General features: G+C 36.3%; 53 protein-coding genes, 1 tRNA gene and 8 pseudogenes. 34 read left to right on the forward strand and 28 right to left on the reverse strand.

The window, feature by feature from the left end:
* Window positions 1-41: 41 nt before the first annotated feature.
* From SAGCYANO_RS44705 to kaiC, 3 genes and pseudogenes are all read left to right on the forward strand, one after another.
* A complete protein-coding gene (locus tag SAGCYANO_RS44705; RefSeq protein ID WP_237396157.1) occupies window positions 42-242 on the forward strand; it encodes a hypothetical protein in 201 nt (66 codons plus the stop codon).
* Window positions 226-336, forward strand: a pseudogene (locus SAGCYANO_RS44710) (hypothetical protein); the annotation flags it as partial. The gene SAGCYANO_RS44705 and the pseudogene SAGCYANO_RS44710, both read left to right, overlap by 17 nt.
* Window positions 337-749: 413 nt before the next feature.
* A pseudogene (kaiC, locus tag SAGCYANO_RS13910) lies at window positions 750-2308 on the forward strand (circadian clock protein KaiC).
* A 478-nt stretch (window positions 2309-2786) separates the two neighbouring features.
* Here the strand turns inward: kaiC and SAGCYANO_RS13915 are convergent.
* A tRNA-Val gene (locus tag SAGCYANO_RS13915) sits at window positions 2787-2858 on the reverse strand.
* Between the two features lie 114 nt (window positions 2859-2972).
* Between SAGCYANO_RS13915 and SAGCYANO_RS13920 the strand changes: the two genes are divergently transcribed.
* Window positions 2973-3590 carry a metal-binding protein gene (locus tag SAGCYANO_RS13920; RefSeq protein WP_202220622.1) on the forward strand — a complete coding sequence of 206 codons (618 nt, stop codon included), beginning with the start codon at window positions 2973-2975 and terminating at the stop codon, window positions 3588-3590.
* 386 nt (window positions 3591-3976) lie between these two features.
* On the opposite strand, the gene SAGCYANO_RS13925 is transcribed toward SAGCYANO_RS13920, so the two are convergent.
* Window positions 3977-5044, reverse strand: coding sequence for a diguanylate cyclase domain-containing protein (locus SAGCYANO_RS13925; RefSeq protein ID WP_202220623.1), 1068 nt, complete (start codon window positions 5042-5044; stop codon window positions 3977-3979).
* 192 nt (window positions 5045-5236) lie between these two features.
* Between SAGCYANO_RS13925 and SAGCYANO_RS13930 the strand changes: the two genes are divergently transcribed.
* The 3 genes from SAGCYANO_RS13930 to SAGCYANO_RS13940 all read left to right on the forward strand — a co-directional run bounded on the left by SAGCYANO_RS13930 (window position 5237) and on the right by SAGCYANO_RS13940 (window position 9756).
* A complete protein-coding gene (locus tag SAGCYANO_RS13930) occupies window positions 5237-6334 on the forward strand; it encodes a permease (RefSeq protein WP_202220624.1) in 1098 nt (365 codons plus the stop codon).
* 582 nt (window positions 6335-6916) lie between these two features.
* Complete coding sequence (locus SAGCYANO_RS13935; RefSeq protein ID WP_237396148.1) at window positions 6917-7633, forward strand: TIGR03943 family putative permease subunit; 717 nt, start codon at window positions 6917-6919, stop codon at window positions 7631-7633.
* Between the two features lie 668 nt (window positions 7634-8301).
* Window positions 8302-9756, forward strand: coding sequence for an Ig-like domain-containing protein (locus SAGCYANO_RS13940; RefSeq protein WP_237396150.1), 1455 nt, complete (start codon window positions 8302-8304; stop codon window positions 9754-9756).
* 958 nt (window positions 9757-10714) lie between these two features.
* On the opposite strand, the gene SAGCYANO_RS13945 is transcribed toward SAGCYANO_RS13940, so the two are convergent.
* The 3 genes and pseudogenes from SAGCYANO_RS13945 to SAGCYANO_RS13955 form a co-directional block, all read right to left on the reverse strand.
* Entirely contained in the window at window positions 10715-11422 is a 708-nt protein-coding gene (locus SAGCYANO_RS13945) for a hypothetical protein (protein WP_202220625.1), read from the reverse strand.
* A gap of 979 nt (window positions 11423-12401) precedes the next feature.
* On the reverse strand, window positions 12402-12596 hold the full coding sequence (locus SAGCYANO_RS13950; protein ID WP_237396151.1) for a hypothetical protein: 195 nt from the start codon (window positions 12594-12596) through the stop codon (window positions 12402-12404).
* A gap of 583 nt (window positions 12597-13179) precedes the next feature.
* Window positions 13180-13407, reverse strand: a pseudogene (locus SAGCYANO_RS13955) (zinc ribbon domain-containing protein); the annotation flags it as partial.
* Window positions 13408-14375: 968 nt separating this feature from the next.
* On the opposite strand from SAGCYANO_RS13955, the gene SAGCYANO_RS13960 reads away from it, so the two are divergent.
* The 7 genes from SAGCYANO_RS13960 to hrcA all read left to right on the forward strand — a co-directional run bounded on the left by SAGCYANO_RS13960 (window position 14376) and on the right by hrcA (window position 26132).
* Window positions 14376-15521: a response regulator gene (locus SAGCYANO_RS13960; RefSeq protein WP_202220627.1), complete on the forward strand. Its 1146-nt coding sequence runs from the start codon at window positions 14376-14378 to the stop codon at window positions 15519-15521.
* Window positions 15522-15595: 74 nt separating this feature from the next.
* Entirely contained in the window at window positions 15596-15961 is a 366-nt protein-coding gene (locus SAGCYANO_RS13965; protein WP_202220628.1) for a response regulator transcription factor, read from the forward strand.
* 41 nt (window positions 15962-16002) lie between these two features.
* Window positions 16003-16353, forward strand: coding sequence for a chemotaxis protein CheW (locus tag SAGCYANO_RS13970; protein WP_202220629.1), 351 nt, complete (start codon window positions 16003-16005; stop codon window positions 16351-16353).
* 184 nt (window positions 16354-16537) lie between these two features.
* Window positions 16538-20440, forward strand: a complete 3903-nt coding sequence (locus tag SAGCYANO_RS13975; RefSeq protein WP_202220630.1) for a GAF domain-containing protein — start codon at window positions 16538-16540, stop codon at window positions 20438-20440.
* Between the two features lie 336 nt (window positions 20441-20776).
* On the forward strand, window positions 20777-23653 hold the full coding sequence (locus tag SAGCYANO_RS13980; protein ID WP_202220631.1) for a hybrid sensor histidine kinase/response regulator: 2877 nt from the start codon (window positions 20777-20779) through the stop codon (window positions 23651-23653).
* Window positions 23654-24225: 572 nt separating this feature from the next.
* Window positions 24226-24588, forward strand: coding sequence for a rhodanese-like domain-containing protein (locus SAGCYANO_RS13985; protein ID WP_202220632.1), 363 nt, complete (start codon window positions 24226-24228; stop codon window positions 24586-24588).
* A gap of 443 nt (window positions 24589-25031) precedes the next feature.
* Window positions 25032-26132 carry a heat-inducible transcriptional repressor HrcA gene (gene hrcA, locus SAGCYANO_RS13990; RefSeq protein ID WP_375339927.1) on the forward strand — a complete coding sequence of 367 codons (1101 nt, stop codon included), beginning with the start codon at window positions 25032-25034 and terminating at the stop codon, window positions 26130-26132.
* Between the two features lie 691 nt (window positions 26133-26823).
* Here hrcA and SAGCYANO_RS13995 read toward each other — a convergent pair.
* From SAGCYANO_RS13995 to SAGCYANO_RS44725, 4 genes are all read right to left on the reverse strand, one after another.
* Entirely contained in the window at window positions 26824-29481 is a 2658-nt protein-coding gene (locus SAGCYANO_RS13995; RefSeq protein ID WP_202220634.1) for a CHAT domain-containing protein, read from the reverse strand.
* A gap of 1061 nt (window positions 29482-30542) precedes the next feature.
* Entirely contained in the window at window positions 30543-31595 is a 1053-nt protein-coding gene (locus SAGCYANO_RS44715) for a ShlB/FhaC/HecB family hemolysin secretion/activation protein (protein ID WP_237396152.1), read from the reverse strand.
* A complete protein-coding gene (locus SAGCYANO_RS44720) occupies window positions 31576-31836 on the reverse strand; it encodes a hypothetical protein (protein ID WP_237396153.1) in 261 nt (86 codons plus the stop codon). Before SAGCYANO_RS44720 ends, SAGCYANO_RS44715 begins: the two co-directional genes overlap by 20 nt.
* Window positions 31817-32260: a POTRA domain-containing protein gene (locus SAGCYANO_RS44725; protein ID WP_237396154.1), complete on the reverse strand. Its 444-nt coding sequence runs from the start codon at window positions 32258-32260 to the stop codon at window positions 31817-31819. The genes SAGCYANO_RS44720 and SAGCYANO_RS44725 overlap by 20 nt, the downstream gene beginning before the upstream one ends.
* A 225-nt stretch (window positions 32261-32485) precedes the next feature.
* Between SAGCYANO_RS44725 and SAGCYANO_RS14005 the strand changes: the two genes are divergently transcribed.
* Complete coding sequence (locus SAGCYANO_RS14005; protein ID WP_202220635.1) at window positions 32486-32632, forward strand: hypothetical protein; 147 nt, start codon at window positions 32486-32488, stop codon at window positions 32630-32632.
* A gap of 1054 nt (window positions 32633-33686) precedes the next feature.
* Here SAGCYANO_RS14005 and SAGCYANO_RS14015 read toward each other — a convergent pair.
* Window positions 33687-37661: a filamentous hemagglutinin N-terminal domain-containing protein gene (locus tag SAGCYANO_RS14015; protein WP_202220637.1), complete on the reverse strand. Its 3975-nt coding sequence runs from the start codon at window positions 37659-37661 to the stop codon at window positions 33687-33689.
* 195 nt (window positions 37662-37856) lie between these two features.
* Between SAGCYANO_RS14015 and SAGCYANO_RS14020 the strand changes: the two genes are divergently transcribed.
* Entirely contained in the window at window positions 37857-38198 is a 342-nt protein-coding gene (locus SAGCYANO_RS14020) for a hypothetical protein (protein WP_202220638.1), read from the forward strand.
* Window positions 38199-38857: 659 nt separating this feature from the next.
* Here the strand turns inward: SAGCYANO_RS14020 and SAGCYANO_RS14025 are convergent.
* A complete protein-coding gene (locus tag SAGCYANO_RS14025; protein ID WP_202220639.1) occupies window positions 38858-41830 on the reverse strand; it encodes a filamentous hemagglutinin N-terminal domain-containing protein in 2973 nt (990 codons plus the stop codon).
* Window positions 41831-43632: 1802 nt separating this feature from the next.
* Here SAGCYANO_RS14025 and SAGCYANO_RS14030 point away from each other — a divergent pair.
* On the forward strand, window positions 43633-43791 hold the full coding sequence (locus SAGCYANO_RS14030) for a hypothetical protein (RefSeq protein WP_202220640.1): 159 nt from the start codon (window positions 43633-43635) through the stop codon (window positions 43789-43791).
* Window positions 43792-45259: 1468 nt separating this feature from the next.
* Here SAGCYANO_RS14030 and SAGCYANO_RS14035 read toward each other — a convergent pair.
* From SAGCYANO_RS14035 to SAGCYANO_RS14060, 6 genes and pseudogenes are all read right to left on the reverse strand, one after another.
* The gene (locus SAGCYANO_RS14035; RefSeq protein ID WP_307785888.1) at window positions 45260-47575 is read right to left on the reverse strand and encodes an adenylate/guanylate cyclase domain-containing protein; all 2316 of its coding nucleotides are present in this window, start codon (window positions 47573-47575) and stop codon (window positions 45260-45262) included.
* Between the two features lie 6 nt (window positions 47576-47581).
* Window positions 47582-48343 (reverse strand): DUF928 domain-containing protein, encoded by a 762-nt coding sequence (locus tag SAGCYANO_RS14040; protein ID WP_202220641.1) that lies wholly within the window; start codon window positions 48341-48343, stop codon window positions 47582-47584.
* Window positions 48344-49669: 1326 nt separating this feature from the next.
* On the reverse strand, window positions 49670-50506 hold the full coding sequence (locus SAGCYANO_RS14045) for a hypothetical protein (RefSeq protein WP_202220642.1): 837 nt from the start codon (window positions 50504-50506) through the stop codon (window positions 49670-49672).
* 1622 nt (window positions 50507-52128) lie between these two features.
* On the reverse strand, window positions 52129-53019 hold the full coding sequence (locus tag SAGCYANO_RS14050) for an aldo/keto reductase (RefSeq protein WP_202220643.1): 891 nt from the start codon (window positions 53017-53019) through the stop codon (window positions 52129-52131).
* Window positions 53020-53242: 223 nt separating this feature from the next.
* Window positions 53243-53458, reverse strand: coding sequence for an aldo/keto reductase (locus SAGCYANO_RS14055; RefSeq protein WP_202220644.1), 216 nt, complete (start codon window positions 53456-53458; stop codon window positions 53243-53245).
* 211 nt (window positions 53459-53669) lie between these two features.
* Window positions 53670-56859, reverse strand: a pseudogene (locus tag SAGCYANO_RS14060) (DEAD/DEAH box helicase).
* Between the two features lie 670 nt (window positions 56860-57529).
* Between SAGCYANO_RS14060 and SAGCYANO_RS14065 the strand changes: the two are divergent.
* Complete coding sequence (locus tag SAGCYANO_RS14065) at window positions 57530-57988, forward strand: hypothetical protein (protein ID WP_202220645.1); 459 nt, start codon at window positions 57530-57532, stop codon at window positions 57986-57988.
* A 129-nt stretch (window positions 57989-58117) separates the two neighbouring features.
* Window positions 58118-58225, forward strand: a complete 108-nt coding sequence (locus SAGCYANO_RS50275; RefSeq protein WP_202220670.1) for a zinc ribbon domain-containing protein — start codon at window positions 58118-58120, stop codon at window positions 58223-58225.
* A gap of 340 nt (window positions 58226-58565) precedes the next feature.
* On the opposite strand, the pseudogene SAGCYANO_RS50280 reads toward SAGCYANO_RS50275, so the two are convergent.
* Window positions 58566-58739, reverse strand: a pseudogene (locus SAGCYANO_RS50280) (hypothetical protein); the annotation flags it as partial.
* A 357-nt stretch (window positions 58740-59096) separates the two neighbouring features.
* On the opposite strand from SAGCYANO_RS50280, the gene SAGCYANO_RS14080 reads away from it, so the two are divergent.
* From SAGCYANO_RS14080 to SAGCYANO_RS14095, 4 genes are all read left to right on the forward strand, one after another.
* Entirely contained in the window at window positions 59097-61247 is a 2151-nt protein-coding gene (locus SAGCYANO_RS14080; protein ID WP_202220647.1) for a polyribonucleotide nucleotidyltransferase, read from the forward strand.
* Window positions 61248-62821: 1574 nt separating this feature from the next.
* The gene (locus SAGCYANO_RS14085) at window positions 62822-64405 is read left to right on the forward strand and encodes a cache domain-containing protein (protein ID WP_202220648.1); all 1584 of its coding nucleotides are present in this window, start codon (window positions 62822-62824) and stop codon (window positions 64403-64405) included.
* 104 nt (window positions 64406-64509) lie between these two features.
* The gene (locus SAGCYANO_RS14090; RefSeq protein ID WP_202220649.1) at window positions 64510-66900 is read left to right on the forward strand and encodes a PAS domain-containing hybrid sensor histidine kinase/response regulator; all 2391 of its coding nucleotides are present in this window, start codon (window positions 64510-64512) and stop codon (window positions 66898-66900) included.
* Between the two features lie 1158 nt (window positions 66901-68058).
* Entirely contained in the window at window positions 68059-69735 is a 1677-nt protein-coding gene (locus tag SAGCYANO_RS14095) for an FAD-dependent oxidoreductase (RefSeq protein WP_202220650.1), read from the forward strand.
* A gap of 1315 nt (window positions 69736-71050) precedes the next feature.
* Here SAGCYANO_RS14095 and SAGCYANO_RS14100 read toward each other — a convergent pair.
* On the reverse strand, window positions 71051-71971 hold the full coding sequence (locus SAGCYANO_RS14100; protein WP_202220651.1) for a sulfite exporter TauE/SafE family protein: 921 nt from the start codon (window positions 71969-71971) through the stop codon (window positions 71051-71053).
* Between the two features lie 686 nt (window positions 71972-72657).
* On the opposite strand from SAGCYANO_RS14100, the gene SAGCYANO_RS14105 reads away from it, so the two are divergent.
* The 4 genes from SAGCYANO_RS14105 (at window position 72658) to SAGCYANO_RS14120 (ending at window position 80055) form a co-directional block, all read left to right on the forward strand.
* Window positions 72658-73977 carry an AAA family ATPase gene (locus tag SAGCYANO_RS14105; protein WP_237396155.1) on the forward strand — a complete coding sequence of 440 codons (1320 nt, stop codon included), beginning with the start codon at window positions 72658-72660 and terminating at the stop codon, window positions 73975-73977.
* Window positions 73978-73989: 12 nt separating this feature from the next.
* Window positions 73990-74613, forward strand: a complete 624-nt coding sequence (locus tag SAGCYANO_RS14110) for a DUF4276 family protein (RefSeq protein WP_202220652.1) — start codon at window positions 73990-73992, stop codon at window positions 74611-74613.
* A gap of 652 nt (window positions 74614-75265) precedes the next feature.
* The gene (locus tag SAGCYANO_RS14115; protein WP_202220653.1) at window positions 75266-76675 is read left to right on the forward strand and encodes a lipopolysaccharide assembly protein LapB; all 1410 of its coding nucleotides are present in this window, start codon (window positions 75266-75268) and stop codon (window positions 76673-76675) included.
* Window positions 76676-76782: 107 nt separating this feature from the next.
* Window positions 76783-80055 carry a CHAT domain-containing protein gene (locus SAGCYANO_RS14120; RefSeq protein ID WP_202220654.1) on the forward strand — a complete coding sequence of 1091 codons (3273 nt, stop codon included), beginning with the start codon at window positions 76783-76785 and terminating at the stop codon, window positions 80053-80055.
* A gap of 115 nt (window positions 80056-80170) precedes the next feature.
* On the opposite strand, the gene SAGCYANO_RS14125 is transcribed toward SAGCYANO_RS14120, so the two are convergent.
* Entirely contained in the window at window positions 80171-81712 is a 1542-nt protein-coding gene (locus tag SAGCYANO_RS14125) for a DUF1822 family protein (protein ID WP_202220655.1), read from the reverse strand.
* Window positions 81713-81907: 195 nt separating this feature from the next.
* Here SAGCYANO_RS14125 and SAGCYANO_RS14130 point away from each other — a divergent pair, with 195 nt between their 5' ends.
* On the forward strand, window positions 81908-82201 hold the full coding sequence (locus tag SAGCYANO_RS14130) for a hypothetical protein (protein ID WP_202220656.1): 294 nt from the start codon (window positions 81908-81910) through the stop codon (window positions 82199-82201).
* An 858-nt stretch (window positions 82202-83059) separates the two neighbouring features.
* Here SAGCYANO_RS14130 and SAGCYANO_RS14135 read toward each other — a convergent pair.
* Window positions 83060-83224 carry a hypothetical protein gene (locus SAGCYANO_RS14135; protein WP_202220657.1) on the reverse strand — a complete coding sequence of 55 codons (165 nt, stop codon included), beginning with the start codon at window positions 83222-83224 and terminating at the stop codon, window positions 83060-83062.
* Between the two features lie 607 nt (window positions 83225-83831).
* Between SAGCYANO_RS14135 and SAGCYANO_RS49230 the strand changes: the two genes are divergently transcribed.
* From SAGCYANO_RS49230 to SAGCYANO_RS50290, 5 genes and pseudogenes are all read left to right on the forward strand, one after another.
* The gene (locus SAGCYANO_RS49230; RefSeq protein ID WP_307785890.1) at window positions 83832-85985 is read left to right on the forward strand and encodes an ATP-binding protein; all 2154 of its coding nucleotides are present in this window, start codon (window positions 83832-83834) and stop codon (window positions 85983-85985) included.
* 50 nt (window positions 85986-86035) lie between these two features.
* The gene (locus SAGCYANO_RS49235) at window positions 86036-87514 is read left to right on the forward strand and encodes an AAA family ATPase (RefSeq protein ID WP_307785891.1); all 1479 of its coding nucleotides are present in this window, start codon (window positions 86036-86038) and stop codon (window positions 87512-87514) included.
* A 1115-nt stretch (window positions 87515-88629) separates the two neighbouring features.
* A complete protein-coding gene (locus SAGCYANO_RS14145) occupies window positions 88630-88857 on the forward strand; it encodes a hypothetical protein (protein WP_202220658.1) in 228 nt (75 codons plus the stop codon).
* 19 nt (window positions 88858-88876) lie between these two features.
* Window positions 88877-89128, forward strand: a pseudogene (locus SAGCYANO_RS50285) (transposase); the annotation flags it as partial.
* A gap of 122 nt (window positions 89129-89250) precedes the next feature.
* Window positions 89251-89403: pseudogene (locus SAGCYANO_RS50290) on the forward strand (hypothetical protein); the annotation flags it as partial.
* Between the two features lie 276 nt (window positions 89404-89679).
* On the opposite strand, the gene SAGCYANO_RS14160 reads toward SAGCYANO_RS50290, so the two are convergent.
* Window positions 89680-89823, reverse strand: coding sequence for a hypothetical protein (locus SAGCYANO_RS14160; protein WP_202220659.1), 144 nt, complete (start codon window positions 89821-89823; stop codon window positions 89680-89682).
* 133 nt (window positions 89824-89956) lie between these two features.
* On the opposite strand from SAGCYANO_RS14160, the gene SAGCYANO_RS14165 reads away from it, so the two are divergent.
* Window positions 89957-91057 carry a PRC-barrel domain-containing protein gene (locus SAGCYANO_RS14165; protein ID WP_202220660.1) on the forward strand — a complete coding sequence of 367 codons (1101 nt, stop codon included), beginning with the start codon at window positions 89957-89959 and terminating at the stop codon, window positions 91055-91057.
* Window positions 91058-91384: 327 nt separating this feature from the next.
* On the opposite strand, the gene SAGCYANO_RS14170 is transcribed toward SAGCYANO_RS14165, so the two are convergent.
* From SAGCYANO_RS14170 to SAGCYANO_RS14195, 6 genes and pseudogenes are all read right to left on the reverse strand, one after another.
* Window positions 91385-93397, reverse strand: coding sequence for an adenylate/guanylate cyclase domain-containing protein (locus SAGCYANO_RS14170; RefSeq protein WP_202220661.1), 2013 nt, complete (start codon window positions 93395-93397; stop codon window positions 91385-91387).
* Window positions 93398-95173: 1776 nt separating this feature from the next.
* Window positions 95174-96706, reverse strand: coding sequence for a diguanylate cyclase domain-containing protein (locus SAGCYANO_RS14175; protein WP_202220662.1), 1533 nt, complete (start codon window positions 96704-96706; stop codon window positions 95174-95176).
* A complete protein-coding gene (locus tag SAGCYANO_RS14180) occupies window positions 96707-101005 on the reverse strand; it encodes a PAS domain S-box protein (protein ID WP_202220663.1) in 4299 nt (1432 codons plus the stop codon).
* The gene (locus SAGCYANO_RS14185) at window positions 100990-101481 is read right to left on the reverse strand and encodes a response regulator (protein WP_202220664.1); all 492 of its coding nucleotides are present in this window, start codon (window positions 101479-101481) and stop codon (window positions 100990-100992) included. Before SAGCYANO_RS14185 ends, SAGCYANO_RS14180 begins: the two co-directional genes overlap by 16 nt.
* Window positions 101482-102860: 1379 nt before the next feature.
* Window positions 102861-102998 carry a hypothetical protein gene (locus tag SAGCYANO_RS44730; RefSeq protein WP_237396156.1) on the reverse strand — a complete coding sequence of 46 codons (138 nt, stop codon included), beginning with the start codon at window positions 102996-102998 and terminating at the stop codon, window positions 102861-102863.
* Between the two features lie 693 nt (window positions 102999-103691).
* Window positions 103692-105381 (reverse strand): annotated as a pseudogene (locus tag SAGCYANO_RS14195) (transglutaminase domain-containing protein).
* Between the last annotated feature and the right edge of the window lie 3417 nt (window positions 105382-108798).

Here is a 108798-nt window from a genome sequence, read left to right on the forward strand (position 1 = left end):
GGACAGCTTATCAGTACAAGCTAAAACCGAATCAAGAACAAGTGGCCATCATAGAACTGTGGTTAGATTTGTTGCGTCGGCAGTACAACTATAGATTGTCTGAGCGATTCTTATGGTGGCAAGAAAATCGCTGTCCGATCAATGCTTGCCCGTTAATCATGCCAATTCCTCTTGTGGTAAAAAAGTCCCGAAAAATTATCACAGAGAACTCATTCTTGTCCGCATTGTGGTCTAGTTATTGACCGCGATGTGAATGCTGCAATAAATATAAAAATAGGGCGGCGGGGCATCCCGCCCTTAAAGCTCGTGGAGTCCGATGCAATAGCAGGACTATAAACGAGAAGCCCACACTATAGCGTAAGCTTAGTGTGGGAGTATGTCACTATTTTGTGATATAAATACTCTGGACATAGTCGCGATTTTCATTGAGGTATGGCATTTAACTAAGTCAGAAGTCAGAAGTCAGAAGTCAGAAGTCAGAAGTTAACCCACCCCTAACCCTCCCAGGAGGGGAAGTAGGGGATGCGCGAGCAACTATCCAAAATATTTCGCCTTAAAAGGCGGAGTTTTAGACCCTTATAATTTTGATAAACTTTTGCCTGAAGACAAAATCCAGAGAGCAGATTTCTCTGTATTCCACCAAAATTAAAAACGCCGTACATTATGATGCGACAATCCTGGCATATTAGTAGATATATTTACATATTTGCGGATAGCTAAAATTTTTTCAACATTCCAAAGATAAAAATATGAATGAAAATAGTGAATCTATTAAAAGAGATGAAATAGCAACAGTAGGAGTTGAGAAGATTCGGACTATGATTGAGGGGTTCGACGACATCAGTCATGGGGGTATGCCAGTTGGCAGAACCACATTAGTAAGTGGTACATCTGGAACTGGTAAAACATTGCTTGCTATTCAGTTTCTTTATAATGGAATTATCTATTTTGATGAACCAGGAGTATTTGTAACCTTTGAAGAATCTCCCCACGATATTATTAAAAACGCCCACAGTTTTGGTTGGAATTTACAGAAATTAGTTAATGATGGGAAATTATTTATATTAGACGCTTCTCCCGATCCAGAGGGGCAAGATATAGTAGGAAATTTTGACTTATCTGCCTTAATAGAAAGAATTCAATATGCCATTCGTAAATACAAAGCAAGAAGAGTTTCTATTGATTCAGTAACTGCCGTATTTCAACAATATGATGCTGCTTCTGTAGTCAGAAGAGAAATATTTCGTTTAGTGGCCCGACTCAAACAAGTTGGTGCAACTACAATTATGACTACAGAAAGAGTAGAAGAATATGGCCCAGTAGCAAGATTTGGAGTAGAAGAATTTGTCTCAGATAATGTTGTGATAGTTCGTAATGCTCTAGAAGGCGAGCGTAGAAGACGAACTATAGAAATCTTAAAACTGAGGGGGACAACCCACATGAAGGGGGAATATCCATTTACGATTACTAATGATGGTGTAAATATATTCCCACTAGGAGCAATGAGGCTAACTCAACGTTCTTCAAATGCTAGAGTTTCCTCTGGAGATGACATTCTAGATCAAATGTGTGGAGGTGGTTTCTTTAAAGATTCAATCATATTAGCAACTGGAGCTACTGGTACAGGAAAAACTCTTTTAGTAAGTAAGTTCTTAGAAAATGGTTGTATGAATAATGAACCTGCGATGCTTTTTGCTTATGAAGAATCTCGCGCTCAATTATTTCGTAATGCCAATTCTTGGGGTATAGATTTTGAAGAGTTAGAAAAAAGGGATTATTAAGAATCTTGTGTAGCTATCCAGAATCAGCAGGTTTAGAAGACCATTTACAAATTATTAAATCAGAAATTGCGAACTTCAAACCATCTAGAATAGCGATTGATTCTCTATCTGCTTTAGCAAGAGGAGTAAGTAATAATGCTTTTAGACAATTTGTGATCGGGGTTACAGGTTTTGCCAAGCAAGAAGAAATAACAGGCTTTTTTACTAATACGACCGATCAATTTATGGGGTCTCATTCTATTACGAATACTCATATTTCTACTATTACTGATACAATCATCATGTTACAGTATGTCGAAATCCGTGGTGAAATGTCCCGTGCTATTAATGTCTTCAAAATGCGTGGTTCGTGGCATGACAAAGGAATTAGAGAATATACAATAACATCAAATGGTCCTGAAATTAAGGATTCTTTCCGTAGCTATGAAAGAATTATTAGTGGTTCTCCCACTAGAATTACAGTTAATGAAAAAAGTGAATTATCTAGAATAATACAGGGAGTTCAAGAGAAGACCACAGAAGAATAGGATAGAATTTGAAGAAGGAAGAAGGAAGAAGGAAGAAGGAAGAAGGTAAAATTGCATCGGGATAGTCTCCGAAAGGCCACTTCATGTCTGATAACCCCAGAAAATTTTAAAGACCCCCCTTTCTGATAGAAAGTGGGGGGGGGTGGGGATATGTCTAAAGACAGGAGACAGGAGACAGGAGACAGGAGACAGGAGACAGGAGACAACCCACCCCTAACCCTCCCAGGAGGGGAGAAATAGGAATGAGCGAGGAGGTAGAAGTAAGAATTGTAAGAATGATTTTTCTGCCCAACTATGCGCCTAAAATACGCTCCTTTTTGAGCGCTTTAGACTGAAACAGGCGTACTGCAATTCGACTCCAAAAAGGCACTTGTCTTTATATGTCAATACTTTTAGATTTAATCAGCAAGCCCTAATTAATCAAATTTAGGGTAAAAAATAATTACCATCAACTTAACTAATAGCTAGATTTATTTTATGGGCGGTACTGGATTTGAACCAGTGGCATCCTGCTTGTAAGGCAGGCGCTCTACCGCTGAGCTAACCGCCCAACTTTTACAAGTATAACACATCTCACTAAATATGCAAGTAAAAAAAAAAGTATCTTTGATCTGCTAAGTTTGATAAATATATTCTGCGTTTTTTGGCCTAGATTAAATCTGCTATGCCCAGTGGTCGCACCCATGACCGAATAACCTTGTGGAGTTTACCCATAGTAACAAGCTTAAGCTTTGGGTTAGTTCATAGTACCCACTTAACCTTATTTGTTTCTGGGGGTTTTTTGTTCAGTGGGCTAATGTTTGGCCCAGACCTGGACATTAATTCTCGGCAATTTCAAAGATGGGGTTGGTTTAAGTGGCTTTGGCGACCCTACCAAACAAGTCTGAATCATCGTTCCTTTTTATCTCATGGACCGATAATTGGTACTGCAATACGATTGCTATATGTTTTGACGTTGCTGGGAGCAGTAGTTGTATTTGGTTTAATTATAGATGAATTACTGGGGCTGCAATGGAGTATTTTAGGGTTTGTTGAAAGCTTGTGGCGATCGCTTTCCCTACATTATCAAGAAGTAATTGCTTTATTGGTAGGTCTAGAACTTGGTGCAATGAGTCATTCTGTGAGTGACTGGAGTAGTTCAGTTTATAAACGCTTCAAAACTAAAGGTTTATCTAGCTTACTTCCCAAAATCAAACCTCAGAAACAGCGACGTAAGTCTAGTCCTCGTAAATCGACTTCTGCAAAAGTTGTTCCTCCTAGAAGTCGTCGTACTCAAAAATAAAATAGGAGTCAGAAGTCAGGAGTAAGGAGTCAGGAGTCAGGAGGGAAGAGAATTTAGAGAGATTTGCACATTTGCGCGCTCGGATGAAAAATTTTTTATACCGAACCCGAGCGGATTTGATATTAAACATTAGAAGTTATGATTCCCCTGAATTCGGGTTATCAATATAGCGAGATTTAAACGCAAGTATTAACTTGAAAGATGCGGTTGGCTTGACCTGTGCAAGCCTGTGGATGAGTAACCGCCTACGGTCTCAGTAGAAGGAGGAAGTAAACATTAAAATATCACTAAGTGTGATGTTTTATATCAGTTTTATGAAGCAGTAGATGCTGCTAATAGAAAATTGAAACAAAATTATTTGTTATTTAATTCATCGGGAGCTACTCTTAACTTAGCAGAACACGATCGCGGCCTTTAATTTTAGCTTGATAAAGTGCTCGATCTGCTTCAGCAATTAATGCTTCTCGTGAGCCACCCAATTGAGGTATAGCTGTGGAAACTCCTAAACTTAAAGTTACAACTTTTGAGGCAACAGAAGCTTTATGGGTGATATTTAATGACTTGACATGAGAACGAATTTGTTCAGCTATAGAAACAGCATCAATAGCATTCATCTGAGGTAAAACTATCGCAAATTCTTCTCCTCCATAACGAGCCACTAAATTATTTTCCTTCTTAATATTTATTGTCATTTGAACAGCTTGATTAATTGCCAAAGCTACTTGTTTGATACACTTATCTCCAGCTTGATGACCATAAGTGTCATTATAACCTTTGAAACAATCAATATCTGCCATGATAATGGATATAGGACTTTGCTGTTTAGACATTTGGAGCCACTGTTGAGCTAGATATTCGTCAAATCTTCTACGATTAGCAACCTGAGTCAAAGCATCTAAAGAAGCTTGAAGCTCTAATTTTTGGTTAGCTGCCTCCAATTCTTGATAAAGTTCATGGAGTAAATTACTGGCCAATTGATGAATATGACATTGAGCTGTCAGCAAATGATGGACATCTAAAATTCTGTAGATGTATGGTTCTATTTCAACCACAATTGGTTCATAAGCTTGGTTAGTTGGTCTTTGTAAAGCAGTACTACTAGCTTCTATAACTTTAGTATCTCCAGGCATCACTAAAAAATCTGTATAAGCGAACTGATGCAAAGTCTTTAAAGACCTTTTCAGAAATAATTCTCGTCCAAAAGGGCGACTCAGATACTCCAAAAATCGCTGTCGGGAAATCATTCCTGAGATATGTCCCTCTTCAGTTAAAATTATTCCTGGCAATCTTGGTTCAGCTTCTAGTCTCAAAGCAGCCACTTCTCCTGATTGATTACTGTCAACTTGAAAATCATATAATGATAAATTTCGTAAAGTTAACTCTTGAAAAGTTTTTGGCAGGGAGTTTTCAACAGCCGGTAAAATTAAGGGCTTAAAGCTAGATAAGTTAAGCATAAAACCTAAATATTATTTGTGTGCGAAAAGAAAAAGAAACTGTATGAACCTAGATAGGTTAATTATCTAGATTACCTAGTATATACTTACATTGTAAATATATGTATAGTTATTTGAATAATACGGACTGCTAGGCGATATTTGAGCCAAATAAAATACTTAGGAAAAAAAGTTTAAAGAGTAAATCAAAAGATGGCATCAACGCTGACAAATCAGTTGAATAATGCTTTCACCCTCTTTCTTAGTTTATTGGTAGAAGCAATACCATTTTTACTGCTGGGGGTGATTTTATCCGGAATATTACAGTGGTTTATTGATGAACGTAAATTAATTACATATCTGCCTAAAAACCCTCTTTTAGGAGCATTTGTAGGTAGCTTAGTTGGTTTTTTATTCCCGGTATGTGAATGTGGTAATGTTCCGGTTGCTCGACGTTTATTGATACAAGGTGTACCAGCTCCAGTAGCAATTGGTTTTTTATTGGCAGCTCCAACAGTAAATCCCATAGTAATCTGGGCCACTTGGACTGCTTTTAGGGACCAACCAGAAATAGTGGTATTACGAGTGGTATTTTCTCTAGTAATAGCAACAATTATTGGTTGGGTATTCAGCGTGCAAAAGGATATGCGACCATTATTGCAACCTACAACTGCTCGTCTATTACCTAGACCTCAACAGTCAGTTTCTCCAAAAGTTGCAACTTCTCCTCTTTTACAGTCAGGAACATTTTTTCTGGGTCAATCTACCACGTCTATGCCGCTTGAGTCTATCCCACTGTGGCAAGTAGAAGATCTTACAATTAATCAAAGTCCACTAGGTGTGAGTAGTCAAGCTACTTCTAACAAAGATATGAGTTGGAAATCTTTGTTCGTTGCGCCCGATCGACAAAGGCTTTTATCTTTGTTAAATAGTATGGTGCAAGAGTTACAAGACTTGGGTGGAGTTTTGGTGATTGGTAGCGCGATCGCTGCAATGATTCAGGTTGCTGCACCTCGTGAATTTATTTTGAATCTTGGTCAGGGTCCTATTAGTTCAATTATTGCTATGCTGACTTTGGCCGCAGTGGTTTCTATTTGTTCGACTGTGGATGCTTTTTTTGCTTTGTCATTTGCTGCAACTTTTACCAGTGGTTCTCTATTAGCTTTTTTGGTTTTTGGACCGATGATTGATATCAAAGCTGTTGGTTTGTTATTATCAGTATTTCGGTCGCGGGCTGTAATTTATTTAATGGTTTTAGCAGCACAATTAACTTTTATTATGGCTTTGATTGTGAATTTATATTTGAGTTAAATTAACTTATAGCAGTTCAAGAATTTAGAATTTAGAATTTAGAATTTAGAATTTAGAATTACCTCTCCTTAAAAACGGATAGGATTGACGAACAGGAAAATTTTTCATTTATTATCCCCTTAAAAGGGGAGGCTTTAAACCACGATATTTCGGTAATAGGAAATAGGCAAAAGGCAACAGGCAACAGTGGGAGTAGAAAAATTTTCTATCTAAGATTCATCATTAACATAAGTAAAACATCAACTCGTTCCTTGCTATATTATTCACTTATCAAACAGGATTGAGTTGCGCTATCCTGCTTTTTAAGGCGAAATATTTTTGGAGAGTTGCTCAAATTCCCGTGGCAAAAATACAGTGGATTCCACCAAGCATGAGATACACCAGTTGTGGGCAAGATTCCCGTAGTGGAAAAATTTAATTGTTAATATCTGTACTTCATATACTTGGAATCTGCTGTAACTTCTGACTTCATTAAGTGGGGCAATTTTAATCTGATGAAAGTTTACAATTCACTTTTTTTCTACTCAAAAATATAGTTCTTGGATAGATGCTATAGCAATTTTTGTTTGGGGTTTTGTATTATTGCATTATTGGACGACAAGCAAGTTATACATATTAATTCATCCTCGTTATTTTGGTTTAACAGTGGGAGCTGGAATTGCTTTACTTTTATTAGGTGGATTGAAAGTTTTGGAATTATGGAGTATTCGCAAAAGTCAAAGATTTAAGAGACAATCAAAACAAGCATTAACCAGTATTGAAAATCAGCATATTAATCTTTTTCCTCCTGGTTGGAGTAGTAGTTTATTATTAATATCAGCTCTATCGGCATTGATAATTACCCCTCAAGTTTTTGCTAGTCAAACAGCATTACAAAGAGGTTTAACAGAATCTTTGCCAGTGACTAGAACTCAACCTCAAGAATTTCGTAGCGCTACTAAACCAGAAGAGCGATCGCTGATTGAATGGATTAGAATTTTAAATGTTTATCCAGAACCAGATGCTTATAACGATCAAAAAGTTGAAGTAACTGGGTTTGTAATTTATCCTCCTGGATTATCTGAGCAATATTTTTGGATATCTAGATTTATTTTGACTTGTTGTGCTGCTGATGCTTATCCAGTGGGATTACCTGTTAAATTACCAGAAGGTAGAAGTCGGAGTAAATATCCTCAAGATGGTTGGTTGAAAGTTGAAGGTAAAGCGATTACTGATGAGCTAAATGGTCAACGTAAATTAACAATTTCGCCATCTAAAATTGAACCAATTCCTAAGCCGAAAAATCCTTATGATTATTAAGAAGGAAGAAGGAAGAAGGAGGAATTCAAAAGTCAAAAGTCAAAAGTCAAAAGTAAGAAGTAAGAAGTAAGAAGGAAAAAGTGGATGGGAATTCAAACTCCTAACCAATTGTAAAACCCTGTATACGGCGGGGGGTTAAACCCAAAAGAAAAAGATAATATTATTATCTCCGCTTAATAGCAGTATCTCACAAATAACTCTCTATAAATATTCAAAAGTTAAGTATTTCAACGGAGGAATTCAAAAGTCAAAAGTCAAAAGTAAGAAGTAAGAAGTAAGAAGTAAGAAGTAAGAAGTAAGAAGGAAAAAGTAAGAAGGAAAAAGTGGATGGGAATTCAAACTCCTAACCAATTGTAAAACCCTGTATACGGCGGGGGGTTAAACCCAAAAGAAAAAGATAATATTATTATCTCCGCTTAATAGCAGTATCTCACAAATAACTCTCTATAAATATTCAAAAGTTAAGTATTTCAACGCTGGTAAACACTATGATGATTAAGCACAATTTTCAAAACTATTGCGAAACTTTTATCTGTGGGATATAAAGTAAGCATTATAAGGAAAAAATAAATGGTAAATTTAAGAAAAAAATTAATTATCTATTTCGTGAAAATCAAGAAATTATTTCACAAGAATTACGACAACCTCTAGACAGAGTTGCTATTACTTTGATTATCGGGTTAACTGTGTTAATTTGTCTGCTATTTGTAGGTGGTGGAAGTACAGCTCCAAAAGTAAAAGACTTTAGCTGGCAAGACAAAAAAATAGGAGCTGAAGATACAGCTTTTATACTAAATTTTAATCGACCTATGAACCATGCAAGTGTGGAAAAAAACTTAACAATAGAACCACCTTTACCAGGAAAAGTGAGTTGGGCGGGTCGGAGAATGGCTTATACAATTTTAGAACCTGCTCCCTATGGTAATCAGTATACAGTGAAATTATCAGGGGCAAAAGAAAAGTTTTATGGTTTAGATCAAGGGGAGGTAATGCAGCCTTTTCAAGGTCTATTTAGCAGTCGCGATCGCGCATTTGCTTATATAGGTTTTCAAGGAGAGGAAAAAGGCAGATTAATCTTAATTAATTTAACTAAAAAGCAACGACCTATAATACTAAGTCCGAAAAATTTAGAAGTAATGGATTTTAAATTTTTTCCCCAAGGTGAAAAGATTTTATTTTCGGCAGTTGAAAAGCAAAATGAAGTTCCGACTCTGATAGAACAACAAATATATACTGTGACAACTGGGGTTAATTTGACTCCTGGAGATGCCAAATTAAAATCATCAGAAGTTGTAGGTGAAATTGAAAAAGTTCTTGATAATTTAGAATACCAAAACTTGAAATTTGATTTATCTGCCGATGGTCAAAAAATTGTCATTCAACGGGTAAATAGGAAAGATGTTTTTGATTCCGGTCCGTGGGTATTAGAGTTAGGAAAAGAAGCACAACATTTAACAAATAAAGAAGGAATAATTCAAAAAGGTGGAGACTTTTTAATTACCCCAGATAGCAAAAATTTAGTAATTTTACAAGGAGAAGGAACCTCCATTTTACCAATAAATCCAGAAACAGATTCAGAGGATTTAATATTTTTACCAAAGTTTGGAACAGTATTAAATTTTGCTCCTGATGGTTCCATGGCAACCATGGTAAAATATAATCAGGATGGGACGCGATCGCTTTATATTGTGACTAATCAAGGTGAGGAGCGAGAGGTGTTACGAACTCGTCCTTATGGTAATATTCTCAGTGCAGAATTTGACCCGAATAAAAGAATTATTTATTGTTTATTAACTCAAGTAGTAGAGCAGGGAGAAGAGTATCAAGAACAACCTTATATTGCAGCATTCGATCTTAAGAGAAATATATTAAGACCTTTAGTTATTTTGCCAAATCAACAGAAAGTTCATATGGATTTATCGCCGGATGGTTTAGCATTATTATTTGACCAAATGGTGACAATATCAAATCAAGAAGAAGAAGAAAATACCAAAAACACTAAAAAAATTAGTCGTTTATGGATGTTACCTTTAGATTCAAAAATGCCAGAAGATGATTCACCATGGCAGCTTCAACCAGAAGAATTGCCTCAAACTGGTTTGAATCCTAAGTGGCTGCCTTAGCTATTCTATTGGTAGAAGTAAGGAAGAGTTCAAGAATTTAGAATTTAGAATTTAGAATTTAGAATTACCTCTCCTTAATTTATAAATATATCAGAATTTATAAATATACCAGCACACACTGCTATAATTGCTTGATTTCTCGACAGACAATAGACATCTGTTCAACAATTAATAATTATGATTTGCTGAATAAAGTCTTTTTGCTCTTTGTAGGAGACAGGAGAAATGGGAATGAGCGAGGAGGTAGGAGTTAAGAATTGTCTCTCAATTTTTGTGCCATAATCATCCCAAAATACTAGCTTTATGCAGCTCTTTCCACCGAAAAGTTGATACTTTTTTCAACTCTAAAACGCTAAAACCTTTATCTGTCAATACTTTTATAATTAATCAGCCAGCCTTAATTAATAATTAATAATTAATAATTAATAATTACCTGTTCTTTTCAAGGAGAGGATTGACTAAAAGGAAAATTTTTTCTTCTCTTGGTCAATTGGATGTGGCGAGGAGACCCGCTCTTATCAGAGCCGCTCCGCTGTTAGCGTTTGCGGTCGCATTCCGGAACGGAAAGCTTTGCGGTAGCAAACGCCATCCCTTGACCGCTTTTTTATCCTTTAAAGGAGAGGCTTTATACCTTAATTATTCGGTAAAAATCCAAAATAAAATCATATCAAATCCGGTTAAACAGCCATAGAATGCTTAAGTTAGGAGGAGTCAGGAGTCAGTAGGGGCGATTTCCTACGGAATGCTCTGCAAACGCGTAATTAGGAGCATTCCGGAACGGAAATCGCCCGTACAGGAGGAGAAAGAATTACAAAGATGAGGGTAGTTGTAACGATTGAATAATTTTTTATGTCTAATTAAACGGATTTGATATCAATTATTATACATAAATTATCAATTATTTTTCCCCATTTCCTATTCCCTATTTCCTATTACCTGACTTCTGCAAACAGTCTAATTAACTCTTATTTTTAATATAAAAATTAACTCCTATATCCGCATCTAACTCACCTAAATAAGTTAATAAACTATAGATAAAAACCACACATCCCATCATTTCCATTACTTCTTCTACAGTGGCTAACATTGCGTAAACTAAATTCTGCTGACCATCAATTCCATCATAGTAACTTCCGACCATTTCCATACCCAATGCACCGCCCACATATAAACTAATAGCAATTAAGAAATATCGGCGCAATTGTTTTGGTAAATAAAATATAAATTTCCAATATTTCCAGATAAAAATTATTACTAAAACTGTTCCAGGAATTACCCACACTGAATGCCAGAAACTGGGAAGATTTAGAGCATCTGCTAAATCATCAATAATCAAAATTTCATGGATACTAGCTATTTCGTCAAGTGCTAATAGAAAGAAAATAGTTGAGAGAATTTTCCACTGTCGCCAGAAACGGTCAGACAGCGATCTTTTTATGGCAAAAATTCCGCGAATAATTAATCCACAAGATATCAACATTAAACCTGAATACCAAGTTGGAATATTCATTTCTCGGTCGAGATTAAATAATCTTGTCCAGGGTTCGCGGTAATCAAAAATGTATTTACCTATTTGAATAGCGATGCTGCATATAGTTAAAAATATTACGCCAAAGGTTAAGTATTGAGCAATCTTAAAGGGGGAAATTGTGATTTTAAATTTCATTTACAGCAGTTTTCCACTTGAGGAAGTACAGAATTTTGGGAAAATAGGGAATAGCAATTTAAGATTAAACTTTACCTCACTATCTTAAAAAGTGCTGTAATAAAATTTGAATCAAGAAAAAGGGCGTTGCTGAATAGCGTGTATGATATAGCGCTGCGCGCAGCTCATCTGGCAATAGGCAACAGGCAACCCACCCCTCGCCCCTCCCCTCCCAGGAGGGGAATAAATTGCTGATAATATAAAACTTTTAGCTATTGGACACCTCCTGCAATTTGTAAATATGCCAGCCCATATTGCTATATTAGTCTTAATTACTTAGGAGTCAACCCACCCCTCCCTCCCAGGAGGGGAAGTCAGGAGTAGGGGCGTTAACGATCATTATGCGAAGCAAATGGCTGTTTGCTGACGCATAGCTGACGAATGGCGCCAGTACAGGAGGGAAGAAAGAATAAGAAAGAGGAGTAGAAGGAGAAAGTTTTATGAAAATAAAAATTAAACAATCTCAAATAGTTGTCATTCAATAGTTTAGCAATTACCAAAAAATACAAATCATACCCACACATTAGCAACGCCAGAAAAAGTAATAAGTAATACTATGCCGTTCTTAGAATCCTACGATTATCTACATAAATCTATGATTTTCGTGCTTATAATCTGTTATATTCCCTATTCCACTGGCAAAGTCGGCGTTATCCAGTCCGCAAGCTGTCACGGTTGTTTGCGTTAGCGTTGCGGAGCAAACTGACTGCCATAGCTAAATTTAACGCTGCATTTCCTAGGTCATGCTTCCCTACGGGATGCTACGCAAACGCAAATAAATCTAGTTCGCGCTAGCGTTCGGAGCAATCGCAACTAAAATTGCAGTGTTCGCAGTTTGATTGCGCGCTCTGATAAAAACAGAGACTCACGATTCAGTTCCACACCTACTGCAAGTTTTAGAACTAGGAAACCATCTATCCACAACGGTGAGTTGAGCAACCTAATAACTCACACTTGTACTCGCGCCTGTCTGCAAAACTCGTAAAACCCCATAGACTAGGGCAGCCTTAGCTAGCTTGTGATTTGACATCATTCCTGATACATTTAGGTCTTCACCCACCCCTCTAGCTCCTCTCCCGGGAGGGGATGGGGGTGGGTTGTGGTTTTTAGCCAAGTAAATAGTTAGCTTGTGCAATGTATCTTTTCTCATGTTGGCTATGCATGCTATGTAGTTTAGCTATCTTGAGAGAAGCTCTTTTCCAATTGCTAGAGAACTTAGTTTTATTTCGGTTCAGATATTGCAACGGAGAAAGTTTGGCTTCTAACTTTTTGTAAGACTTTGCTCCAACAAAAACTTCTAGCTTCTTCTATAGCTTGGGTTTGATGTGGCTTAGGTTGCCTGAATTTATATTCTAGAACAAACACTGCTCTATAAAACTGATACAAAGCGTCACATAACGTGAAAACTTGATAGCGTAACTCCGACCTAGGAGGCTGTTTACTTCCTGCTGTACGGACGTTGCATGCAACGTCCCTACCGTCGGCGGTTACTCATCCACAGGCATTCACGACCGAGCCGACCGCATGTCTAGAGTGCGTCTTACATTCTGGAGGGGCTGTGTGCGGAAGTAATTCCGCACAGTAGGCGCCCCGTAGGAAACCTCGCCAATTAGCACTCGCTTTCTTACAGGAGTTTTGGAGTTGATGAGGTACAAAATTTTAGGACTTTAGGGAGTAGGGAGTAGGGAAAAAAATATTAGCCTTAAAAGCGTACCTTACTATCCTAAAAAGTGCTGTAAATTTATACTTGCGTTTAAATCTCTATCTATTGACAACCCGTAATCTGGGCAGTCATAAGTTCTCAGATGCAAGGGCATATCTTGAACATGACCGCACCTGCAACAAGTCTTTGATGATGGAAAAAATCTATCTACTACTACTAAATTACAACGGTACCATTGGCACTTGTATTTAAGCTGTCTCCGAAATTCATAAAACCCTTGGTCTCCACTTTTGACACTGCATTTTATAGTCAGGACTTACGCACGGACACTAAATCCAGTAAGGGCGAGTGCCATTCACCCCTACATATTGCGTTTTCAAGCTGAATTTGCGTAAGTCTTGATAGTGTCTAATTATAACACAAGATTTAAAAAGTCACCCGCTTATGGGCGAGGCTTGAAACCCTTTTTTTTGGTCAAATCGCTGAATGGACTCAGTACGCCTCAATTGCCCCTTTTTAATACTTCGATAACTAATATGTATCTTAACTTCTGAAAAGACGATATATGAGAAACTCATACTGCAAAACAATGTTCATGTAGCGATCGCTCCTACAATTCATATCATAAGTATTAATTTAACCGAATTTGTTGAGAGGTCTAAGAACTTAACAATTCTGAGAGGTTTATTAACTGTTTAAGTTTGTCATTGCTAATTATAGCAAAGCTTTTATAGTTTGTAAATCTATGTAAAGCGATAGTCAAAATTATTGGCCACATGGCAAATATACTTAGATTTAATAGTGTAGAATGATCTATATATATGAAGATCGATATCAATCAACTATCAACTATGGTGTATTTTTAGCCACTGATTTTAAGATTATTAATCAATTGATTGGTTAAATCATATTAATTTCCAGCTCTAAATAACATAGCTTTACTGTTTAGATATTGATTATAATTATCTAATTTGTGCTATGAATCAAAATGGAAAAATACTGAATTTTAATACAAACAATACAATAAAACACTTTAAGAATGTATGAAATAATAATGATGTTCTGTTCAAATATTGAGTATCATAATATAATATAATTAACAGAAAGAAAAATTAAAATAATTTTATTGTATTGTCATTTTCCTTAGAAAAAAAACTAATCTATAAAGTCAAGCAGATGGCCACAAGTGATGTTCTCAAATATTCACAACTCGAATAGCGATCGAGTTTTCATATTGAACCTTTAAGATTCATGTCTGCAAACAACAAAATCATCAAATTAGCACAAGAAATAGACATCCTTAGTCAAAGAATGGCAACTGGCAACCTATTATTAAATAGCCATGCTAAAGAAGGAAAACTTTATATATTTTATGGTAGATTACTGTATACTACTGGCAACCTTCATAGAGTGAGACGTTGGCAACGAGCGATAGGGTTGCACTGTCCTGAATGGAAGCCCATAACTTCACAACTATCAGATAGAGAAAAACCTTGGGAATATCTTCTATTGTATGATGGAATAACAAGAAATAAAATTACTCTTTATCAGGCTAAAAAAGTAATTCGTACTGTCACCTTAGAAGTATTATTTACCTTGAGTCTTTACGCAGACCTAACACCCCAGTGGGAGCCAAGTCCATATAATAAATCAGAATTATCTTTAGGTTTAGCTCTATGCTATAGAGAACTAGAAGAAGTTTTTAGTAAAATTACTAAAATGCAAAAGTTATGGCAAAAAGCAGGTTTTGATAGTCTTAACCCCAATCTTGTTCCTGTAATGAACAAACCTATTAAACCAGAAGCTCTATCTGGTTGGGGTAAATACTTACAGGGGGACCTAACTCTATGGGATATTGCCTATCAACTACGAAAATCAGTATTAGCTGTAACTAAAACTTTACTTCCTTTAGTCAAAAAAGGATTACTTCAATTAAAAGCAGTACCAGACTTACCAATATCACCGCTCGAATCATCTTTAACAACAGCTAACCCTAGGAATAATGTAGACAAAACTACATCAAAAAAACAATCATTAATTGTTTGTATTGATGATAGCCCCGTAGTTGCTGAAACATTAAAGAAAATTGTACAACCGGCAGGTTATAGATTTATCAGTATACAAGATCCAATTAGAGGATTTGTAAAAATAGCTGAACATAAACCAGATTTAATTTTTCTCGATCTAGAAATGCCTCATGCCAACGGTTATACTGTTTATCAATTCTTACGCAAAGCACCAGCATTTGAAAAAATACCAGTGATCATTTTTACCAGTCGAAATAATTTGATAGACCGCAGTCGGGCTAAATTAATAGGAGCAGCTGACTTTTTAAGTAAGCCTCCTAAACCGGAAGAGGTCTTAAGAATGATCCAAAAACATTTGCCTAATACTTAAAATTAAAGTGGCAAACAAAAATTTATTCTGTTCATAAATTTTTGGACAAATATTAAATAAAAAGTAGTAAAGTTATGAAAGCAAGTATATTAATTGTAGAAGATAGCCCAACTGAAGCTAGTATTTTGACTGAATGTCTACAAAAGTCAGGATTTGATGTATTGAATGTAACTACAGCAGAAGCAGCTAAAGCTTTGCTAAATCAAAAAACTTTTGACGCAATTTTAACAGACGTGGTATTACCTGGTCAAAGTGGTTATGGACTTTGTAGGGAACTAAAAAGTCAAGAAAATACAGCTCATATACCAATTATTATTTGTTCTAGTAAATCAGGGAAAATAGACCAAAAATGGGGCATGAAGCAAGGTGCATCTGCTTATGTTACAAAACCAATTAATCGAGAAGAAGTTGTAGCAACATTAAGACGATTAGTTGTGTAACAAAAATAAATTTTTATGACTAAAGTCTTTACTTAAAGTCAATGCAAAAACAACATTTATGTATAGAAGTTAATCAGACCTTACAAACTATACTATCTACTGATGACTTAGATGAAGTTATTACCTTAGACTACCAAAAAATCTTACAAATACCAGGTATGCCAACTGTAGTTGCAGGAGTTTTTCAGTGGCATGGCGAGATTATGTGGTTAATTGATATTGCTTATTTGATGGGATTTAATCCTTTGCTATCTACTGGATACTATCAGGAAAAAATTCGGGTAGTAAAAGTAAAATATAAAGGTAAGTATCTAGGTATTTTAGTACAAAAAGTAGGTGAGTTGATAAATGTTGAGACTAAAAATATTACTCTGATGAAACAAAAAAGTTAATTCTTCTGTAGAAAAATTCATCAAGGGAACTTGTACAAATTCAGCCGGAGAAAAATGATGATTGTAGATATTGAAAAAATCATTCAATATTTAGAAAAAAGAGAAATAATAATCAAGTCAAAAAATCAACAACAGCCGTTAAAAATAAAATTAGTAATTCTGGATAATTAATACCACTAAAATTATGACACAGACAAATTTTAGAAAAACTAACCAATCAGACAATAGAACGCAAAATCTAAGCCAAAGTTACTACAAAAAAACTGAACAAGAAACTATACAGACTCCAGCAAATAATGAATCATTAGCAATAGTGCCAGTAGAAGTGTGGCAGCCAGATACTAATCAAAAAAGATTAGGAATTAGAGCAAAAACTAATGCTTTAGCAGAAGATTTAGCAGTATTACGGTCTAATATAGATGTCAGAATTAATCAACTTCAATCATTAATAGAAACAGAAGGAGCTGCAGCAGAACGAGCAGAATTATTAAACGAAATTACTTCCCATATTCGGGAATCTCTCAACTTAAAAGACATCTTTAAAACAGTAGTAGAAGATGCCAGAGCAGCCCTACAAACAGATAGAGTAGTAGTTTATCAATTTGACAAAAACTGGAAAGGTACAGTTATTGCAGAATCAGTAGATAGTAAATGGCCCAGAGCTTTGGGGGCAGAAATAGCCGACCCCTGCTTTGCAGACCGTTATGTAGAGTTTTATCAAAAAGGCCGGGTAAAAGCAACTGCTGATATCTACGAAGCAGGATTAACAGAATGTCACATTAGCCAACTAGAACCCTTTGCTGTTAGAGCCAACTTAGTTGCTCCCATTGTAGCCAACGGAAAATTATTAGGCTTATTAATTGCCCATCATTGTTCTGAGGCACGACAATGGATAGAATCAGAAATCGAATTTTTTCAGCAACTAGCTACTCAGCTAGGCTATGCTGTAGACCAAGCTCTACTATTAACAAAGCAAAAAGCAGCTACCCAACAAGCCCAAAAACTTAATTACATTAATGTCCAGATTCGTACATCTCCAAATATTCAAGATATTCTAACTATTTCAGTGGAAGAAACTCGCGATGCTCTTGCTTGTGACAGAGTAGTAGTATACGAATTTGATAGCCAGTGGAAAGGCACAGTTATTGCAGAATCAGTAGATAGCAATTGGCCACAAGCTCTAGGGGCAGAAATAGCCGATCCTTGCTTTGCCGATCGCTACGTTCAAGCATATCAAAGGGGACGGGTTAAAGCCACAGAAAATATTTACGAAGCTGGGCTAACAGAGTGCCATATTAATCAGCTTGAGCCCTTTGAAGTAAAAGCTAACTTAGTTGCTCCTATAGTAGTAGAAAAAAAACTTATAGGTCTATTAATTGGCCATCAATGCACAGGGCCTAGAGCTTGGACAGAATTAGAAATTGACTTAATTGGCAAGGTAGCTGTTCAAGTGGGTTATACTCTAGAACAGGCATATCTGTTGCAAAAACAACAAGTTGCTGCCAAGCAAGCTCGATTTTTAAACGAGATAGGTATCAAAATCCGAAATTCCCAGAGGAGTGAAGATATTTTTGATACGATCGTGGAAGAAGCTCGTAGTGCATTACAAGCCGATCGCGTCATACTTTATCAATTTGATGCTGACTGGAATGGTACAGTTGTATCCGAGTCAGTAGATAAAGCTTGGCCTCAAGCCTTTGGTAAAAAAATATCTGAGCCTTGCTTTAAAAAAAATTATCTCAAATCATATCTGCGAGGACGAGTTAGCACAATAGAGAATATTGATGAAGCAGGATTAGGAGAATGTCATATCCAACTTTTAAAACCTTTTGCCGTTAAAGCTAATATTGTTGCTCCCATCATCGCCGAACAAAGACTTCATGGTTTGCTGATCGTACATCAATGTTCTGCACCCCGTAAGTGGCAAGAATCAGAAATTGACTTTACTAGACAACTAGCCACCCAGGTAGGTTTTGCCCTCGACCAAGTAACATTATTACAACAACAACAAGCCGCTACAAAACAAGCCATTGCCCTTAATCAAATCAGTTCCAATATTCGTAAATCTCTTAATCCTCAAGACATCTTAAACACTACAGTCGAGGATATGCAAGAGGCTATGCAAGCAGACCGGGTTATGGTCTATGAATTCGACCCTCAGTGGAAAGGTACAGTAGTAGCAGAATCAGTAACAGTCGGGTTTCCAGAAGCATTAGGAGCTGAAATTGTAGACCCATGCTTTGCTCAAGGTTATATTAAGCCATATCTGAAAGGGAGAGTTAAACCAACCAATGATATCCGTGAAGCAGGATTAACAGAATGCCATATTAAACAATTAGAACAGTTCAAGGTTAAGGCAAATTTAGTAGCTCCCATTATCTCAGATCAAAAGTTATATGGTTTATTGATCGCCCACCAATGTTCTGCACCTCGCAACTGGGAAGCATTAGAAATTGACTTAATTAAGCAAGTAGCTATTCAGGTTGGTTACGCACTAGACCAAGCATTCTTGCTACAGCAACAACAAGAAGCAACTCAACAAGCTCGGTTACTCAGTGAAATTAGTTCCCGTATTCGGGAATCTCTAGAATTGGAGAAAATTTTCCAAACCACTGTGGAAGAATCACTGCTACTGATGAAAGCTGACCGTATTGTCATATATCGTTTTGATGACAACTGGGAAGGTAAAATTATTTCTGAGTCAGTCAAACCTAATTGGTCAAAAATTGCAGAGATGGAAACAGAAGTTCCCTGTTTCCCGGCTGAGTATGTAGAACCTTATCGTCAAGGTCGAGTACAAGTCACAGAAGATATTAACAAGGCAGATTTAACAGAATGTCACCGAGAACAGTTGGAAAAATGGCAGGTAAAAGCAAATGTGGTAGTGCCGATTTTAGTAGGTCAAAAACTTTATGGTTTATTAGGCGCTCATCAATGTTCCGGTACAAGACAATGGCAAGATTCAGAAGTGGAAATTTTTAAACAACTGGCTTTACAAGTGGGTTCTACCCTAGAACAAGCTATCCTATTAGAACAGGTAATTCAGGCTCGGAAAACAGCAGAAACTATCTCTCAGGAGCAACAACAGCAAAAAGAATCATTAGAAAGTCAAATAGAAACTTTTTTGACAGAAATAGAAAATTCTTTTGATGGAGATTTGACAGTACGAGCTAATGTAACAGCAGGTGTAATGGGGACTGTAGGTGACTTTTTTAATGCCGCGATTGAAAACCTACAGCAGTTGGTACTGAAGGTGAAGTCAGCAACAAATATTGTGAGTTCAACAACTGAGGGTAATAATGCTGAAATTGAAAAATTGTCCGGTGAAGCTCATCGCCAAGCAGAAGCGATCGCTAATGCTCTTGGGCAAATTCAGGTAATGACAAATGCGGTTAAAGCAGTAGCTGCTAATGCTCAACAGGCGGAAGTTAAGGTGCAGCAAGCAAATCAGATTCTGCAAACCAGTGATGCTGCAATGAACCGTAGTGTGGAGGGAATTGTGGTAATTCAGAAAACAGTGGAGGCAACTGCCCGAAAGGTGAAAAATTTAGGAGAAACTTCTAAGAAAATTTCACGGGTGCTGAGTTTGATTAATGATTTGGCAAATCAAACAAATATTTTGGCATTGAATGCTTCGGTAGAGGCAACCAGAGCAGGTCAAGACGATCAAGGATTTGCTACAGTTGCTAGTGAGGTACGTTCTCTGGCGGAACAGTCAGCTAGTGCTACTCAAGAAATAGAGCAAATTGTTGAAGAAATGCAATCTGGCACCAGCGAAGTTGTCAAAGCAATGATAGTAGGTCGCAAACGGGTAATGGTAGGAACTCAATTAGTTAAGGGAGCGCGACAAACTCTGACCGATCTATTGGATGTGAGCGGACAGCTAAGTGAGTTGGTAGAGGAGATTACTTTGTCTGCTACTACTCAAGCTGATACTTCTAGTAAACTGTCAGAAACAATGCAGGAAGTGGCAACGATCGCTAATCAAACTTCTGAACAATCTATGACTGTTGCAGAGTCTTTTTCTAAGTTACTAGGAGTAGCAGGAGATTTAGAAAAGAGTGTGGCAGAGTTTAAGGTAAATTAATAATGGACAATGGATAATGGATAATGGATAATTATTTATTAGTTGATAATGACTAGAAAGTGCAAAGTTCTTGGAATAGCTATTGCTAGCAAAGGCTTTCAGCGAAACTCTCTCTTTAGAGATGTAGATTCTGTAAGCATTTACCAGTAATACTTTCAGTCTTGAAAATAAATCGTTTTTTAGAATAACTTTGTACTCTCGAGATAATGAATTAATTATCAATTATTAATTGGTAATGAGAGACTTCAAACCTCTGAGAATTAATTATCAATTATCCATTATCCGTTATCAATTATCCATTATCAATTATCCATTATCAATTATTCCCTATTCCCTATGATAGAAACTGACGATCGGGCCTACGAATTTTTTGTAGAAGAAGCTACAGAATTACTACAGACTCTTGAACAAGGATTAATAAATATCTCTCAAGAGCATAAGATTCAAAAACTACATCAACTAATGCGGGCAGCTCACTCAATTAAAGGTGGTGCTGCTTGTATTGGTTTAATGGGAATTCAAAAAATTGCCCACAACTTAGAAAATAGTATTAGAGCGCTTTATCGGGAAAATACTGTTTTTGACCTAGAGTTAGAAAATTTACTCCTGCAAGCTTTTGACTGTTTGCGATCGCCTACTTTAAAACAAATTGAAACAGGTAGCTACGACCAAAAGAATTCGATGGTTAAGGCGAAGCAAGTTTTTGAGCAGATAGAAAAGAAATTGGGGCATTCTTTAGAAGAAGCAGCAGAATTTCCCGAAGTATCTATGGAAGAGAGTGATATGACTAAATTTCTGTTTACAGAAGAAATACCCTCTGGTTTGCATCGTTGGGACAATTTATTGGCTGGAAAGAATGGCTCCGACGGTGTTTTATCCATTAAAGAGGAACTGAAGAGACAAGCTGAAGTATTTGCAACTTTAGGGACAATGCTAAATTTGCCCGGGTTTACTTCTATTGCTCAAGCTGCTATCAAAGCTTTGGAAGTAAATCCGAAATACACTAAAAAAATTGGCAAACTAGCTCTAGCAGATTTTTGGGCAGGGCAAAAAGCAGTATTAGCAGGCGATCGTACTCTAGGTGGGAATCCAAATGCCACATTGGTCAAACTCACAAAACCACTAAAATCTCGAAAGGTAGAAACTACTGCTAAGAGAAAACAAGTCGAGGGACCAACTCGACCACTAAAAGTTGTTGCCCCTAAAAAATCTGAAGCTGTAGTAGAAACAAAAAATGTCAAAACATCTAATAGTGCGACCGCATCAGTAAATAATTCTCAAAAACAAGTTTCTGCACCGGGAGTTGCTAATAATAAGAAACAAATTCAGCAAAAGCAAATTACTTCTACATCCCCATCTTCTTTAGGTATCAGAATAGATATCAACCGTCTGGAAATTCTAAATAATTTGCTGGGAGAATTAGCCACTCAAGATAATAGTTTTATTCTCCAAAATCAACAATCTCAAGCTGCAATAGGAACCTTAGAAAAAGGGTGGCAAAAATTTCATCAGTTAATGATGAAACTGCAAGATATTAATGCTTTTTCAGAGGAACTAAATCAATCTCCTAATTCTCAGAAAGATCGACTAGCATATCTGGTAAATATACTACCAAATCTATTAGAAGAAATTTCTCAAGTAGGCGAAGCTGTTAGTGATATTAAACTACTACATCAGCAAAACCAACAAGTTGTCAAAAAAAGACAACAAACCTTACAGCAAATACAAAATAATCTTACAAAAGCTCGAATGTTACCTGTGGAATCATTGTTGAATAGATTTCCTAGAATGATCAGAGACTTATCAGTGCAAAAGCAAAAACAAGTAAAACTCGAATTAGTGGGGATGAATACTCTAATTGATAAAGTAGTTTTAGAGAAATTGTACGATCCTATAGTTCATATAGTCAGAAATGCTTTCGATCATGGTATCGAACCCCCAGAAATTAGACAAAGTAATGGTAAATCAAAAGAAGGAAAAATCACTATTAAGTCTTATTATCAAGGGAATTATACTTATATAGACATTCGAGATGATGGTCGGGGTATAGATGTTAATAAAATTAGAAATCTAGCTATAGAAAAGAAAATTTATTCTGCCACTGAAGCTGCTAAATTATCCACTAAACAAGTATATAAATTATTATTTTATCCTGATTTTTCAACGACAAAAAAAGTGAGCGATTTGTCAGGAAGAGGCATGGGATTAGATTCAGTTTACAGTCAAATAGAATCGTTAAAAGGAAATATTACTATTCAATCCCAACTTGGTAAAGGAACAAGATTTATTCTTAGATTGCCATGGACTTTAACAATTACAAAATTATTGGTTTTTCGCATGGAGGGAAATTTATTTGCAATTCCTTTAGATATTTTAGCAGCTATCATATATGTCGATCCTAGTGAAATTAAAGTCGAGGGCCGGGAAAAAGTATATTATTGGAAAGGTAAAAAGGTATCTATAGCACCATCAATTTTATTTAATTGTAATTATCCTATAGCCTCAGGAATTATTCAACAAGAACCTATTGAATCTTCTTGGAAAAATTCTTATACAAAAAACTCTCAAGGGAAAGTGATGTTGCTATTGATATCTGAAGATTCCGATACAATTGCTATCAAAATCGATCAAATCTTAATGGAGCAAAATTTAACTATTAAACCTTTTAGCAATATTTTAACAGCAGCATCATATTTATATGGTTGTGCAATTTTAGGAGATGGGAGCTTAGTACCAGTTCTTGATGGTATTCAATTATTAGAAAAAACATTACAAGCAGAACAATTCAATACTAAAAAATCACCCAAAAATATCTCTAAATTTCAACAGTCTCCTATTTCTAAATTACCAACTATTTTAGTAATTGATGATTCTCTAACTACTCGCCAAGCTATTTCCAATACTGTACAAAAAGCAGGGTATGATGTTGTGCAAGCTAAAGATGGATGGCAAGGGTTAGTACAATTACAGCAACATACTCAAATTCAAGCTGTTATTTGTGATGTAGAAATGCCAGAAATGAATGGTTTTGAATTCCTCAGTCGTTGTCGTAAACAATATTCTATGGCAGAAATGCCTGTATTAATGTTAACATCTCGTAGTAGTCAGCCTTATCGTACATTAGCTAAACAGTTAGGTGCAAATGACTATTTAACAAAGCCTTATTTAGACCAAGAATTAATCAATAGTTTACAAAGCTGCTTACAGGTTTAGGGAGTAGGGAGTAGGGAGTAGTAAAGGAGGGAACACAGCATTAAATAGTAGCAAACCTCTCCTGGGGGGGAAGACAGGAGAAATAGGAATGAGCGAGGAGGTAGGAGTAAGAATTGTCAGAATAATTTTTCTACCATAGTCACCTCAAAATACTAGCTTTTTGCAGCTCTAGGCACCGAAAAGCTGGCACTTTTTTGAACCCCAAAAAGGCTAATATCAAATCCGGTTAAATACTTATTATATGAGATGGGGGGATGGGGGGATGGGGAGATGAGGGGCGAGAAAGTGTGGATAGAATTATAAACATATACTGTATAACCTGATTCTATATAATACCTTTATTTATCAATACGCGCGAGAATTAATCAGCAAGCCCTAATTACACCAATGCTACCGGATTTGATATCATACCAGAATATTTAATCAAGAATGAGCGATCGCAAACTTCAAAAATTTGTCTACTTGACTAAAATCATAAAAAATGATATATTTGTGGACTAAAATTATAGTAATGTTGAAAAGCCTTCTATAACTCGACCGTTAATACAAAGTCATTAACTCCACTCTTTCAAATGTCACAACAATCTTCCAAAGCACCTGTACTAGATATTACTGTCGAAGAACTAGCAGAGCGCTTAAAAGATGGTATTCCTGAAAATTTACAATTAGTTGATGTTCGGGAAGATCCAGAAGTAGAAATAGCTTCTATTAAAGGTTTTAAAGTTTTATCTTTAAGTAAATTTTCTGAATGGTCAGACCAAATTAATGTCCATTTAGACAATGAGAAAGAAACTTTAGTTTTGTGCCATCATGGCATACGTTCAGCCCAAATGTGTCAATGGCTGAAGAGTCAGGGTTTTACAAATGTAAAAAATATTGTTGGTGGTATTGATGCCTACTCAATCGTAGTAGATCGAAGTATACCTCGCTATTAGTTCAGAATTCGGAACTTTCAGCATGGGGTAAAATTAACAGTCTGGGGGTTTGATTTTCCCATATCCCCCACAAAGCTATACTTCCCAAACTAACTCCCCCAATATGATGAAGTATTTTAGATTTAAATAGCACTCAGTACTCAGCATTAGGACTTTTTTAGACGTTGAGGAGGAGATGAGCAACCCCTCCTCAACTAGAAGGCGCTTGGGGTTGCCAGGGTATAAAGCCAAGGTCAATATGACTATATTTATGTACAACGTTTATTATACCTAGTTAAATCGATACAGTTCATCTTGCTATCTACAAATCAAGATAAATATGAGTAGATAATAACGAAGTATAAGTTATATAAAGAAAAATAAATTTGGTGTTATGATGAACTAATATCATATTTTTTGCTATCTGGTAGTTCACCTAATACACTCTCTCTACGTCCATGTCACTGCAAGTTAATCTTAGCAACCGTCATCAACATATATTATGGGCAACAGTTCGTCATTATATTGCAACGGCAGAACCAGTTGGCTCCAAATCTTTAGCAGAAGAGTACAATCTCAGTGTTAGTCCAGCGACAATTCGTAATGGGATGAGCTTTCTGGAAAAAATAGGACTTTTATATCAACCTTATACTTCTGCTGGAAGAATTCCTTCGGACTCAGGCTACCGAATATATGTTGACCAATTGATGAAACCCTCAGAAAATCTGGCTTTTGAAGTTGAAGAGCTTTTACAAAAACAATTGAATTTGCCAGAAAGTCGTCTGGAGGCCCTACTTCAAGGCTCGGCCCAAATTTTGGCTACTCTAAGTGGTTATATTACCTTAGTTACAATGCCCCAAGCTGCCACCGCTAAGTTACGACATCTACAACTGGTACAGGTGGAAGCAGAAAAAATCATGTTAATTGTGGTGACAAATACCTATGAAACTCAGTCTCTGGTGATGGACTTGAGAGCTGTAAATCAGAAAAAACATGGGAAAAATTTACCAGATAATTCTGTACTGCCTGACCCAGAAGATATTGATAGAGAATTACAAATATTATCAAATTTTTTGAATGGCCAACTACGAGGACAAGCAATAGGGGAATTATCTTCATTAGATTGGACGGAGCTAGACCGGGAGTTTGACAAGTATGCTAAGTCAATCAAAAATCTGCTGGAAAGTTTAGCTCTCCGTTGTCAGACACCAGAGTATACTAGGATTCTGATTAGTGGTATAGCAGAAGTATTGCGTTTACCAGAATTCTCTAAACTGCAACAGGTTCAAACTATTATTCAACTATTAGAAGAAGAACAGGAGCAGTTGTGGCCTTTAATATTTGAAGCTCCCAGTAAAGATAAGCAGGTGACTGTAAGAATAGGTTCGGAAAATCCTCTAGAACCCATCCAAGGTTGTGCCCTGATTTCTGCAACTTATGGGAATGGGACAACTCCACTGGGAAGTGTAGGAGTTTTGGGGCCAACTAGAATGGTTTATGAGAATGCGATCGCCATAGTTAAGTCTACAGCAGATTTTCTCTCAGAAGCTATTGGAGGAAGTTAGAATTTAGAATTTAGAATTTAGAATTTAGAATTTAGAATTTAGAATTTAGGAGAAAATAATAGTTGTCATAATTTTGAAAACTATAGCGCTACATAAATATGCTGTTGACATTCTTCTGTTTCTAGAACCTGTGTTCCCTGTTCCCTTACAACCCAGACTTACTAACGTATCATGTCTGGATAATCAGCGATAAAAAAACTTTCTTCTTTCTAGCCTTTTGTTCCCTTCTACCCTCTGCCTTCCTTCTATTCATGTCCGGATAATAGTCCAGTAGGGTGTGTTAGTGGAACAAAGTGGAGCGTAACGCACCATTTTGTTTGAGTTTTGTCACCTTAATGCCTCCTGTCTTATTCTTTCATTCTGACTCCTGATGCCTGACCAATAGGTGCGTTACGCTATCGCTAACAGCACCCTACTGGACTTGACCAATAGGTGCGTTACGCTATCGCTAACAGCACCCTACTAATATCATCTCCGGTTAAACAGTTATAAATAAACTACTCATAATTTCCTACGGAATGCTGCGCAAACAGAATTTAGAATTCAGGAGGGAAGAAAGAAGAAAAGAAAGAGAAAGTTTTTTTATCAATAATTATCCGGACATGACATAACTTCTAACTTCTAACTTCTAACTTTTGACTTCTAACTTTTGACTTCTAACTTCTAACTTTTAACTTTTAACTTTTGACTTCTATAACCAATTTCCTACTAAAACAAAAGTTGACCAAAAGTAAGGATGAACAAATTCAGAATTTACCTCTTCTATTTGAGCGTCTCGTAAAATTTTTCGTTGTGCTCGACGCAAAGCTTCTGCTTTAGTGATTTTTGGGTCAACCAACTGTTCATATAAATTTTTCATCAACACAGCAGTTGCTTCATCACTCACATACCACAGACTAGCAATGGTACTTCTGGCTCCTGCTCTGACTGCAACTCCCGCTAACCCTAATGTTGCTCGATCGTCCCCAGTGGCAGTACGACAAGCACTCAAAACTAATAATTCTACAGGACGCGTTTGTTGAACGCCAGATTTAATCATACTTCGTAACTCTTCAACATTAATCTTATCGTCCCAGGTCAGAATAAATGTATCTTCAACATTAGAACTAAATTCGCCGTGGGTTGCAATGTGAATTACTTGATAAGGAGCATCAGCGACTTCGGTATTAGCTTCATTTTCTGTAAACGACTCATTTAGCAAAATTTCACTAGAAGCTTGAGCTTGAATATCTTCTAACTCTTGTTTTACATTTGGCAGTGGTGGAAAACCTTGACGACTTTCAGTTATTCCCATACCTAGTACTTCTAGTTTATTTCGTGCTAGTGGTTTAGGATCGATTAATTCTAGACTAGGAGCGATCGCCACATTATAGTTATCCATTACATATTCCTTAGTATCATCATTATAAAGACTAGCTAAAGGAATACTTCGCAACCTTCCTTCTAATACAAATACTAAGGTTTTTATTTTATTATCTCGCAATAGCTCTTCAGCAGGATAAATTAGCCATTGATAAATTTCTGCAGCAGGTTCCAAATAGTTTTCAATAAAAATTCGTTTTTGGGGAAATGTGAGAGCTGTTAGCATAGTTTCAATTTTTGAGTCTACTTCCGCTCTTGATATCTTAGTGCTGTAATAAACCAAAGGTTTTTCTGGTATAGCTAATATTACTGCCAAGCGATCGCGCAAAATAATTGTATAGAAAATAGCTGCATTTTTGTCTACGCGGTCTACTTCTACAGGTTGAGCATCTAAACAAGCATTACGAAAAAAATTATCTAGTTCAGCTAACTGCAAAGCTTCAATTACTTGTCGTGCTTGTTTCAAATTTTTTTGACTAATATCTTGTTTTTCAGGTGTGTCAGGCTGTAAAAGTAACTCTACTAATTCACGATAAATAGGTTCTACACTATCCCTAAAATCAAACTTTAATTCTGAACTAATAGCAACTATATCACTCCGTAAAGCTTGGAGACTTTTTACTGATTGAGAATAAGCTACTATCGCTTCGTTTTTATTTCCTGTAACTGTTAAAATCCTACCTAATTGCCATTCCCACTGATAAACAATATCAGTTGCATTAATACCTTGAGCCAAAATTAAAGCTTTTTCTGTTAATTCTTTAGCCTCATTCCATTGCTGATTATGTTCATATAAAGTTCCCAAAGTTCCTAAACCATAAGATTCTGCTCTTGCATCTCCTAAGTTTCTTGCTTGTTGTACTGCTGTCACTAAGTAATCAGCAATTTTTGCTGGTGAATATAATGGTTTATTATTACCATTTGCTAAAACTTCTTTTCTGAATTCTATTAAATTCTGAGCCAGATTAATTCTGGCATAAATACCTGGTTGAGAAGCAGATAATTGATTTAATGAATCATCTATATTTGTTACTAATTCTGTAGCAGTTAAATCTTGCTTTTGGTTGATAGCTAGATTTAACTGATTGAGCATTGCTTGAATTTTAATTTCTACTATAGGTGATTCTTCAATAGCTCGTTGATAAAATAAATTAGCAGCTTGGGGATTATCTAAAAGGACAGCTGTATTACCTAAGCTAATCCATATTATGGCAATTTCTTCTGTTGCTTGTAAATTTTCTGCTATTACTAAACTAGACTCTAAAGCTTTTTGAGATTCTGATAGTTGACCTATTCCTCGAAGTACATCACCCAAACTTTGTAATGCTTTTGCTTTAATTATTGTATCTGGTTGTTCCTCCAGGTTTTGTTTAGCTCTTGTTAACTGTTTAAATGCTTGAGAATATAAACCCAAAGCTTGTAAAGCTTGAGCTTGATTAATTCCACTACGAGTAAACCCTAAAGAATCACCAATTTTTTCATAAATTTGACTGGCTTCTTTCCAAGTATCTAAAGCTACTTCTGCTTGACCAATAGATAATTTTAATTGACCTTTTACTTCTAGGACACTAGCTGTAATTTTTTTTGGTTTTTGAGTATTTGATATTGATTTAATTAAATTTAAACAATTATTCAAGGCTGCTTCAGCATTTTGCCATTTTCCTAGTTTGAGATAAACTAAGCCTAAATTTCTTATGGTTCTTATCTGACTATAATTATCTCCTTGAGTGGCATAATTATTAATAGCTGCTTCTAACAGAGGTATACTTGCAGAAAAATCTCCTTTTTCAAAAAGTTTTTGTGCTTTTAGTTCTAAATTACTAGCTGATGTGGTCGGTGCTTGAGTTAGTACATTCTCATTGATTTTACTTTTTTGAACTAGATTATTATTCAGGTAAACTGCCTGAACTTGCTTTACTTGAATACCTACTATTAAGGCAGAAGGCAGAAGGCAGAAGGCAGAAGAAAGAAGAAATATTTTAAGCATATATTTACTACAGAATAGTTCAACAATTAATAATTAAAATTAATAATTAAAATTAATAATTAACAATTACCCTTCCTTTAAAAGAGGAGGCTTTCAACCACAATTTTTCGGTAAAGCATAAAATTTTGTATTTTTTGACAAATAGTATTATCTTGTATCATGTCCGGATAATTAGTTATAAAAAAACTTTCTCCTTCAACTCCAGTTGTTCTTCTTTCTTCCCCTCCACGGTCGGGGTTAGGGGTGGGTTGACTCCTGACTCCTGACTTCCCCTCCACGGTCGGGGTTAGGGGTGGGTTGACTCCTGACTCCTCCGTAGTTATTTATTTATCACTGTCTAACCGGACATAATATTAATGTTTGATAAAATTATACCATGTATGAAAAAATAATTTTACAAATAAACTTGCTAGTAAATAACTAATAATCCGGCGTTGCACAGTGACGAATGATTTGAAATTTTTGATGAAAAGGATTTTGGATTTGAGAATTACTAGAATTATTAATTAATGGTTTTTTAGTCAAAATCGAACACCTATTTTTTGCAGTATCATTCGATAATGTGCAACCCCAATAATCCACCTAAAACTAATCCACCTAAAATCTAAAACCTACCACCTACCACCTAATATCATGTCCGGTTGAATACTTATAAATAAACGACGGAGGAGTCAGGAGTCAGTAGGGGCGATTCGCGTTTGCGGAGCATGACCTTAGGAAATCGCCCGTACAGGAGTCAGGAGGGAAGAAAGAAGAAGAAAGAAGCAATAAGAAAGAATAAAGAGTAGGAAAAGGAGAAAGAATAAAGAGTAGGAAAAGGAGAAAGTTTTTTTATCACTAATTATCCGGACATGATATAACACCTAAAAAGTTATTTGTAGCAAACATTTATCAATTTAGTATAAGACACAAAGTGGCCGATCGTTGACTATCCCCATGCAATTGATTCTGTCTCCAGTATAGCTGTCTCCTGACTCCTTCTTCAAAACAGAATACAATCAATTATCTAATATAATTTTTTTTATAGCTTAAAAAATCGGAAATATTTGATTAATAAATGATTAGAAAGCTCTGTATCTCAGATAAAAGTATATACCATCCTCCTGCAATGAATCTCCATTTGTTTCTATATCTACAAAAGGTATTCCCCAATCTAATTGGGCCGAAAAACGAGTTCCTACTTGAATTCTTAAACCCACACCTACAGAAGATAGAGTTTCCTCTACCAGCTCAACATCATTACTATTCCAAACAGTACCAAAATCAACAAAAGGAGTTACTTGTAAAACAGCATCCCACTCTCGTACCCGCAGAATAGGAAACCTAAATTCACTAGAAATAAACAAACCATTATCACCAATTAAAGCATCTTGACGATATCCTCTCACACTTAATCCACCTCCCAAGCTAAACTGTTCTTGGGCAAATAAACTGCTAGGTGTTAATTGAATATCTGACCTAATTAAAAAAACTGTATCTGGTGCAAATAAACGTAAATATTGTGCTTGTCCCCGCCAAGAAAAATATCTCTCATCTGGAATTTCCTCATTAAAAGAATCTAAATTATTAGCATTAATATCGCTAACATCAAAATCATTTATTCCTAGAGAAAATTCTGACCGTGCCACAAACACATCATTAGTACTCCTAGAAGTATATTCCTGAAAAAAACGAACTGAAGAAATGCTCACCTCCCCATCACTTATATCAGGAAAAGGCTCGCCATTAAGAGTAGTTTTTGATTCATCTACAGAACCCGTAAAACCCAGAGCAATTTCTTTACTAAGAGTTTGATAAATAGGTTGGCGAAAACTTATCTCATAAGTACGAGAATTTGTTTCGATATCTATTTCATCAGCATCTTCATCAACATCAAAAAATTCTTCAAGAATTTCACTACTGGTGCGACGATGACGTAAACTAATAGTTCCATTTTTAGAATTAATGGGGATAGTATAACTAAAGTCATCAAGAGTATTGCTACCATCTGTATTGTAATAAGTCGCATTCAGGCGATCGCCAAACCCAGTCAAATTACTATGAGAAAGTTGAACTTGGCGACGAACAGTACCCACACTAGGAGAACGTAAATTATCAGCAGAAAGTTGAGCCAAAAAAAGCAGGTGCTTCTTCCACCTCAACCTCTAACCTACTCAAACCTGGACGAGAACCTGCCGTTAAATTAGCAGATAATCTCTCAACTAAGGGGTCAAGCTGAAGTAACTGCAAAGATTGAAATAAATCATCTTGATTTAAAGGCGTTTTAATACCAGATTCAATTCGACTGCGAATATACCCAGAATTAAGTCTTTTTAACCCCGAAATTTCAATTGCTTCAACTATCCCTTCTATCACTTCTATTGTAACTGTACCATCTTGCAAAGTTTGTGGGGGGAATAAATGCCCCAGAAGTAACATATCCTCGATCAAAATATAGCTGAGTTACTGCTGTTTGTGCTTCTAGTAATTCCGCAAAAGAAATAGGACGACCTGTAAAAGGTTCCAGAATTTCCGCCAATTCTGTAGAACTAAAAACTGTACTACCAACAACTACAAATTGGGTAACAGTAATTTTACCTGGAATTTGCAGAGGAGGTGACTGGGGAGATGGAGATGGTACTGGTGGAGGTTGGAGCAAATCATTTGGTGGAGGTAATGGTTCTCCTTCCGGTATGGGTTGAGGGTTAGGGTTAACTGGCCTAGGAGTTGTTTGAGCAGTGGCAGGTTCAGAAGTAGAAAAATAAGATAAAGAAATAAGAATTATTATCCAGACAATCATAACTTTTTTTTGAAATTGAGGTCCTGCCTGAGCAAATAATAAAATATGGTCATCGAAATAATAAAATTTTTTTTATAGTGTCCTTTCATGGCTTAGTGTTAAACCCAACATAAAATACCCAAAATAATTTTATAAGGGTGTGGAATGTCTCATCTATCACTGGGCTATTTTATCCATAGTTTTACTTCTTTTTTTTCTATTTCCTAATATTCAAAGGAGAAAATAATGAGAAATTTGTCAACTTGGAGACGGTCGGTCGATAGAAAAAGTAGAGCGTTGCATAAATGCGCTTGGGATTTTAATAGTTTTGTGGAAGTGGAAGTGAAAGTAGAAGTGGAAGTGGAATGGGCATCTTGCCCGTTCCTGATATAGCAATGAGCGGTGGTATATTTACAAATTGCAGGAGAGGCCAAATAGCTAAAGGTTTTACATTATCAGTAATTTATTCTCTCTGTTGCCTGTTGCCTGTTGCCTGCGCACAACGCTATATTTTGGGGCAGGCAGGATGGGACAGGCAGGATGGGACAGGGACAGGTAGGATACCTGCCCCCACTTACCACTTATATTTATCCCGCCCCCTCAGCAATGCAAAAAGTAAAGTATGTGGAGACACAATTTATTATCTATTCAAGCATTTCTGTAAGTTTGGGTCGGGAGATAAGGAGATGGGGAGATCGAGAAATATTTGGTAATGGTTGAAGATGAAACATTTTATAGGGCGAATGCCATTCGCCCCTACATATTCCCTATTATACCATTTTGAAAAAAGAATGTTACGAATTAATTTGCGCCATAAAAAGACTTTCAGATAAAGTCTGTTTCACGAAAAAGGTAATTTTCAACATCAAAAATTGTATTAAATCTATCCCCAAGTGCATTCTAAATTCTAAATTCGCGCATTAAAATAAATACCCTAACTATTTGTAGCAAACATTTATCAATTTGGTATTATACCAATTCTTAAAAGTAATTCTATACTTAGGTAACACTTCAGTTATTAAGTTATTGACACTAACTTGATCATTTTTTTGCTAATTAGAGCCCTATTTAATGTCAACTATTCCTATTTTTATATTATGTCTAGCTAATTAGTTGTTAAAAAACTTATCCTCTTGCTTAAACAGTAAATTTTTATATTTTCCCTACTCCCCTACTCCCCACTCCCCCGCTCCCCTACTATTTTAATAATAAGTATTCAATCGGACATGATATTACTTCTCCCTGTACGGAAGTTGCATGGAACGTCCCTACCCACTCCCCTACTCAAGAAAATGTAGAAAAATTTTTGAGAAATTGTATTACCGAATTATTAATAATTAAATAATTCGCGCCTTGAAGCCTCCCCTTTTAAGGGGAAAAAAGAAATAATATCTCCTTATATTTAATTCCGTAACGGTTAAAACCCGAGGTAATTATCAATTATCCATTATCCATTATCAATTAATGAACTATTCCCTATTCCAGTTCCAAATGCCACAGGAGAAAATAGATAACAACTAGGATGAATTAACTGTAAACCACCTGTATTGACAGCAGCTTCAGTAGTAGTGAGTATAATAGTACCACCTTCAGTCATGGCCCAACCCTGAGCTTGGCGAATTTCTGGCAAGTTCTCGACTTCTGACCGATGGTAGATTACCACAGGTTGTTTATCATCTCTCATCACAGCAGTTGTATACCTGGGTGTTTCTGTTTCCCATTCCACTGTTCCTCTCAATACTGTCAATGGTTTAGTTGGGTCTGGTGGTAGACCCCCTCGACCTGTAATCACAAATGAACTACCTTCTTTTTCAACCTGAGTAGACGCACATATATTTTTGGCCACTAATGACTCAGCATCTATAACTGTTGCAGATAATATGACCATTCCTTGAGTGGGGTCTATTTGAGTATTAAGTTCAACCGTACCATCAATGCCCAAAGTTGAGGTGGCAGTAATTTGACTACTATTATCAAAAAATACCCCTTCTGCGTTGATAGAAATATTACCACCTCGACCCTCTATAGCATTAGCACTAATCTTGTTATTATCTGCTGCAATAATAAATTGTGCATCAATATTAATATCTCCACCTGTGGCAGACTTTGTAGCATTGGTAGTAATTGCACTATTATTTTCTAGGTTAATATTTGAAGCTTGTATAGTAATGTTACCCTGGTCTCCAGCTCTAGTTTCTGCACTCAGAGTACCATTATTGAGTTCAATAGATGGAGCATTAATATTGAGGGAACCCGCCACCCCGCTACCAGAACTACTAACAGTAACGATCGCTCGGTCTTCTACTTTTAAATTCGGTGTATTAATATTGATAGAACCAGCATTGCCATTATTCAGAGTACGAGCAGTAATAGTGCTGGAGTCACCAGAAATTGAATTTACTCCAGATAGAGTAATATTTTCTGTGGCACTGACTGTTAAATTTCCTGCCTTGCCGTCTCCAAAGGTGCTAGCACTGATTTCACCTCCATCCAGAATTGTCAAGCGTTCTGTTTCTATGAATGCGTTGCCTCCATCTCCACTGCCTACTCCTAGAGACAAATTTCTTAAGTCTTCTACACTAGCAAGAATACTACTAGCAAGTCCACCATCTTCAGCACGACCAATGAGTTCAATTTCTGTTGCTCGTACTGTTAAGTCTCCACTACTACCCACACCAGATGTACCTGCTCTGACTTGAGCACCATTTCTTAAGCTCAAGCGTTCGGTGTCAACAGTTAAACTTCCGCCATTGCCTGTAGCTTCATCAAAGACTGAAGTAAACAAGCTACTAGGAAGTTGACCGCTAGGAATAGTACCACTCATGTCAATTTCTGTTGCTCGTACTGTTAAATCTCCACTTTGACCTTGAGCAAATGTTCCAGTACCTATCAACCCTCCACCTTTTAACCGTAAACTTTGGGTATTAATTGCTAAATTTCCACCATTTCCTGTAGCTCCAGGTAAAACAGTTGTCAACAAACCACTAGGAACTTGACCGTTTATACTTTGAACTAGAGATGGTATTTCTGGCAATAAATTTTCACTGGTAGCATTACCTGATAGCTCTACTTCCTTTGCATTGACCGTAATGTTTCCTCCTTGACCAGAACTGAAAACTGCCGCTTGAATTATTGCCCCGTCTCGTAATATCAGACGTTCCGTATCTATCGTTAAATTGCCACCATCCCCCGTAGACCCTAATGCAACTTGACTATTTATACCACTGAGAAACTGACCATCTGGTGAAATACCTACTGCTTCTATTTCAGTAGCATTAACTACAATATTTCCTCCCTTACCTTCACTCGAAGTAGATGCTAAAATTGAGCCTCCATTTGTCAGCATGAGATTTTGAGTATTAATTATTAAATTTCCTCCATCTCCATTCCTAATTATTGCTGCACTCTCATTACTATCAGCAGTAATGGAACTGTTATTTACCTCAATATCGGTAGCATTAATTTCTATATTTCCACCTTTGCCTTCCCCTTCAGTACGGGCGCTAATGGTGGCTCCACCTTCAAGAGTCAGACGGTCTGTTGTAATCAATATTTGGCCACCATCACCACTGCCAACACCGGATGGAGTTATAGGTGATAAGTCTTCAACTGCAGCTTGAATAATGCTAGGTAAGATAAAAAGATCGTTGGCAAAACTACCTTGTAAGTTAATTTCTTTTGCTGTTATAGTTACATCTCCACTATCTCCTACACCAGATGTACCAGCTCTTACTTGTCCTCCGTTTTGTAGAGTTAGAGACTGAGTATCGATAGTAATATTTCCACCTTTACCTGTAGCACCTAATAAAACTGAAGTAAAAAAGCTACTTGGCAGAAAAGCATCTTCAGAAGAACCAATGACTTCTATTTCCCTTGCCTTAACTGCCAGTTCTCCACTATCTCCGACACCAAATGTACCAGTTCCTATTTGCGCTCCGTTGCGTAATACTATGCGTCTGCTATTAACTGTTAATTTGCCACTATTTCCTGTAGCTTCCGGTATAACTAGAGCTAAAATTGCACTGGGAAATTGACCATTTAGAGCTTCTAACAGGAGTTGTTGCTGAGGAACAGTACTTTGAGATACAATAGTACCAGAGGCTTCTATTTCAGTGGCATTTACAGTTAAATTTCCTCCTTGTCCTGCACCAAAAACGTTGGCTGTCAGTTGTCCCCCATTGAAAAGCTTGAGGTTTTGAGTATTAATTGTTAGGTCTCCACTTCTACCTGTTGCTCCTGGTAATACATCTGTAAATATGCCACTGAGATTTTGACCATCTGCTGATATACCCATAACCTCTATTTCATTGGCGTTTACTGTCAGCTCTCCGCTTGTACCTGTGCCAAATGTAGCTGTACTTATCTGTCCTCCACTTGTGAGTATTAAACGTGGAGTATTAGCTGTAATGCTTGCACCACTGCCATTTGCAGCAAATCCTACATCAGCGTCCACAAAGCTATCTGTTACTTCCAATAATTCGGAAGATATCAATGAAATGCTACCTCCTGGTTCATTGCCTAAAGTATTGGCTACAATAGTTGAACCCCCTGTTATGGCCACTTGTCTACCTTGGAGTTGAATATCACCACTACCTTCTCCACTTACATCCACAACAGCACCATTCTTGATTTGTATATTCTCAAAGTTTTCTACTTCTGAATAATTAAGAGTATAATTATTGGTGTTTTCTAATCTGACTAAACTATTATTTCCAACGCTGCCTATTTCTATTCTTCCTTGTTCGGTTGTCAGTTTTCCACTGTCAATAATTACCTCCCTTCCTATTAACCCTAAAGTTTCTCCAGATGGTATTTGTAGACCAACTTCTTCTGCGGTTGATTGACTGACAATATTTCCTTGACACAGCGGACAGGATGCCCGCTCTACAAAAATTTGATTGAAAAATAGAGCTGAAGGTTCTACTGATAATAAGTTACTATTTTGAGGATTAGTAACACTAAATAAACCATTTTCTCCTAACCTAATTTCGTTGGCTGTTGTCGCAATAAATGACCCCCTAATATCTAGACTAGAATTAGGTCCGAATAATATACCATTAGGATTTATTAAAAATAAATTTGCTTCTCCTAATACTCCTAATTTTCCTAATATATTGCTGGCATTATTACCTGTAATTCTTGTTAATATATTTTCAATTCCTGCTGGGTTTGTGAAGTAGACACTTCGATTTTCTCCAACATTAAATTCTTGGAAACTATGAAACAAATTTGAACCTCTAATTGCTCCACCTTCTATCTGTTCTTTGAATCTATCTATAGAATTAACAACTGAATTTTCTGCCCCTAGTGTTTGGTCGGGAATTATTTGAGCATTTCCTGGATTTTGGCAAAATAAACTAGATAAAATTAGCCATATTCCTGATGTTGAACTGGAGAAAATTATTAGAGATTTTAATTTCATAATTGTTATTAAACATTAATATATTATATATTTATATAAAATGCGGTTATATCATGTGCCCCCTACGGGGGAGCTACGCTAACAGACGGGTCAATTATAAATAAAATTTACCGAATAATTAATAATTATTAATTATTAATTAAATAATTCAGGTTTAAAGCCTCTCCTTTAATATCATGTCCGGTAGCATCAGTCTTGTATAGCAAAGGTAAGGAAGAAGGAAGAAGGAAGAAGGAAGAGGGAAGAGGTCCGAAGGCTACCCTCGCAAGAAAAAAACCATTATTTCCTGTAGATATTCACCCTTGGGTTTACACAAACGATATAAACGGACATGATATAAAGGAGAAACAAGCGGTCGTTTTGCTTCGCATAACTAGGTTAACGGCCGTCGCCGACATGGCAAGCGTAGCATTCCGCACCGAAAAGCGCAGCTTCCCGAAGGGTGGGATGGCGAGGTCTCGGAGCCATATCTATGACAAAATCATCCTGCAATTATGCAATGCCAAATATTGTAGGGACGTTGCATGGAACGTCTAAGGGCGAATGCCATTCGCCCCTACTATGGTCTACCGTGCAGGAAAACCGCTGTAATATCAAGTCCGAATAATTAGGGCTTGCTGATTAAATATCAAAGCACTGACAGATATTAGTTTCAGCCTTTTTTGGTCTAAAAAACTGCGCCTGTTTCGGTCGCTCAAGCTCATGCATGGAGAGTATTTTGGGATGATTATGGCAGTTGGGTCTTGGGACAAATATACCCGACTACCCCCTCTATAATTTCCATTTCTCCTGTCTTCCCCTCCCCTCCTGGGAGGGGCTAGGGGTGGGTTGGGAAGGGGAGGGGCGAGGGGTGGGTTGTCTCCAGTATAGCTGTCTCCTACCCCTACCACTCATACTTTATGAGTGCAAACCCTAATTATAGCGCTACACGCTAGGGAATAGGGAACAGCGGTGCGACCCAGTGGGGCGCGACAGACGCAAGCAGTCAGATCCCGCGTCGGCGACAGACAAGGGAATGCTGACCAAGGGAGGGAACAGGGAATAGCAAACTGTAAAAGGGTTTTAGCATTGAAAAATGTCCGCGCCCAATTCTTGTAGTGCTATGGCGATCAAAAACTTTCTTCTTCTCTTCCTTCTTTTTTCATCCTGACTCCTGACTCCTGACTCCTGACTCCTGACTCCTGACTCCTCCGTCGTTATTCTCCTAATACATAACAACCTGGATGAATTAATTGTAGACCACCTGTATTAACAGTGGGAGGATTAGCCGTCAGGATAATATTACCGGATCTATTTATGACCCAACCTTGAGCTTGAAGAATTTCTGGTAATTTTTTACTCTGTTTTCTCTGGTAAACTGATACAGTTTGTTGCTTGATATCTGATGATGTCGTTTTTTTCGCGTCAGTTTCCCAACCTACTACTCCTCTCAATACTGTTAAAGGTTGAGTAGGGTTTGTTGGTAGACCCCCTCGACCTGTAATCACAAAGCTACTGCCTGCTATTCGATCTTGATTTGGTAAACATAGATTTTGTGCTACCACAGACTCCGCATCCACAACTTCAGGAGATAATATCACCACCCCTTGAGTCGGGTCTATTTGAGTGTTTACATTAATTGTACCATCAATTCCCAATGCTGAACTAGCAGTCAAATTGCTACTGTTGTCAAAAAATAACCCCTCACCTGTAATATCAATATTACCACCTTGACCTTCAACAGCATTAGCATTAATTTGGCTACCATCTCTAGCGATAATAAACGTAGTATCAATAGTAATATTACCTCCCGTAGCATTCCCCTCAGCACTGGTAGTAATCGAACTGTTGTTTTCTAAACTAATATTTGAGGAGCTGATCGTAATATTACCTTGGTCTCCAGCTTTAGTTTCTGCCGCCAGAGTACCATTGTTAAGTTCAATTGATGGAGCCTTAATATTCAGGGAACCTGCTACACCTGTACCGAAGCTACTAACAGTAACTATACCCCGGTCTTCCACCCTCAGTAGAGGTGTATTGAGTGTAACTGAACCCGCATCACTTTCATCTCTGGCACGGGAAGCGATCGCGCTTTCTGGACTATCACCGATTTCTATTTCTCTATTATCTCTTTCTCTATTAGCGATCGTCATTCCTCGTTCTTCTCTTTCATTGAAGTTGGAGTTGATGCCAGAGATCAAGATACCTTCTCTAGTATTTATTTCTATTGTACCTGCATTACCACTGCCGAAACTAGAGGTCAGAACTTGACCGCCTGTTGTAAGATTTAAGGTGTTGATATTCAGAGAAATATTACCTCCGTCAAAATCGCTGTTACTTCTTGCTGTAATTAATGCTCCATTATCAATATTCAGATTTGGAGTAGTAATTTCTATACTACCTCCCTCTCTAGTTGCACCTAATTCTGTACTAGCAGTAATAGTGCTAGAATCACCAGAAATAGAACTAAACCCAGAGACAGTAATGTTATTATTGGCTCGAATGGAAATACTTCCTGCTCTGCCATCCCCCTCAGTTCGAGCCTCAATTGTAGCCCCATCTCGGATGGTTAAACTATCAGTCTCAATAGATATTTCTCCACCATTACCACTGGATCTGAATTCCTCTTCACCCCGTACTGTGGCAGATATGGTGCTAGGAAACATACCATCCTCAGAACGGCCAATCACTTCTATTTCGTTAGCCTTAATATTAAGTTCTCCAGCATCACCTGCACCAAGAGTAAAAACGCCTACTGATGCTCCATCTTGTATACTCAAACGCTGAGTTTCAATAGAGAGGTCTCCTCCATCACCAGTTGATTCTGCTTGAACTGTAACACCTAAACCACTACTAAATCCTTCTCCTAGAATACCTATGAGTTCAATTTCCTTTGCTCGTACTATTAAGCTTCCTGCTTTACCTTCCGAAGAAGTTGATGAATCTATTTGAGATCCATCTCGTAAGCTGAGGCGTTGAGTCTCAATAGTTAAAGTCCCTCCTTCTCCTGTTGCTATTTCTCCTGAGTCAGATTCTCGGACACCAGTACCTATAAAATTATTTATTGCTCCATCATTACCTGTGGCTTCAATTTCCACCGATCTAACTGTTAAGTTTCCAGCATTACCTTCACCAAAAGTTTCTGTTGCAATTAAAGAGCCATCCCTGAGAATCAAACGCTGAGTTTCAATATCAATGTTACCCCCACGTCCTGTCACTCCTTCGTTGACATCACTAAAAATATCACTACTAACTACTTCCAAGACTTCCGAAGCATTAATTTCTATATTTCCTCCTGGTTCCGGTCCATTGGTACTTCCTGTAATTCGAGATAATTCTGTAATAGTAATACGTCTGCCTTGAATTGAAATATCACCACCACCCTCATTTCCTTGAGTATCAATAACAGCAGAAGCTATATTGATATCTTGAAAATTATCAACTTCTGAATAATCCAAATCATAACCTTTGTCTGTTGGATTTAACTTGACAACAGAGTTATTCCCTATACTCCCTAGTTCTACCCTTCCTTGTGGGACTACGATTATTCCCCCATCTATTTCTACATTTCCTCCTACTAAAGCTAGGGTTTGCTCCCCTGGCAATTCTAAGCCCACTTCTGTGGATTGATTAATAATTGTTCCTGTTCCTCTAGCTTGAGTCTCCAGTTGATTTGAGAATAACGCTGAGGGTTCTACTGATAATAAATTACTTGTATGAGGTGCTGTGGCACTGAATCGTCCATTTTCTCCCAGTCTAATTTCGTTAGCAGTTGTGGCGATAAATGAACCCCGAATATCTAAACTGGCTTTAGGCCCAAAAAAAATGCCCTGGGGATTCACCAAAAATAAATTTGCCCCGCCATCTACTCCCAATTTGCCTAAAATACTACTGGGGTTGTTACCTGTAATTCTAGTCAGAATATTTTCTATGCCGTTAGGGTTAGCAAAATAAACGCTTTTACCTTCTCTGATATTAAATTCCTTAAAACTATGGAATAAATTTGAGCCACGAATAGCTCCTCCTTCAATTTGGTCTTTCAGTCGATCGATGGAATTAACAACAGAACTTTCTTCACCAAGGGTGTTATCTGGAACTATCTGAGCATTTGCTTGAGTTTTCCAGTTACTGAAAAAATTCCACAAGACAAAAGTTAGTGAGACTACGAAGAGAGAGGAATAGGATTTCACAACTAATTACCAATTTACTTCAGATTTATTATTTTGTAGATCAAACCTATACTATCTAAAATTTTAGTAGATTGGTTCAAAAATTAATAATTAATAATTACCTCTTCTTTTGAAGAAGAGGATTGACTCAAAAAAATATTTTTTCTTTTTTCCCTTTTATCAGGAGAGGTTTTAAACCTTAAATTATTCGGTAAAGCCCTGCATCACCCAGTAATAATATGTCCAACTTATTACACTTTTTACCATTTCTTAATCATAATGCGATCAGGACTTATGCATAAGGTACAAAAAAACTAGGACTTGAGATTACTTTCCGTTCTGGACTGCTCCACAAACCCTGTCTGTTGCTTCGGACGAAAATACGCTATGGTGCTTCATTAATTGATAATTGATAATGGATAATTGATAATTAGGGCTTGCTGATTAAATCTCAAAGTACTGGTAAATAAAGGTATTAGCCTTTTGATCGTCGAAAAAACTGTGCCTGTTTCAATTCACTTACCCTCAAAAAGTGAGTATGCGTGGGGTGAGTATGGCAGAAAAATCTCCCTAACAATTATTCCTTCTACTTTCGAGCGTCTTCCCACCCTTCCCACACGAACCAACTCCCCACATTCCCCTCCTGGGAGGGGTTAGGGGTGGGGACCCACCCCCCCCACGCTTCGCTTTTTTCAGCAAACCCTAATTACCTCGGGTTTTAACCGTTACGGAATTGAATATAAGGAAATATTATTTCTTCTCTTGGTCTGATGGATATGGCGCAGGTTTCGGAGCCATCCCACCCTACGGGAAGCTCCGAAGATAGAACTCCGTTCCGAGATACGCGTTTCGCGTCAGCGTTGCGTTGCGCCAGCTTTGCGAAGCAAAAGCAAACGACCGCTTTTTTCCCCTTAAAAGGGGAGGCTTCAAGGCGCAAATTATTTAATTAGGGCTTGCTGATTAAATATCAAACCACTTACAGATATTGATTTGCTGCCTTTTTTGATCGAAAAAAGTGCGCCTGTTTCGGTCGCTCAAGCTCATGCATGCTAGTATTTTGGGATGATTATGGCAGTTGGGTCTTGGGACAATTTTTACGACTACCTCCTCTATAATTCCCCGTTCCTTCTGTCTTCCCCTCCCCTCCAGGGAGGGGTTAGGGTGGGTTGGTCGGGGTTAGGGGTGGGTTGTCTCCTGTCTTCCCCTCCCCTCCAGGGAGGGGTTAGGGTGGGTTGGTCGGGGGAGGGGCGAGGGGTGGGTTATCTCCTACCCCTACTACTTATACTTTCCATACGCAAACCCTAATTATTAATTATTAATTATTAATTATTCGGTAAGTCTTAGCTATATTTGATGACCATCTCCCTACCTCCCTATTGTTCAAGATGATACATAGCAAACTTTTTGAAATTTGGTATTAGATTTAGCGATCGCAACCTCTATCAGTAAAATGTTGTATTTTCTAATCTTCTCCAGCCAGAGCGCTCAAAGATGAATATATATTGTGGTAAAATTTTAATTAATTCCGGATCGATTGTATATAGTATTGTAATTAATAAATAAGTTCAAGCAATTCGTAGGGATGGCCAGTTTTTATCCTCTTACATGTTGTAAATACCTAGTTAATATGATTGAGTATGTAAAATTTTTTTAAATACTCACTATATCAGGGATTCAAACAATTATTTAGTGGGATATGATAGACACAAGGGTTAGCTATGAGTTAAACTATAGATAGGATATTTAGTTGAATTCTGTTTAACCTAGTATACAACAGTATATACACTTAGATTAAATTAGAGAAGTTACTTAGGAGAAGGACAATGACACACAAACAACAAAAACCAAACCCAAAACAAGAAAGTAAATTGAAAAAGCCTATTGCTGACAAGCAGCCAACATTAGAAAAGCTAACTGATCAGGATTTAGACTCAGTAGCTGGTGGTCGTCGTTTTCGTATGCCTTATGCTCGTTGGCGTTAATACATGACAATCATCCATGTGTACTAATTAATTAATGACGGTAGTAGTGCTATCTATCACAGACATTTAGTATTAACTGCAGGTATTCCAAAAAGAATAAAAAATTGATATTCCATCTCATTCTACCTAAAAATTTCCCATATTTAAAGGTAGCGATTACTAACTAGAATATCTAGACCTAATGTAATCAGCTATCTTTATAATAATTCCAGGTTTTGATATTAACTTCTACAGCTAGAGTTAAAAATTTTTCTCTAGCCTATTTTCTCTGTAAAATTTTGCGGTTCTTAACAATAGTGTGCTCTACAATAAGGCTGCTTGGTTAGCGGTGTCAGCGCTAGTCGCTCATAGGATAAACCACGGCAGTTGTTTAAGTTGGCGGGAACCCAAGACTTTACTAACTTTTCTGTGCAGAGTGCTTTCAGAGATGCATCAATAATGTCCTATTGTCTGATGAGAGCAGGGTCAGGAGGATATCAATACACATCTCCAATAATAAAAGAAAGGCGTTGCATATTTGCGCATTAGAAGGGGTATGAGTAGTTTAGAGGGCGTTATATAAAATCCGGTTATCAGTTATCGCACTCTCTACTTCCATTCAATGCACACATAAAAAGCCAGAATATACCCAGATAATTCCTACTCTCATCCTTCCTGACTTGGTCCTGCTGACTCCTGAGTTATATCATGTCCGAACGCAATCGTTTGTGTATAAAGTTGGGGAAATATCTAGCGCCATATAAGGTTTTTCCTTCTCTTGTAGGGGCGATTTCCGTTCCGGAATTTTCCTAATTACGCGTTTGCGGAGCATGACCTAGGAAATCGCCCCTACTTCTTCCTTCTTCCTTCTTCCTTACCTTCTCTATACAATATCGATGCTACCGGACATGATATTATACGATAACTAATTATCCGGATACTATATTACATATTTGCCCATTGGAATTCTTGTTTGAGAAAAAGAGGAACTAATATCATGTTCGGACGGGTCAGTTATAAATAAAATTTCAGAACTGACAGTACCGAATAAATACTGAAATTATCTTGATTTTTCTCCTTTCTTCCCCTCCTGGGAGGGGCGAGGGGTGGGTTGACTCCTGACTTCCCTCCCTCCTGGGAGCAGGGCTAATTCATTGTCGCGCCTAGAATATTTACAACTGTATATTTTTGGTTAACTCACCTAGCAAGATGCACAAAATCTCAAAATTTCAAAGGATACAATTTTTCGATCGCGTGACGATGAATTGACAAATGCTCCCCATCCCCTACTCCCCACTCCCCACTCCCCTACTTCTTTTTCTCTCGTGACAATAAATAGACCCTGCCTCCTGGGAGGGGAGGGGCGAGGGGTGGGTTGACTCCTGAGGACTCGCTAAGTTATTTATAAGTATTCAACCGAACATGATATAAAAGATGGCTCAACCTAACTTCAATTCTGATTTCTAGTCTTCTACCCCAACAAACAATTCTATGGTTGTAAAGAAGATTGATATAAACTATCAAGCTGTTCTACAACAGATCGAGGCTTGAAAGTAAAACGGATGTAAAAAACCTTTGATGCTTCTTCTACCCTTAAGACTTTTCCATAAATATGCTCGCTCATAAACGATTGATTGCTAGGATTTAATAAATTAAGTTGGATATTACTATGAACTAATGGTAGTGAATCTTCTGAAGCATATCTGTTAATTTCTATCTCCGCTCCTCTTTGAGAAAGCTTAACTAACTTTCCCTTAAATACAGTATTACTAATATGTTTACCTTCTACAATTAAATAAAATATAGGAATTTTTTGTTCTATCGGTAAGAGAATTTCCTCCTCTTTCGGCAAAAATAGATTATATTTATCTCTAATTCCTCCCACCTCATAAATATTAATTGGATGACTAATACCTTTAGGTCTAATTTCCTTCGTACTATCTATCCTTAATTGTGAAGTACCGATCACTGCCCTAGTAGCATCAGAAATCAGAATTTGATTTCCAGTAGCATAGCTTTCTATGCGAAAAGCCAAATTAACTTCCCAACCAATAGCAGTATATTCAGTATGTTCTTCAGAGCCAATATTTCCGACTACAGCATCCCCTGTATTAATACCAATACCCATTTCCAAAGCTGGCAACCCCAGAACTTTGATTTTTTGATTAATAGATTTCATTTCTAGCTGCATTGCCACTGCACAAGCCACAGCTCTATGTGCATCATCTTCCCTAGCTGTAGGAGCGCCGAACAAAACCATTATCCCATCACCAAGTAGTTTGTCAATACTACCACCATATTTTGTAATTATTTTTAATATATCTTTGAGATAAATATTAATAATTTCTACAACACTTTCTGAGGATAGTTGCTCAGAAATGGCAGTGAAGCCTCTTAGATCGGAAGTTAATACAGTTATACATTGCCTCTTACCTCCTATTTTTAAACCCTCTTTACTTTCCAATAAGTTCTTGACTATTTCATTGGAGTGATAACGAGCAAAAGTTTTTCTAATCAAACTAGCAGTGCCAGCAACATAACCTGTAATGGCAAATGAAGAAACTACTATTGCCAATAAAGGAGGCACTACAGGAAGCCACCATCCCCAAATAAACATAATATAAGTGCTAAGAAAAATGATCGCAGATTCTAGGGTGAGATGCTTCAATAATGTTAGTGACAAGAATTTTTGGGTTTGATTTTGCCACTGCCATGTAACTGTGGCACTAACTCCAGACCAGATAAAAATCCATAACCATTCCTGGGGTTCAGACCAAGTTTTGATTAAGGGACGTTCATTTAGGGCCGCACTAATAATTTGACTAATAAAATTTGCTTGCAGTTCTACTCCTGCCATTGGTATTGGTGGAGCTAGCAAATGACTACTGTAGGGTGTATAGAATAGATCGTTGAAGCTTTCTCCTACTGCTCCAATCAGAATTATGCGATCGCGTCCCCAGTCTGGAGGGACTCGGTCGTCAAGAATATCTGTCAGAGAAACTTTTTCAAAATGACTACTTGGCCCTCTATAGTTAATTAATAACTGATATCCACGAGCATCAGCTCTTACATAAGCACCATCATTTTTTTGAAAAGGAGGGAAAACTTGACTTCCCACCCGCCAGCGATCAGTTCCCTCTACTATTTCTGCTCTAATATTTTCCTTTTCTAAATAAAGCAATGCTAAATGCAGGGCAAAACTATAAATAATTTCCCCATCTTTATTATCTAAATAAAACAAGCCTCGCCGAGATCTGTTATCTGCATCGACAGGGGTATCATTTGCTCCTACTTGTCCTTTTTCTTGTAAAGCAGGTGGTGCTGCTACTCCTTCTCCTCTATCATCCCCTACTACTTTTTGGATGCCAACTAAATTAGGAGTGTTTTGAAATACTTTAACCAGTTCTCGATAACCAGGCGGTACAGGTAAATTTCGGTAAATATCTAAACCAATAGCCCTGGGTTCCATTGCTTTGAGTTTTTTGAGCAGCTTGGCAAGAGTTGCGTCAGGAATTGTTCCCCGACCTACTCTGCGTATATCCGCTTCATCAATACCAACAATTACGATACGTTTGTCCCTTGGAGGTAAAGGTCTATTTCTGATATAAAAGTCGTATGTACCCCACTCCCAGAGTTGCAATATTCCAGTTAGACGTAGTAATATCACTAATATAGTTACGCAGGGAGTAGTTATCCACACCCCGCGCCACTGCCAAATTAATGATTTAGCTCTTGATCCACAAGAATCATAATGAGATTTCACTAAAGGTTTCTCAATATGTTTAACTTTTAGGTAATCTAACAATTTATCTTACCTTTTAGCGGGTTTTATTTCCTGACAACAATCAAAGATTTGAATATCGGCATAGTCCCCTAGTCCAACTGATTTTAACAGTTCTCTCCAGGCATTAGGATTAGCAACACGAGATTTTTCTAAAGTTGTAATTGTTTCGCTCCAAACTGATGATTCAGCATAGAGTTTAGCTTGGTCTAATGGTTTTTCCTGCAGTTCTTTTAATTTATCTTCCGTTTCTGGCTTGAGAGTTGTACGTTCTAGCAAGCTATTAATGTAAAAATCTAAACTACGATTATCTGGATCGCAAACTATGCCAAAGTGCCAAATATAAGTGTTATTCGGTTTTAATTCAACTGTTTTTGGCAAACTTACTTTGATAATTCCAGCGGAGTCAGGCAGAGATAAACCTATTTTATATATTGGTTCTCTGACTCTATTTGTCCAATCAAATAAAGCAAATTCTGCCTTTCGTTTACTACTTTTAGGAACATAAAGGTAAATATTTGGGTTAGGACTAACTGTTGTACCAATGTTATTTTCTGGTACTACGACCGTTAGGTTGCTTAGTTCTTGTTTAATTATTGGATTACAAGGGCCGCGAGACCCAGCTCCTCTAGTTCTCGATGGCGCACCTCTGGAGGTTGTTGGTGGAAATGTTACGGCCTGTAATTGTGGGCTTGATTCCACCTTAGTTTTTCCAGTTTGAGGGTGATTGACTGGAGGAGCTGAAACTAAAAGACCTACTAAAGAAAGTCCTAAAAAGTTTCGTACAAACATGATAAAAAATCACCACCGTTAAGCTAAAGTTATATAGCTATTGGTATTTTTAGCTATTTTATATGATTATAACATATAGTTGTTTTACATTATCGATAATTAATAGAATAACTAAGTTATAATTATTAAGTTTGTGTGGGGTAATTATTATGCGAGAATGGAACTGCTAATTTAGCAATAGTAATTAACAGATTAAGATTTTTTATATCGGGAGTAGGGAGTAGGGGAAATAATTGATAAATAAGAGTGGGATAATTGATTTTATTTTTTATGATCGCCAGATGTCTATATAGTTAGTATTGCTTTACAGAGTTGCCAGATTATTTTTTCAGCGAAATAGTTATTTTTTCTTCTGCTGAAAACTGTCTTGTTGGTTTTTATTGTTCTTTTTTTCAAGTATTTATTTTTTTGTTCGCATCTCAAATTTAGAGACTAAATATAATATAGCCATTCCCAGGAAGCGTGAGGTACGCGCATTCGTTGGTTTTAGGGAAAACTTAACTGGGAATAGAAGACAAATTAAAGATAGGTGTACCTCATTAGGTTGAGAAGCGCTATGTACGCGTACTGTAAGTTTTTTTTGGTAGTCATTCTTGTGTAATAGTAAATAGGAACAATTCAATAATTGATAATTGATAATTGATAATTGATAATTACCTCTCCCTAAAACGGATAGGATTGAATAAAAGGAAAATTTTTTCTCTCTGGGTCTGATGGATATGGCTCCGAGACCCGCTCTGATCAGAGCCGCTCCGCTTCATATTTAGAGCCTAAATATAATATAGCAATTCCCAGGAAGCTTGAGGTACGCGCATTAGTTGGTTTTAGGGAAAACTTAACTGGGAATAGAAGACAAATTAAAGATAGGTGTACCTTATTAGGTTGAGAAACGCTATGTACGCGTACTGTAAGTTTTTTTTGGTAGTCATTCTTGTGTAATAGTAAGTAGGAACAATTCAATAATTGATAATTGATAATTGATAATTGATAATTGATAATTACCTCTCCCTAAAACGGATAGGATTGAATAAAAGGAAAATTTTTTCTCTCTGGGTCTGATGGATATGGCTCCGAGACCCGCTCTGATCAGAGCCGCTCCGCTTTATATGTTGCGGAGCAAAACGCCATCCCACCCTACCGGAAGCTACGCTTTTTCCGTTTGTCATGCTCCGCAAAGATGTTGCGTAGCAAAACGACCGCTTGTTTCTTCACGGCGAGTGAGAGGATTTTTACCTTAACTATTCGGTAATGCCGAGTGCGGGTATGGCCGCGAGAAAGTCCTAATGCTGAGTGCTGAATGCTGAGTGCTGAATGCTATTTTATTATTCATTTATCTTGTCCCTGGTTTAAGGCAGTAATAACTGCCTGCTGACTAATATTTTGATAAATTTTCTTAAAATAATCCTCGATAATATTGGCAGATGTACCTAAAGGAAGAGGTCCTAAAACATCTAAAACTGTCTCATTACTTGGGGGTGGTGTAATTACTACTAGGGATGAATCTAGCTTTTGTTTGTATTCCCAAAAATGTTCAAAATTTATAGATTCTTGAGTTGCTGAAGTTGGAGATTTTTGTGTTTTTTCTGTTGTGTTTTTTTCTTTGATTGTGGAATTTTTTTCTTGACTTTGACCACGTTTTTGCCGGAGAATTTCTAATATTTTTTCTTTGCTACGACCGCGTAATTGAAATAATAAAAATGGATCGTCACTAAAGCGATCGCCTAATATATAATAAACTGCTGCGATATGTTTACAAACTCTTTTTGGGTCTGGGCAGTCACATTTAGCATGGATATCATCTAAGGTAAATGGAAATAGTCTTAAACCATTAACAGCAAAAACTTCTTCTATATTTTGAGGCATTTCTCCTGCTAATAATTTGGCAGTAAAAATTGCTCTTTGTGACATTGTTTCAATGACATAATTCCAGTCTTCATCACTAAAAGTATCTAACCATAATGATTGTTTATAAGGTTCTGGAGCTGTTCCTTGAACTTGGGAAATAATTTCTTTGTCTTTAAATTCTATACTGAGAACATTTCCTTGTCTGGCATAATTTCTTGCTCTTTCTAATCGTTTTTTAAATCGATAAGAATTTAACAAGTCTATCCATTGTTGAGTCCACCATTCTTTATCGTTTTGTGAGTTGTTGTAGTTAGTCATTGGGTTATTACAGCAGTTATCGAGTTGATGAGGTACAAAGTTTTATTGCTCTAGTGCCGCTACGCGGAAGTCAAAAGTCGTAGGGGCGAATGGCATTTGCGCTCCGCAAAGCTCCGAATGGCAACGGTACAAAAGCGAGTGCGGTCTTGGCGAGGTTTCCTACGGGACGCCTACTGTGCGGAAGTAATTCCGCACACAGCACCTCCAGAATGTAAGACGCACATCTGACAGTCAATCATTTTTGATTAGACATCTCCAGAAAAGAGGGAGTAGGCAGTAGGGACGTTGCATGCAACGTCCGTACAGCAGTAGGGAGAAATAATTGATAATTTATGTGTGAGAATTGATTTGATTTTTGATTTTTGGAGATGTCTATTTGTAATTGTTTTAGGATTTTGTAACTGGTCAGTTATTTCCGCCATCCTGCACTAGGGAACAGGGAACAGGGAACAGGGAACAGGGAACAGGGAACAGAGGACAGGGGACAGGGGACAGGGGAATAAATAGTCTTATAACTGTACCTCACTATCCTCAAAAGTGCTGTAATATCATGTCCGGATAATTAGTTATAAAAAAACTTTCTCCTTCAACTCCAGTTGTTCTTCTTTCTTCCCCTCCACGGTCGGGGGAGGGGCGAGGGGTGGGTTGACTCCTGAGGACTCCGTAGTTATTTATTTATCACTGTTTAACCGGACATGATATTAAGTGGACTGACACAGCTAAAACTGTGCAATAGATTGTTATTTCTATGTGTCTTTATCTCCCCACCCTCCCCACACTCCCTACGCTTCCCACCCTTACCATCTAGGTATCTTTATCTCCCCCACTTCCCTACTCCCCCACTTCCCTACTCCCTAATGCACCATTTAAGGTGTGTCAGTCCAGTAAGTACCTGCGCAAAATTAATTTAACATTTGTAAACAGGGAATAGGGAATAGGGCAATAAAAAATATACTTTTGTCCACAAGATGTCAATCTATAGCGCTGTGCGCAGGCAACAGGCAATAGGCAACAGCTCCGGAAGGGGGAATAAAAAACCGATAATATAAGACTTTTAGCTATTGGACAGTTCCTGTAATTTGTACATTGCTATAAAAATAATTTTTCCCACTTACTTATTTAAGCTGACCATCAAATATACACAGGACTTACCCATAACCAGCAGGTATAGTAGGGGTTAACGGTCGTTAACCCCTACAAATGGTTTATCTCAACGTTGGTTGAAGACCCGCGCTCTCCCGAAGGGGAGCGTCGGGATGTTTGCGCAGCATTCCGCAGGAAAAACCAATCAATAAGAGCGGTTCTTACAATAGTGTGCTATCCTAAATAGGATAAGGCTGCTGGGCTAGCAGTGTCAGTCTGTGGAGCGCGCCTTTAGACCGAAAAGAGGTTCGGCCTCGGAGGCTGGTGCTATGTTAGCGCAGCTCCTCTGTCAAGAGGCAGCAGAAAGTCCCTATCAGTGATGGAGCGGGAATCCTGCGCTGTCACGCAAGTGCAGCGTCGGGAGGATGTCAAGATATCGTCTTTTGCTTAAGTCCTGAGTATGTCAAACAGTCAATCATATCATTTTCGGTTGAATACTGACAGCACTTCCCACAAAAAACTTGATTTTCAAAAATTGTCTAACGATTGACTCGGCTCATATCAGGGTAGCGATCGCCTGTGGCTACTCCCTGGGGTGCTACGGCTTCAATTCGTTTGAGTTCCTCTGGAGTCAAGATAAGACCGACAGCACCTACATTTTCTTCCAGATATTTGCGACGCTTAGTACCAGGAATTGGCACAATATCATTCCCTTGAGCGAGTAACCAGGCGATCGCTAGTTGAATAGGTGTTACTCCTTTCGCTTTAGCTATCTCTTCAACCTGCTCGACTACCGCCAAATTTCTGTTAAAGTTCTCTCCCTGAAAGCGCGGTGAGTGGCGACGGTAATCATCTTCTGGAATATCATCGGGACTTTTAAATTGTCCGGACAAAAAGCCACGACCCAAGGGACTGTAAGCCACAAAGCCAATACCTAACTGGCGCACGGTGGGTAATATCTCATCTTCAGGTTCGCGACTCCAAAGAGAATACTCTGTTTGCAAAGCACTAATTGGATGCACAGCTTGAGCGCGACGAATACTTGCAGGTGCAGCTTCAGATAGTCCCAGGTAACGTACCTTACCCTGTTGCACTAATTCTGCCATTGCGCCTACAGTATCCTCAATTGGTACTTCAGGATCGACGCGATGCTGATAATAGAGGTCTATTGTGTCAATACCTAAACGTTTTAAGGAAGCATCACAAGCTTGATGCACATATTCGGGTTTTCCGTTAACGCCTTGAAAACTTCCGTCCTCGCCACGAACAATGCCGAACTTAGTGGCTAACACTACACGTTCACGGCGATCGGCGATCGCTTTAGCTGTTCGGGCGAGAAGCCCCAAGTCATAATCTCCGATTTGACGATGGGATGAATCGCCAGTAAAATAGTTAATGTAGGTAAAGTTAAAGAAAAGAGCGAAGGCCACCTACAAACTGAACCTAGACAACTGAAAGTATGGGGTTTTACAAGGAATTGTGCAGAAATTGCAGCCGCCACTTGTATGTAAAACTTTCAAGGAAAATAGGTAGAGCGAGATTTTTCTACTCCTTCTCCGGTGGGGCAGCACGGGGAAGTAAAACCAAAGCTCGTGAAATGTCCGACGGGTTGCCGGGAGTCAACGAGAAGCCTGCGCTATAGCTCGCAAGAGTTTAGCGACGGGAACTGTCACCAACTAGCTCCTCATTATCGCCCATTCCGTACATATCAGCAGTATCAAGTAGGGTAACCCCCAGTTCAAGAGCGCGGTGAATTGTGGCGATCGCTTCTTGTTCATTACGTCCGCTGTAAAACTCTGACATTCTCATGCACCCGAGTCCGAGAGCTGAAACTTCTAGTCCTTGAGTACCTAGTTTACGTATTTCCATTTTGATTCTCCTATTTAATCGATCGTACTTTTCTTTCTCAAGGTGAATGTTGCATTGAAACCTCACCTAATAATTAATAATTGAACAATTCAGGTTTTAAGCCTCTCATGAGCAAGGAGAAACAAGCAAAAATTTTCCTTTTATTCAATCAATTCCGTTTTAGGGAGAGGTAATTATCAATTATCAATTATCAATTATCCATTATTGAAACCTACTCTTCCTCAATTACTTTATTTCTATCAAGTATTAATAAATTTCTCAACTGGTCTGTATCTAGTTCAGTTAACCATTGTTCTCCTGCACCTACTACTTGCTCTGCTAGTTCTTTTTTACTTTCAATTAAATCGTGTATTTTCTCTTCTAAAGTTCCAGTACAGACAAATTTATGTACCTGAACATTCCGGGTTTGACCAATTCTAAATACCCTGTCTGTAGCCTGATTTTCTACTGCAGGGTTCCACCATCGATCAAAGTGAAAAACATGATTAGCACGAGTTAAATTTAAACCAGTACCTCCCGCTTTTAAAGAAAGAATCATTACTGGTGGACCTTGAGGGTCTTGTTGGAATCTGTCTACCATTTCTTCTCTTTTATTTTTGCGAGTTGCTCCATATAAAAATGATACTTCTCTGCCTAATTTTTCTTGCAAATAAGGTTGTAAAACTTTTCCCCATTCGGCAAATTGAGTAAAAATAATAGCTCTTTCTGTTTCTGAAATTATTTCTTCTAACATGGCAAATAAACGTTGCAGTTTTCCTGAATTTTTATCGCTAATTTCTAGTTTTTCCTACTACCTTTTTTAATCTGTAGAAGTACGGGATGATTACAAAGTTGTTTGAGTTTTACCAATAGGGCTAAAACTTTTCCTTTTCGCTGAATACCATCAGCAGCTTCAATCTCTGCTAAGGAAGTTTCTACTATGTCTTGATAAAGTTTTGCTTGCTCATTTGCTAATGGGCAAAAGATAGTATTTTCTTGTTTTTCTGGCAAGTCTTGAATAATATCTTTATCAGTTTTGAGCCGACGTAGAATAAATGGTTGAACCAGAGAACGCAAAGTTTGTAATGAATTTGTATCCCCATACTTTTCAATAGGAATAGCAAAGCGACGTTGGAAAAATTGTTTTTTCCTAAATATCCAGGATTCAAAAAATCTAAAATTGACCATAATTCTGAAAGGCGATTTTCTACAGGAGTTCCTGTTAAACCAATTCTAAAAGATGCTTCTAATTTTCTCACCGCTTGAGATTGTTTTGCCTCTGGATTTTTGATATTTTGAGCTTCATCAACTATTACTGCCTGCCATTTTACTGTCTGTAATATTTTTTCATCTCGATACAATAAAGCGTAACTGGTAATTACTAAATTTTTGTCTTTAATTACTTTGAGAAACTCTTTACCTTTGGCACGTTTATCACCATGATGTACTATTACTTTTAAGGTTGGTCCGAATTTTTTAACTTCCCGTTCCCAGTTCCCTAATACTGAAGTAGGGCATACTAATAATGTAGGTGCTTCTAGTAATTCTTGTTCTTGTTGATTGAGAAGAAAGGCTATTGTTTGGATGGTCTTACCGAGGCCCATGTCATCGGCCAAACAAGCACCTAAACCCCAACGTTCCAAAAATGTTAACCAACTGACGCCCCGCGCTTGATAAGGACGTAGTTCACCGCGAAAATTCTTCGGAGTCGGAATTTCCTCTAAGGAACGATTATTTGTCAAAGTGTCCAGAAGTTCTTGGAGTTGACCGCCAGCTTCAAAATTAACGACGGGTAACTTTTCCATAACTTGAGTGTCTCCAGTGGCCAATCGCAAAGCATCTTCTAAAGATAAGGCCATTTCATCTTGACGACTGGCAAAGAAATTTTGGGCTGCCCGCACATCTTGAGGTTGTAGTTCGACCCACTCGCCGTTAATTTCTACTAGGGGACTATCTTTTGCCACTAATTGATTAAATTCAGCTTTAGTTAATTTCTGACCTCCAATAGACAATTCCCACTGGAAATTGAGGAGACTTTTTAAGCCTAATCTTTCAGTTTTTTTAATTTTTGGAGCTTGGGCACGAATACTTAGACCTAAGCGGGAAGCCCATCCTTCTCTATTAGCTAAACTAGGTGGTAAAATAACTCCTAAACCACTGTCTGTAAACCGCCAACTCCCACTTTTAATAAATGCATAAGCTTGGTGTGGAGTTAATTGGCAATTTTGGGGAGTTGCTTGTTGTAAACTAGGTTCAATAATTGGATAAATTCTTGATGCTAAACCTAAGCCACTGAGCAGTGTTTCTTGAGGAAATTTAATTGTTCGTCCTTGATAGTTGAAACTTGCTACAGGATTTTTCCAAATTGTATTGGCATCGACTAAAAAGTCTGGGTCGTCTATTGCTTGAAGACAATATTCTAGAGTCCAATCTTTGGAATTTTTGGATGGTGAATGAAGGTGAAAACAGCTAATGAATTGATTTTCTGTAGTTTGATATTGTTGGAGTGGGGATTGCCAATTATTAAGTATTTTGCTAATTTGCTGTGTTTCTTTAGTGGCAGGTAATTTTAAAACTGATTGTTCTGATAAGGATTTTAACCATTGTTTAATTGCGGGATTTAATGAGGCAATTTCTGTTTGAGATATTTCGGATGATATTTGTCTAATTTGTGCGTCTATTGTTTTTTGCAAGAAATCTTGGAGTAGTTCTTGACTTGCTCTGAGGTTTGGTAATTTTGAAGTGTTATTTTTGGGGATTATTTGTAGATTTTCTAAGGAATCTAAGGAAATAGGCGACTGCCAATCTAGTTGATATGTGCGACAAACAAGAGGCATTTGTAGGGTAAAATTTTTCAGTCGATTTTGGTCTGTAGCACTATCAAGTAAGGGTTGCCAAATAGCAAAGTTTTGTTCATTTGATTGTTGTTCAATAGTTGGTAAAAATTTACATCTTGCTAATAAGTCAAGACTCCATCTAGCAACATGAGACCAAAATCTTAAATCTGCCCCAATAAAAGATTCCGTGATGTTGCCCAGAGGAAAAGAGCGTAAAAATTCTATTGTTTGTATAGGGTCTAGGCAAATTCCTTCTATTTGCCAGGGATAAAGATATAATTTTTCTGTGGTTTCTGAAAAATTAGTAGCAGAATGAAGTGGGTATAGTTTTTGGCTAGATTCTAATGATTTTGTGGGAAAAGCTAAAGTTTGGTTTGTGGTAATTTTCTGATTTTTTAAAGAGATATCAGTCTTTTCCTGAAATAGCTTCAAAAGTTCATTTCCAGTTATTGCATAAGGATTATTAATTATTTTTCCTGTTTCACCAGCGTCATCTTCTGTAATTCTGCGCCAAATTTCTCCCCAAATAAAGAAATAACTATCTTGTTCAGACTGAGCAAACCAAAAACCATGTAAAATCGCCATATTAAATATCTATCAAAAAGGTTATATTTTGACTACTAAATTTTTCTACTGTAAATCTTTCAATAATGAAATTTAACAATGAAAAATGGCATCCGAGTTCAAATAACTGGATGCAAACTTCATCATTTGCGATGAAAGGTAAGTAGGATTATTATAGCGGTTTATCTTCAGTAAAATTCTAGAGATATTAGGAGAGTTGGAAAATTTCACTACTCATCCCTCTGAGGTTAGTGCTGCATAAAATGAATTAACAACGATAGGTCTGTTTTTTGCCTCCTTAAATTGGGGATTTGAGACTACTGGTGTTGGCGATGCCGTGGCCAATTTTCAGATGGGAAATTTAGATGATTAAAATCAGTCACAAATTTGGGTTAGAATTCGTCTTAATTAAAACGGGGGATTTGAGACTATTGGTTGGTGTTGGCGATGCCGTGGCCAATTTTCAGATGGGAAATTTAGATGATTAAAATCAGTCACAAATTTGGGTTAGAATTCGTCTTAATTAAAACCTCAGCTTGATAAAAACTATTTTATCGAACTGAAGTTAAGTTGGCCATTGAAGCTGACTCCGCTGTAGCTCAACTCCATCGTTATGCTTGCAGCAAGTTTAAGTCGTTTGCACCAATCTCAAGTTTGCAAACAGAAAAAAAGTTGAATTTAGGAGATTCAAATGAAAAACATGACAAAATCTGCTCTGGTATTTGCGCTATCCTGTCTTATGGTAGTTGTATCCTTCTTTGCATCGGCAGAAAGTAGTTTAGCTGATTCAGCACGATGCTATTGGATGGAAACCTATACAGGCCAATACACCTGGGTTGATGCACCTCAAGGCGATATTGACAAAGAAGAATGCTATACCCTTGATAGTTGTGATGGCGGACTAGGAGCATCTGGTGGCGGTTGTTATAAGTGGGCAACATCACCCGACGCCAAGCGGATTCCTTGGGAACAATGCTTTTGGATGGAAACCTATACAGGCCAATACACCTGGGTTGATGCACCTCAAGGCGATATTGACAAAGAAGAATGCTATATCCTTGATAGTTGTGATGGCGGACTAGGAGCATCTGGTGGCGGTTGTTATAAGTGGGCTATAACAGCCGATGGTCCCCGAATTCCATGGAGTTAAGCATATAATTTAGAGAATGCAGCTTTTTGAGAAGCTGCAGATTCTAGCGATCCATCTCAGGGAAGTTGTGGTGTTCCGGATAATAGTTTTCCTTGGAGCATTGACTTAATCAGAGAATAACGATTAAATCTGAGAACTTATGATTGCCCAGAATGTGGCTTATCAATGGATAGAGATTTAAATGCCAGTATAAATTTAACAAATGCGGTCGGCTCGGTCGTGAATGCCTGTGGATGAGTAACCGCCAACGGTAGGGACGTTGCATGCAACGTCCGTACAGCAGGAAGTAAACAGCCTCCTAGGTCGGATCTACGCTATCAAATTGTCACGTTATGTGACGCTTTGTATCAGTTTTATAGAGCAGTCAATTGATATCCTACGGAACCTAACATCAACGTCAGTTCGACAGATGCTCAAAACCTGATTATTCTGTTAGCACACTAAACAGCTCGGTTTTTATTGAATTGACGTTAACATTAACACCCAAGTCTTGCCCTAATAAAAACAAAGCCCCTGGAAATATTCCTCCAGGGGTTTCTTGTGAGTTTAGCGATCTTTGAATTCTGCGAATCAAATTTAGTGCAAACCGCTCCCCCGTTCGACCGTTAACTAACAAAACTCCTCCAGTTGCTCCATACAAACAAGTGTTGCCGACAATGGGATTTTCCCCAGGCTCGTCTCTGGAGGAATGCTTCAGAAAATGTATGATAGCGGTTTTCAAATAGATAGATAGATAGACTAAAGTGGCCAAAGCATTCTCCTACTCCCTATTCCCTACTCCCGCGCACCAAAATAATTTTGTAGTCTAGTCTACTTAAATGAAAAGCGCTGTAACTTGCTCTATACCCATGGGGAAGAAAAATTTCACTCTCCATCATTAGCTTTTTTCGTATAACTTTTGTTATGGCAAGGTTTGACAATTTTTTTTCTCATGCAAAATTTAAGGAGTGTCAGTCAACTACTAGACTTCAAAAAACTTCTGACTTCTGACTTCTTAATTATGACTTCTGACTTCTGACTTCTGACTTCTAACAATTGCCCCAGTAACAGTGTTACGATTTCCACAGAAGCGAAAGAATAATATGATTAGAGAAGGAAAAAAAACTGGATGGAAGAGATAGACAAATCCATATCCTTTGATGGAAGGGATATTAGACTAAAAGTTGGTTTATTTGCGCCTCAAGCTGGTGGTGCCGTGATGATAGAGTCAGGAGACACAGCGGTGTTAGTGACGGCCACCACTGCCCCAGGTAGAGAAGGAATAGATTTCCTACCCCTTTTAGTGGACTACGAAGAAAGACTCTACGCCGGTGGTAAAATTCCAGGTGGTTTTTTGCGTAGGGAAGGTCGCCCACCAGAAAAGGTAACACTGACTGGTCGTTTGATTGATAGGCCGCTACGCCCTTTATTTCCTAGTTGGTTGCGAAATGATATTCAAATTGTGGCCACAACTTTGTCCATGGATGAAGAGGTGCCACCAGATGTGCTAGCTGTGACGGGTGCTTCTGTGGCAGTATTACTAGCTCAATTACCATTTTATGGCCCAATGGCGGCAGTACGGGTAGGTTTGGTAGGAGACGATTTTATTATCAATCCAACTTACCGTGAAGTCAAAAATGGCGATTTAGATTTGGTTGTTGCTGGGTCTCCCCAAGGGGTGATTATGGTAGAAGCAGGGGCAAATCAATTACCAGAACAAGATATTATTGAGGCAATTGATTTTGGTTATGAAGCAGTTTGTGACCTCATTCAAGCTCAACGAGAAATTATTGCGGAAATGGGTATAGAACTTGTTGAGTCGGAAGCTCCGGAAGTAGACCCAACTTTAGAAGACTATATCAAAGACAAGGCAACAGATTCTATCAAACAGATATTATCTGAATACGACCTGGATAAAAATCAGCGGGATGAAAAACTTGATGCAATTAAAGAGTCTATTGCAGAAGCGATCGCTGAACTACCTGAAGAGGAACCAGTAAAGGTATTCATTGAATCAGATAGTATGGCATTAGGGAACGTTTTTAAGGGCGTCACCAAAAAGCTGATGCGTAAACAAATTATTGATGAAGGTATCAGGGTTGATGGTCGTAAATTAGATGAAGTCCGTCCTGTTTCTTGTCGAGTAGGAGTTTTGCCACCACGAGTCCACGGTAGTTCTCTATTTAATCGAGGTTTGACTCAAGTAATGTCTGCGGTAACTCTGGGAACTCCTGGTGATGCTCAAGAATTAGCAGATGACTTACATCCCCAAGACGAAAAACGTTATCTGCACCATTATAATTTCCCTCCTTTTTCTGTGGGAGAAACCAAACCATTGCGATCGCCTGGTCGTCGTGAAATAGGTCACGGTGCTTTAGCTGAACGTGCGTTGAACCCAGTTATACCAACAGCGGATATTTTTCCCTATGTTATTCGAGTGGTTTCAGAGGTGCTTTCTTCAAATGGTTCAACTTCTATGGGTTCCGTTTGTGCTTCGACTTTGGGTTTAATGGATGCTGGTGTTCCTATTACGAAACCTGTAAGTGGAGCAGCTATGGGTTTAATTAAAGAAGAAGATGAAGTTCGTATCCTCACAGATATTCAAGGTATTGAAGACTTCTTGGGTGATATGGATTTCAAAGTCGCTGGTACTGATAGTGGTATCACAGCTTTGCAGATGGATATGAAAATTACAGGTTTGCCTCTAGCAGTAATTTCTGATGCAATTCATCAAGCTAAACCTGCACGGATACATATTTTGGAGAAGATGCTTGGTACTATCGATCAAGCTCGTCCAGATATGTCACCTTATGCACCACGACTGTTAACATTTAAGATTAGTCCAGACATGATTGGTTTAGTTATTGGACCTGGTGGTAAAACTATCAAGGGTATTACTGAGGAAACGGGTGTCAAAATTGATATTGATGATGATGGGACGGTGACTATTGCAGCGACTGATGGCGAAAAGGCTAAACAAGCTTGCAATATTATCCAAGGTATGACCAAGAAACTGAATGCTGGAGATGTTTATGTTGGTCGTGTGACTCGAATTATTCCTATTGGTGCTTTTGTGGAAGTGTTTCCAGGAAAGGAAGGAATGGTTCATATATCTCAAATTGCAGATTATCGTGTTGGTAAAGTTGAAGATGAGTTAGCAGTTGGAGATGAAGTAATTGTTAAGGTACGAGAAATTGATGCTAAGGGTCGGGTGAATTTAACTCGTTTGAATATTCATCCTGATGAAGCTGCTGCTGCTCGTGCTAATGCAATGCAATGAGTTCTTAAATAAGCGTTCGGAACTCAGCACTCAGCAGTAAATATGTGCGTTTGCGGAGTATTCCGGAACGGAAAGGGGATTTTCAACCCCTACCTCTAAAAGCTGAATCTCGCAGTTTCGACCTAGGAGACTAGCTGTTTGCGGAGCATTCCGTCAGGAAATGCGCTTAAGCTAATAGCTAGTTAAAGATAGTTACAAGTCAAAAGTCAAACGTCAGAAATGGGTATTCATTAATTGATAATGGATAATGAATAATGGATAATTACCTCGGGTTTTAAGCGTTACGGAATTGAATATCAGGAAATCTGATTTCTTTTTTCTCCTTGCTAATGAGAGACTTTAAATCTTTGGGGGTTAATTATCAATTATCAATTATCAATTATTCATTGGTAATCATTCTGTTGTTTTTGTGTCGATAGAAAATTTAATTTTTATGTGGAAATATCCCATTAACTGGCACACTTTTGACTTGGTAAGTAGGTTGTCATTTCAGTTATCAGTTATCAGTTATCAGTGTTCAAGAATTTAGAATTTAGAATTTAGAATTTAGAATTTAGAATTTAGAATTACCTATTCTTGAAAAGAAGAGGATTGACTAATCATGAAAATCTTTTCTTGTTTCTCCTTTAAAGGAGAGGCTTTAAACCTTAATTATTCGGTAAAATTACAGCACTTTTGAGGAAGTGTGAGGTACAGTTTAATACTAATATCTATTCCCTATTCCTTAAACTCGTAAAACTTTGTACCTCATCAACTCCAGAACTGTTGTAAATAGAAAATCCTTACAAGAGGGAACAGAAAGCAGGGAATTTTGATTAAAAAATATTTCACTTTGCCTGAAATATACGTCTTAAATTTTTATACTTATTTATAACTACTTACTTAAATTGCACAGTAATGTTTAGATTAATAAATATTTGTTGATTATTTGACAAACAAACATAAGCAGCAAATTTCATATATTTTGACAATAAATTTTTTGTTTGTAGTTTTGCTTTAACCTTTGCAATACTTATATAATTGCTCAAGGTCAACTACCGAATAATTAATAAGTATTAATTAAATAATTTAGGTTAAATCCCTCCCCTTTCAAGGGGAAAAAAGAGGTCGATATTCGGAGATTCCCGTAGGGTGGGATGAATTGCTTTCCTAACCATATCCAATCGTTCAAGAGAAGAAATAATATTTCCTTATATTCAATTCCGTAACGGTTAAAACCCGAGGTAATTATCCATTATCAATTATCCATTATCAATTATCCATTATCCATTAATGAAGAGCCTGATTATAACTTTTCTACTGAACATAATATTATTTGTAGCAAACATTTATTAATTTGGTGATCATACCATTTTGAAAAAAGAATGTTACTAATAATAAGCACCATTGCGCATACTTTATCTGAAAGTCTATTTGACGAAAAAGATAATTTATATTATGTCCGAATAATTAGCGTTCAAAAAAACTTTCTCCCTTTCTTCCTCTTTTTTCTTGCTTCTTCCTTATTTTTTCCCTCCTGACTCCTGACTCCTGACTCCTGAAGACTCCGTCGTTTATCAATTTAGTATAATATCATGGCAAAATTTAAGAAACTATTCCGTCCTAAAATTAAAAAACAACTCCCATTACGTTTGGTTCTTACTTTACCAGTAGTATTGCAAATATGCGCTTTTATTAGCATATTAGGATGGTTGTCATTAGTTAACAGTCAAACAGCAGTTAATGAAATTGTTAATCAGCTCCAAAAAGAAATTAGTAGTCGGGTAGAAGAACGGACAAAAACTTACACAAAGATTCCATATTTATTTATGAAAATTCATAGTTCTGCAGTAAAAACTGGCGAACTAGATTTAGAAGATTTTCCTAAATTTCAACGCTATTTATGGGAACAAGTACAACTATACGATTCAGTTCCTTTTATTTATTATGCAAATGAACAAGGAGAATTTCTTGGGGTTGAAAAAAAAGAAGATGGTACAGGAATTCTCTGGATTTTAGACAAACCAAAAATCCCAAGATTAACATTTTATCAGTTAAATAAAGAAGGAAAAAAGGGAGATTTTATTGAGAGTAAAGAGTATGACCCTCGTACTCGTCCTTGGTATCAATCAGTAATTAAAAATGTTAGTAAAAAACAATCGGGTAGAATTGGTGAACCTATTTGGTCTCCCATTTACGCAGATATTAGACGACCGATATTAGTTAGCAGTTTAATGGTTCCTATCTACACAGAAACAGAAAATATTCAAGGTATATTAGCAACAGATTTAAGCTTAGTTTCATTAAGTGGCTTTCTGCGGGATCTAGACATTAGTAAATCTGGTAAAGGGGAAGTTTTTATTGTTGATGATTCTGGCAAACTATTTGCAACTTCCGGAGAAGAATTACCATTTAAAGTAACAGTTAATGGTATCGAACGAATTAATGCAATAAATAGTAGAAATCCATTAATTAGAGAAACAACTAAATATTTACTAGATAATTTTGGTAATTTCTTTGCAATTAATCGAGATAAAAGTTTAAAAATTTCCATAGAGGAAGAAAAACATTTTGTCGAAGTAAATCATATCAAAACTGAAGGTGATTGGGAATTACTGATTGTGGTAGTACAGCCAGAATCAGACTTTTTAGAAGAGATTAATCAGAACACTCAGGGCACAATTAGATTATTGATTTTAGCATTAGTAGCTGCTGTAATTCTCGGTTATTTTACTACTCGTTCGATTACACAACCAATTCAAAATTTGAGCCAAGTTTCTCAAGAAATTGCTAATGGTAAATTAGACCAACATCTAAAGATTTTTTGGATTAAGGAGCTGGCAATTTTAGCTCAATCTTTTAATCAAATGATCGAGCAACTCAGGGAGTCATTTACTACTTTAAAAAATACAAATGAAGAACTAGAACAGCGGGTTGAAGAAAGGACAAAAGAGCTACGAATATCAGAAGAAAAATTCTCTACAGCTTTTCGCAGCACCCATCATGCAATTACTATTAAACGTCTTGAAGACCAAAGATATATTGAAGTTAATGAAAGTTTCTTGAAATTGACAAATTACACTCTAGAGGAAGTAATTAATTCTACAGTAGACGATTTGAATCTTTCGCCAAGCTTTTCAGAAGATGATTTATTAAATCTCTTAGAAAAAAAGGAATAATTCGGAACTATAAACTTGATATCCAAACTAAAGATGGTGTAATAAAAACAGTTTTATTATCAGCAGAAGTTATAGAAATTGATGGTGAAAAGTATATACTTACTGTGACCAATGATATTACAGAAACCAGGCTGGCTCAACAAGAATTGAGAAAAGAAAGAAAATTATTGCGGGTTTTAATTGATTCAATTCCAGACATCATATTTTATATGGATGTGAATGGAACTTACCTAGCTTGTAATAAAGCTTTTGAGCAATATTTAGGCAAAAGTAGAGAAGAAATTATTGGAAAAACAGATTTAGATTTCTTTTCTCCAGATTTAATTAAAACGAGTCGTTTTCACTGTGCAAAAATACTAATTTCACCGGAAACTTATCAATATGAAGAATTTTTAAAATACCCTGATGGCTCACTTTATGCAGTTGATACTTTGATTAGTCCTTTATTAAATGAAGAAGGAAAACTAATCGGTATTATCGGGGTTAGTCGTGATATTTCCCAACGAAAAGAAGGAGAAGAAGAACTAAAACAAGCAAAAGAATTAGCCGAGCAAGCGACTAGAGCAAAATCTCAATTCCTAGCAACAATGAGCCACGAAGTTAGAACCCCTATGAATGGAGTTTTAGGAATGACACAATTATTAGCATCAACAGAACTTACTGCCGAACAACAAAAATATGTCAGAACTATAGATATTAGTGGGAATACATTATTAACTGTAATTAACGATATTCTTGACTTCTCAAAAATTGAATCTGGCAAATTAGACATAGAAAATCGACCTCTAGATATTCGTGCTTGTATTGAAAATGTTTATGATGTTTTGGCAATAAAAGTTGAGGAAAAAAATCTTGACTTATTATACTTAGTAGACCCAAATGTTCCGGCTTATATTATTGGCGATGAAACTAGAATTAATCAGATTTTAATGAATATTGTTAACAACGGAATTAAATTTACAGAATCAGGAGAAGTTTATATTCGAGTTTCACAAGAAAAAATCAATAGTAATAGCATAAATAATAATAAAAATATTAGGCTACATATTTCAGTAAGTGATACAGGAATTGGTATGAATGAAGAACAAAAAGGCCGTTTATTTAAACCTTTTTCTCAAGGAGATTCTTCAACTACTCGTAAATATGGAGGTACAGGTTTAGGGTTAGCTATATGCAGTCGCTTAGTCCAATTAATGGGAGGAAGTTTTTCTGTTGAAAGTGAAGTTGACAAAGGTAGTAAATTTTCATTTACTATCCAAACTAAAGCAGCTCCAGCACAACCAAAACGATATCTAAATAAACAAACTCCAGAAATTAAAAATAAGCGAGTATTATTAGTAGATGATAATCAAACTAATCTGGAAATTTTAATCTGGCAATGCCAACAATGGCAAATGTTACCTTTTGCTACAGATAATCCTAAAGAAGCAATTTCATGGATAGAAAGAGGAGACTTATTCGATTTGGCAATTCTCGATATGGCAATGCCAGAAATGGATGGTTTGACCCTAGGTTGTGAACTAATAAAATTGAAATCTCAAGATGAATTACCACTAATTTTACTAACTTCTCTAGGGAAGTATAATGAAGATATTGATTCAATAAATCAAATTTTTTCCGCCTATATTTCTAAACCCGTTAAACAGTCTACTTTATTGAAAACTATAGTGGATATTTTTGCTACTGTTAAACAGTCATATCACAAACAACCAGCAAAACAAGTGCAAATTAACCAGAAACTAGCAGAAAATTTACCTTTAAAAATATTGCTGGCAGAAGATAATATAATTAATCAAGAATTTGCTGTAGCAATATTAGAAAAAATGGGCTACAAAATTGATGTAGTAAATAATGGTATAGATGCCATCGCAGCTTGTAAACACCAAAATTATGACATTATATTTATGGATGTACAAATGCCAGAAATGGATGGTTTAGAAGCTACCCGCGAAATTATTAAGCAGTTACCATCAGAAACACGTCCGAAAATTATTGCCATGACTGCTAACGCTATGGAAGACGATCGAGATGAATGTTTGCAAGCAGGAATGGATGACTATATTAGCAAACCAGTAAAAATTCAATTTATGCAACAAATGTTAGAAAAATGGGGAACAAAAGATACTAATATTAATGCTAACGATACTACCTCCAGCAGTCAAATAATCGATCGAAGTGCAATGATCGTATCTATGGCAGAAACTAAACCTGAGTTAGTCAAGAAAATGACACACCTATATTTAGACCGGGAAGGTCCCCGACGTCTTACAGAAATTAAACAAGCGATCGCCGAAGAAAATGCTAAAGGTTTGAAACATTCTGCTCATACTCTCAAAGGTGGTAGTGCTACTTTAGGAGCTATAGGTGTAGTAGAGGTTTGCCGACAGTTGGAAACTAGGGCAAAAAATCAAGATTTTGCAGATATTGAGCAGTTAGTGCAGCTATTGGAAGAACGTTATGAAGAAGCTAGAAAGGAGTTAATTAAGTTTCTATAAGAAGGAAGAAGGAAGAAGGAAGAGGGAAGAAGGAAGAGGGAAGAGGGAAAGAAGGAAGAGGGAAAGAAGGAAGAAGGAAGAGGAAGGAAGGAAGAGGGAAAGAAGGAAGAAGGAAGAGGGAGAAAAAAACTTAAATTTCCTGTAGATATTCACCCTTGGGTTTCAACCACCATATGTAGGGGCGAATGGTATTCGCCCTTGCTATATGTAGGGCTTGCTGATTAAATCTAAAAGTCTTTACATATAAAGGTTATAGCTTTTTTTAGGTATCAAAAAGTGCGAAGTTTTAGGTGGTTTCGGTTCAAAAACTTCCTATTTTGGGGTAACTATGGCAGAAAAATCAAGGAACAATTATTCCTCCTACTTTCTCTATCTTCCCATACTCCCCTCCCAGGAGGGGTTAGGGGTGGGTTCCCAAACTTCCCAAACTTCCCAAACTCCCCACTCCCCCCACACTCTGCTTTTTTTCAGCAAACCCTATGTAGAGTCTCTGCGTAAGTCCTGACCTAGTGGGGGTATCCTCTCCTAGCGATTCTGTCTGCAAGGGAGCAAGATGCTCCCACTACCATGTCTGGTAATACCACCATATGTAGGGGCGAATGGTATTCGCCCTTGCTATATGTAGAGTCTCTGCGTAAGTCCTGACCTAGCGATCCTGTCTGGGAGGGAGCAAGATGCTCCCACTACCATGTCTGGTAATACCCTTTCACTAAAGTTAAGGGAAATGTTTTTCCTAGTGTAGGATGGCAGAAATAACTGACCAGTTACAAAATCCTAAAACAATTACAAATCAATACTTTTGACGGCTTTGTTGCATGAAAATATATAGCTGCCGCACTTGCTCCGCAGATGTACTTCATAATGATAATGTGTGGAAACTGCTGTAACTATTGGACAATAGATAAATAGAACATCAATGTTTGACAGAAAAAGACTGAAACTTTTACCTGTAAAAGCTTTGAGGTTTAATCAGCAGAGCAATAACTATTGGACAATAGATCAATAGAACATCAATAATCGCGTGCTTAGAACGATATAGCTGCGGAATGGATGTTAAGAACCCTACTTTCATGCAACAAAGCCACTTTTAACTTTTGACTTTTAACTTCCGCGTAGCAGTTCCCTGCTATATTATTTTATCTAAATACTCAAAATATTATGTCTTCTAATTCCCCAAAAAAATTAATTTTAATCACAGCACTTCTCTCATTAATTCCATTAAGCGCTGCTCAATACTTACCTCAAGTTAGTAATAATTTCCTCTCCACATTTTGGCAGAAATTAACAACAGCAAATCCCAGCAATAATTCACTAGCCATTACAACTCCTGCACCTTCACTATCTAAACCACCAAAACCTCCACTACCAACTTATAAAAACTTCGACATCGTAATTTATGGAGATGAACTCCAAGGAATATGTGCGGCTATTTGGGCAAAAAAAACATTAGGAAATACAGGTAAAGTTGTACTAATGCGTTCCAATTATGAAAATGCACCTCTAGGTGGTTTACTAACACGAAGTGGATTAGCTTATTTAGACTATGATAAAACACCTGGTTGGCAAAATCGACCATACTCTCAGTGCTTTCTTAACTTTTTGAAAAAAGCAAAAGTTGTCGAAGCTTGTGTTGAACCAGACAAGGCGACAAAAGCAATGAAAGAAATGTTAGAAGCAGCGGGAATTGTAGTTATTTCTCATGCTTCAATTACACCTTATGTCGAAAATGGAAAAATTAAATTTGTACAGATAAACGACACAAATATTAGAGTCAAAGCTGCTGCATTTATAGACACCACTCAAGATGCAGAATTAGCAAGAAAAGCTGGTGTATCTTACTCTGTAGGATTTGCATCACAAAATCCCAAACTACGGGATGAAACTATCGCAACTTCTATTGTTCCCACAGTGACTGGTTTAAGTATTTACGAATTCAAAAACATAGAAGCAAAAATACTGTATAACCGTCAAAAAATGACAAAAATAAAGACAAAAATTAAAGCAGACCAAGCACCCACAAATGCTGAATTTACCCTGGAAAAATTTAGATTGCCAATAATTAAAACATATAAAGATGGCTATATTAACAGAAGTATTGCTTTAGCAGGGGCTTATCACATTCATAGAAAACACTCATTTAATCTAGATTTATCATCAATATTCTTATTTGATAAACTCAATATCTGTCGTGTGGGTCAACGGGAATTATCTTTGAATGGATTTTTGTTTAAATATAATAGTCAAAAGGTGAGAGAAATAGAACATAGTAACTTTAAACCAACTCCAGAAATGATTACAGAAATGCAGGAACTTGAGGCTTGGTTGAGAAAAATGTCAGGGAAAGATGTCAAAGTAATTTTACCTTCAGAAGTTTATATTAGACATAGCTTAAATATTACGGATGTTGTCGATCCATTGACAGGAAAAGAAATTCTTCAAGGAGGCACTTCAGCAGAAAATTCCATTGGTACTTTTTCTTATGAATTTGATTTTAGAGGTGGTGTGAAAGGTTTAGGTATTAATTCTTTACCTCTACCTAGATATAACTTTGGAATTGAAAGTGCTTTAGCTAAAAATGTGAACAATTTAGCAGTTATCGGACGCTCATCTGGATATGTAGGAATTGCCGTAGCAGTAGCAAGAATTCAAACTATGAGTATTTATCAAGGACAAGCAATAGGAGTAGCAGCAGCTATGGCAAATCAAAAAGGTATACCTTTCAATCAAATTACCTCTGCTGAAGTTCGGGAAAAATTAGAAACATTAACTGGTAAAAAGACAAAATTAAGAGGTGAAAATAGAATAGGAGACAAAGATTATAGTCATGTAAATTAGGGGAGTAGGGGAGTAGGGGAGTAGGGGAGTGGGGGAGTAGGGGAGTGGGTAGGGACGTTGCATGCAACGTCCGTACAGAATAGGGGAATCAGAAATAATATATCTTATAGAGAATTTCATCTAAGTCAGGTACAGTAATAGTGGGCAAAATGCCCGCACTACAGAGATTTAAACATTAATATTTGTACCTCATATACCACCGAATCTCCTTTCATTAATTGATAATGGATAATGGTTTTGTTGCACAAAAGACGATCTGGTAAGCTATTTTTTTGCTAGTCCCTTACTCAAGCGATCGCTCAGTTTCAGCAGATTCATATTTAATTTAACTATTGTCCAATAGTTATGTTGAATTTAGATACAGTCAGAAGAAAGCGATCGCTCAGTTTCAGCAGATTGATATTTGATTTATCTATTGTCCAATAGTTATCTTGAGTTTAGATACAGTTAGAGTCAAGCGAACGCTGAATTTCAGCAGATTGATGTTGGATTTATCTATTGTCCAATAGTTATCTTGAGTTTAGATATAGTCAGAGTCAAGCGATCGCTGAGTTGAGGGAGATTAATGTGTGATTTAACTATTGTCTAATAGTTATTTTTATTTATATACGGTAACAGTCAAGCGAACGCTCACTTTCGGGAAATTAATGTGTGATTTAACTATTGTCCAATAGTTATTTTTATTTATATACGGTAACAGTCAAGCGAACGCTCACTTTCGGGAAATTAATGTGTGATTTAACTATTGTCCAATAGTTATTTTTATTTATATACGGTAACAGTCAAGCGATCGCTGAGTTGAGGGAGATTAATGTGTGATTTAACTATTGTCCAATAGTTATTTTTATTTATATACGGTAACAGTCAAGCGATCGCTCACTTTCGGGAAATTAATGTGTGATTTATCTATTGTCCAATAGTTATTTTTATTTATATACGGTCATAGTCAAGCGAACGCTCACTTTCGGGAAATTAATGTGTGATTTAACTATTGTCCAATAGTTATTTTTATTTATATACGGTCATAGTCAAGCGATTGCTAAGTTGAGGGAGATTAATGTTTGATTTATCTATTGTCCAATAGTTATCTTGAGTTTAGATACGGTCATAGTCAAGCGATTGCTAAGTTGAGGGAGATTAATGTTTGATTTATCTATTGTCCAATAGTTATCTTGAGTTTAGATACAGTTAGAGTCAAGCGATCGCTGACTTTCGGGAGATTGATGTTTGATTTATCTATAGCGACGAAGGAGCGTCGGAACGAGCGTCAGAAGTCTTAGACCAAATTAAGCAATTATCAATTATCCATTATCCATTATCCATTAATAATTGCTTGCCCAAAAATATAAATTGATAGAATTGCTAATAATCCACGAAAAGCTAAACTGATAATTTTGTCTGGTAATTTAGGCAGAAATCTCGTACTAAATTGAACTCCTAATAAACCACCACATCCTAATAATACCCCAGGTTCCCATAAAACATTACCTCTAATTGCATGACCTATACAAGCAGAAAAAGCCGTAATTACAATCACTCCCAAGCTAGTTTGAATAGCTACCTTAATACTTTCACCCAATAATAATATTTGCAAAGGTACCATAATTACGCCACCTCCCACACCAAATACACCTGCTAATAATCCAGCCAAACTACCAGTAATAACTCTAGCAAAAACCTTCATATATTTATCTGGAAATTTATAATTTATTTCTTTGACTATTTTCTCAAACATTAGTGGTAAAGGATGAGGAGTAAATGGCAAAATAAATTCCACGACAAAATCTTGATTCTTAGTATTTTCTGGTTTGACTTGAAGATTTTCCTGCCGATTATTTTGTAATTCCTCCTCTTGCTTTTTCTTCATAGTTATTTGTTTACGAAACTCCACTAAATAGATATTCAAAGCTAGAAATAATCCAAAAGCAAATAACAACCAACGAGAAGGAAATAAATTAGCAAAATATACCCCTAACTGAGCAGTAATCAAAGCCGGAAATCCTATTCCTAACACTCGATTAATACTTAAATATCCCATTTTCCAGTTTTGAAAACTACCAGAAGTAGCCGTAATTATAATAGATAAACTGCTAGTAGCAACTGCTTGTATTGGTTCATATCCTAATGTTACTAATAAAGGTACCAGAACAGTACCACCACCAATACCTAAAAATCCAGCTAATACACCCGCAAATAATCCAGAAAAAGCCAGACTAAATAATTCTATAAAAGTCATTTCAGTTATCAGTTATCAGTTATCAGTTATCAGTTATCAGTACCTCTGCAATAAAGAGGCTTGAAATACAGAATATTCTTTTTTTATCCTCGTTGCTTTTAGGTAACAGCTCATCTGGCAACAGATAAGAAGGTTTGCCGGACTTTTTATTGTTAGTAAATAACTAACTCTTGTTTGAAATATCATTTTAAAATGCTATATCTAAAAGAACTTATTTGGAAAACTCCAGTTATTGTATCCTAATTCTTTCTTCTTGCCCAAAATTTATTTTCAAAATAGAGAGCTAATATCAAGTTGCACTGATTAACCACAATATAAAAAGATGAAAAAGATGGGATACTCCTTAAGAATCATCTTAAGTGAGCCATGTCATCCGCCAAGAAATAAATTTATTGGCTCAAAGTAGAAGTCATCTAAAGATGACTAAAGATAGCTAATTTATTATGGCTAATTAGTGAGGCTTGATATGAGAAATTCCACAACTATAACAGATATTTAATTATGATCAATATTCACCCCATAAAATTTTAGTTTTTCTCAAATGTTATACTTAGCAAAATACCAAAGTAGGGATGTTGCATACAACGTCCCTACAGAGTAGAGGAAAATAATTGATGATTTATCTACGATAATTGATTTTCTTTTTTATGATTGGAGATGTCTAATATTAAAGTTAAATACTTACCTTGAAAGCTGCCAATCATACTTTTGATAAATTTGAGAAATTTAAACAGATTAAACTTAATATTATTAAAGGAAAGTTATCTGAAAAAATGCCCAAACAATCTATTCCCAGAATTGAATATCTACGAGTACAAAATTATCGCGCTCTGCGTGACTTAGAACTCAAAAAAATCACCCCATTAACTGTATTTTTAGGTCCAAATGGTAGTGGTAAATCTACAATATTTGATGTTTTTGCTTTTTTATCAGAATGTTTCACAGATGGGCTGAGAAAAGCTTGGGAAAAAAGAGGTAGATTTCGAGAACTACGAACTAGAGATACTGAAGGAAATATAGTATTTGAACTTAAGTATCGAGAAACAAAAAAATCGCCTTTAATTACATATCATCTTGCCATTGCTGAAAGAATAAAAGGTCCTTATGTTGCTGAAGAATGGCTGCAATGGAGAAGAGCTGAAAGAGGAAAACCTTTTAAGTTTTTAGACTTTAAAGAAGGGGAAGGCGAAGTAACTACTGGGGAAAAGCCTGATAAAGATGATAACCGCATCAAAGAAAAGCTAGAATCTGCTGAATTTTTAGCAGTAAGTACCCTCGGACAATTTGCTAAACATCCTCGTGTTAGTGCCTTAAGAAAATTTATTACAGGTTGGCATCTTTCCTATTTAACTGCAGATAATACTCGCAGTATTCCCGAAGCAGGTGCCCAAGAAAGATTATCTCCAACAGGTGATAATTTACCTAATGTCGTTCAATATCTGAAAGAACAACATCCAGAACGACTTGAAAAAATTCTTGATATCCTTTCCTGTCGAGTTCCACGCTTGGAAAAAGTTGCTGCTTCAATTATGCAAGATGGGAGACTTTTGCTACAAATAAAAGATGCTCCTTTTGCTACACCAATTTTAGCTAAGTTTGCCTCCGATGGCACATTGAAAATGTTAGCTTATCTCACTGTATTGCATGACCCAGATCCAGCACAACTTATCGGTATTGAAGAACCAGAAAATCATTTACATCCTCGTTTATTACCAGAACTTGCTGAAGAATGTCGCGCTGCTTCAGCTAATACTCAACTGATGGTGACAACTCATTCTCCATTTTTTGTTGATGGGCTAAAACCACAGGAGTTATGGGTGCTTTATCGAGATAAAAATGGCTATACTCAAGCTAAACGTACTGACGAAATGCGAGGAATTAAAGAATTTGTGGAAGAAGGAGCTTCTTTAGGTGATTTATGGATGGAAGACTTTTTTGAAGTTGGAAATCCTTTAAAAAATCAAGGTGCTCCACGCAAAAATCAACCTAGAAATCAATCATTATAGGAGTAGTTAATCTTGCATATTGAATTTCTAGTGGAAGATTTATCGACGGCGGAAGCTCTCAGTTATTTATTGCCAAATATTCTGAGCGATTCGATAACTTTTGAAACTCATTCTTTTCAGGGCAAACAAGATTTACTTTCTAAACTACCGAACCGATTAAAAGGATATCAAAAATGGATACCCGATTATTACAGAATAATAATTCTAGTAGATAAAGATAATGAAGATTGTCAAAAATTAAAACGGAAGTTAGAAAAAATTGCTGTAGATGCTGGATTTGTTACAAAATCTGTAGCAAAAGGTCAAAGGAAAAATAAATATCAGTTAATTAATAGGATTATGATTGAAGAATTAGAAGCTTGGTTTTTTGGAGACATTCAAGCTGTGACTAAAGCTTATCCTAAAGTCTCTAAAAATATTTGTGAAAAAGCTACATATCGTGACCCTGATGATATTAAAGGTGGTACTTGGGAAGCTTTAGAAAGGGTACTTCAAAAAGCAGGTTATCATCAAGGAGGATTACAAAAATTGAAAGCTGCAAGAGATATTGCTCCCCAGATGAAACCCACAAAAAATAGCTCTAAAAGTTTTCAAGTTTTTTATACTTGTTTATTAGAAATAATACAATCTGAATAAATTTAATTTAATCAAATATGAAATTAGAAACTAATCAGGATTTATCAAGGTCAGGTAATTAAGAATAGCTCCTGCAATGGCTAATCCAAAAAGTTTACCTTTAAATCAAATTACCTCTGCATTTCATTTATGCGTTGGCGGAGCCTAGTGGCAGCTATATCGCGCGCGGTAATGCGTAAGAAAAACCACAAACTAATTTAATTAATGAAGGGGTTATTATGAGGTTATTATGGTGTCTTACTTATGGTTTGATCGGATTTTTTCTGTTTACTTGAATAACTTCTATTACAACTGTATTAAGTGTTACTCATTAATATCATGTCCAATTAACGACATTTAAAATTTTCAGAAAATCCGATTTGTCAATCCTTCGGGAAAAACGCATATCCCTTGAGTATCTCTAAATATAGATAGCTTAAAGAGACCAAAAATATTTTGGCCTCCTTTGGCATTGCTAATTGCTGTCAAAGTAGAGATTTTACCTATTTGCTTTATACAAGATTAAACCCTTGGTCAGTCTCTTTTTCAGGATAAATCTCTATTATCTGGGGCAAAATTTGTGAAATATTGGCTGCTATTAATAGGTTTTAGCCTTCGCTGAGTTTTCTATACAAAAACAGAACTCGAAAATACACTAGAAAAGGAAGAAAAAATGATTTATCAAAATCCAGAATATTACCAAAAATATTTGTTTTTAATAGAACAATTACTTAGGTCTCCTCAAGGTCAGTATCAAAGTATTTTAGATGGTAATTCCGAACTCATAGATACTGAGTTTATTGAGATGATGAGACAGAGGGCGGAAGCTGAAAAAAATATGGGTAATATTCAGAATGCTGAGTTATTAAATTCAATTGCAGATAGACTGAATGAAAATTTACCATCATCTTTTTCTAGCAATTTAGATCGAGAGAAAAAGCAAAATCTAGAATCATCTAGTAGTGATAATTTTAATCAACCGAAGACACAACAAAAAATTCCTGAATTACCAGAAGCTCAACAGATAGTATTGGTTGATATATTTAAAAATATTGAAAAACATGGAACAAATAGAGAAATTATTTATCCAATTTTACAAAAACATTTACCTCAATTAAATCTAGAATTTGCTGATAATTTACGACGTTGGGCAACTATAGGTTTAAGTCAAATATCCACTCAATATGCTCAGAATTTGGCTTTATCCTTAGTAAATTTAAGTGGTTTAATGCTGTATTTTCCTTTTGGCGACAGGGGAACTAATATTGCTATTAGTAGAGCAGGTTTTGAAAGTTCTTTAACCTTTTTCACTAGAGAAAAATTCCCTGAAGCTTATGCCGAATTAATGATTAATTTGGGGATAGCTGTTGAAGAAGACCTTTTAGCAGACTCGGTGGAGAAATGGGAAGAAGCGATCGCTTGTTATGAAAAAGCATCTGAGATATTTACTCGTGAAGTTAATCCTGAAAGATGGGCATTTATTCAAGAAAACTTAGGTAATGCTTATCGCAACCGCAAGCAAGGGGAACCAGAAATTAATTTACAACAGTCAATTACTTTCTATCAGAATGCTCTACAGGTTTTTACTGTAGAAAAAAATCGGGAAAAGTGGGGGCTGACTCAAAATAATTTAGGAAGTTCTTATTTACAATTATCTATGGTGAATCTGAAGGAATCCAGGGAAGATAAAGAACAGTTGATAGAAAGTTCTATTGAATGTTATGAAAAAGCATTACAAGTCTTTAAAAAAGATCCTTATCCTGACAATTTAGCATTCGTACAAAATAGTTTAGGTCAAGCTTATACTGTTCGGTTACAAGGAAATTATAATGATAATCATAAAAAAGCCCAGCAGTATTTTGAAAATGCTTTGTCAGTTTATACTCCTACAAGTAATCCCTATTATTATCAACAGGTAAAAGTCAATCAGCAAAAACTTCAAGAGTTAAGAGAAGCCGTATCTTACATAGATTCACCCATGGAAAATAAAGAAGATTTTTCCTTTATTATTGAATTGTTAAAGCTTACCTTAGCGAGTCAAGGTGATGCACAAAAAGTATTTGCATTCTTAGAAAAAATTTAGGTGAACTTAATCAAGAATTTCCCAAAAAGTTTAAAATTTCTATTTCTCTTTTACTCAGCAGTACAGATAAAGAGGTTTTAGATTATTTTACAGCAGCAGCTATATTAATGTTTAGCAGTTTCATCAAAAGGTTTCCCAAAGGCAATCGAGAGATTAATCTGAATGTTTCTATTATAGGCATGGAAACGGTGTTAGATATTTATACAAAAGAAAATAAACATTTGGAGTTACCTTTGAAATTGGGAATAATACAGCTAATTTTGGGAGAAGCTTTTTATGAAAAATATGAGAATAAATGGGGTGATATGTTAGTTAATTTAGAGGAAGCTATTAAATTTTTTGAACAAGGATTTACTGCTTTGAGTTATGAAAATACTCCCGATCGAGAATTATGGCTTTCTTGTAAAAATAAATTAGGAATTTGTTACTGGGAAAAAAGCAAAATAAAAGGCAACCTTAATGATGTTGAAAAAGCGATTGATGCCTATAAATTAGCTTTGAACTATTACCCAGAAAAAACGTTAAATTGGGCAATGGTACAGATGAATCTTGGTAATGCTTATTGCAATCGTCAAGGCAATCCTTTACACAATTTAAACCAAGCCATTAAGTGTTATGAAAAATCCTTGATAGTTCGCAAGCAAGAAACTTATCCTAAACAATGGGCAGATGTTCAGCAAAATTTAGGAGTAGCATATTATCGCAGAGGAATGCTCGGACATTCAGAAAGTGCAGAAGATATTGAGAAAGCAATTGAATGTAATAATAATGCCTTAAAGGTTTATAAAGATGCTAACAAATACCCCTCCCAATGGGCTGAATCACAACATAATTTAGGAATTGATTATAGCGATCGCCGTAAAGGAATGTATGCTGACAATATCGATTTAGCAATTGACCATTTGAATCAATCTCTAACAGTAAGAACTAAAGAAACTTACCCTTATAAATGGGCCTACACGCAAAAGAATTTAGGAGCAATTTATCGTCAAAGAGCACAGGGGGGAAGAGGTGATAGCATTACTAGCTACAAATTAGCAATTGAATGCCATGAAAAAGCTTTGCAGGTTTTCAGCCAGGAAAAATATCCTGTTGATTGGGCAGAAACTCAAGGTAACTTAGCTGCATGTTACAGATATTTTGCCAATCTTACTAAACCTAGAGAGAACTTGAAAAAAGCTATTGCTTGTGCAACTAACGCTATAAATCAATTCCAAGATAATCCCCAAAAATTAGCTAATGTTAAATTTGAATTGGGAACTTGTTATAAAAATTTGGCATTGACAGGGGAAGAGCGAGAAAAAAATCTAACTCTAGCTATTAAATGTTATCAAGATACTCTTGGTGTAACTTCCCGTGAAAGCAAGCCTTTTGCTTGGGCCGATCTAAAAAATAGTTTAGGTAATGCTTATCAACATAACGGTCAATATCAAGACGCTATCAACTCTTATCAAGATGCTCTTCTGGTTCATACTCGCAATGCTTTTCCTATTGACTACATCAAAACTTTAATTAATATAGGAAATGCTCATGCAAAATATGAAAAACTAACAGATGCTTTTAACAGCTATCAAGAAGCAATTAATGTCTTCGAGGATTTACTGTATCAGTTGTCAACTGATGATGATGCTAAACGTAAATTAGGAGAAGAATGGGTTAGAACATATCAACTGATGGTTTCAACTTGTTTGAAGTTAGCCAAGGAAAAACCCGAATATTACGCTACAGCTTGGGAATATGTGGAACGAAGTAAAACTCGTCGTTTAGTAGAAATTTTTGCACAGACTAAACCTGCTGATGTTTCTAATACAGATTGGAAAGAATTTCAGGATTTAAGAAACCAAATAACTAACGAACAAAAATGGATAGAAGATAAAGAGCAATCAATTTTTTTATTTAGAGAATCTGCGGAAAAACCAGAGTTAGATACTCGCAAAATTATTTTAACTAATCGGAAGCAGCAGTTAAGTAAAAAGCTAGAAATGACTCCTAAATTAGCTAGCAGACAAAAGGTTCAATATACTCCTTTTTCTAAATTAGGGGAAAAATTATCAGATGATTATACGGTGATTATTCAGTGGTATATTTTAGAAGCCGATAAAAAATTCTGTGCTTTTATTTATAATCGTCAAAGTTTTCAACCTTATGTGTGGGAATCAAGTTTTGAAGATTTAGAGAATTTACAGCAGTGGTATAAAGAATATTCATACACTTATGGCCAATTCATTTGGGCGATAAAATATTCCACAGTTTTTGGCAGCTTTGAAAAGTTAAAGCAAACAATGATTAGTGGCTTAACTTCCATAGAAGAAGATACTGAAAATAATTTACTTACAAATAACCAGAAAGACTTCTTATTAAATTATGTGACGAATCTCAAAAAACCCGATCAATGGATTGATGAATTACCAGAGCGTCTTAATCGTTTAGCTGAAATATTGCATATTGATGACTTACTAAATTATCTTCCTAAAAACTGTCAACAAGTTATTTTAATTCCCCATCGATCTTTACACCTATTCCCTATTCATTCACTACCTATTAAACCTGAAACTTGGCAAAAATTTAATCCTAATTCTGTCAATACCAATCAAACTAATTATTTATTTGAATGCTTTTCAAAAGGAGTCCGCTATGTTCCAAGCTGTCAAACTTTACTAATGTTAGAAAAGCGCAAATGTCCTAACTTCGATCGATTATTAGCAATAGGTAATCCCACCCAAGACAGCGATTTAGCTGAATTATGTGTCAATACTGTAGATAAGTTTTGGAAGCAACAAAAACCCCAATCTCAACCTGAAGTTTTATATGGCGCTCAAGCAAGAAAAGACACATTAATTAATCAATTACAAGACTACCCCCAAAACTGTCATACACTTCTCTATTCTGGTCATGGTAGTTTTGAGTCAGAGTCTCCCATTGATTCAGGACTGATTTTATACGATCGCCGTCTTGAATTAACAGAAATATTTGGTTTAAACCTACAGAATTGTCGTTTAGTTACTCTAATTGCTTGTGAAGCAGCAATGACAGATGCGGGAAGTATTACTGATGAATATATTGGTTTACCCAGTGCATTTTTGTGGGCGGGAGTATCAGGAATTATCAGCGCTCTTTGGACAGTAGAGCAAACAGCAAGTGTTTTTCTTGGAATTAAATTATATCAAAATTTACTCAATCAAAATCAGGAGGAAAAAGATGTGATTAAAGCCTTGAATGAAGCACAATTATGGCTAAAAACAGTCAACAAAAATCAGTTGCTTAAATGGATAAAAGATTGTGGCGTTAATGTAGATATAAAAGACTGGTTAAAGAAACAAAATAAGCAACCTTTTAGTAATCCTTATTATTGGGCTGCATTTTGTGTTATTGGAAAATAATACCAGTTTGATAAATATTTTCTACAAAATTGCGGGCAAGATGCCCGCACTTGCATTCATTTAATTGTTAGTCTCTGTACTTCTTATGCGAGGAATCTGCTGTATGTACACCATTCTAAATCACAAAATTTTCAATCATATCACTATCCCCTAAAGAGAATTTAATGCTAAAGAATTGATCTATCCCTCCTGTAAATTCTAAACTTAGATATCTTTTTTCTTCATTAGCTTCTACCTTTGAAAAAATTTCCTCAGTTTCATCTAATAAACATACTTGTAAACCAACAGGTAAATATTCATCTGTAGCTGAGGAAACCTGGATTAAAACATCAATTAAATCATCTTCATTTACTCGCAATGCTAAGAATAAATCAAACCAATCATCAGTAGGAAATTCTATAGTTTTTGTCTGTCCTACAGCACCTAATAGATTTTCTGGTTGAAATTTACCTAATGTTAAAGCTAGCTGCCAACTTGTTTCGCTATCTGTAATTGTGGGAATGCGATTAGCTAAAGTATCAATAATTTCTCCAGGAAAATTGGTTAAGTCACCTAATTCATAGGCAATAAATTTAATACAGTCTAAATTACTACTATTGAGTAATCTTATTAGTATCTGATTACTGGAAAATTGAGATGAATCTAAACCCATTTCTGATAACCATTCCGGAGGGATTTTAGAAACAATATTATCTAATAGGTTATTTTTTTCTGCTGCCGGATTACCTTTTAAGACAGCAACAGTCATATCGTTATTTAATTGTTTTACTAACCGACTAGCTTGGATTCCTATATCATAAACCCAGTCATTAATTTGAATATTATCAAACCATTGAGTTAACTTAAAACCAATATCAGCAGCATCTGAAAATGCTAATTCATCTATTTGTTGAACTTCTAAAATTGGAAATCCTGATATTTCTGTAAGCTCACCTGATTTTATTTTTGATTCAAGCCTGTTAAACCCTTCCAAAGAACCTTCAAATTCTATAATTACACATCCCTCTTTAGTACCAACAATTTTATTTCTAGAATCTCTAGATATTTCCATAATTGCTTGACGTATCTTTTCTTGATGTTGTCTAATAGTATCCAAATCGCCCTTAAATTTGACCATATACTTGATAATAGTAATTTCTCCTTTAACTTCAACTCCCGCCACTGCTTGTTCTACTTCAATATTGCTATGCTCCTGAATTATGGAGGGATTATTGGATAAATTTTCTCGTTTTTGCTTCCATTTATCTTCAAAAATACTCTGGAATATTTCCTGTTTATTTTGTGAAGTTAATCGCAAGTCAAATCTCAAATTTTTAGCAGCAGCACCTTTTTTAGGACTGTGGCGAACTAAAATTTTTAAGTCTTCTAAATATGCCATAGCTGTCTGAATATAGCTCTTATATTTTCTTTGCTCTTTCTGATATAGTTCATTTTCATATTTTTGGGGATTTTTATAAAAATCTTGATCAGAATAAGCTTTTTCAGCAAGGTCTTTTTTTGTAGTCTTATTAACAACTAAATGATGAGGTTCAGGATTTCCTTCTTGCCATTCAGCTTCAATTTTTTCATACTTTTGATAATCTAATAACGCTTCGAGAAACCTTTTCACTTGCTCTTTATGCTTATCTGTAAATGTTCTAGATTTTTCTGTTGGCATAGTTTGATTTCTTAATATTAATAACGATTCTGGGATTTGGGATATTCCAGATTCTTAAATGAACATTCTCTATTCTACTTCTGGCAAGACTTCTGACAAGCTTGAAAATTTTTCTGGGATAACCCAAAAATGCCCTAATAACCCATATTTTATCATTGACTTATGAATGTAAAAAACTAACAAGAGGTCAAATTGATGCCTGACGATAGAAATATTCAGAAATTAGGAGTTAATAAACTTTTTACAAGAGTTTTAAACAAATTATCGGAGATGTCTGGGGATAATAATACTACAGTTCTAATCTCTTCGATAATATTGCTATTAAGCTCCTTGAGTCCGCCATTACAATTTCATATCACCTTTAATGTTGTTAACAACAGGGTAACACCCCCTGTCGAGACTGATGCTTCTGAATTTGAGCTTGAAGATATTGAATTCGGTCTCTCAACCCTAGAAACAAAAAAACAGCCTGATTTACTAGAGTATTAATTCCTTTTAGCGATCGCTGTGTTTCTTATAGATTGATGATTTATCTATTGTCCAATAGTTATTGTTCTGTAGAGAAAGCGATCGCTCTGTTTCGCCATTATTGATAATTTATCTATTGTCCAATAGTTATTGTTCTGTAGAGAAAGCGATCGCTCTGTTTCGCCATTATTGATAATTTATCTATTGTCCAATAGTTATTGTTCTGCTGAGTAGCGATCGCTCTGTTTCGCCATTATTGATAATTTATCTATTGTCCAATAGTTATTGTTCTGCTGAGAAAGCGATCGCTGTGTTTCGCCATTATTGATAATTTATCTATTGTCCAATAGTTATTGTTCTGCTGAGAAAGCGATCGCTGTGTTTCGCCATTATTGATAATTTATCTATTGTCCAATAGTTATTGTTCTGCTGAGAAAGCGATCGCTGTGTTTCGCCATTATTGATAATTTATCTATTGTCCAATAGTTATTGCTCTGCAGAGAAAGCGATCGCTGTGTTTCTTAATATATTGATGATTTATCTATTGTCCAATAGTTATTACTCTGCTGATTAGCGATCGCTCTATTTCGCCATTATTGATGATTTATCTATTGTCCAATAGTTATTGCTCTGTAGAGAAAGCGATCGCTGTGTTTCTGATATATTGATGATTTATCTATTGTCCAATAGTTATTGTTCTGTAGAGAAAGCGATCGCTCTATTTCGAGATTATTGATAATTTATCTATTGTCCAATAGTTATTGTTCTGTAGAGAAAGCGATCGCTCTATTTCGAGATTATTGATAATTTATCTATTGTCCAATAGTTATTGTTCTGCTGAGTAGCGATCGCTGTGTTTCTGATATATTGATGATTTATCTATTGTCCAATAGTTATTGTTCTGCAGAGAAAGCGATCGCTGTGTTTCTGATATATTGATGTTTTATCTATTGTCCAATAGTTATTGCTCTGCACTGCCAAGCGATCGCTGTGTTTCTGATATATTGATGTTTTATCTATTGTCCAATAGTTATTGCTCTGCACATAATGTTGAGTAAAAATTCCTATTGCGACATACGCAACAAAAGCAAATTCTGAGCAAAAATTCCTATTGCGCCATACGCAACAAAAGCAAATTCTGAGCAAAAACTCCTATTGCGCCATCCGCAACAAAAGCAAATTCTGAGCAAAAATTCCTATTGCGCCATACGCAACAAAAGCAAATTCTGAGCAAAAACTCCTATTGCGCCATCCGCAACAAAAGCAAATCTTGAGCAAAAACTCCTATTGCGACATCCGCAACAAAAGCAAATCTTGAGTAAAAACTCCTATTGCGCCATACGCAACAAAAGCAAATCTTGAGCAAAAACTCCTATTGCGCCATACGCAACAAAAGCAAATCTTGAGTAAAAACTCCTATTGCGACATCCGCAACAAAAGCAACATTGAGCAAAAACTCCTATTGCGACATCCGCAAAATATCTGAAACGGCAAAATATTTGGAACGGGCAAATATCTGGAACGGGCAAATATCTAGAACGGCAAAATATCTCGAACGGGCAAGATGCCCATTCCACAAATCTCAAGTCCTGTCTATAATGTCTAGAATAATTAAAAGCCCAAAATCTACCCAGTCCAACAACTGGCCTTCATGGTTCATATCAAACGCCTGGAACTAACTAACTTTAAATCTTTCGGTGGCACTACTACTATTCCGTTGCTGCCTGGATTTACTGTGGTTTCTGGGCCTAATGGTTCGGGCAAATCCAACATTCTCGACGCACTCCTTTTTTGCTTGGGCCTATCTACTTCCAAAGGTATGAGAGCCGAACGCCTGCCAGACTTAGTTAATAACAAATTAGCAGGACGCAAAACTGTCGAAACTATTGTTAAAGTTACTTTTGATTTAGAAGATGTAGAAACAAGTCTAAATGGCTACGAAGACCTCGAACCTTCACAGTCAGAAACCCAAACAACTACAGAAAATCCATCAGAAGTAATAGAAAATGGAGCAAATACTCCAGAATCTGACGATCCATTTGAGATAGCTTCATCTTTTCATTCTTTAAGTGAATGGAGTATTTCCCGCCGCCTCCGAGTTACCAAACAAGGGACTTACACATCTACTTATTATATGAATGGTCAACCATGTACCCTGACCGAACTCCACGAACAACTAAATCAACTCCGGGTTTACGCCGAGGGATATAACGTTGTACTTCAGGGTGACGTAACCAGTATTATTTCTATGAAATCTCGGGAACGTCGGGAAATTATTGATGAAATGGCAGGAGTGGCTCAATTTGATAGAAAAATTACTCTGGCCAAAGATAAATTAGACTTGGTGAAAGAACAGGAAGAAAAAAGTCGCATTGTAGAAAAAGAACTGAAAAAACAATGTGACCGTCTTTCCCAAGACTGTGTAAAAGCTCAAAAATATCAAGAATTGCGGGGTCAACTGGAACAAAAGAGTCTCTGGCAAACAATTCTCAAATGGCAAAACCTCCAAAAACAAGAATGGAAACTTAGGGAAAATATAGAATCAGGCGATCGCTCTGCTACGGAAATTAATCAACATATTCAAACTAAACAAACTGAAATTCAACGGGCCCAGACCGATCTAGACCAACTTAATGTCCAAGTAAAAGCTTTGGGAGAAGAAGAACTTTTAGCCCTACAATCAACCCTTGCCACCCAAGAAGCTGACCGCCGTCAACTCAAACAAAAGCATAAAGAATTAGAAACCACAATTGAGCAAACCATCAATAACCTCAGCCAACTCCAACAAGAAATACAGAAACACCAACAAAATCTGGAAATATTAGCCACAAACAAAATTGTTCAAGCTCAAGAAGTCGAATCTCTAGAGACCACTCGCAACCAAGCACGGGAAACTCTTAACCAACAACGAGAGTCAGCTAGTGCTATTGCTTCTACTGCTGAAGCTTGGATACAAGAACAAGCCCAACTTCATCATCAAATTGAAACCCTACAACAAACCCTCAACCCCCAACTTACCGAACAAGCAAGAGTTAGGGAACAAATACATCAGTTGGAAAAGCAAATTCAAGAACAGCAAGAGTCCGTGGTCGCCCTGGCGGTAGAAATAGAAAATCAAAATGCTTACCATAAAAAGGTAGAAGAGTCAAGAGAAACCGCCAATTATCAAGTAGAATCCTTGACCAAACAATTAGCAGCAGTGGAACAAGACCTGCAAATTCAACAAGATACTCAAACTCGCCTCCTCCAAGAACAAAGGGAAAGACAACGGAAACTAGATAAATTAGAAGCCCAGCAACAGGCAGTTCAAGAAGCTTCGGGAACTTATGCCACAAAAATGCTGCAACAGTCTGGTATTTCTGGCATTTGTGGGTTAGTGGCACAACTAGGGAGAGTAGAACCAAAATATCAATTGGCTTTAGAAATTGCTGCCGGAGGTCGTCTGGGAAATATGGTGGTAGAAAATGATGCGGTGGGAGCTGCCGGGATTGAATTTTTGAAGCGACAAAGAGCTGGGAGAATGACTTTTTTACCTTTGAATAAAATTCGGCCTTCTCGCCTCAACCAAGATAATAGTTTGCGTTGGGGGGCAGCAGGGTTTATTGATTATGCGGTGAATTTGATTGACTGTGACTCTCGTTATCAGAATATTTTTGCCTATGTGTTTGGCTCTACGGTGGTATTTGATACTTTGGCAAATGCTCGGAAGTATTTGGGTAAACATCGAATTGTTACTCTGGATGGGGAAATATTGGAGACCAGTGGGGCGATGACTGGGGGGGAGTGTGTCCCGTCGTTCTGGTAGCTTGCATTTTGGCACGGTTGATGGTAATGAGTCGGCAGAAATAGGGGGAAATGGAAGTTCATCGCCAGCGCCTCCAGGAAATAGAGATTGTTTTGGAACGCTGTCAGGCAGAGATTTCTCGGAGAAAGGAGGATGTGAAGGAGCGGGCGCAAGCTTTGATGGAAGGGAAGCAGTATTTTAGAGAAACTCAGCTCAAAGTGGAGCAAATTGAGTCAGAATTGCAAAAATTGACTAAACAACAGGAACAAGGGCAAGGGCAATTAGAGAAAAATAATCGGGAACTATCCAATGCTCGGACAAGATTAACATTCCTGGACCAAGAAATTCCAGCACGAGAAGCTCAATTAACAGAGTTAAAGCAAACTTTGGCCGAGTTGGAAAAATCTCATACTCATAGTGAGTGGCAACAAATGCAGGAGATGATTCGGTCTCAAGAGGCAGTATTACAAGAGCGGGAGGGTGCTTGGCGAGCTGCTCAACAACAACTTCAAGAGTTGGAAAATCAACAAAGACTTTTACAAGAAAAGGTAGAAGCTATTTCTCGTAGACAGTCAGAATATCAAGACCAAGAATTAGCAGCTAGGGAAAATATTAAAGATATAGATAGTCAATTATCGGTTGTGGACGAGCAAATTGCTGAAATTAAAGCAGGTATGGCCAAAGCAGAAGAAAAATTAGGCACAGAAAAACAAAAGCGAGACCAAGCAGAAGCAAGTCTGCGAGAACTTTATTTAGCTAAACAACAATTAGAATGGCAACTACAAAAACTCCAAGAATCTCAGGAGGGACGTCGGGAACAGTTAGTGACTTTGCGGACTCAGTTAGAAGAACAAAAGGCAGAATTACCCGAACAAGTGCCAGAAGTACCGGAAAATATTAAAATAGGAGAATTAGATAAGGAGGTGCGATCGCTACAGAAACAACTTCAGGCCCTAGAACCTGTAAATATGTTGGCCTTGGAAGAATATGACCAAACCCAAAAACGTTTAGAAGAGCTAAGTCAAAAATTAAGTACTCTGGAAGGAGAGCGCACGGAGTTGTTGTTAAGAATAGAAAACTTTACCACTTTGAGACAACGTTCATTTTTTGAGGCTTTCAATGCTGTGAATGAAAATTTTCAGACCATTTTTGCCCAACTTTCTGAAGGAGATGGTTATCTACAGTTAGATGATAAAGAAGACCCATTCAACAGTGGGTTAAATTTAGTAGCCCATCCCAAAGGAAAACCAGTGCAAAGATTGGCTTCTATGTCTGGGGGAGAAAAATCTTTGACAGCTTTAAGCTTTATATTTGCCTTACAGCGTTACCGTCCATCTCCTTTTTATGCCTTTGATGAAGTGGATATGTTTTTGGACGGGGCAAATGTGGAGCGATTAGCTAAAATGATTAAACAACAGGCACAACAAGCTCAATTTATAGTTGTCAGTCTACGGAGGCCAATGATGGAATCATCCGATCGTACTATCGGCGTTACCCAAGCTAGGGGCGCTCATACCCAAGTTTTAGGGATTAAAATGACTAGGTCTTAAATCTATTTGAATAAGGAGTCAGGAGACAGGAGACAGGAGACAGGGTTAGCGGTTTGCTGGTACACAACTATCGTTAATGTCCCTACAGGAGTCAGGAGCTGATTGCTAGTATCAATATCTATGGCAATTTCCGGCAAGAACTGACACATCTGATGGGGATTTTTTGGGCCTTGTCAAAAAAATAGCTGACAATATGATTGGAGGTGATTTGATTGTACGCCAAAAAATTGAAATTAAAACTCAGTAACCAAGAGCGCTCAAAAATGGCTCAATGTGCTGGCCCGTGTTCGTTTGGTTTACAACTATGGCCTCAGTATGGTTAATGGAACTTCTGCCATGACTAAAGTTAACAAGGGTGCAATGCGAAGTTAGCTTGAGTTACACATTACGAATTTTAGAAGCTAAAAAAAGTCTTTACTAACTATGTAAAAAAAGCAACCAGAATATGCCTGGACAAACAATTATTCCTCTCGCATTTACCAAAGTGCTTTTCAACATCTAGGTGAAGCATTTAAACCGAAATAGGGAACCATTCATTAATTGATAATGGATAATGGATAATGGATAATTACCTCTGGTTAAAACTGTCCTTGATTGAATATAAGGAAATATCCTAGTACTTTTTTCCCCTTGAAAGGGTCGGCAGAGTAAGCTGAATTATTTAATTATTAATTATTAATTATTAATTATTCGGTAAGTATCCTAAGTTGAAAAGGAGTAAGTATTTCCTCCGGAATGCTGCGCAAACAGCCGTCAGCTATCAGCTAGCCTCCTATGGTCGGAACTGCGAACTTCAGCTATTGCTTTTAGTTTTAGATAAAAGTTTTACTAATTGAGTCAGAATTTATACTTACTACAAAAACTGGCTAAAACCGTCTATATTTATTTAAACCCCCTTATGAGAGCTGATAGCTGACAGCTAATAGCTGAATGCTTACGAAAAGGAAAAAAGACAGACAATCTTTTACGGTTTATGACAGTAAGGGAAAAGTAACTATTAGTCCTGGCAAAAAAATTAAAATACCAACATATTAAGATTTTTCGATTATGGGAATCAATACCTTATACCACAGCAAGTCAGACTTTTACTATTAGTAGAACAGGGGAAAAATGGTTTGTTAGTTAAAGCAATTGAAGCCGAGTATTTGCCAGTTCATCCACTATTAGATGAGCGGCAATATGAAACTTTTGGTATAGATGTTGGGGTCAAACAATTTGCCAGTATAGCAAATCAAGAAAAGGGGGAAAATGAAGTTTTCAGTCTCCCAGACTCTATTAAATTAGAGCAATTAAAAATGACTAAGTTTCAATGGCGCAACCGTATGGGAACAGCTAGGAGGTAAAGGTAAACCACCTTCAAAAAATGCGATTAAATATTACAAAAAACTCGCGAAGTACCATAGTCGTGTTAAGAACCTGCGCAGGGATTTCATAGAGAAAACTACTACAAAATTAGTGAGAAAAGTTAAGCACGTCTGCTTAGAGAGTTTAAATGTGAAAGGGATGATGCAAAACACTAAATTGGCAGCATCAATAGCAAGGCTTGGATTTTATGAATTTAGGCAACGATTGACAACCAAAATCGTAAGCTCTGGTGGGACAGTAGTGTTGTAGGGACGTTGCATAAGGGCGTCCGTACTGACCAGTGGTTTCCATCATCCAAAACTTGTCATAATTGTGGTTGTATTAACCAAGAATTAAAGTAGGGGCGAACGGCCGTTCGCCCCTACGACCGCACCTTTGACTGTCCTCACTGTGGAATAAGAATAGACCGGGACTTGAATGCGGCACTGGTGCTATCTCAGTATGGGGAAGTTAATCAAGAAAATAGGGAAGGCTGTGCCCGAATTTACGCTTGTGAACTGGAAGAGGGCGACCTCCCTGGTTGAAGCAAGAAGCAAACATCACCCACCCCCATCCCCTCCTGGGAGGGGAGCTAGAGGGGTGGGTCAGGTTTTACCTAGTGAGTGCCAGAATTGTGTAGGTATTGTACAGCAGTGAAAATAAGTTCCTGTGGATTCAAGACCAATAAATTACAATATAGAGATTAGTAATTTCTCTTAACTTTTGACTTTTGACCTATTATAATACTGCCTCGGTCTTACAGAAGAACTAGCGGGACTTTGAAAGCCCCTACTCTTGACGTAGACTGCGGGATTTATCCCTCAGTATCCACCCAATCTTAACATTACAAATACATCAAAATGAGATAATTCATAATATATATTAAGCTTGCTACCAGATTTTCTATCTGGGAAACCAAAACTAAAAAAGCTACCAGATGTGGCTTTAGCCCCTAATCGTAGCAACAGTTGAGAATCCCCGAGCTTTTAAGCCGGGGATAGGTCAAAATGTAGAAATTATTAATTTCTCTTAACTTTTAACTTTTAACTTTTGACTTTTGACTTTTGACTTATTATTAAGAATCGGGATTAAACTATAATGACATTTGAACAAATTTGGCAACGCTCCGATCTGTTAGGAACTCAAGTAATCACTCGTGATAAAGGTAAGCGACTAGGAGTAGTAAGCCAGTTATGGGTAGACGTTGATAGACGGGAGGTAGTAGCTATTGGACTACGGGACAATATATTAGCCGTAGCTGGAATACCTAAGTTTATGTTTCTTGAAAATATCCGTGAAATAGGCGACGTTATCTTGGTAGATGACGAAGAAGTATTAGAAGAAGATATTGATGCTGAAGCCTATAGTAGCCTAATTAATAGCGAAGTCCTCACAGAAAATGGTGAACTTTTAGGTAGAGTTAGAGGTTTCAAGTTTGATACTACAGATGGCAAAGTTTTGTCATTGATTATTGCTTCTATTGGTATACCCCAAATTCCAGATCAAGTTATTAGCACTTATGAACTGTCAATTGATGAAATTGTGAGCAGTGGGCCAAATCGCCTGATTGTGTTTGAAGGTTCTGAAGAAAAACTCAAACAGTTAACAGTGGGGGTATTAGAACGTTTAGGTTTAGGAGAAGCACCTTGGCAAAAAGAGGAAGATGGATTATATTATCCTCCCACTGTGAAACCTGATAATCAATTAGGTACAGGACAACCAGCGACTCGGGAACCTATTCGGACAGTAGCACCCTCAACTCAAGAAGCGTGGGATGAAGATTGGGCAGAATCGGAACCCAGAAGACCTAGAGTTGTTGAACCTGAACCTATTTATGATGACTACTATGAAGAAGAAATGGCTCCCCCTCCACGTCAGCTAGAGCGAGAAGCAGTTTATGAAGATTATTATGAGACAGAAGCAGTTGTTGCACCACCAGTAACCCGTCAGGAAAGACAAGCTCCTACTTATGATGAGTATGAAGAAGATAATTGGGGAGAGTCAGGTGGATATGAGTATGAAGAGGAGAAATATGAACAGAAAGAATATAAACCTGCTTCAGAATATGAATATGACGAAGATATAGAAAAAGATGCCTGGGCTGATGATGAGGCTCCAAAACCCTATCAAGCACCTCGTGTAAATATTCCTCAGAAAACTAAGATGCCAGAATATGAAGAAGAACCTGGTGGTTATTAAATCAATGGATAATGGATAATGGATAATGGATAATGGATAATGGATAATGGATAATTAGGGCTTGCCGATCTAACCTCAAAGTCTTTATACATCAGGTTTGAATATTTTTAGGTATCAAAAAATTCTAGCTTTTAGGTAGTTCCGGTTCAATTTAGTAGCATATTTTGGGTAGATTATGGTAGAAAAATTAAGGGAAGATTGTTCCAACGACCTCTTCTATAATTCCCATTCCTCCTGGATTTACCGATTCAGGTTCCTGACTCCTACTTTTACCACTCATACTTTTTCAGCAAGCCCTAATAATTAATAATTAATAATTAATAATTATTAATTGTTGAACACTCCCTTAAGAAAATAAGTAGTCATATCTCCTTTCCCTTTAATTGAAACCTTACCCCGTTGTTCAAATACAAATTTTTGCTGGAGTCGCTGATATACAATACTGGTAACTTGAATTTTACTAGAAATACCAGTAGACTCCATCCTAGACGCAATATTTACAGTATCGCCCCACAAATCATAGATAAATTTAGTTTGACCAATAACTCCAGCAACCACAGGCCCAACATGGATACCAATTCGCAAGGTCAAAGGTTTTCTTAGCCGAGCGTTTATGTGATCGAAACTAACCTGCATATCTAGTGCCATATTAGCGATCGCCTCTAAATGGTTGTCTTGCTGCACTAGCAAACCACCAACTACCATATAAGCATCCCCAATAGTTTTGATTTTCTCTAAACGATGTTTTTTAGTCAGTTGGTCAAACTTAGAAAAAATTAAATTCAGAAAATTTACAAGTTCAATGGGAGAAACATTTGAGCAAAACTCAGTAAACCCCACTAAGTCAGCAAATAACACGCTCACATCATCAAAGCTATCAGCGATCGCCCTGTCTTCTTGTTGTAGACGTTTAGCTATTTTAGCTGGCAAAATATTGAGCAATAACTGTTCCATTTGTTGTTGCTGAAACTTCAAAGCTTCCTGCGCAATTTTTCGATCGGTAATATCAGAAACAGTACCCTCGTAATACAATAATTTGCCCTGAGAGTTATGTACAGCACGAGCATTTTCAGAAACCCAAATTGTATGACCATCTTTGCAATATACTAAGGACTCAAAATTATATACAGCATTATCTGCTTTCATTGCTGCTACAAATTTTTGCCTGCGGTTAGGATCGTAATAAAGCTGTCGAGAAAGATCTTTAATATTTTTGAGTAACTCTTCTGGTGAAGAATAACCATACATTCTTGCTAGCGCCATATTTGCACTAATAAAACGCCCAGAAGGAGTAGTCTGAAAAATACCATCAACAGCATTTTCTACGATACCATGATATCGTTGTTCTGCAATTCGGAGAGCTTCTTCTGCTTGCTTATGTTGGACTAAAGAAGCTAATTGGGTAGCTGCTGCCTGAATTAATTCGACTGGATAAAGTTGGAAAGAAATAACTTTTTTTTTAAAGAAAATCAAGACTGCTAATACCCGAGCGTCCGCAATAATTGGCACTCCAAAAGCTGCTTTTAATCCTACTTCTGCAGCTACTTTTGACTCGATTGAAAAATCTTCTATCCACTGTGGTTTTTGGGATGCCCAAACTTTACCAGGCAAACTATTATTATAGGTAAAAATTAACTTTGAACTATGAGTTCCAAATCGGTCTAAATGAGGTTCTCTAGCATACCAAACTTGACTATATTCAATTACATTAGTAACCTCATTAGGAATCCATGCTTCACTAAAATCCCAATTAATTAGTTGGCAACAAGACTGAAGAATAATTGCTAATGCAGAATTAAAATCATCGGCATTATTAATAGATTGAGTTGTTTCTAATAAAAACCTAATTTCTGTTTCAGCTCTTTCTTTTTCTGCTATTTCTGCTTGCAATTGTAGATTCTGCTCTGTCAATTCTTGATTTTTTTCATTTAGTTGTGCTTGTAAGGAACTAATCATTAATTGATTTTTGACTCGTGCTAAAACTTCCCGAATTTGAAAAGGTTTAGTAATATAATCAACTGCTCCTAGTTCAAAAGCTTTAACCTTATCTAAAGAGTCATCTAAAGCGCTAATAAAAATTACTGGAATATCACAAAATTCATCTAAAGCTTTTATTTGTTGACAAACTTCATAGCCATCCATTTCTGGCATCATTACATCTAATAATATTAAATTAGGAGGATTAGCTCTAATTATTTCTATAGCAGTTTTGCCACTTAACTCTGTCCTAACTTGATAGCCATGACGCTTGAGCAAGGTTGACAGAAGCCGTAAATTCATAGGCAAGTCATCAACTATAAGTATATAGTTTGATGAAATAGTAGTTAACTCTAGGGACATACCTTCGAGAAGTAATAATATAGTTAATCAGCGATCGGCGATCGGCACTCAGCAGTAAATGTGTGTGTTTGCGGAGCATTCCGGAACGGAAAGGGGGTTGAAGTCCCTCCGCTCACCTTGCGGTTTATAGGAACTGGGAATTTCGACCCAGAGCTGCGCTTAAGCTGAAGTCCGCAGTTATTACCTAGGAGGCAAGCTGTTTGCGGAGCATTCCGTCAGTAAATGTACTTAAGCTCATAGGTAGTTAAAATTTAGTATAGCAGCTCTATTGAAATTTGATAATCTGTAATATCATGTCCGGTTGAATAGTTATAAATAAACAGCGGAGGAGTCAGTCCTCAGGAGTCAACCCACCCTCGCCCCTCCCCCTCCCTGCCAACCCACCCCTAGCTCCCAGGAGGAGGGGAAGTCAGTCCTCAGGAGGGAAGAAAGAAGGAAGAAGCAAGAAAAAAGAGAAAGTTTTTTTATCACTAATTATCCGGACATAATATAACATCAATTCCTCTTGGAATCAGGAAGGCAGAAGGTAGAAGGCAGAAGGTTTTTTCATCACTCATTATCCGGACATGATATTATTGGTTATTTACCGAAAAATTGTGGTTTAAAGCCTTCTATTTTAAGGGGATAAAAAGAAAAATTTTCCTGTTCGTCAATCCTATGCGTTTTAAAGGAGAAGTAATTATTAATTATTAATTATTAATTATTAATTAAGGTATCTTAGATCATGTCCGGTTGAATACTTACACTTTGGAATCAGGAAGGCAGAAGGCAGAAGGCAGAAGGTTTTTTCATCACTCATTATCCGGGCATGATATTATTCGTTATTTACCGAAAAATTGTGGTTTAAAGCCTTCTATTTTAAGGGGATAAAAGAAAAATTTTCCTGTTCGTCAATCTTATCCGTTTTAAAGGAGAAGTAATTATTAATTATTAATTATTAATTATTAATTATTAATTAAGGTATCTTAGATCATGTCCGGTTGAATACTTACAGTTTGGAATCAGGAAGGCAGAAGGCAGAAGGCAGAAGGTAGAAGGCAGAAGGTTTTTTCATCACTCATTATCCGGACATGATATTATTCGTCTATTTACCGAAAAATTGTGGTTTAAAGCCTTCTATTTTAAGGGGATAAAAAGAAAAATTTTCCTGTTCGTCAATCCTATGCGTTTTAAAGGAGAAGTAATTATTAATTATTAATTATTAATTATTAATTATTAATTATTAATTAAGGTATCTTAGATCATGTCCGGTTGAATACTTACAGTTTGGAATCAGGAAGGCAGAAGGCAGAAGGCAGAAGGTAGAAGGCAGAAGGTTTTTTCATCACTCATTATCCGGACATGATATTATTGGTTATTTACCGAAAAATTGTGGTTTAAAGCCTTCTATTTTAAGGGGATAAAAAGAAAAATTTTCCTGTTCGTCAATCTTATCCGTTTTAAAGGAGAAGTAATTATTAATTATTAATTATTAATTATTAATTATTAATTATTAATTAAGGTATCTTAGATCATGTCCGGTTGAATACTTACAGTTTGGAATCAGGAAGGCAGAAGGCAGAAGGCAGAAGGTAGAAGGCAGAAAGTTTTTCATCACTCATTATCCGGACATGATATTATTGGTTATTTACCGAAAAATTGTGGTTTAAAGCCTTCTATTTTAAGGGGATAAAAAGAAAAATTTTCCTGTTCGTCAATCTTATCCGTTTTAAAGTAGAAGTAATTGTTAACAATTAATAATTAATAATTAATTGTTGATGACTTTAATTTCTAGATTTAATTTATAGCTTTATCTACTCTACTAACAGTGCAGTTTCGTTGTTGATTTTTTGCCTCATAAAGTGCTTGGTCTGCAAGAGAAATTAACTCTGCAGGTAACCGATCTTCTTGAGGAATCATACTTGAAATACCCAGACTAATTGTAACATATTCATTGATTTCAGATTTAGCATGAATAATTTTCAGATTTTGCACTTCTAAACGGATAGTTTCAGCAATTATAAAAGCGTTTTTAGCATCAGTATTAGGAAGAATTATTGCAAATTCTTCTCCTCCATAACGAGCTACTAAACTTCCAGAAATATCGACCATTTCATAAATAGTTTGAGCGATTTTTTTTAGGCAATCATCTCCTGCTTGATGACCATAACTATCATTATATAATTTGAAATAATCCACATCACAAATAATTAGAGAAAAAGGCAAATTCTGTTGTTTCATTATCTGCCATTCTTGGTCTAAATATTCATCAAAATGACGACGATTAGCTACCTGAGTCAAACCATCTAAGGTAGCAAGTATATGCAGTCTTTGATTAGCTAGTTTCAGAGTATATTCTGCTTTTCTACTTTGAATCATTACTCCTAAATGATTAGCTAATGCTTTAACTAAATCAATTAATTGTTGATTTTTTGGAGTAACTTCTTTATTGAAGAAAACCAAAATTCCTAATACCCGATCGCTCCATAAAATCGGTACAGCAAAACAAGATTTGAATCCGACTTTGATAGCTTGATCGTAACGTTGCAAAAAATTAGAAGATGTCTGACAAATATCTTCTATCCATTCTGAATCTTGAGATTGCCAAACTCTACCAAGCAAGCTTTTATTATAAGTAAAAGTTAATTTTTTACTATCATCTCGGAATTCATACAAATTTGGTTCATTAGTATAACAAGCTTGACTATGTACAATTTTAGAACTATCAGAATTAACAAGCCAAGCTTCACCAAAATCCCATTTAATATTTGAACAAATATGATTGAGAGTAACTTCAAGTGCTGAATAAATATCTGAAGTAGCAGTAATTTTCTGAGTAGTTAATAACAAAAAACGAATTTGTTCTTCAGTACGTTGACGCTCAATAATTTCTTGTTCTAGCTTAGAGTTTCTCTCTTTTAATTCCATTTGTAGTCTATAAGTAGATAGTTGATTTTCAACCCGTGCTAATACTTCTCTAATTTGAAATGGCTTGGTAATATAATCTTTACCCCCTACTTCAAAAGCTTTAATTTTATCTACTTCTTGATTATAAGAACTAATGAAAATTATTGGTATTTCTTTAGTTTTTTCAAAACTTTTTAATTTTTGGCATACTTCATAGCCGTCTATATCCGGTAAATCAATATCAAGTAATATCAAATCTGGCAGAGAAATCTGTGCTCCATTAATTGCAATTCTACCATTAATAGCTTTTCTGACATAATAACCATGATGCTCGAGCATACTTGCTAATAACCGTAAATTTTCCGGTGCATCATCAACTACTAAAATATTTGCTGGTAAATTTTCATATTTTTTTTGCTTCATTTATGCCTCACTTTCTATTAATTCAAGGATGATATCTAAACGAAAATTTTCTACTAAATTTGTCAAACAATTAATTAAGTCAATTTCTGTTTCAGGAATTTGCTGAATTAGCTCACTGACTATTTGATCGTTAACAGATAATGCAGCAAAATGTAATTGCTCTAACCATTCAGGAGGCATAATGCTTAAAGATTCTTTTGTAAGTTTTATTTGAGGTTCTCTAGTAGTAGAATTTGATGTTATTTCTTGATACAGATAACGTACTCCCAAATAACTCGCCAACTTTTCCAACAATATATCTTCTGAAAAAGGTTTAGCAATAAAATCATCACAACCTGCTGCCAAAATAGCATCACGATCTTCATCAAAAGCACTAGCAGTTAAAGCAATAATCGTAGTTGCTTGACCAAAAGATGTTTGCTTAATAATTTTAGTTGCTTCATAGCCATTCATAACTGGCATAATAATATCCATAAGAATTAAATGAGGTTGCCAAGTTTGACAAATAGATATGGCTTGTTTGCCATTCTCAGCATTCTTAATTTTAAATCCTAAAGGCTGAAGTAACTGAATTAGTAACTGACTGTTTTCTGGCACATCTTCCACTACTAAAATTCGATAAGTAGGTTGATGAGGTTCTAAGCCGATAATTTTATGTTGATTAGATAATATTGTTGTTTTGGCTATTTCTATAACTTCAGCAACAATATCAAAAGTAAAAGTTGTACCTTTTCCTACTTGACTACTAACAGATATATCTCCTCCCATTAAATTAACAAATTCCCGACTAATAGGTAAACCCAAACCAGTTCCTTCTATTGATTTTTTACCAGTTTTTGTTTGAACAAAAGGCTCAAATAAACTATTTATTTCTGATGTTTCAATCCCTGGACCAGTATCTGTAATAGTAAATTTTATCTGCCCTAGTTGGTGATGATTAAATACTGATAATGTAACTTTTCCTTCAGATGTAAACTTGACTGCATTACCTAAAATATTAATCAGAACTTGACGCAACTTCCCTTCATCAGTTTTGATGATTTCAGGTAAATCATCGGCTACTTCAAAGATTAGTTGCAAGCCTTTTTTTCTGGCTTTTAGCATCATCATATCTTTTATAGATTGGAGCAGTTCTTCTAAATCAAAGCAACTTTCTGTTAAAGTAGCTCTACCTGCTTCAATTTTCGACATTGATAAAATATCATTAATTAAATTCAGTAAATGGTCTCCACTACGATTAATAATTTTTAACTGCTCAATTTGCTCCTCATTTAAAGAATTATCCCGCACCAACAATTGGCTGAAACCCAAAATTGCATTTAAAGGAGTACGTAATTCGTGAGTCATAGAAGCAAGAAAATTACTCTTAGCATGGTTAGCAGCTTCCGCAGTTTCTTTAGCATTTTTGAGTTCAACTTCTCCTTGTAAACGTTCTAATTCTGCCCCCACCCGTGCAGCAAAAATTTTCAAAATCAACTCATCAGAAGAATTAATATCCATTGGTGCAACATCCATAACTGTTAACAAACCAAGAATTTTGCCTTGGGAATTACACAGAGTAATACCCCAATAACTTTCTAAATTTAACTCAACTAACCAGACATCTTGGGGAAAAAGTTGTTGTAAAGAATGTGGATAATAACAAATTTTCCCCTCTAATACTTTCTCACAAGGAGTGCCTACTATATGATAACTGATGTCTTTTATCACTTGATCGCCATTCCACAATGCTCTGACATAGAGTGTTTTTTCTGCTTCCTTCCATTCATTAATACAAGCATAATCAAGTTGTAGCACTTGAGCTAGACTCCGAACACAAGCACCGAAAAAATCATCTCCTGTATAAGAAGCAGTACCTTCAACAATAAAACGTAAAGCTTCCTCCCGTTCCTTTTTCTCTGTGATATCAATGCCAAAAGATTGAATTTCAATTAAACGTCGGTCTCGATCTATTATTGGTTGATTTGTCCAACTAACCCAGCGCTTTTCCCCAGAAGCAGAAATGACTTGATATTCTGAAGTTGTTGGAGATAATTTTTTCTGAATTGATTGAATATTTTCCTGTACTTGCTCTTGAACTATTCCATCTGGCATTAGTTCTAAAAAATTACTGCCTAATAATTCAGTTGAGGACTTGCCAAAAAATTGACAGTAGTATTGGTTAACGAATGTGAGCGCACCATTTGGCTTGCATCTACAAACCAGTACACTGTCCTGTGACTCTACCAGTTCCCGATAACGAATTTCACTTTCTCTTAAAGCTTCTTCTATCTGTTTGCGGTCGTTAATATCCTGTAGAGACCCTACCATCCTAACAGGAGTTCCATCTTGCTCCCAAAGAGCTTGACCTCTAGTTAAAACCCACTTATAATTCCCATCTTTGCAAAGTATACGATGCTCAACAACAAAATTAGGAGTCTCTTGCTTGAGGTGACTCTTCATCAACTCCATCACCATTTCACGATCGCCTGGATGTATCCGACTGTACCATTCATTGTAGTGGGGTTGAATTTCATAGTCTTCATAGCCCCATATAGCCTTCAACCGAGATGACAGAAAGGTTTCATTTGTTGTAATATTCCAGTCATAAATCCCTTCATTATTGCCTTTTAATACTAACTGCCAACGTTCTTCGCTTTTTTTGAGTGATTCTTCTACCTGTCTGCGAATCTGAATTTCTTGCTCTAATAGTTCATTTTGTGCAGATAATTCTTGTCGTTGTTGTTTTTCTTGTGCTAAAAGATTTACTTGAGCGATGGCAATACCTACTTGAGCTGCCACTGCTTCCAACAATTCTATTTCTTCTGCTTTCCAATGACGAACATAACTACATTGGTGTACCCCGATCGCCCCATTAGTTTTTCCTTGATAAGAAGTTCTAATTGCCATCATTGACCTGAGCTTGAGTTGCTTACATAGAGGTAAAACTTCTTGGAGCAGAGGTTCAGCATAGATATCATCAGTAGCAATTGCTAAGTCTTGCGACAACATTAACTTAGCGTGATAATTACTTAATATGGGAATTTCTAAATTAGGGGGTAACTCTAGACTGTAGCTCTGATACTGAGCCACTATGGGAATTCGTGGTACAGGAAATTCTGAATAAGTATGAATCAAGCAGCGGTCTGTATGTAAAACTCTAGCTATTTGATTTGCTGCAGTTTGGTATACCTGTTCTGGTTCTAGACAAGAGCGAATTTGATGGGTAATTTCTCTGAGTACTAATGCTCTTTGCATTTGTCTCTCTAGAGAGCATTTTGCTGTGGATAGTTCTATTTCTGCCTCTTTACGCTCTGTAATATCAATCGCAGCACTAATGTAACCGGCAAAAGTGCCATTAGGAGTAAATCTTGGTTTCGCTGTATCTACTACCCATCGATACTTGCCATCAAACCGACGCAGACAATATTCCATCTGAAAGGCAGCAAAAGTTTTGTGACTGTGTGTATACATTAACCGACAGTGTTCTCTATAGTCTGGATGAACCAATTTTAACCATTCATTTGTGATAGCATCAGATAAGTTGTATCCGGTAAATTCTAACCATGTTTGATTAAAAAATGTGCTGTTACCATTAGTATCTGCTACACGGATCATCACAGCGATACCATCTGCCATAGAGCGAAAACGGGCTTCACTTTCCTGTAGTGCTTGTTGTGCAACTACGCGCTCGGTAACATCTACTTGCACCCCTACATAATGAGTTAAAGCTCCAAAGCCATCATGTACTGGAGAAATTGTCACTTCATTCCAGAATTTTCTACCATCTTTGCGTATATTTTGCAAGACTACCGAACATTTTTTTCCCGTGGCGATCGCTTCTCTCAATTGTCTGATTTCTGGTTGATTTGTATCAGTACCTTGTAAGAAACGACAATTTCTACCAATCACTTCAGAAATTGAGTAACCTGTAGTTTTTTCAAAACCTGAATTAGCATATATTATTGGGCGTTCGTCTACAGTTAAGTCGCTAATTACAATTCCTTGAGGGGCTGTAAATATTGCTCTTTCTAATAGTTTTAAATGTTCTTGTTCGCGACGATTTTCTGTGACATCTTTAAGAGTTAAAAGATAAGCTTTGTTATCTTCCCAAATAATTTCTCTTATATGGGTTTCTATAAATAAAATTTTTCCTGATTTTTGTCGAATATATATTTCTGTTTCATTACCATTTACAAGAGGCAAACCTATTTCTTCATCGATTAACTCTGTAGCTGATTTTTCCCATAACAATTCTGTTGCTGGGTTAACAAAAACTATTTGACCTTCTCTGTCAATAATCATCAGACCTTCTGACATATTAGTAATAATAGCTGATAGATTATATTCATTTTTCGCTTTATTTCTATTTCCTTTTCTAGTTGCTTATTTTTTTCTTCTAATTTGATATGTAGTTTTTTGATTGTCAGTTGAGATTCTATTCTTGCTAATACTTCTTCTCTCTGAATGGGCTTACTAATATAATCTATTCCTCCAGCTTCAAATCCTTTTATTCTTTCCGTAGTATCAGATATCTCACTCATGAAAATTACTGGTATATTATGAGTGTTAGGATTTGTTTTCAGTTGTTTGCAGACTTGATAACCATCTATTATTGGCATTTTTACATCCATTAAAATTAAATCTGTCTTACTATCTATTACAGATTTTAATGCTGATTTACCAGAATTAGCTTGTTTTATTTCATACCCTTTACTGCGGATAATTTCAGATAAACAAGATAAAATATGGGGACAATTGTCTACTATAAGAATTGTAATTTTATCGTTATTCATAATTAGATTTTTTCTACTTGGATTATTTTATTTACAAATTACGACTTAATATTTGCAGCATTCTTTATGTATATATTCCCTGACTATATAATAATTATATACCAATTTTATCGAGGTTATATATAGCATTTTCATCTTGGTCATAAAAACTCAATCACAGAACAGAACAGGCCAAAGGAAACAGGTAGCAGGTCATTTCAGTTATCAGTTATCAGTTATCAGTACCTCTGCCTGTTTGCGCAGCATGACAAAGGTCAAGTAAAGTGAATTGAAATATTGAACTTTATTTTTTTCATCCCCTTGTAGAGCGGTAGCTCGCGGCGCAGCCAAGGGGAGGCTTGAGACCTTATTTTTTGGTCGTACAATTTTTTTTTCGTTCAAAAAATAAAGACAATCTAGGTTGACAAATCATTTGAAAAAGATACGTTGCAGTTACTTTTCTCTGTTATCTTTCAACTAAAGTATTTTTTCCTGATATGAAACAATAAAATTTTGACTATATATTTAACTGTCAAAAATTGCAGTTAGGGGGAAGCTTGTATAGCATGATTTTTCATATAACCATGGTAACGTAGTGTTATACCACCAAGAGAATATTACAAATTATGTAGGTCATTTCAGTTATCAGTTAGCCTCCTATGGTCGGAGCTTTCCTATGTTCATGCTGCGCAAACGCTAACAGTTATCAATTATCAGTTAGCCTCCTGTGGTCGGAACTGCGCCCTTCAGTACCTCTGTTTGTTTGCGCAGCATGACAAAGGTCAAGCATCGGGATTGAAAATACTGAATCGAATATTTTTTTCATCCCCTTAAAAGGGGAGGCTTGAGACCATATTTTTTGGTAAGGAAGCTAGAAATTCCCTTGTTAATATGTGTACTTTATATACGAAAATCTGCTGTATCAAAAGCTTATATGAAGTCTCATTAATTAGCCAAGGGTCATTTCAGTTATCAGTTATCAGTTATCAGTTAGATGTAATACCAATTTCATAAAATATTGCTACAGTGGTTTTCTGTGCTGGTCAGAATTTAGAGATTAATACTGTAACGACCTTTTTTGAATTTGGTATTACAAAATGCTCTGACTAAAAGTTTAAACAAGTTAACCCAAAAAGTAGTAGCTCGAATAACTGGATGGGAATTTATTGTTAATGCTTTATCAATGGCCAATATTTAGGTAGCGTTGGCGCAGCCTAGCGTAGCTACATCGCCTGTCAGTATCCAATATTTCAAAAGTGATCGCATCCAAGTATTTGTAACATTCTTTTTTTTCTTCCTTCTTCCTTCTGCTATACAACTAGCAGATAAAATGTCACAAAAAAAAGGCGATAATTTCATTATCGCCATGATTAAAAATGGAAGTAGAGAAAAAAATGTCTTCAACGGTTGTTTTTATCCCTTTGTTGACGTCTGCGATCGCGCCACTCAGCCGCCGTTAAATATATCACACCTCCAGTAACAATTAACATTAGTCCTGATGCTACTATCGCCATAATATTTATCACTGTTAATTCCACAACTCCTCCTCAAATTTTAGATTTTTTATTTTATAGCAGGGAACAGGCAACAGGCAACAGGCAACAGGCAATAGTGGGAAAAATATTTCCTTGTCTAAGGTTTATTAAAAGAGGGAACAGGCAACAGGCAACAGGGAGGAATAATTGATAATTTATGGATAATAATTGATTTTATTTCTAATTTTTGGAGATGTCTATTAGTCATACTAAATCCAGTTATCAAAACCACATTTTTAAAATTATTCTCTAACCCTTCTGTCTTCTGCCTTACCTTCAGAATAAAGGTTCTTTGTAAACCGGATTTAGTATCAGTTCGTATTAATTATTCTGATGTACCGAATAATTAAGGTTTAAAGCTTCTCCATTTTAATTAGGGTTTGCTGAAAAAGTCTTATGGGCAAGGGTAGGAGACAGGAGACAACCCACCCCTAACCCCTCCCAACCCACCCCTAACCCCGACCGTGGAGGGGAGGGGAAGACAGGAGACAGGAGAAATGGGAATTAATTAGGAGGTAGGAGGAAGAATAATCAAGGGATTATTCTGCGCAACTATGAGCCTAAAATGCTAATTTTTTGAACCATTACGACCATTAAGCTTGGACTTTTTTGACAAAAAATGGCTAAAACCTTTATCTGTCAATGCTTTTAGATTTAATCAGCAAACCCTAATTATTAATTATTCATTATTAATTATTAATTATTCGGTAGCTCTTCTAAAATGGTAAATCTGACATGATTAATTGCCAAATTACCAATAGAAACTTTTTCCTTATTAACAGGTATCCCCTTATTTTTCAGAGTTTCAAACTTAATTCCTTTACCAATTTCCACATGATACCAAGCCAAACCCATAAAAAACCTTAACGGATAAGGTCCTCCTTCTTGTAAATCATCAGGGTTTGATTCCATAGGAACCCAACCAAAACCAGGCAGATAAAATTCTAACCACACATGATTAAATTCTGGCTCTAAAGGCACACCTTTTCTATCAGCAAAAGCCGGACATTTATAGCGACCTACTGTACGACAAGCAATACCATTTAATCGTGCCAAAGCTAACAATAACCCTACATATTCTCCACAAGAACCAACACCTCTTTCTAACACAATATCTGGAGTATCAATCTTAGCTGTTACCCCATAAGAAAGTTGATCGTAGACATAATTCCGAATATTCAGCAGTTGACGCAATATATTTTTTTCTTGTAAAACAGCATCTTTTGCAGCCTGGATAACTATCTCTTTATCCATCGCCAAATTATCATTATCTACCAGATATTTTTCCTGAAAACCTTCTGGCAATTCCGGAATATTTTCTACATTAAAAGGTTGAATTTGGTACTTAATTGCCCTGACTTCTAATAAAGCCTTCCAACCAAATATACGTCTTTCACTTTGACGCAATGGTTTAAACCTAAAAACAGCAACTTTTTCACCATTTTGAATCTCTTCAGTAAAAGGTATTCCTATAGGAGAAATTTCCCTAACTTTTTGACGATGAGTTTCTGATGGTAAAGCAATACGCCACTCTAAATCTTCTAAAAAAACTTCATCTAATGGCTCTAATTCTTCAACATAAGACATCTCTATTAAAAACTATTAGAAACAGCATATTTTTCCTGTTCATTGTAATAAAAATAAAGAGGATGTATAAAAGAGCGATCGCGCTTACTCAGCTCATACTGTCTTTCTGAATTTGGGTCATCCCTAATATAAAGTTCATCTCCAGCATAAGCGACATAAAGCTGTCTTTCCCCTGTATTTATATCCAGATAAAATGCTAGTCCCGTAGGATTTTCAAAAGGAGTCAGTACACTAAACTTAACTTGACCAGTTGCTCTTTCTAAACAATAAACAGTTTGCTCCTCACGGTCACAAAGCCACAACTCTTCATTTTGTACTGTAATATTTTCAAAACCTATTCCTGGAGCATAAAACCCAGTAATTTTTGTCTAGTATTTTTGTCTAATACAAAAATCCTACCTAGTTTTTGACAAGTGACATAAACTGTTGATTCCCAAACAGCAATTCCATCAGCAGCGTAAGGTAAAGTGAAAAAATGTTGCCATTTCAGGCGTCCCTCTGATGAATTACCAATTGCATTAGAACAGAAATAAACTTCATTTTCCCTTGTCAACCAAAGAGTATCTTTCCACAGTGCGATACCTGTAACGTCAATAAATTCATTAGTTTGAAAGGGGTTAATAACTGTTGTATTATCTGTTTTTGGGTCAATTTTTAGCAGAAAACCACGATTTTTGTCAATGGCGTAGAGAGTCTCTCTAGAAAAAGCAATACTATGTAGTGAGGCAACTCCAATTGGTCTAATAGTCCTTGGCCCAGAAGATTGTTTTTGCATACTTTTAGGTGATTCAAAATTCATGTTAAATTCAGAATAAATACTTCCGCAGTAGGTTTTGAGTATAGCAATTCCCATACTGGTAAGGTACAAAATTCTAGGTTTCAGGGAACAGGGAATAGGGAACAGGGAACAGGGAACAGGGAACAGGTATAGAGAGAATATAAAATAGAATAGAAATAAAGATAGGTGTACCTCATTAGCCTGGGAAACGCTATATTCATTTACTAAACTGTTAAGTATTTAAGCTATATAACTTCTTTTTAAAGATTTTCTTTAACACAGAACATAAAATCTAAATGCGTTTTAGCTTACTATATAATTATTGATCAAATTAAATCGTTGCTCCTAATGCTTGAGAAAAAACTTATATTTTGTCAAACAAATATCCGATTAAATAGATGTATAAAAACTTAATACTGTTACTTGATTATACCCATTTTATAGCAATCCTAAATTATTGGCGATAATTTGATTGCTTCGGCTTTTCTCCCATACCTGTTCCCAGCTCCGGTGTTCCCTGTTCCCTCAAAACATAAAATCTAAATCCGTTTTAAATATATGTATAAAAATTTAATACTGTTACTTAATTAGACTCATTTTATAGCAATCCTAAATTATTGGCGATAATTTTATTGCTTCGGCTTTTCTAATTCCCAGCTCCGGTGTTCCCTGTGCCCTCAAAACATAAAATCTAAATGCGTTTTAGCTTACTATATAATTATTGATCAAATTAAATCGTTGCTCCTAATGCTTGAGAAAAAACTTATATTTTGTCAAACAAATATCCGATTAAATAGATGTATAAAAACTTAATACTGTTACTTGATTATACCCATTTTACAGCAATCCTAAATTATTGGGGATAATTTGATTGCTTCGGCTTTTCTCCCATACCTGTTCCCAGCTCCGGTGTTCCCTATTCCCTCAAAACATAAAATCTAAATCCGTTTTAGCTTACTATATAATTATTGATAAAATTAAATCGTTGCTCCTAATGCTTGAGAAAAAACTTATATTTTGTCAAACAAATATCCGATTAAATATATGTATAAAAACTTAATACTGTTACTTGATTAGACCCATTTTATAGCAATCCTAAATTATTGGCGATAATTTTATTGCTTCGGCTTTTCTAATTCCCAGCTCCGGTGTTCCCTATTCCCTCAAAACATAAAATCTAAATGCGTTTTAGCTTACTATATAATTATTGATCAAATTAAATCGTTGCTCCTAATGCTTGAGAAAAAACTTATATTTTGTCAAACAAATATCCGATTAAATAGATGTATAAAAACTTAATACTGTTACTTGATTATACCCATTTTATAGCAATCCTAAATTATTGGCGATAATTTGATTGCTTCGGCTTTTCTCCCATACCTGTTCCCAGCTCCGGTGTTCCCTATTCCCTCAAAACATAAAATCTAAATGCGTTTTAAATATATGTATAAAAATTTAATACTGTTACTTAATTAGACTCATTTTATAGCAATCCTAAATTATTGGCGATAATTTTATTGCTTCGGCTTTTCTCCCATACCTGTTCCCAGCTCCGGTGTTCCCTATTCCCTCAAAACATAAAATCTAAATGCGTTTTAGCTTACTATATAATTATTGATCAAATTAAATCGTTGCTCCTAATGCTTGAGAAAAAACTTATATTTTGTCAAACAAATATCCGATTAAATAGATGTATAAAAACTTAATACTGTTACTTGATTATACCCATTTTATAGCAATCCTAAATTATTGGCGATAATTTGATTGCTTCGGCTTTTCTCCCATACCTGTTCCCAGCTCCGGTGTTCCCTATTCCCTCAAAACATAAAATCTAAATCCGTTTTAGCTTACTATATAATTATTGATAAAATTAAATCGTTGCTCCTAATGCTTGAGAAAAAACTTATATTTTGTCAAACAAATATCCGATTAAATATATGTATAAAAACTTAATACTGTTACTTGATTAGACCCATTTTATAGCAATCCTAAATTATTGGCGATAATTTTATTGCTTCGGCTTTTCTCCCATACCTGTTCCCAGCTCCGGTGTTCCCTATTCCCTCAAAACATAAAATCTAAATGCGTTTTAGCTTACTATATAATTATTGATCAAATTAAATCGTTGCTCCTAATGCTTGAGAAAAAACTTATATTTTGTCAAACAAATATCCGATTAAATAGATGTATAAAAACTTAATACTGTTACTTGATTATACCCATTTTATAGCAATCCTAAATTATTGGCGATAATTTGATTGCTTCGGCTTTTCTCCCATACCTGTTCCCAGCTCCGGTGTTCCCTATTCCCTCAAAACATAAAATCTAAATGCGTTTTAAATATATGTATAAAAATTTAATACTGTTACTTAATTAGACTCATTTTATAGCAATCCTAAATTATTGGCGATAATTTTATTGCTTCGGCTTTTCTCATACCTGTTCCCAGCTCCGGTGTTCCCTATTCCCTCAAAACATAAAATCTAAATGCGTTTTAGCTTACTATATAATTATTGATCAAATTAAATCGTTGCTCCTAATGCTTGAGAAAAAACTTATATTTTGTCAAACAAATATCCGATTAAATAGATGTATAAAAACTTAATACTGTTACTTGATTATACCCATTTTATAGCAATCCTAAATTATTGGCGATAATTTGATTGCTTCGGCTTTTCTCCCATACCTGTTCCCAGCTCCGGTGTTCCCTATTCCCTCAAAACATAAAATCTAAATGCGTTTTAAATATATGTATAAAAATTTAATACTGTTACTTAATTAGACTCATTTTATAGCAATCCTAAATTATTGGCGATAATTTTATTGCTTCGGCTTTTCTCCCATACCTGTTCCCAGCTCCGGTGTTCCCTATTCCCTCAAAACATAAAATCTAAATGCGTTTTAGCTTACTATATAATTATTGATCAAATTAAATCGTTGCTCCTAATGCTTGAGAAAAAACTTATATTTTGTCAAACAAATATCCGATTAAATAGATGTATAAAAACTTAATACTGTTACTTGATTATACCCATTTTATAGCAATCCTAAATTATTGGCGATAATTTGATTGCTTCGGCTTTTCTCCCATACCTGTTCCCAGCTCCGGTGTTCCCTATTCCCTCAAAACATAAAATCTAAATGCGTTTTAAATATATGTATAAAAATTTAATACTGTTACTTAATTAGACTCATTTTATAGCAATCCTAAATTATTGGCGATAATTTTATTGCTTCGGCTTTTCTCCCATACCTGTTCCCAGCTCCGGTGTTCCCTATTCCCTCAAAACATAAAATCTAAATGCGTTTTAGCTTACTATATAATTATTGATCAAATTAAATCGTTGCTCCTAATGCTTGAGAAAAACTTATATTTTGTCAAACAAATATCCGATTAAATAGATGTATAAAAACTTAATACTGTTACTTGATTATACC

The sequence above is a fragment of the Okeania sp. KiyG1 genome (assembly GCF_014132355.1).
Lineage (GTDB): Bacteria > Cyanobacteriota > Cyanobacteriia > Cyanobacteriales > Microcoleaceae > Okeania.

Coding starts and splice junctions, on each gene's coding strand:
- SAGCYANO_RS13965 (WP_202220628.1), top strand. CDS start 15,596: ATGAAAGCAAGTATATTAATTGTAGAAGATAGCCCAACTGAAGCTAGT.
- SAGCYANO_RS14095 (WP_202220650.1), top strand. CDS start 68,059: ATGTCTTCTAATTCCCCAAAAAAATTAATTTTAATCACAGCACTTCTC.
- SAGCYANO_RS44725 (WP_237396154.1), bottom strand. CDS start 32,260: ATGATTGTCTGGATAATAATTCTTATTTCTTTATCTTATTTTTCTACT.
- SAGCYANO_RS14005 (WP_202220635.1), top strand. CDS start 32,486: ATGAGAAATTTGTCAACTTGGAGACGGTCGGTCGATAGAAAAAGTAGA.
- SAGCYANO_RS13920 (WP_202220622.1), top strand. CDS start 2,973: ATGCCCAGTGGTCGCACCCATGACCGAATAACCTTGTGGAGTTTACCC.
- SAGCYANO_RS14080 (WP_202220647.1), top strand. CDS start 59,097: ATGGAAGAGATAGACAAATCCATATCCTTTGATGGAAGGGATATTAGA.
- SAGCYANO_RS14115 (WP_202220653.1), top strand. CDS start 75,266: ATGATTTATCAAAATCCAGAATATTACCAAAAATATTTGTTTTTAATA.
- SAGCYANO_RS14170 (WP_202220661.1), bottom strand. CDS start 93,397: ATGTCCCTAGAGTTAACTACTATTTCATCAAACTATATACTTATAGTT.
- SAGCYANO_RS13985 (WP_202220632.1), top strand. CDS start 24,226: ATGTCACAACAATCTTCCAAAGCACCTGTACTAGATATTACTGTCGAA.
- SAGCYANO_RS14185 (WP_202220664.1), bottom strand. CDS start 101,481: ATGAATAACGATAAAATTACAATTCTTATAGTAGACAATTGTCCCCAT.
- SAGCYANO_RS13945 (WP_202220625.1), bottom strand. CDS start 11,422: ATGAAATTTAAAATCACAATTTCCCCCTTTAAGATTGCTCAATACTTA.
- SAGCYANO_RS14040 (WP_202220641.1), bottom strand. CDS start 48,343: ATGTTTGTACGAAACTTTTTAGGACTTTCTTTAGTAGGTCTTTTAGTT.
- SAGCYANO_RS13975 (WP_202220630.1), top strand. CDS start 16,538: ATGACACAGACAAATTTTAGAAAAACTAACCAATCAGACAATAGAACG.
- SAGCYANO_RS49230 (WP_307785890.1), top strand. CDS start 83,832: ATGGTTCATATCAAACGCCTGGAACTAACTAACTTTAAATCTTTCGGT.
- SAGCYANO_RS14165 (WP_202220660.1), top strand. CDS start 89,957: ATGACATTTGAACAAATTTGGCAACGCTCCGATCTGTTAGGAACTCAA.
- SAGCYANO_RS14120 (WP_202220654.1), top strand. CDS start 76,783: ATGTTTAGCAGTTTCATCAAAAGGTTTCCCAAAGGCAATCGAGAGATT.
- SAGCYANO_RS49235 (WP_307785891.1), top strand. CDS start 86,036: ATGGAAGTTCATCGCCAGCGCCTCCAGGAAATAGAGATTGTTTTGGAA.
- SAGCYANO_RS14015 (WP_202220637.1), bottom strand. CDS start 37,661: ATGAAATTAAAATCTCTAATAATTTTCTCCAGTTCAACATCAGGAATA.
- SAGCYANO_RS13995 (WP_202220634.1), bottom strand. CDS start 29,481: ATGCTTAAAATATTTCTTCTTTCTTCTGCCTTCTGCCTTCTGCCTTCT.
- SAGCYANO_RS13925 (WP_202220623.1), bottom strand. CDS start 5,044: ATGCTTAACTTATCTAGCTTTAAGCCCTTAATTTTACCGGCTGTTGAA.
- SAGCYANO_RS14180 (WP_202220663.1), bottom strand. CDS start 101,005: ATGTCAGAAGGTCTGATGATTATTGACAGAGAAGGTCAAATAGTTTTT.
- SAGCYANO_RS14055 (WP_202220644.1), bottom strand. CDS start 53,458: ATGGAAATACGTAAACTAGGTACTCAAGGACTAGAAGTTTCAGCTCTC.
- SAGCYANO_RS14045 (WP_202220642.1), bottom strand. CDS start 50,506: ATGACTAACTACAACAACTCACAAAACGATAAAGAATGGTGGACTCAA.
- SAGCYANO_RS14130 (WP_202220656.1), top strand. CDS start 81,908: ATGCCTGACGATAGAAATATTCAGAAATTAGGAGTTAATAAACTTTTT.
- SAGCYANO_RS14100 (WP_202220651.1), bottom strand. CDS start 71,971: ATGACTTTTATAGAATTATTTAGTCTGGCTTTTTCTGGATTATTTGCG.
- SAGCYANO_RS14085 (WP_202220648.1), top strand. CDS start 62,822: ATGGCAAAATTTAAGAAACTATTCCGTCCTAAAATTAAAAAACAACTC.
- SAGCYANO_RS14125 (WP_202220655.1), bottom strand. CDS start 81,712: ATGCCAACAGAAAAATCTAGAACATTTACAGATAAGCATAAAGAGCAA.
- SAGCYANO_RS13930 (WP_202220624.1), top strand. CDS start 5,237: ATGGCATCAACGCTGACAAATCAGTTGAATAATGCTTTCACCCTCTTT.
- SAGCYANO_RS13970 (WP_202220629.1), top strand. CDS start 16,003: ATGCAAAAACAACATTTATGTATAGAAGTTAATCAGACCTTACAAACT.
- SAGCYANO_RS13960 (WP_202220627.1), top strand. CDS start 14,376: ATGTCTGCAAACAACAAAATCATCAAATTAGCACAAGAAATAGACATC.
- SAGCYANO_RS13980 (WP_202220631.1), top strand. CDS start 20,777: ATGATAGAAACTGACGATCGGGCCTACGAATTTTTTGTAGAAGAAGCT.
- SAGCYANO_RS14065 (WP_202220645.1), top strand. CDS start 57,530: ATGAAAAACATGACAAAATCTGCTCTGGTATTTGCGCTATCCTGTCTT.
- SAGCYANO_RS14175 (WP_202220662.1), bottom strand. CDS start 96,706: ATGAAGCAAAAAAAATATGAAAATTTACCAGCAAATATTTTAGTAGTT.
- SAGCYANO_RS14030 (WP_202220640.1), top strand. CDS start 43,633: ATGACACACAAACAACAAAAACCAAACCCAAAACAAGAAAGTAAATTG.